Here is a 115,343-nt window from a genome sequence, read left to right as displayed (position 1 = left end):
TATGGCGGGAAGTGAAATCAAAGTAATGTGGGAAAGAATTCTGAATTATACAATAACCGAACAGAAAACTTCCAATATCCATGAGTTTTTAAAAGCTCATGGATATTCTTCTTCTCTGATCCGGGCAATCAAAGAAGATCCGGAAGGAATCCGTCTGAACGGGGAACCGGTACTGGCACGCACCCTTCTTACTCCCGGCGACCAGCTTGCCATCCGGATTACCGAAACAAAATTCTCCGAAAATATTGTTCCGTCAGATCTGCCTCTTTCGATCGTATATGAAGATCCGGACCTGCTGGTCATCAATAAACCTGCCGGAATGCCAATTCACCCTTCCCAGGGAAATTATGACAACACACTTGCCAATGCCTGTGCATGGTATTTCAAAGAGAAAGGCGAGCCTTTTGTCTACCGCTGTATTAACCGGCTTGACCGGGACACCACCGGTCTTCTGATCATTGCCCGGCATCTTTACAGTGCCTCTCTCCTCTCTGCCATGATGGCACGCCGGGAAATCCACCGGGAATATCTGGCACTTGCCACGGGAATCGTCCCGGAAGACGGAATCATCACTGCTCCAATTGCCAGAAAAGAGGATTCTACCATCGAGCGCATGGTCGATTTTAAACATGGTGAATACGCCTGCACCCATTACCGCAGGCTTTCCATCACAAATACAGATCCGGTCTACTCTCTGGTTGCCTTAAAGCTGGATACCGGACGCACTCATCAGATCCGGGTGCATATGAATTACATCGGTCATCCGCTTCCGGGAGATTTTCTCTATAATCCGGATTACAGCCATATCAGCCGTCAGGCACTGCACTCACATCATCTGCGTTTCCGGCATCCAATCACAGGAGAAGAAATGCATTTCACAGCGCCTGTGCCTGAAGATATGTTACTCTGATAAATATATTTAAGTGATCCCCTTCCCCGGCACATAATACTCTTTTTATGGAAGAATTTTCCATATGTATTTTCCGGTCAAACAGAAGAAGAGCTTCTGAGAGAACAAAGATATTCATTCTCCCAGAAGCTCTTCTTCTGTTTATTTCTTATTTCTGACGATGAATCACACTAAAAAAACAGCGGAACGGATTCAAACTGCCTCTATAATCTATATCGCTCTCTTACCATGCGACCAGCTTCAACATTCTACAAATCGAAACATCCGCCTCCAATAAATTCCCTCAAAATCGAATTCTGCGGAACATACTCACTTCCGATCCCCACAAAATAATCCAGGAATTTGAGCAGTCTCTTCGCCTCCTGATATTCAGCGCAGTCCTTCTCAATTCCGAACAGGATCGGTTCTGCATAAGCTTTCAGAACTGCCAGCTCATAAAGAAGAGCTGAATTGAACATCACATCCGCGTCTTCCTGATACGGGAAAATATTGTTCTCTTCCCCTCTTCGCACCGACTGCCACATAGCGATCGTCTGCTTTGCCGAAGTACCTCTGGTTCTTGCATCACGCACCATCCGGCGGATCAGACGTCCATCTGTTGATGCGATCCGGTTATGCTCATCGATATTCAGCTGGGTCAGTGCACTGATATAGATCTTGAATTTATTTTCTTTTGGCAAATCATGGGTCAACGCATCATTCAGACAATGAATGCCTTCGATCACCAGAATATCCTGCTCGCCAAGCTGCATATAATGTCCGTTATATTCCCGTTTTCCGGTCTTGAAATTGAACGTCGGAAGCTCAATCCGTTCTCCTGCAAGCAGCTTTTTCAGATCGTGATTAAAAAGTTCCACATCCAGTGCTTCCAAACACTCATAATTCGGCTTTCCTTCTGCGTCCAGCGGTGTATCCACACGGTTCTTAAAGTAATCATCCACCGAAATCGGATGCGGAACCAGACCGCTTACCCGGAGCTGGATGGAAAGCCGTCTGGAAAATGTAGTCTTTCCTGACGAAGAAGGACCGGCGATCAAGACAAACTTTTTCTGCGGATTTCCTGCAATCTGCTCTGCGATCTGCGCAATCTTCTTCTCCTGCATTGCCTCCTGTACCAGAAGCAGTTCCTTTGGATTGGCGCTGCCACCTGTCACATAATCATTCAGTGCCCCTACCGTCTCAATTCCAAGCATATCACCGCCACGCGTAGATTCCTTCAGCACATGGAACAGCTTATTCTGAGGCTGAAACGGAGGTATCTTTTCCGGTTCAGCTGCCTCCGGCATCTGCACTACAAATCCCTCATCATATAAATATAATTTAAAATATTTCAGATAGCCGGTTGATGGAACCATATAGCCGTAATAGTAGTCCTCAAATTCATTGATACTGTAAATATTGACTGTAGACACTCTGCGATACCGGAACAAACGCTCTTTATCCTTCATACCGTACTTGCGGAACATTTCAACCGCTTCATCGGTATGAACCGATCTCTTCCGGATTGAAAGATCCATATCTGCCATTTCATGCATCCGTTCTTCAATCCTTGCAAGCAGTTCCTGATCCAGCTTCTGATCTCCTTTTATTGTACAATAATACCCTTTATCTACAGAAAAATGGATTCTCACCTGTTCTATCTTATCGTGTCCGATTGTATCATATACTGCCTTCACCAGCAGAAAACTTACACCACGGCGATAGGTAAGATTTCCAATTGTCTCGCCTGTCGTCACAAAATGGAGCGCACAGTTCTTTTTCAGCTTCTTTCCAAGCTCCTGAAGCTTTCCATTTACATATACAAGAACAATATCATGTGGGTATCTTTCCTGATATTCCCCGGCAATCTGCAGATATGTGGTTCCTGCCGGAAAACTTCTCTCTTCCCCGTCAATCTGTACTTTGTACATCTGCTGTTCCATATTTACCGCCTTCTTTCTGCCTTACGGCGCTTTGACAAATCTGTCTGTTTTCTCCCCGCTCCCAAACACCTTACGTCAAAATCCAGAATGGCTGCCGGATCTTTGCTGTCCGGATCTCTGCCTCTGGAAATTTCTCCCGGCAAAAATGTTCCATATCTGCAATAAAGATATGCTCCACGCCATAGTGTCCGGCATCAATTACTGCCATTTTTTGCGCAACCGCATCAATCCCCTCATGGTGATCAATGTCACCTGTCACCAGTACATCCACACCTTTTTCCAAAGATACGGAAATTGCGCTCTTCCCGGAGCCCGGAAAAACACCAAGGCGATGTACCTGCATATCCGGCTCTCCAAAAATTTTCACATTCGGAAGATCAAATGCTTTTTTTACCATTTCCGCACAGGATTTTAAATCCATCGGCTGTGCCAGATCAGCAACTCTTCCGATTCCAACCGGAACTTCGCCGGATTCTGAATGCATGCTTCCCGTCACTTCCAGAACCTCCGGTTCACTCAGTTCAAGTATCTTCCCAGCAAGCTCTGCCATTCCCATTACATCATAATTGGTATGCATCGCATAGTAAGAAATGTCATCCCGGATCAACTTCAGTACTCTTCTGCCAATAAAATCCTCGTCATTGATCTTTTTCATTGCTTTAAAGATCATCGGATGATGTGTGATCAGCATATCTGCGCCCCAGTCTGCTGCTTCTTCGATCACTTCATCCGTCGCATCCAGTGCAAGATAGATCCGCTTTACTTCTTTATCGCTTCTTCCGACCTGCAGTCCTACATTATCCCACTCCATAGCATAGTGCTTTGGAAAACGTGCTTCTATTTCTTTTATAATTTCTCTGCAAATCATCATTTTCCTCCTAAAAATACCGGTCAAGCAGGTCTTCTGCTCTCTTTATCATATGCAGAACCTCTGCACTTCTCTCCTTCGTGCGTTCACTCTCCTGCACCCGAAGCTTTTCATACACGCCCTGATTCACAGACAGTTCCTTTTTCAGATATTCTCCCATCACCGGGTGACCCTTCTCTAATAAATATTTTCCATATTCAAGCTCTTCTTCTGCTGCCGGAACACCTTCCGCATAAAGACCTTTCTGCTCTGTCGGGATCACCTTCATCATCGGATAGTATTTGCCATCCTCTTCCACCATGTCCTCTGCAACGATACGAAATCTATGTTCTTCCAGATAACGGCGGACTTTCGCCAGCTCTGACTGCGGCTGCAGGATCAGTTCCTTTAAGCTTCTGGTTTTTGCCGGATCCTCATTCAAAATGTGTATGACAAGACCGCCGCCCATTCCGGCGGCGATCATTGTGTCAGCTTCTTCCATTTTCAAATTCACCAGACCATCAGAAAGACGGGTAACGATCTTCCCATCCAGTCCATGTTCAAGGATATGTGTATCCGCTCTCTCTAATGGTCCTTTGTTAATATCCATGGCAATTGCGGATGGAACCAGCCCGTTCTGTGTCAGATAGATTGGGATGTAAGCGTGATCTGTTCCCACATCCGCAAGACGCATTCCCGGTGTGACAAGATCCGCCACTGCCTGTAATCTTTTTGATAATTCAGCCATCTTCTTAATCCAAATAATCTCTTAATTTTCTGCTGCGGCTTGGATGACGAAGCTTGCGGAGTGCTTTTGCTTCAATCTGACGGATACGCTCACGGGTGACATCGAACTCTTTTCCGACCTCTTCCAATGTACGTGCTCTTCCATCACTCATACCAAAACGCAGGCGGAGAACTTTCTGCTCTCTCTCTGTCAGTGTACTTAAAACTTCATCCAGCTGTTCTTTCAGAAGTGTCTGCGCTGCTGCTTCTGCCGGAACAGGTACATTGTCATCCTGGATAAAGTCGCCCAGGTGGCTGTCCTCTTCCTCACCGATCGGAGTCTCAAGAGAAACCGGTTCCTGGGAAATCTTTAAGATTTCACGCACACGGTCTACCGGCATGTCCAACTCTGCAGCGATCTCTTCCGGCGTAGGTTCACGTCCAAGCTCCTGCAGTAACTGTCTGGATACACGGATCAGTTTGTTGATCGTCTCTACCATATGAACCGGTATACGGATGGTTCTCGCCTGGTCAGCAATCGCACGTGTGATTGCCTGACGGATCCACCATGTTGCATAGGTACTGAACTTAAATCCCTTCTGATAATCAAACTTCTCTACCGCTTTGATAAGTCCAAGGTTTCCTTCCTGTATAAGATCCAGAAACAGCATACCACGTCCCACGTAACGCTTTGCAATGCTGACTACCAGTCGCAGGTTGGCTTCTGCAAGACGCTTTTTCGCTTCTTCATCACCATCTGCCATTCTCTTTGCCAGCTCAATCTCTTCTTCTGCTGAAAGAAGCGGAACCTTACCGATCTCCTTCAGATACATACGGACCGGATCTTCGATGCTGATTCCGTCCGGAACAGACAGGTCGATCTTCTCCATATCCACTTCGTCTTCATCCGAAAGCATGATCTCCAGATCATCATCATCCACATTGGAGTCATCATTTATCTGAAGCACATCGATCCCATTGGCCTCCAGGTACTCAAATACCTTGTCCATCTGTGTCGGTTCCAGCTCCATATCCCGGAATGCATCATTGATTTCCTGGATTTCAAGAATGTTCTTCTTTTTCTTCGCAAGGGCAACCAGATTTTTTAATTTTTCCTGAAACTTTACTACGTTCTCTTCCATGTAGTGTCCTTCCTCTCATCGCTTGTTTATATTCTATCCCTAATTAATGGAAATATGCAGTTTATGAAGGTCCTGCACTGCCTTCTTCGCATTCATAAGCCTTTGCAGCCCCTGAATGTCTGTCGGATCCAGATTCCGGGTTGCGGTTTCGATACTGTACTCCTTTACCCGGAGAATCGTCTCCTTGATCGCTTTTTCCTGCTCTCCCGCAGTCGTCAGCTCTTTGATTCTCGTATTGAAAAGTGCTGCCACCGCGCGGTGTTCCTCTTCCTCTGTAAAATAATTCATGATCTGCGCAGGATTCAGTTCTCCTTTTGCATGCTGTTCATACAGAAGTTCAGCAACTTTCCGGTACAGCTCCACCGTAAAATCCTCCGGCGTAACATAACGGCTTACCTGATCAAACAGCTCTTCCCTATCGATCAGCCAGGTAAGCAGAATCTTCTGTGACCGGATATGACCATCCTCTTTTGGCGTTTCCTGGCGGATCGTCTGTCTTGGCTTTGTGGCCGGAGCTGCCATTCCGCTCTGGACTGCTACCTTGACAACCAGCTTCTTAAGTTCTTCGTAGCCGACGTGATAAGTCTTTGCCACCGCTTCTATGTAATTATCACGTTCAATTTCTTCTTCAAAACGTGCCAGCCTTCTCGCCGCTTCTCTGAGGAATTCCGTCTTTCCTTCCGGTGCATTCAGGTCATAACCTTTTTCCAGCATCTCAAGACCGAACATAAAGCTGTTCCTTGCTTTCCTGATCCGCTCTTCAAATGCCTCAGCTCCAAGATTCTTGATGAATTCATCCGGATCCTTGTACGGTTCCATCCGGATCACGCGGGTCGTCACACCGGCCTCCCGAAGGATTGGAGCTGCCCGGAGTGCCGCTTTAGTTCCGGCTTCATCACTGTCATAGGTCAGATAGACTTCATTCACATACCGTTTGATCAATGCTGCATGTCCTGCTGTAAGTGCAGTTCCAAGTGATGCAACTGCATTGGTAAATCCCGCCTGATGGAGCGAAATTACATCCATATAGCCTTCACATACAATAAAATACGGCTTTCTTGATGTTCTCGCCCGGTGAAGTCCGTACAGATTCCGGCTCTTATCAAAGATCAGAGTCTCCGGTGAGTTCAGGTACTTTGGCTTCCCGTCGCCCATCACACGCCCGCCAAATCCGATCACACGGTTATTCACATCCATAATCGGAAACATGACACGGTTCCAGAATTTGTCGTAAACTCCGTGCTTCTCATCGACATTTACCAGACCGGCTTTGATGATCATCTCTTCACTATACCCCTTCATCTTCAGGTATCGAAACAGATCATCACTGTATTTGCTGGAATATCCAAGTCCAAATGCGGTGATCGTCTCCTGGCTCAACTGACGGTTCTGCAGATATTCTCTTGCCTGCCTTCCGCCCTCCGTCTTCAGCTGCGCATAATAATACTTGGCCGCCAGCTTGTTCATCTCAAGCAGCGCACTTCTCGTATCTGCTCTTTCTTTCGCTTCTTTTGAATATTCCTCTTGCGGAAGCTCCACACCGGCACGCTGTGCCAGAAACTTGAGTGCTTCTACAAAAGAATAATTCTCATACTCCATAATGAAGGTAAATACATTTCCTCCCGCTCCGCAGCCAAAGCAGTAATACATCTGCTTATCCCTGCTCACAGAAAAAGAAGGAGATTTCTCACTGTGAAACGGGCAAAGTCCGAAATACGAACTCCCCTGCTTCTTCAGCTTCACATATCCGGAAATCACATCTACGATATCATTTTTCGATCTTACTTCTTCTATAATCTCATCTGAATAATACATTATGTCCTACACCTTCCTGGCAGGGTTCGCGCACCTTGCGCAACCCCTACATAATATATATTCGACAAAACTTTTTTATTTCCTTTAAAATTTCCAAGATTGTGGAATAAAAATTTCTTCAAACTTTTTTACGGCAAAATTATCCGTCATTCCTGCTATGTAATCACACACTGCGATCTCCGGTATTTCCCCCTTCTGCAGCTGTTTCAGATACTGCTCCGGCATCTTTTCCATGTGCGTTTCATAATAAGAATACAGATCTTCGATCATTCGGATTGCTTTGTCCTCTTCGCCCTTTGCAAGTGGATTCTCATAAACATGGGTAAACATATATGCCCGCAGCTCCATCAATGCTTCACGGACTTCCTCTGACATGCAGATCTTCGGTTTGTCCATGCTGTTTACGATCACATCATGGGTAAGTGTGTTCAAACGCTCTCTTTTACTGTTGCCCAGAACTTTTCGCAGCTCTTTGGGCAGTTCCTCTTCATTCATGATCCCCGCCCTTACTGCGTCATCAATATCATGGTTCACATAAGCAATCTTATCAGACAGTCTGACGATCTGCCCTTCCAGTGTCGCAGGCATTCCCGCACTTTTGTGATTGCGGATTCCATCGATCACTTCCCAGGTCAGATTCAGTCCCTCCCCCTGTTTCTCCAACACCTCTACTACACGGACACTTTGTTCATTGTGTTTAAATCCACACGGACACACATTGTTCAGAGCTCTCTCTCCTGCATGCCCAAACGGAGTATGCCCAAGATCATGCCCCAGTGCAATTGCCTCCACCAGATCTTCGTTCAGCCTGAGCGCCTTTCCGATCGTCCGGGCGTTCTGCGATACTTCCAGCGTATGCGTTAGCCGTGTCCTGTAATGGTCTCCGATTGGTAGGAGAAACACCTGCGTCTTCTGCTTCATGCGCCGGAATGCCTTACTGTGCAGGATCCGATCTCTGTCCCTCTGAAAAACCGGTCGGATGTCACACTGTGGCTCATTTCTCTTTCTCCCCCGGGAAGCCATGCTTAATGTGGCACAGGGGCTTAGATATTCCTTTTCTCTTTCTTCCATCTGTTCCCTAATTGTCATTTTTTATTTTCTCTCTTCTTTCAGTCGTTTCTCGATTGCTTCTGTCACGCATTCCAGAACTTTAATACGTGCATAGTATTTATCATTTCCTTCCACTACGATCCACGGTGCATGTGGCATAGAAGTCTTTTCCAGCATTTCTTCTACCGCCACCTCATACTGATCCCATTTTTCCCGGTTTCTCCAGTCTTCATCGGTAATCTTCCACTGTTTTTTCGGATTTTCCTGTCTGGCTTTAAACCTTCTCGCCTGCTCATCTTTGTCAATCTGCATCCAGAATTTCAGCACGATTGCTCCTGCATTTACCAGATCCTGCTCCATGGCATTGATTTCCCCATAAGCTCTCTTCCATTCTTTTTCGGTGCAAAATCCTTCAATCCTCTCTACCATCACTCTTCCGTACCAGGTTCTGTCAAATATCGCAATATGGCCGGCTTTCGGCATTGCACGCCAGAAACGCCACAGATAATGATGTGCTTTCTCTGTATCACTCGGTGACGCTGTCGGATTCACCACATATCCCCTCGGATCCATATGTGAAGTCAGACGTTTGATCGCACCTCCTTTTCCTCCGGCATCCCACCCCTCAAAGCCAAGGACAACCGGGATTCTCCTGCGATAAAGCTCTCCATGCAGATGTTCCATCTTTTTCTGAAGCTCTTTTAAGCGTTCCTCATAAACCTCTTTTGGCATGGATTTGGAAAGATCCGTCTTTGCCAGAATGGATTCTGCTGTTTCCCTTTTCATTTCTGTTTTCTTTTCCAGACTGCCTTTTTCTTCCAGTTCCTTTCTTGCGACTGCTTCTTTCATTGCCTGGATCACCGCCTGATAAACAGCCACTTTGGCTTCTTTCTTCTTTGTAGCATTGATCACTGTCCACGGTGCGTAATCTGCATCCGTTTTCCGCAGCATCTCTTCATTGATTGCTTTATACTCTTTAAAATCATGGTTCCGCTTCAAATCGCCTTTGCTTACCCGCCATGCAGTATCCTTGGAAGCAAGCAGTTTCTCAAAGCGCTTTTTCTGTTCTTTCCGGTCAATCTTTAAAAACAGTTTGATGATCACCATTCCATCATCCGTCAGCTGTTTTTCAAACGCACGGATCGATGCAAAATCCTTTTCCAGCTCTTTTTCCGGTGTTTTTCCTTCAAAACGTTCAATCATAACTCTCCGGTACCAGCTGGTATCAAAAATCGCAATTCTTCCCTTTTCCGGGATCTTCGTCCAGAAACGCCACATAAAAGGATGCATCCATTCCTCTTCCGTTTCATTTTTTACCGCATATACTTTAAAGCCTCTTGGATCGAATGCCTGGATCAGATTACCAATCTGAAGCCCTTTTCCTGCTGCTCCATAACCCTCAAACGCGATCATCACCGGGATTTTTTTCTCCCTGCACACTCTTTGCAGTTCTCCAAGCTGCTCTCCCAGTTCTTTTATATCCTTCATTTTTATATTTTTCTCCATAAAATGCCTCCATTTCACCAGTTTCTGCTCTTATTATCCCCAAATTCATTGATAAAACGCGCATTTAACGCACACAATTATATATTATATTACTATATTTTCTCATAATAAGAAAGTAAATTTGTAAAATTATTGAATTATTTATCTTTTCGATATTTTTTGTAATATATTGCGAATTAAAATTTCTTTTAATTTTTTGTTGACTTTGTGTTTAGAATATAGTATTATAGCTTTTGTCAGCGGCGAGCAGTTAAAAACAAAGCTTACTGAGTGATATGCGGAAGTGTCGGAACTGGCAGACGAGCAAGACTAAGGATCTTGTAGGCATTGCGCCTGTGTGGGTTCAAGTCCCATCTTCCGCATTCGGATTTATCCGAATCTGGTAATTAAATATTTTTGTGCGGAAGTGTCGGAACTGGCAGACGAGCAAGACTAAGGATCTTGTAAGCATTGCGCTTGTGTGGGTTCAAGTCCCATCTTCCGCATTATAAAAAGGGACCTCTGATTTTATCAGAGGTTCCTTTTTATAGTACCGAAGCGTGACCTGAACCCATGGTTCAGGTCTTCGCTCCGCTACGGTCGGCGCAAAGCATTCGTCCACTGGACGAATTGCGCCCCATCTTCCGCTTCCTTCTTTTTTCAAACTCTCCGTTTTTGTTTAGAAATTCTTTTTTTATACCAACGTACAGCTTAAACCCATGGTTCAGGTCTTCGCTCCGCTACGGTCGGCGCAGAACACTCGTCCACCGGACGAGTTGCTCCCCATCTTCCGCTTCCTTACCGTAAAATTATCTCTGTTTTTTATCAGAGGTTTTCTTTTTATAGTACCAAAACGTGACCTGAACCCATGGTTCAGGTCTTCGCTCCGCTACGGTCGGCGCAGGGCATTCGTCCACCGGACGAACCTGGCCCCATCTTCCGCTTCCTTACCATTTATGCCTTTTTTTATTTACAAGATACAATACAATTCCACCTGCTACGATCACCATGGAGATCCACTGGGAGGTTGAGAACATCCAAGCTCCCCCTCTGTTATCATTTCTCAAAAACTCAACAAGAAATCTTCCCACACCATACAGCAGCATATATAAAAAGCCTACGTTTCCCGGTGTACCGTCTTTTTTATTCTTCCTATAATATAGAAGTAACACGATCATGATCAGGAAATCGCCCGCCGACGAAATAAGCTGTGTCGGGATCAGTTTTACACCTGCCGGAGCAAGCCCACCTTCCGGGAATACCACACCAAATCTGGAGGTTGTCTCCCTTCCATAGCAGCATCCTGCAAGAAAACATCCGATTCTTCCAAATCCCTGTGCCATTGAAATACTTGCTACAGCGAGATCAAAATATTCCAGAAAATAAAGCTTCTTGATTCTGCAATATACAATTGCTGTCAGAAAACCGGCAATAATTCCACCATATACGACAAACCCTTCTGAACCGAGTACCGTCTTCGGATCCTTGATAAACGTCTTAAACTCCACGATCACATATAGAATTTTTGCACCTAAAAAACCGCCGATTACACCGTAAATTCCAATATCCACAATTGCTTCCTGATCCAGACCATTCTTTTTCGCCCGATAAGAAGCCATTGCTACACAACAAAGGATACCGATTGCGATCATCAGTCCATATCCATGTATCGTAAACTTTCCTATTGAAAACAGATCAATTTTCACGCTTTTTTCTTCCTCCCTTTTATCAATCTATTTATCATTGTATGGATTATCCCTTCATTTGTCAATCTTATCCTTTTTGATACTATCCGCTATTTTGCCTCTTAATCCAGCAATGGGGCATGATTCAGAGAATCATCCCCCACGTTTAGAACTATCATTAAATTGTTCTGCCTTACAGAAGATTCTTCATACTCTTCAGCCCAATTGCCAGAGTTGAAGTATTGTGTAAAAGTGCTGATGTCGTTGGCTGGATCACACCGGTTACTCCAAGTACGATCAGACCGGAATTGAATCCAACGATAAAGCGGTAATTACTTTGAATCCTCTTCATCAGCCTATTACTGAGACGTCTTAAGGTCACGATCTGTCCAAGATCATCTGCGCCTACCGTAATATCTGCAATCTCACGTGCAATCTCTGCGCCATTGCTGATCGCAATTCCCACATCTGCCGCTGAAAGCGCCGGAGAATCATTGATACCATCGCCGATCATAATAACTTTTCTTCCGGCTGCTTTTTCTTTTTCTACAAATGCAGCCTTATCTTCCGGCAGTACTTCTGAATAATATTCATCCACACCGACACGCTTTGCGATCGCCGAAGCTGTACGGTCGCTGTCACCTGTCATCATAACAATTTTTCCAAATCCTGTTTTCTTGAGCTCGGCAACTACTGTCTTCGCCTCTTCTCTCAATGGATCTTCAATACAGATCACTCCTGCAAGCTGATTCTCGATTGCAAGATACAGATGTGAATATTCTTCCGGAAGACTGTCAAATAACTCCTGTTTTCCTTCCGGAATTGTACATTTTTCATCTTCAAATACAAAATGAGAGCTTCCGATAATTACATTTTTATCATCAATCGTTGTAGAAATGCCATGTGCAACCACATACTCTACCTTGGAATGCATTTCCTCATGATCCAGATTTTTCTCTTTTGCTGCATTTACTACTGCTTTTGCCATAGAATGTGGAAAATGTTCTTCCAGACACGCCGCAATACGGAGCAGTTCATCCGGTGTTCTTCCATCAAAGGGAACCACATCCACCACGGTAGGTGTTGCTTTTGTAAGTGTACCAGTCTTGTCAAATACGATCGTATCTGCCTCTGCCACGGCTTCAAGATACTTTCCGCCCTTTACGGTAATATTGTAAAGGTTTGCTTCACGGATTGCAGACAGCACCGAAATCGGCATTGAAAGCTTAAGGGCACACGAAAAATCTACCATCAGGATTGAAAGGGCCTTTGTGACATTTCTCGTCAGCAGATAGGTAAGAGCTGTTCCACCAAGTGAATACGGTACAAGCCTGTCTGCAAGATGTTCTGCCTTGCTTTCTACTCCTGATTTTAACTTCTCAGATTCTTCAATCATCGTAACGATCTTATCAAAGCGGCTGTTTCCGCTTACCTGTTTGACTCCGACTGTGATCTCACCTTCTTCGACCACCGTTCCTGCATATGCATAGCTTCCAACCGTCTTACGGACAGACACTGACTCTCCGGTAAGAGATGCCTGATTGATCATCGCTTCACCATCCACGATATCGCCGTCAAACGGAATCACAGTTCCCATACGAATCACAATCCGGTCTCCTGCTTTTATCTTGGATGCAGGAACCAGAACTTCCTGATCTTCTGTCTTCAGCCATACCTTACTTACGTTCAGAGACATGGTCCTTGCCAGGTCATCTACGGATTTCTTATGTGTCCACTCTTCCAGAATCTCACCGATTCCAAGCAGGAACATGACGGATCCGGCTGTACTGAAATCCCCACGTGCAACGGATACACCAATTGCAGTCGCATCCAGCACCGGAACCTCAATTTTGCGTGCCCACAGACACTTGATTCCCTTCCAGATATACTTCAGTGACATGACCGATGTATAGCATGCATTCAGTGGATACGGAAGGAACCATTTTCTTGCATAATGAAATACTACTTTATTGAACAGCTTTTCCTGATACTGCGCATTCACTTCACGACCGGAAGTTGCAAGTACGTCTGCCGGAACTTCCACTGTCTGATAGTGAAATTCCTGCAGAAGACGGATTACATCTTCTCTGTCGCCGGTATAATTAATGACTGCATCACAGGTTCTGTCATATACCTTTGCTAATTTGACTGATTCATTGCAGAGCAGATAATACTGTAATATATCAGCCTGTTCATATGTCATTCTTTTTTGAAAAAGCCGGACTCTCATCCGGCCTTTCATCTCATGTTTAATTATAAACTTCACGTTCAGGCGCCTCTTACTCTGTTACTTCGTTGAACTCTGTATTTTCAGCTTCTTCAGCCTCTGCTGCTGTATCTGCATCAGAAAATACTTCCATTTCAGCAGCTCTTTCTTCGTTGATGTTCTTAGCTTCAGCGTAAATATCCTCTGCATTTTCCTGGATATTTGTAGCTGTTTTCATAACACAGTCTTTTGCGCGAAGAACTGCTGCTGTACAATTTGTGTACACGTTCTTAGCATCCTTGCTTGAAAGCGCTTTGATTCCAGCTGTTCCAAAAAGAACTCCTGATGCAAAAATTCCAACCTTTTTCCAATTTACTTTAGTAATATCAAACATATCTACGTACCTCCTGTTTTTTCATTAACGCCTATTATATGACACGAATCTGAAAATTTCCAGTCTTTTTTTGCTTCTGATAAATTTTCTCACTTTTGCGTAAAATCAGTTTTGTCAAACTTTTTTCATTATATCTAACACAAATTCGCTATTTTCACCTTAATTTTTACACAACTTTTCACAGTTATCTATATCCATATTTATATAGAAGAAACTCATTTCCCGGTATCTTAAAGAGACAGATACAGCCACGGTACCTGCCTCCATATCCGAACCGTTCCGTTTCAGAACGTTTTTTTACAATGTTATGCTTCTTTGAGTGTGATATTTCTCACATTCTGTCCACCCGAAAATCCACAGGCATCCAGACCAGATTTAATTACTGCTGTCCATTTATCTTCCGGAAGATCAAGAACCGTTCCATCCTCCAGTTCGACCATGCATTCCATCTTATTGCCATCATCCGAAATACGATACATATTCTTGCGGCTGATCGCTCCGATCTGTTCCAGCGTATTGACCATACGGTATACCGTCGCCGGTCCGATACTCGGATCCTTCAGAGACGCCTGATAATAAATTTCCTTGCAGCAATTACATTTTCCTTCCAAAATAACATCGATCAGCATGAGCCGCTGCTTCGTAACCCTACAGCCACTTCTTTTCAGCTGCTCGATTATTCTTTCTTTCGCGTCCATGATAGCCCCTTTCCATGCTGTCGCCTGTTAGGCTCTGATATCAACTACCTTAAATCCTGCTTCCTCGACAGCTTTTTTCAGATCATCATCATCGATTTCTCTGTCATAGCTTACAACTGCTTCTTCTTTTTTGAGATTCACCTTTGCAGATGCACCTTCGATTTTGTCGATTGCTTTCGTTACACTTTTCACGCAATGATCACAGTGCATACCGGAAACCATCACCGTCTTTTTACCGATTGCCGGATGTTCCAGAACCTTTTCTTCAATCTCTGTCTTGATCAGTCCAGATCCACCACCACAGCAAGGGCTTTCCCCTTTAAAATGTTTAAGCGTACCCTTTAATGCAAAAATAAGAAGTACGATCACGATCAGAACAATAATTGCATCAACCATCTTATTCCTCATCCTTCCGGCGTTCACGCCATTTCTTTATCCATAAAACCAACTGATATATGCTGACTCCTACAAGATAAATGATCAAGAATGCTCCGAATGCATAGAACATAGAGCCTGTTGAACTTCCCATATGCCTTCCGCCTTTCAGTCTTTCTTCTTTGGTGCGGTTTTTCCACTACATCCGCTACACGAACTGCAGTTACCGCTGCATCCAGCACAACCGACCGGTTTTCCTTCTTTATGGTTTTTATAACCTTTGTAAATCAGATAAATACAATATGCTGCGATCAGTGCCACTATCACAATATTTGCGATCATAACCTTCACCTTGTCTTTCTTTTACACTGGAAGCCGGACACAGGCTTCTGCATCCGGCTTCCGCCTTAAAGTTCTTATAAATCTTATGCGTTTACAGAACGTTTTGAATAAACTTTCTGATTTTTATACGGATCTGGTCTGAACAGCATGAAAAGGATTGCGATAAGGAAAAGGAATCCAACTGCTGTACCAACTCCGAATGCTCCGCCTGTTACGAATGAACCGATCTGATATACACAGAGGCATACAATGTAAGCGAAGATATTCTGGAAGAGAATTGCGAACCAGAACCATTTTCTTGACTGCATCTGCTGTGCCATTGTAGCAATTGCTGCAAGGCAAGGAGAATCAAGAAGGTTGAACATCAGGAATGTAAATGCTGCAATTGAGCTTGGGAACCAAGATGCAACACCAGCTGCTACGTTGACTGCATCTTCTGTATCACCAGATACATTTGCAAGTACACCCATTGTTGAAACAATTGCTTCTTTTGCTGTAAATCCAGAGATAGAAGCTGCTACCGGCTGCCACTCGCCAAATCCAAGTGGTGCAAAGAGCGGTGCGATCACGCCACCAATCATTGCCATAAGACTGTCTGCGCTGTCTTCTACCATGCCAAAGCTTCCGTCTACAAATCCGAATCCGCCAAGGAACCACATTACAACGCAGGCAAGGAACAGGATTGTTCCGGCTTTGATGATGAAGCCTTTCAGTCTTTCCCATACATGAAGGAGAACTGTCTTAGCCTGTGGAATATGGTACTGTGGAAGTTCCATTACGAACGGTGCCGGTTTTCCTGAGAACGGTTTTGTCTTTTTCAGGATGATCGCAGCTACAAGTACTGCAACGATTCCAATGAAATACATAAGCGGTGCGATAAATGAACTTTCCTGATATCCTGCTACTTCACCGGAAATAACACCACCCATCAGAGCGATAACCGGAAGCTTAGCTCCACACGGGATAAAAGTTGCTGTCATAATTGTAAGACGTCTGTCATTGTCCTGTTCAATAGTCTTAGAAGCCATGATTCCAGGAATACCGCAGCCTGATGAAATCAGAAGCGGGATAAAGCTCTTTCCCGAAAGTCCGAAATGTCTGAACACACGGTCCATGACGAATGCGATACGAACCATGTATCCACAGTCTTCAAGGATAGACAAGAAAAGGAACAGAATCGCCATCTGTGGAACGAAACCAAGAACGGCTCCAAGACCACCGATGATACCATCAACAACAAGTCCCATAACCATGTCACCGGCACCGATCGCTGAAAGTGCGCTTGTTGCTGCATCCTGAATTGCTACTACAAATACATCATTTGTCCAATCTGTTACAAAGGTACCGACTGTCGTTACAGAAACATAATATACGATCCACATTACCAGCATAAAGATCGGGATTCCGAGGAACCGGTTGGTAACGATACGGTCGATCTTATCAGAAGTTGTAAGTTTTTCTTTTCCCTTCTGAACAGTTGTTGAAACAATCTTCTGGATGAATTTGTAACGTTCGTCTGTTACAATACTTTCCATATCATCGTCATGTTTCTTTTCAAGAGCTTTTCTCTGTGCTTCCACCGTCTGGGCTGCCGCACCGGAAAGTTTCATGCTCTCTACTACCTTGCTGTCGTTCTCAAGGAATTTTACAGCGTACCATCTCTTCTTCTCTTCTGAAACAGAACTCGGAAGAACGCTCTTAACTTCTGCTACAGCACCTTCCAGCTCCGCTGAGAAGATATCTTTCGGAAGATCGATTTCTGACTTCTTAGCAACTTTTACTGCTTCATCGATCAGTTTGTCAAGTCCTTCACCTTTCAGCGCAGATGTCTCGATAATCGGACAGTCAAGCAGCATTGAAAGTCTCTTCACATCAATCTTGATTCCTCTCTTCGCAAGAAGATCTGCCATGTTCAGTGCAATAACAACCGGAACGCCTGTCTCGATCAGCTGAGTTGTCAGATACAGGTTACGTTCAATATTGGTTGCATCCACCAGATCAATGATCACATCCGGATTTTCTTTCAGCACATAGTCACGGCTGACGACCTCTTCCAGTGTATATGGAGACATTGAATAGATACCCGGAAGGTCAGTTACGATAACTTCTTCCTTTGTCTTCTTACTTTTTAATTTACCCTCTTTTTTCTCTACAGTAACCCCTGGCCAGTTACCAACATACTGGTTGGCTCCTGTGAGCGCGTTAAACATGGTAGTTTTACCGCAGTTCGGGTTTCCGGCAAGTGCAATTTTAATTGCCATTCCTTTTTACCTCCTTGTTGTACTACTCTCATGCATAATTATGTATATGCTATTTTACCTGCACACACTGTGCATCATCTTTTCTTACTGTAAGTTCATATCCTCTTACAGTAATCTCAACAGGATCACCGAGAGGCGCAACTTTTCTGATGTACAGCTCGCTTCCTTTTGTTATGCCCATGTCCATAATACGGCGTTTGTAAGCTCCGTCTCCTTCAATCCTGGTCACAACAACAGTGCTTCCAACCTTTGCATCACCTAAAGTCATTGTCGTATCTCCTTTCCTTTAAGCTTCGTAATACAGAATATATATACAGCGGACCCATCGACCAGCCAGAGGCTAGATCATGATATGCCGCGCCATATCAGAATTAACCGCAACACGTGAATCCTTGATGTTCACGATCACATTACCACCGATTGCAGAAACAACTGTAATCTCTGCACCTGCTACAAATCCGAGATTCGCAAGGAATCGCCTTGTTTCTTCATTTCCACCAATTCTCTTGATCTCATTTACTTCACCAATATTCGCCATCGTTAAAGGCATAATCCCTACCTCCTGTTCTTTTGCGTATTTGGAATTTTGAATGATAATTTTTTTCATTACCAACTTTTGTTCATTAGTTAGTATATGCTAACATTTGTGTGTTGTCAAGCATTTTTTTAAGTTTTGTTAAACCATTGTTTTCTGTTACTCATTTTTGCCATTTATCACTTACTTATAATAGTTATAGCTTCTACTTTTTGCACAAAAGAGCATTTACAGAACAATATTATTTGAAAAAAAATACAATCCATGGTATCCTATTAGATATAAGAATAAATAGTGAGGTGACCGGAATAAATGGCTAAAAATGAATCTTCCGAAAATTATCTTGAAGCAATATTGATGTTAAGTAAAAAATTACCTGTCGTACGTTCCGTAGATATTGCCAACGAACTTGGTTTCAAAAAATCAAGCGTCAGCATCGCCATGAAGAAACTTCGTCAGGAGAATCATATTACCGTAACAGATGCAGGTTTTATCTATCTTACCGATTCAGGAAAAGAGATCGCGAACATGATCTATGAACGGCATGAATTTATTTCAAAATGGCTGATCGAACTCGGTGTCCCAGAAGAAATCGCTACAGATGATGCCTGCCAGATGGAGCACGTGATCAGCAGAGAAAGCTTTAACGCAATCAAAGAATATGTACGAACACATTAGTAAATGCGTCAGAAAAGGCCGAAAAGTTTATAACTTTTCAGCCTTTTTCTTTGCCCTTTTGCAGACTCTACAGATTTACCGCAACATATTTCATATGCTGTTTTCCGTAATGAAATTACTTTACTGATATTATTCATCAAGGATCTGTCCGTCAAGCGATAAGGTCACGACCTGCCACGGAATAAATTTACCGCTTTCCTGAAGCGCTTTCTTAGCCGCCAGCTCAAGTCCGCCACAACAAGGTACTTCCATCCGCACAATCGTCACACTCTTAATATTATTGTTCTTAATAATCTCCGTCAGCTTCTCCGAATAATCCACATTATCCAGTTTTGGACATCCAATCAAAGTCACATGCCCTTTGATAAAACGATTGTGAAAATCTCCATAAGCATAGGCACTGCAATCCGCAGCGACCAGAAGCTTCGCCCCGTCAAAATATGGTGCATTCACCGGTGCAAGCTTAATCTGTACCGGCCACTGGGAAAGCATACTCTTATTCACGCTTTTCGCCGTCTCCCTTCCTTCCTCTTCGCTCTCTGCATTCTGCATACTCTCCTCTCTGTTCATCATACGCATGCGGGTTCCAGGACATCCCCCTGCAAATGATTTTACCGGTGCTTTAGGTCCTTCTCCCGCATTCTGCTTTCCAGCCTCTTCCTGCTGCTTTTTAAGCATATTCTGCTTCACAGCCTCCGCATCATAAGCCGCCGCCTCACGCTCTACAAAATGAATGGCATCCACCGGACAATTCGGCAGACAGTCTCCCAGCCCGTCGCAATAATCATCTCTCATCAGCTTTGCTTTCCCATTTACCATAGAAATAGCCCCCTCATGGCAGGCCTTTGCACAAGCTCCACACCCATTACATTTCTCCTCATCTATCTGAATAATTCTACGAATCATATTCCTTTATATCCTCCTATTCGAAAAATTTGTATTCCTTTAACTTTACCAGCTTATTTTAGCTTACAACCACATTCTATTCTGTTGTTATAACAACAATTCACACAAAAAAACCTTGCGGATTCTCTCCACAAGGTTTTCCCTCTTCTCTCAAACTCTATACGAAATCGTCTGATTTAATTATGCAAGTGCCTTTTTAGCAACTTCAGCTACAGCTGCGAAACCAGCTGCATCATTAACTGCCATTTCAGCGAGCATCTTTCTGTTCATATCTACACCGGCAACTTTAAGTCCGTGCATAAGCTTGCTGTAAGAAAGACCATTCATTCTTGCAGCTGCGTTGATACGAGCAATCCAAAGCTGACGCATCTGACGTTTTTTCTGCTTTCTTCCTGCGTATGCTGATGTAAGGGCTCTCATTACAGACTGTTTTGCAATTCTGTACTGTTTAGAGCGAGCTCCTCTGTATCCTTTAGCCAGTTTTAAAGTTCTATTGTGTTTCTTCTTAGCGTTCATTCCGCCTTTAATTCTTGCCATTACTTAATCCTCCTTCTATCTTTCCTGCCAAATCTTAGAGATATGGTAAAACTTTCTTCATGTTCTTTACATTTGTAGAATCTGTGATAGTTGACTGTCTAAGATTTCTTTTTCTCTTAGTAGACTTCTTTGTTAAGATATGGCTCTTGTAAGCTTTATTTCTTTTAAGTTTACCTGTAGCTGTTGTTTTGAAGCGCTTTGCAGCAGCTCTATTTGTTTTAATTTTTGGCATGATGTTTTCCTCCTTAATATAGATAATTTATTTTTAACGTTTTTCAGTTAAAACCATGCTCAGGCTTCTGCCTTCAAGTTTTGCCGGCTTTTCAATGACAGCAACATCTTTCATCTTCTCAGCAAAATCGTCAAGAATATGTTTACTCTGCTGCATATGAGCCATCTCTCTACCACGGAAACGAAGTGTAACCTTTACTTTATTTCCTTTTGAGATAAATTTTCTAGCATTATTCATCTTCGTGTTCAGGTCGTTGGTGTCAATATTTGGTGAAAGACGCACTTCCTTAACCTCGACAGTTCTCTGTTTTTTCTTTGCTTCTTTTTCTTTTCTTGCCTGTTCGTATCTGTACTTACCATAATCGATAATCTTACAAACCGGCGGTTTCGCTGTCGGAGCGATTTTAACCAGATCCAGTTCCGCTTCCTGTGCCAGCTTCATAGCCTCTCTTGCTGACATTATTCCTAACTGTTCCCCACTCTCGCTAACCACGCGTACCTCTCTGTCGCGGATTTGTTCGTTAATCATTAAATCGCTAATTGTTGTGCACCTCCAATAAATAAAAAATAGTGAATAGCTGCAGACTATCCACTATCTATTGCATACAATACTTATATCCGGTATTATAAATTCAATATCAAACCGTTAGTCGCTCGATTGCGCTAAGGTGAGAGTGGATACTCTTCTTTGTTGTTCGCTTTACGCAAGTTATAATTTACCACAGATTTTATATGGTGTCAACACTTTTTTTATTTTTTTATGAACCAGCCAATCTTCACTTAGAAAGTGTTTGCCCGAATATTCTGCTCAAATAATTCTATCATGCTTTATTTTTCAGACTTAAACCTACTCAATCCCTGTCACCTTGTAATCTTTGTCTTCAACAGCTTTTTTCAATACCTCATCAGCTACTTCTGCCGCAAGTGTTACTACCGCTGTTCCATTTTCATGGCTTACTTCTGCCGCCTCTACTCCTTCGATTGCTTCCAGAGTTTTCTTTACAGTTGCCTCACAGTGTCCACACATCATACCTTCGATTTTCATTGTTTTTGTCATTGTCTTTTCCTCCTCTATTTCTTTGACTTTTGACTTTATCTTCTTATCTTTGCTGGCATCATACATTTTAAACCAGTTCAGACGAAGTGCATTGGTTACGACACAGAAGCTTGAAAGACTCATAGCTGCTGCGCCAAACATCGGATTTAATTTCCATCCGAAGATTGGATACCAGATACCTGCTGCAAGCGGGATTCCGATCACATTGTAGAAGAATGCCCAGAACAGGTTCTCATGGATATTTCTTAAAGTTGCTTTACTCATACGGATGGCTGCCGGTACATCACTTAAACGGCTTTTCATCAGAACAACGTCTGCTGCATCGATCGCGATATCGGTTCCTGCACCAATCGCAATTCCCATATCGGCTCTGGTAAGTGCCGGCGCGTCATTGATTCCGTCACCAACCATGGCAACTTTTCCTTTTTTCTTTAATTTCCGGATAACAGCTTCTTTTCCGTCCGGAAGAACGTCTGCGATGACTTCATCTACACCTGCCTGACGTCCGATCGCTTTTGCGGTTCTCTCATTGTCACCGGTCAGCATTACCACATGGATTCCCATATTCTGCAGTTCTTTGACTGCCTTTGGACTGTCCTCTTTGATGACGTCTGCTACCGCAATGATTCCGATCAGCTGATCTTCTTTCGCAAAGAACAAAGGTGTCTTTCCTTCTGCCGCCAGATCTTCTGCCTTTTTCAGCATTCCTGCATCCACAGAAGTCTTTGTCTGGATAAATTTCTTATTTCCACCATAAATCGTCGTTCCTGCAAGAACTGCGGAAAGTCCGTTTCCAGGTACTGCCTGGAAGTCTTCTACTTCCTCCGCATCCAGTCTGCGCTCTTGGGCTTCCTGTAAAATTGCATGTGCCAGTGGGTGCTCGCTCTTTCTTTCCAGTGCATAAGCAAATCCCAAAAGTTCTTCCTCCGAGATACCCTCTGCCGGTATCATATCCGTTACTTTCGGTTCCCCGCTTGTGATGGTTCCGGTCTTGTCCAAAGCTACGATCTGCATTTTACCGGTCTCTTCCAGAGATACCGCCGTCTTGAACATGATTCCGTTCTTTGCGCCCATTCCGTTACCAACCATAATGGCAACCGGTGTGGCAAGTCCCAGTGCACAAGGGCAGCTGATAACGAGTACGGAAATACCTCTTGCCAGTGCGAATCCAACACTCTGACCTGCGATCAACCATACGATAATTGTAATCACTGCAATCGTAATAACCGCCGGCACAAATATCCCGGATACACGGTCTGCGATCTTTGCGATCGGTGCTTTGGTTGCCGCCGCATCACTGACCATCTGAATGATCTGTGAAAGTGTGGTATCTTCCCCGACTCTGGTTGCCTCGCATTTGAGGAAACCGGACTGGTTCATGGTTGCAGCAGATACCTTGTCACCTTCTGCTTTATCAACCGGAATACTCTCTCCGGTAAGTGCTGCTTCATTGACTGCACTGGTTCCTTCCAGCACGATACCATCTACCGGTATATTTTCACCCGGTCTTACTACAAAGATATCGCCTTTTTTCACCTGGTCGATGGAAACCTCTGTCTCCACACCATTTTTCAGGACAACAGCTGTCTTCGGAGCCAGCTTCATCAGACTCTTTAATGCATCTGTTGTCTTTCCTTTGGAATGCGCTTCCAGCATCTTTCCGACTGTGATAAGCGTCAAAATCATGGCTGCTGATTCAAAATAGAACTCATGCATATAAGACATGACGCCTTCCATATCCATCTTCATCTGTGCATCTGTCATTGCAAACAATGCATAGGTGCTGTATACAAAGGATGCCCCTGATCCCAGTGCAACCAGGGTATCCATGTTCGGCGCACCATGAAGGAGTCCCTTAAATCCATTGATGAAGAACTTCTGGTTAATCACCATGATAATTCCGGTAAATAACAGCTGGATCAGTCCCATTGCTACATGATTACCAGCCAGGAATCCCGGCAGTGGCCAGTTCCACATCATATGACCCATGGAAATGTACATCAGTGGAATCAGAAAACACAGTGATGCGATCAGACGACGCTTCATAATCGGTGTCTCCCTGTCTTTCAGGGCATCCTCGTCCATTGCTGCACCCTTTTTGGCTCCTGCATCTGCTCTTTTTACTGAAGCACCGTATCCTGCTGCCTCAACAGCCGCAATGATCTCCGACTGGGATGCGGTTCCTTCTACTCCCATGGAATTCGTCAGAAGACTGACCGAACAGCTGGTAACTCCCGATACCTTCGATACTGCCTTTTCCACTCTGCTGCTGCATGCCGCACAGCTCATTCCTGTTACTGTATATTGTTCCACAAAAATCCACCTCACTTTTTGGCTTTATCTGCCATTTTTATATTGTAAAAATTTTCCTGCGCTTTTCACCTGAAAATCTATAACAATCCTGTTATTTCATCAGTTTCTGAAGCGTTACAACCAGCTCATCGATCGTCTCATCTTTTCCCTCGCGGATATCCTCTGCCACACAGGTACGGATATGATTCGCCAGAAGGACTTTATTGAAACTGTTGAGCGCCGCATTGATCGCCGACACCTGAATCAGAATATCCGGACAGTACGCATCTTCTTCTACCATGCGCTTCACACCTCTGACCTGCCCTTCGATCCGGCTCAGGCGGTTGATCATGTCCTTGTATTCCTTTTCAGAACGCTCTTTCGTCTTGTGACAGTGACAACATTCTTTCTTTTCTTCCATGCGTCTCACCTCTTATTTTTTCTCTCTACGATGGCTATTATATACCCCATATGGGTATATTGCAAGGGAAATTTTTCTCATTTAGAGTTTGCATTGTAAAGCTCTATATTTTGTACTCCTAAAAAGTGTATGCATTCCTAACATGCAGTACCTTTTCAACAGGATGTTTCTTCGAAATTTTCCGTTAAAAAAAGAATCCACAAGGTTTCCCACCCTCGTGGATTCTCTTATGATTTCCATATATTATTTTTGAAGCGTATAATAAGTATTTCTCGCTTTTCCATTTCGTTTCAGAAAATTTCTTTCTACAAGCCCTCTTATCACTCTGGCTGCAGTTGATGCACTTACTTTAAGAAGGCTCACTACATCATTTTTTGTAAAATCTTCATGCTTTCCAGCATATTCCAGAACCTGCTCTTCTTCACTGCTCAGCTCCTGTGTATCCTCTTTATTTGTTTCCGGATTTTCTTCTTTCGCTTCTGGCTCCGATATCCTTACTTTTTCACGCATTGCATTGATATTAGGCAAAATAATTTTAAAAGTATTTCTTGTCGTCTCAATAACAGGTTTTTCCTCCTCACCAGCATAAGCCCCTATAATCTTACTGATTCCAGTACCATACGCTTCAATTAAATGTAACCGATAAAATACATTTGCAAGATCCTGATTTCTGCATACAGAAATACCTGCCATCACATCCTCCAGATCAATTCCCGGCATCAATCCTCCGATTGATACAAATTCCATCCGGTCCTCATAAATGCTGATCAATGCACTGGCGCTAAAAGCATAATCCCGATGAACCAGTAAGTTTAATAAGGCTTCTCTGACAGCAATTTCAGGATAATCTCTGACATCAATCCGCAGTAACTTTTCAATCGTTGCATGTGTCTGATTGTGAAAATCAATATAATCATAGACATCATTCATTTGTTTCATCAATGCCCCTGCAAATTCTCTCCGATCTTTAAATACGGTCTGATCTTTTCCCTGAAAAACAGCTACTTTGATCGTGTGTACACACTGATCCGATAAAAGCATTGCTAAATTACTGTAGAGTCCATCCTGGTCAATCAATTTCAGCGTCCGCATCTGCTGCATTCCAAACTCAACCTTGCGAAGTTGAAATTCTTTCTCCGTTGTCTCAAAAGTCAGTTCCTGATTCATGCTACGCATAGCTTCAAAACGATCTCCATCTGTTTCTTTAATCATCTGCCGGATTGCTGCATCTGTAGCAGGAACAGCTGAATACCCCTGTCTGACATAAACACCTTCTGGTCGCATTCCTTTTTTTGCAATATAATAAGGACGATCCGTTCCCCGTTGAATATCCACAGCAACTATCTTTTTCCCATTCTCTTCCAATGTTTCATAATGTAAAAACATTGTGATATCCGGTTTGATCGCATCTCTGACCATATTACTAATCTGCAACGCAGTTGCGTCTGGATTATCAAGTCCAACCACTATACCATCATCTTGTACACCAATATATAACTTGCCACCATTACAGTTTGCGAAGGCAATAATTTCTTTTTTTATGTCATCAACAAATACTTCTTTTAGCTCTACAGTTTCACTCTCCCGAAAAATCATTTTATGCCCTCCTCAAATCATATAGTATATTCATATTATACAAAATCATGTCAATCGTGTCAATCTCCTTGACACGATTGACATGATTTTATCCATATTATACATAAAACTCGTTTTTTCACACGCCCTTTTTCAACTATATAAATTGATAGTAACGCTCAATTCACCTTCCAATAATCAGCATGAGTCAAACAATCGTCCAGTCCAAATTTGAACCCTTTAAATTAATATTGCTTTCATTCGTATTGCCGTATATAATATTTATTATATGATGCAAGTGTCAAAAGTATCAATTGCGTTTGTACTCGCACAAATAAGCAATTGATACTTATTGACACGCCGAACACTGAAAACGAAATAAAATGATATGAATACGCCATTTTATGGGAGTTTGAGGTGTTCGAGGATTGCGGGAATCGCTTCGCAATGGAGCAATCTGATTACACCAGTGAGCGACAAAATTTACTTTTGACACTCACATCATTATTATACGAAAAAAGGAGTCTGCACGACTATGGATTATATTTCTGTAAAAGAAACTTCGAAGAAATTCCATTTATCTGAACGCCGCATACAAAAACTCTGCGAAACCAACCGGATTGAGGGTTGCAAAATGGTCAGCGGCATCTGGTTGATCCCTGCCTCGGCCACCAAACCTTCCGATGAGCGAATGACGAATTCCCCGAAAGATCCCGATTATCTCTCTTTAAAAGAATTATGTGATATACTTTCCATTTCGACTGCAACCGGGCGCAACTGGATCAAGCTTGGCAAACTTATTCCTGAATATACGGATAAAAGAAAGCCTTATTTTACAAAACAATATACCGAAAAGTTGAAAGCCGAACTGCAATCAGGCAAAAATCAATCGCTGAAAAGCAGACGTAACAAGAAATTTGTCTGTGGAAATTCTCTTTACAGCGCCTATGTTTCTGAAAATTGTCAGAATATCGAACCACTGCAACAGATTCTCCGAATTGTAACCGATGAATCCATTGCTCTTTCATCGGATGTGATTCAATATTTCATTGCTGACTGTGCCCTGCATTTGCTCGCCCAAAAATATGATCTTTCTTTCAAGCATGAAAAAGCGTTGCTGAGTAGATTTTTAAAAAAAGAAATCACCCTGTCTCTATACAACGAACTGATCTATTCTTTGATTGCTGATTCTGAACAAGCACTGCATTTCTGTGAAAAATATTCTCAACTTTTTGATTTTGATTATGTATATGAACCTGCTGAAGATATCCTTGGACTCATTTACATTTCCTGTAAAAATATCGGCAGCCGCAAGGCAACCGGTTCCTACTATACGCCTACCAAAATCGTCAAAAAGCTGATCAGAAAACTGGATATTGCATCAGATGCCAGAATTCTGGATCCCTGCTGTGGGACTGGGAATTTTTTGTTGCAACTCCCAGCACATGTCCGTTTTGACCAGATTTACGGCAATGATACCGATACAATCAGTGTAAAAATTACCCGGTTGAATATGGTTTTGAAATATGACATTCTCTCTGTCAAAACTCTGTATGAGCATATAACCGAAGCCGATTATCTAACAACTGATTTAAAAGCTTCTTACGAGTATATTATCGGCAATCCACCGTGGGGATACGAATTTTCCGAATCTGAAAAAGAAAATCTTCGCAAGATCTATCAAACTGCTTCCGGGAAAAATATAGAATCCTACGATCTGTTTATTGAAAAAGCATTAAAAGATTTATCCATAAACGGACAGCTTTCTTTCATTCTTCCAGAAGCAATACTTAATGTAAAAGCACATACGTCGGTCCGTACTGCCATTATAGAAAGCAATTCCGTCCGATATCTTGAATTTTTAGGAAATGCATTTGATAAGGTCCAGTGTCCTTGCATTATATTGCAACTGATTCACACCGGGAACCCACTTTCGACAATCGGAATGGAAGTCTCCGACTGCGATCACTGCACAACCATTCTGACAGACCGTAAAATTTCAGCCGAATATTTCAGCTTTCATACAACAGATGCTGAATATCAGCTGCTTGAAAAAATCCGGCATACTCCTAAAACAAAATCTCTTGCCGGAAACGCAGATTTTGCTTTAGGGATCGTAACCGGAAATAATAAAAAATATATCTCTTCCGAGCAAACAAAAGACAATGAAATTATTCTAAAGGGATCCGATATTTGCAAATACCATATTAATCCGACTCCAAATCATATTTTGTTTCACCCGGAGAACTACCAACAAGTAGCACCGGTAGAACTGTACCGCGCACCCGAAAAGCTTTTATATCGTTTTATCAGCAGCCAGCTTGTCTTTGCTTATGATGATAAACAAACACTTTCTTTGAATAGCTGCAACGTGGTCATCCCCAAGCTTGAAGGACTGCATATAAAATATATTCTTGCCATTCTTAATTCCAGAGTTGCACAGTTTATTTACAAAATGGAGTTTCACTCCGTGAAGGTATTGCGTTCTCATATTGAAAATATTCCGATTCCGGATGTTAATGCCGGCATGCAAAACAGTATCATCCAAGCTGTCGAACCACTAATTAACGGACTGCCTCCTGAGGGAGCACAAATTGCCTACGAGCAACTTGACCAATTGATTTTTAAATTATTTAATCTTACCTCTAAAGAGCAGGATATCATTAAGCATGCAGTAGATGGAGAAAACAAATTTCTGTTCTGACAAACATAAAACCAGAGATATTCCTGGCTTCCCCTATTCAACAATAGGATTGCCAGGTCTGCTCTGGTTTTTTCTTATCTTCCTTTCTTCTTAACGACACTAAGGACATCTTTTTCAGCAACCAAAAATGGTCTTAGCTCCTCTTCCGTCATAAAAACCTGGCCTTCAAATACAGCTGCTCCCGCAATTCCTGTATTTTCATTCCTATGCTGGGATCCAAGCTTTCCTGTTCTTTGAAGTTCCTCACTTGTAAGTACCCAATAAATCAGCTCATCACGGCAAACACCAATCCAGATAAACACATCACAGCATGATGGCTTCAACTGCTGATAATGATACTTAAACCCATTTGTAATTGCTTCTGAATGCAAATACGCTCTGCTGGCAAGACTTCCACCCGCTTTTGTATCATTTGCCCTACACGCTTTAACTTCTACTCTTATTTCAGGAATCCACAGATCAAATTCTCCATCAAAATCAGGATAAACCGAAACCATATTCTCTTTTGTCGCTTTTACAAAAGCCGGAAACAATTTTAAAATATGCTGCTCACCCCAGGTTTCTCCGAATGTTCTTGGTGCCATCTCAAACAAATATAGATATTGGTTTCTTTTCATATAACTTTCATATATTTCCTGATACTGTTCATATGTAATTGCCTGAGCATTCATCAGATACATCAAAATTCTGCTTTCCGCACTAAATGGAAACACTGCGTTTTCCTGACTAAAAGCTTCTAAAACTTCAGCATCTGCTCCCGCCTGTTGCAGTAGCTCTTTCAATTGTCTCCGTAATTCTTTCATTTGTATGCCTCGTCTTCACAAAGTCTTATCTCTTATTCCCCATACAGAACACAGCCACAACCCCCGGACCTGTATGTGACCCAATCACCGTTCCAATGCAGTTAATCAGAATATTGTGGACTCCCATCTTCTTCTCCACCTGTCTTGCCACAAATGCCGCATCTTCTTTGCAGTCACCGTGTGTGATCATCACAATATCATTATCCCAACCTTCGGACTGCTTCACTGCCATATCCACGATGTGTGTCAATGCTTTCTTTCTGCCACGTTCTTTTCCAATAACCTTCAGTTCGCCATGATCGTCCATGTGGATGATCGGCTTGATCTGGATCATCGTTCCAACAATTGCAGAAGCCTTTGATACTCTTCCACCTCTATGTAAATGGAATAAATCATCAATCGTAACGTTGTGCATGATATGAAGCTTGTTCTCCTCCACCCAGGCAGCCACTTCTTCCAGACTCTTTCCTGCACGCTTCATCTGAACAGCTTTGTATACAAGAAGCCCCTCTCCCATGCATGCGCAGAGCGAATCAATTACGATCAGCTTCCGCTCCGGATACTCTTCCTGCAATTCTTCTGCTGCCATCCGGATACTGTTATAAGTTCCGCTAAGTCCTGACGAAAAAGCAATATATAAAATATCCTTTCCCTCTTTCAGATACGGTTCCAGTGCTTCTCTTGCCTGCTCCGGATTGATCTGAGAAGTAGTCGGCATCGACCCTGCCCTGACTTTTGCAAAAAATTCTTCCCCGGTAAGTCCAATCATATCCTCATAAGACTGTCCATCGATCAGATAAGTAAGAGGAATATACGGAACCCCAAGCTCCTCGGTCAGGTATTCCTTCGGTAAATCCACTGTGCTGTCTGTCATGATCATATATTCACTCATAAGTGTGCCCTCCTTCATCCCTTTAGGGATTTATATATTACTTATAATTATGTACAGTATACCCTCTTTTCCGCAAGATAGCAAAATCTTTTTCCCATGCTAAAAAAATCTTAAGTTTCTTAATAACTTTTGTCATAATCCGGTATATTTTCCTTTTTTTGTGAAATGCTAAATCTATGCAGAATCCAGGCAGTAAAATATTTCCGGGATTCCAGATTTTCTTAACTTTAAATTATCTCTGAATGGAGGATTCAATATGGAAAAACATACTGTCAGTGCTTCCCTCACCGACAATACAAAATATATGAACCGGGCTCTTCCCGTAAAAAAAAGCTTTGATATTATCGAACGAACTCTGATCATCGGCGGACAAAATAGTGCCTTTTATTTTATTGATGGTTTCACCAAAGATGAAATCATGCTGAAACTTATGGACTCCTTCCTCAATATTTCTGCCGATGATATGCCAGAGGATGCAACTTCCTTTTCTACAAGCTGCATCCCCTATGTGGAAGTTGATATTCTCGGTGACTTTGACAGCATTTTCAAAAATCTTCTGTCCGGTGTCACCTGTCTTTTTATTGACGGCTATGAAGCCGCTATTGCCATCGACTGCCGTACTTACCCGTCCCGCAGCATCGAGGAACCCGATAAAGACAAATCCTTGCGCGGTTCCCGTGATGGCTTTGTGGAAACAATCGTATTCAATACTGCCTTGATGCGCCGCCGGATCCGCGATCCGCATCTGATCATGGAAATGTATGAAGCCGGCACTTCCACACGCACCGACGTAGCTCTCTGCTATATGTCCGACCGTGTAGACCGCGAACTTCTGACCACGATCCAGAACAAACTGGAAGAAAGCAAATCCCAGGATTTGAAAATGAGTCAGCAATCCCTCGCTGAAGCTCTCTTTCAGCGCAAATGGTACAATCCATTTCCAAAATATAAATTTACCGAACGTCCAGACACAGCCTGCGCCTGCCTGATGGAAGGAAAAATAATCATCCTTACTGATACCTCCCCATCTGCACTGATCCTGCCAACCTCCATCTTTGATATGATCGAAGAGGCAAATGATTACTACTTTCCGCCAATCACCGGAATCTACCTGAAAATATCCCGTGTACTGATCACACTGCTGACTGTCTTCATGGTTCCACTCTTTCTGCTCTTTATGCAGAACCCGGCATGGATACCGGAGATCTTCCGCTTCGTTCTGATCGAAGATACGGTCAACATCCCCCTGATCTTCCAAATCCTGATCCTTGAGCTTGCCATCGACGGACTCCGCCTCGCCGCCCTCAACACTCCGAGTATGCTCAGCACCCCTCTCAGCGTCATCGCCGGTATCGTCATGGGGGAATTCTCCGTCGAATCCGGCTGGTTCAACAGCGAGATCATGCTCTACATGGCATTCGTCTCCATCGCCAACTACACCCAGCCAAACTTTGAACTAGGCTACGCATTAAAATTCATGCGTCTCCTACTCCTTATCCTCACCGCCATCTTCAACCTCCCCGGATTCCTCACAGGCTGCCTCATCGTCATCCTCTGCATCACCTTCAACAAAACCCTCTCCGGCCGTAGTTACCTGAACGTAAAATTAAACTAATCCCCCTGTAGCCTGCAACAAAATTGCAGGCTACACCTACATAACCTTCACCTTCCCACCACTACCTAAATCTCCTCAACCGGTTATCAGTCCAGCCTTGTAAAAAAACGCCTCTCTAATACAGTAAATCCGGCGACCGGGATCAAAAAAATAGTGTTCAATTCACTTATTGTGCAATGGAGATGAAACTCAAAAATTGTGGAAGCCTTTGCTGACACAATTTTTGCTCTCAGAGGTTCACCGTAATGCCCTTGCACAATGGAATTGAACACTATTTTTTTGATCCCGGTCGCCAACACAACCTATATTTTAACGCCTCTTTTTTACAACCCTACTTCGTCGTACTTCCAAATCCCCCGTTTCTGACTGCTGTCGCATCGTCATCCACAGTAATTCCATACTCAACAAAAATCCCCTGCATAAAGCCTGTCCCTTTTCCAAGCTCTACCGTTTTATTCTCATTGGTATCATTCGTCAGTTTCGCAAAGATATGACCTTCATTATCAGAATAGAAATAATCGCTGTCAATAATTCCTACCGTATTATTCAGCTGCAGACGGAACTTGAACCCAAGTCCGCTTCTCGGGTAGCATTTGAGTACCCAGTTTTCTTCCATTTCCACACGGATCCCTGTCGGGATCTTGATCGTCTTTCCCGGCTCGATCACAAAATCATCCGGTGCATAGAAATCATATCCTGCACTTCCTGCCGTTGCACGCTTCGGCAGTTTGACTTCTTCATATAAATCCTTGATCTGATCCTCTGTATACTGCTCACCAAAAGTATCCTTCCATCCTTCCATAAACTGTTCCAGACTTACTTTGTGAAATTTAGCAATTCTCTTCATGTAATACAATTTCTCCTTTTCCTAATGTCTCCGGTACGTTAATGACCATCTGGTTCGCGCTGCCTTTCCAGTGCAGATCCAGTTCTTTCTTCTCAACCTCGAATTCTCCGTCCACCAGAACGTCCAGATAATTTACAATATCCATATTCTTGATATCTTTCCATTCATAACCGGTGTAAAGCCAGATCGTCTTTGACGGAAATTTTTCTTTAATCTCTTTTGCCAGCATCATGACCTCATAGGCATTTGCCGAATGCAGCGGGTCGCCTCCACTGAATGTGATCCCACTAATATAATCCTTCTCCAGTTCTTCAAAAATCTCTGCCTTCGCCTTTTCATCAAAGAAAAGCCCACCATTCGGATCCCAGGTCACCGGATTGTGGCATTCCTTACAGCAATGGTCACATCCTGCAACCCAGAGGACAACCCGCAGGCCATCCCCGTTGAGCATATCATCTTTTGTTATATTGTGGTAACGCATTTACATACTTTTCCTTTCCGCAATTTCTGCCATCTTGGCATCATTTAGTCTGGTATCTCCCTTGACTCTCGAATAAGACAGATATCCGTTCATACGGTCAATCTTCGTCAGATTCTTACTTCCACATACCGGACACACATCCATAGACAGCTCTTCATGACCACAGTCATCACAGTAGGCAAGTGACAGATTAACACCCTCATAAAATCCCATATTCATTGCACGGCGTACCAGTGATTTGATAGCCTCTTTGTTATAATTGATCGGGTATTTTACATACTGGATCTTTCCACCGTTACACAGATCCCAGAAACGGTTTTCCAGATCCTGCTTTTCGATCGGTGTAATATCCTCGGTTACATGACAGTGAAAACTGTTGCTCACATACGCCCTGTCCGATACATTTTCCACGATTCCATATTTCTTACGGAACTGCTGTACCTGCACACCACACAGATTCTCAGCCGGTGTTCCGTAAATCGCATACAGATAGCCGTCTTCTTTTTTAAATTCATTGACCTTCATGTTGATATATTCCATGGTCTTGATGGCAAATGCTCCATCCTCTACCAAGGACTTTTTATTATAAAGCTGCTGGAATTCATTGAGCGCCGTAATTCCAAAGGAAGCGGTTGCCGATTTCAGCACCGGTTTAATCTTGTCATGGATCTTCAGATGTCCGCCATAGAAACCACCCTCACAGTAGGCAAGCGGATTCGTAGAAGCACGCAGCTCTCCGAGGTATTCGTAAGTACGGATATGAAGCTTCCGGATCAGTTCCAGGTAATAATCCAGTACCTCAAAGAAATCCCGGTTCTCCTGTCTGGATTTGGCAAGGATCATCGGAAGATGGAGACTGACCGCACCGATGTTGAACCTTCCGACAAATACCGGCTCATCCTTTTCGTCCACCGGATTCATACCGCCTCTTTCATACCATGGAGATAAAAATGCACGGCATCCCATCGGACTGATGACCTTTCCGTAGCGCTTGTAAATACTCGGCACATAGCCTTTTCCGGTAAGGCTGAGCCAGTCCGGATACATAGTCTTTCTGGAGCACTCAATTCCGGCTTCAAAAAGATCTTCTCCCGGCTTTCCAGGTCCATGTAAATTTTCATCATAAAGGAACACGATTTTCGGGAAAAGTACCGGTTTTTTATGTCCCGGCTTTCCCTGTCCTCCTGCTCTTACTTCCAGCATCGTCTTTGTGACAAGCTTTCCGTATTCGCTGATATCGGTTCCGCTGGTCATGGTAATAAATGGATAGTCTCCACGGCTTGAGGATACGGAGTTGAACTTATACTCCCATCCCTGGAATCCCTGCTCCATCTCTTTTTTCAGATCCTTCCAGGCAATCTCCTGTGCTACTTCTTCCGAAAGTCCAAGGCTTCTGTATTTGTTCAGATGATTTTCATGGGAACGCTTCGCATAAGGCTCCAGGATCTCATCTACGCTCGGCACGGTAAATCCTCCGTACTGCTGGCTTGCCGCACTCAGTACGATATCTCCGATCACATCAAATGCCGTATCCAGTGTCTTTGGCTCATTGTACCACAGATTTCCCATCTCAAATCCACCGGTCAGTACGCTTTTCACATCAAAGAGACAACAATTCATCGTATCTCTTCGGGCTGACATATCATGGATATAAATATATCCCTCCCGGATTGCCTGTAATTCTTCCACCGTCAGGAAAAATTTCTTATATAATTCTTTGTTCAGCTCATTGAAGATCAGGCTTCGCTTGGTCGATACCAGTGCACTGTCTGTATTACTGTTCTCTTTGTCCCCGATATACATGATCGACTGGCTTTTCTTATAAACCTCGTCAAGCATCTGCACAAAATCCTGCTTGTAATTCCGATAGTCCCGGTAACTTTTTGCCACGATCGGATTCACTTTCTCAAGCGCTCCCTCTACAATATTGTGCATTTCCGGAATCTGAATCTCATGCACTCCGAGTTCTTCTACCTTTTCTTCTACAAAATGACAGATAAAATCAATATCTTTCTGTGAAAATTTGATCAGTGCACGATATGCAGACTTATTGACTGCCACAACGACTTTTTGCACGTTAAATTCTTCTTTTGTCCCATCTTTTTTTACAACTTTCACATTGTTTAAGCTCATCTTCTTCTCCTTTCTGATAACTACAATATATTGTATTCTATTTAAAATGCATACTATATCTTGACCGTTTTCCTCTATTTTAGCACTATCACAGAGAGAGCGTCAATCTGTGAAAATAACCAATTTTCCGGCAGCCAGACAACCAAATCTTCTACAGGCATATTCCTGAAAATCCATTGACATTTTATACCGGACAGGCTTATCCTTCTGTATTCAGACAATAGCCTTTCATTTTGAAAATCCTCGAATAATTTTTCCAAAACCTTTGGAAATACAAAAAGAGATAAGCCGAAACTGTTTCCTTTTCTGCTTATCTCTTTAATTCATAATCTTGTATTTTTTAGTTTCCACACTCAATACTGATCTCATTGAACATCGTCAGGATTTCATCGATCGAGGTATCCTCTTTATCTTTTCCTGCCTTATCCATCACACAATGTCCCTGATGCATCATGATCAGACGATTACCGTATTCTACTGCATAGCGGAGATTGTGTGTGACCATAACCGTTGTCAGATTTTTTTCTTTTACAATCTTATCGGTCAGCTCCATGATCAGTTCTGCTGTCTTTGGATCCAGCGCAGCAGTATGCTCATCCAGGATCAAAAACTCGATTGGTGTCATCGTAGACATCAGCAGTGCCATCGCCTGGCGCTGTCCTCCGGAAAGTGATCCGACTTTGACATGAAGCTTATCTTCCAGTCCAAGACCAAGCTGGGCGAGCTGTTCTCTGTAATAATCAATACGTGCCTTATTCGTTCCCCGTCCAAGTCCGTAGAACCTTCCTTTATTGTCCGCAAGAGACATATTTTCCAAGATCGTCATGGACGGACAGGTTCCCATAGATGGATTCTGATACACGCGTCCGATCTTCTGGTTTCTCTTGTATTCTTTTACCCTTGTGATATCTTTTCCATCGATCAGGATCTGTCCGGATTCTACCGGAATACTTCCGCAGATGATATTCAGCATCGAAGTTTTACCGGAACCGTTACTTCCTACTACAGATACAAATTCGCCCTGATTGATCGTCAGATTGAAGTCCTCAAAAAGACACATCTCATTGACTGTACCCGGATTATAATATTTGTGGATATTTCTAAGCTCCAGCATTCTTCTTCACCTTCTTCTTTCTCTCCATACTAAGCACCAGAATTACCAGGAATAAAACGGCTGTGATCAGCTTCATATCCTGCGGTTCGAAGTTCTTCAGCGCGATTGCCACACAGGCCTTGTAAATGATAGAACCGATCAGTACAGCTGTCGTTGTTTTTACAAAACTGATTTTTTTGAAAATACTGGTTCCGATGATAACACTTGCAAGACCGATTACCATCGCCCCTGTACCACTGGAAATTTCAAATACACGTTCTTCCTGGCAGAAAATACATCCCGCAAGCGAACACAGCCCGTTTGCGATCGCAAGTCCCAGGATTTTCACATTTCCTTCATCCTTTGCCATTGCAGTTACCAGTTTATCGTTATCTCCGACTGCGCGGAGCAGGTATCCGGACTTGGTATTCAGGTAAAGGTCGAGAATGATTTTCACAATTAACGCAATGATCAGAATGATGAGCAATGTAGAGTAAGCGGAAAATCCTGACGGAAGCAGCTTATCCAGTGTATCATTTTTAAAGATTGTCTTCTGGGAAAACAACGGTACATTGGCTGTTCCTGCCACACGAAGGTTGATCGTCCAGAGCGCTGTCATCATAATGATACCTGAAAGCAGATCTCTTACCTTGCATTTGACATGGATCAGTCCGGTACAGATACCGGCTGCCACACCTGCTGCAAATGCAGCCGGAAGTGTCAGATACGGGTTCGCTCCTTTTGTGATCATAAGCGCCGTTACGGCAGCTCCTAATGGAAAGCTGCCATCTACGGTCAGATCTGGAAAATCCAGAATTTTGTATGTTATATAAATTCCCAATGCAAGGATTCCGTAAATCAGTCCCTGCTCCAAAATCGATACTGCAAAGCTCATTGCATTGCTCCTCACTTTTCTAATTCAAATTTAGTTTTCGCTGATAGAATCGTATGTCTCTACTGCGCTGTTTTTCAGATCGTCTTCCACTGTGATTCCAAGATTTTCTGCTACTTTTGTATTCAGGTAAAGTCCTGCTTCTGTGATCGTCTCAAATGGCATTTCAGATGCTTTCTTTTCTCCTTTGAGAACCTTTGCTGCCATCTTACCTGTCTGTTTGCCAAGTGCTACATAATCAAGGCCTTCTGCTGCCAGGCATCCAAGCTTCACCTGTTCGATCTCACTTCCGAATACCGGGATATTTGCTGCATTTGCCTTATCCAGAATGGTTGCAAGTGAGCTTACTACCGTGTTATCTGTCAGGTTGCTGATGCAGTCTACCTGTGACAGAAGATCGTCTGTTGCAAGTGCGATTTCTGATGTATTTGTAATTCCCTTTTCTACAAGTTCAAATCCATAGTCACCGACTTTTTCTTTGTATTCAGCAATTGCAGATACGCTGTTTGCCTCACTTGTTGTATAGAGGATACCAATCTTCTTTGCATCCGGAAGAAGTTCACGGATCATTTTCAGCTGTGCTTCAATCGGAAGTTTATCACTGGTTCCTGTGACTTCTCCAACCGGGTTTCCTTTATCATCTGCAAGCTCTGCTGCTTTCGGATCTGTAACTGCAGTATAGATAACCGAAATATCCGTATCCATCGCAGCATTGTATGCTGTCTGTGCACTTGGTGTTGCGATTCCGCAGATCAGATCTACTTTATCGGATACAAAGCTGCTTGCGATCTGTGATGCAGTTCCCATATCTGCTGCCGAGTTCTTGTATTCAACATTCAGATTCTTTCCTTCCTCGATACCTTCTTCTTTCAGTCCCTCTAAAAATCCTTCACGGCAGTTATCTAAAGATCCGTGCTCTGCAAACTGGGAAATACCGATTGTATAGCTCTTTTCTCCATCTGCTGTCTTGGAATCTGACTTGCTTCCACATCCTGCCATCATTGTTACTGCCATTGCCATTGTTAATAATACTGCGATTGTTCTCTTTTTCATAATTTTGTTCTCCTCTTCTTGATAAATAATTTTCTTTGTTAGCTTTCAAGAGAAGGTGTTTCTTGATTCCGCGCCGTACCACAACAGGAATACATATGTAACATCCTGCCGGAGACTTTTTATTTCATAGGAAGTTCCTTCGGAATTTCCTATGAAATAAAAAACGCCTCAATCCTTCTACGGATTGAGGCGACTAATATCTTCTACTAACGCGGTACCACTCAACTTTAACAGTTTCCTGTCCTCTTTTATGTACTAACATACATCCCTTATTGATAACGGGTTTGGTTCCCGACAAACCATACTCTCAATTATCTGATTTCAGGCTGCCCTCGAAAGTCCATTCAATTATCAACTCCATACAGCAATCCCACCGCCTGCTGCTCTCTGTGATATCGTTCGATAACCTACTCCTCTTTCTCAACGGTTTTACAATTTATGGTTAATATATTACCTCTTTATTCTCTATTTGTCAACCTGGTTTTTGGAATTTTTCAGATTTTTCTACTCCATTTCCACAGCTCCCTGAAAAATATCCTGATAACATACCCCGTAATTATCTAAAATCAGCGAAAAAATCTTACGGTTCTTTTCATATTCCATCCCCAGCTCAAGATAAGCCTTAAGATGCAATAATGCCCCCAGAAGATAGACTCTGTCGTCTTCTGTTTTATAAAATTCATACAAACGGTAAATACTGATTATGAGGAGTTCTTCTTTATCCACTCCAAGTCTTTCACATTCATTCACCGCAAGCTTTATCGCCTCAATATCTGTTCTGTACGATTCCCAATCCATTTCTCTCCCCCCTTTTTTTAATCATATCCTATCACGGCGTTTTTGTAAAGTTAACTTGCATATAATATCATTCTTTTTTCAAATTGAAATGCTACACTACTTTTATGAAGGAGAGATACAGCATGGAAAAGAATTTCGGTACACGCGTTCGGCAGGCACGTCACAAAGCCGGTCTTACACAGGCAGCACTAGCAGAAAAACTAAATCTTGATGAGACAACGATAAGCCGGATTGAAAATGGCAGCCAGGCAACATCCTTTGCAACCATGCTTAATTTTTCAGAAGCATTAGATGTCAAATTTGATTATCTGATCTGTGACTACCTGGATGATTCAATTCATTCAAAGGATCCGATCAATGCCGAGATCCTGGATATGATCACACCGCTTCCTGATAATTATAAACGATTGATCCGTGATAATATCCGACAGTTGTTAGAAAAGATTCCACCAGAGATGGGCGAAAAATAAATGTAGTCTATGCCACCACGGAGGAGAAAAAAATCCTATAGATTCAAGTTGAATCTATAGGATTTTTTCTCTTCCGGGGCGCTCTGGATTACCGGCTGTAACTGTTCTTCGCCCATTTGTATTGTGTTCGACAGAGAGGCGGTGTTACCCTCTGCGTTGTCCGGGTTCGTTCTGACCTGTACGGGCGGCACGCAGCACGTGAGAGGCGAGTACAGAGGTTGTGACGTTTCCTACTCCTCCCGGAACCGGTGTGATATGGGATACTTTTTCCCAGACATTTTCGTAGTCCACATCTCCACAGAGGGTTCCATCTTCCAGTACGTTGATTCCGACATCCGCTACCACCGCTCCTTCGGCGATCATATCGGCGGTGATATGGTTTGCCCGTCCGATCGCAGCTACTATTATCTCTGCTTCACGACATCTGTCCGCCAGATCTTTTGTGCGTGAATGGCAGATAGTTACAGTTGCATTCTGCCCAAGCATCAGCATGGAAAGCGGTTTTCCAACAACCATGCTTCTTCCGATGACGGTCACTCTTTTCCCCTGGAGTTCAATTCCATAGTGATTCATAATGTGCATCACTGCCTCAGAAGTACAAGGCGCATAAGCAGTTCTATCACCTTCGAATATTTTTGCAAGATTTACAGGACTCATTCCATCCATATCCTTTGCCGGGTCGATCATCTGTCTGATCTTCTCTACATCAAGCTGCTCCGGAAGCGGCTGGAACAAAAGAATCCCGTGAACCTCCGGATCTTTATTGATCTTACAGAAAGCATCCTCAAATTCTTCCTGTGAAATATCTTCTGGCAGTTCTACAATGCGGCACTCGATTCCGATCATTTCCATTCTCTTTTTTGCTCCACGTTCGTAGGCAAGATCATTTTCTTTTGCTCCTACCCGAATGATCGTAAGGCATGGATTTACTCCCGCCGCATTCAACTCTTCTCTTTCTCTGATCAGCTTTTCTTTCATGGCTTTTGCCACTTCAGCCCCTCGCATCTGTATGCTCATGTCTTCCTCCTGTCTGTCTTATCTGTTATGGTCTGATACCCTTAAGTACAGCATCATAAGTTGTCTCTTTCAGTTCTTTGCCTGTCGCAATCAGTTGATCAGCCAGATAATTCAGTCTTTCAGCTTCTTCTTGATCCTTCATCATCTTTGTATTGATAAAAATATTAAGAGAAGCTCCTTCAAGGGCTGCCTGGGCAAAGAGGATTGCAACTCCTGCATCGCTGACAGCAAGCCTGCTTCCTTTTTCCCCCAGCACCCGGATCATCTCCATAGTATCTACAATTGTTTTCATGATACACAGTGGTGCTTCTGCCGCATTTTTAAGTGCGGCCTCCATAACTTTTTCCTTCTCTGCCTGTTCTTCCTCTGTCTCTTTTGGCATTCTGTAAGCCTTTGCCAGTGGTTCAAAAGCCTCGGCATCTTCATCTACCATCCGGACCAGATCCTGCTTCTTCTGCTCAAGTTTTTCTCTTATCTCTAGAATTTCTTCTTCAACATCCGCATATTTCTTTTTTCCGACAGTCAGATTTGTAACCATAAGTCCCAAAGCTGATGCGAACGCTCCGACTGCTGCCGATGCACCGCCACCTCCCGGAATCGGTGCTGACGATGAGAGCTGTTCCAAAAAATCAGTTGTTTTCTGCTCCAATAACATATTTTTCCTCCCGCTTATTTTTGCTTTCCTATTATAGCAAAGGATTTCTCTTCTGAAACATAGTACTTTCTGATATGCCTTTCAGGATATCGGTATATGAAATTCTATCTGAATCCTAATGAAAATCCGGTGTCCCCACCATATCATACGGGGTTGCCTGGTAAACATAGTAATTCAGCCAGTTTGCATACATACAGTTACCATGTGCTCTCCATGTAAGAAGTGGCTTCTGTGTGCTGTCATTGTCTGGATAATAATTCTCCGGCATTTCAATCGGAAGTCCTTTGCTCAGATCCCGCTTATACTCCTGATCCAGTGTCACTCGGTCGTACTCCGGATGTCCCATCACAAAAATCTGTCTTCCATTCTGTGCCATGATAAGGTATGCTCCTGCCTTTTCCGACTCTGCCAGAATCATCAGTCTCTCATCTGCACGGATCTTCTCAATCGGCACATCTGTATGTCTCGAATGCGGTGCATAAAATACATCATCAAATCCACGTACCAGAGGAATCTTACGGTTCATAACCTTATGTTCAAAGATACCGAAAAGCTTTTTGTCCAGCTGTACTTTATTAATCCCATAATGATAATAAAGTGCTGCCTGTGCTCCCCAGCAGAGATGGATCGTTGAAGTAACATGCGTCTTTGTCCACTCCATGATCTCTACAAGCTCTTCCCAGTAATCCACCTCTTCAAAAGGCATCTGCTCTACCGGTGCTCCGGTTATGATAAATCCGTCAAATTTCTGATCTTTTACATTTTCAAAATTCTCATAAAACCGGTTCAGGTGATTCGCTGAAGTATTCTTTGAAACATGATTTTTCACTGCCAAAAACACAATGTCAACCTGCAGCGGTGTATTGGAAAGGGAGCGCAGAAGCTGAAGTTCTGTATCCTCTTTCAGTGGCATAAGATTCAGAAGTCCGATCTTGATCGGACGAATGTCCTGATGAACCGCACGGTTCTCATCCATTACAAATATATTTTCTTTTTCCAGTATTTCTTTTACCGGAAGGTCATTCTGTACACGAATTGGCATTTCTGCTTACTTCCTCTCTTTTTTATTTTCCCCGTTTTTTACCGCTGTATCATTTTCTTCCGGATTTTCTCTGACAAATCTTCCGCTATCATCCACATAACTCTTTTCCCCATACTCCGAAGTCTGAAGCGGAAGCTTTTTCTTCTCCAGCAAATGATTGATCAGCATTGTAATAATATAATAAACTACTGCAAATGTAGGCACGCCCATGATCATTCCTACAAATCCAAACAGACCGCCTCCGAGCAGGATTGAAAATACAACCCAGAATGCAGATAATCCGGTCGAATTGCCCAAAATCTTCGGTCCGATCACATTTCCATCAAGCTGCTGCAACACAAGAATGAAAATCAGGAAATACAAGCCCTTGATCGGATCATTCAGCAAAATCAGAACGGCACTCGGAATAGCACCAATATACGGTCCGAAGAAAGGAATGACATTGGTCACACCAACGATTACACTGATCAAAAGTATGTACGGCATCTTCAGGAGCGTAAGTCCAAAGAAGCAAAGCACTCCGATAATCATAGAATCAATGATCTTTCCAATAATAAATCCACCGAAAATCTCATTGCTTTTCTTTGTCAGATGCAGGATCATATTGGCATGATCTGTACGGAACACTGCATAGACGATCTTTTTACTCTGTGCGGAAAATGTTTCCTTACTGAACAGAATATAGACTGATACAATAAGACCAATCAGAAAATTCAGGATCTCACTGACAAAATTGATGATCCCAACCGTCAGGTTTGACATCACTTCATTAACCTTGGTTAAAAGATCCTGTTTGATCCAGTTCTGTAATGCATCCGATCCCTTTTCTAACAGGTTACGTGCCATGACTCCGGCAGGACTGGTATCTTTCTGGATACTTATGATCTTCGTAACCATATCACTGATCTGTCCCGGCAGAGTCTGAACCATGTCACGGATACTTTTATAAAGTTCCGGAATCAGCATATTGCACAGTGCCAGGATCAAAGCAAGCAGCATAACCAGCGCTGCAAAAACACCGACACTACGCGAAACCTTCTTTGCCTTTTCCTGAGACATTTTCTTTTTTAATTGTGGAATCAGCCACCGGTCAATCTGCTTTACGATCGGATTCAGCAAATATGCAATCACCATTCCGTATAGGATCGGCTTTAACACATCAATTACTTTACTGACACCTACTGATATATCATCTATTCGGAGTAACAGAAAATAAAAGATCACACAAGCCGCAATAACAAGGAAAAAGGTAATCCCCTTCCTGAAATGCAGCAAAATCTTTGACGGCCCTCTGTTACCAAATTCCGGACGCTTTTCATAATACGCTGCCGATTTCTTCTTTTCCGGCTTCCCCGAAACCCCTTTCTCTACATTGTCTTTTTTTTCCATTTAATTTCCCTGTCTTTCTTCAAAAGTCCGATTTTTATTATACCTTCTTTCTAACACCCCCGTCAACCTCCCCAACCATCCTTTTCGCACCTTTTCTCTCATTCCTTGCACACAAACAAACAGGTGCAGGAGAAACTCTCCCACACCCATCACTTTCATCTACGCACATCCACAACTGAAAGTTGCACATTCCGTCTCATCACAGTTGCATGCCTTGCTGCCCTCCACACTGATCTTTCCTGCATGGCACTGGCATTCCTTATTGTACTGGCACTCCGTGGCCTTGCAGTCGATCTTGCTTGTCGGACCCGCCTCACCAGTCACATTACTGTAGGTGCCGCTTTTTCTTTCTTCAAAGCTGTCACAGCTTGTTTCTGCAGCTTTCCGTGCAGATTTTCCTCCCACCGTAATTGCGTTCAGATCACAATAAAAATCTTTGTTGTGCATACATGTCTGTACTGTACATTTTAATTCAGGCATAATGTTACCTCCTTTTTGAAAATCAGTATCATTATGCCCGAAAGTTTTATTTCTTATTCAGATTTTATTTAAAACTCTATTTATCGTCTTCTTTTTTTACTTCCCTTGCTGTTTTGGCCTGGATCTCCATCTTGATTGCTGCAAGGAAGTCCGTCAGTGACTTCTGTCCTTCATCCCCTTCAAAGCGGCTTCTTACAGATACCAGTCCGTCCTCTTCTTCTTTTGCTCCGACAACCAGCATATACGGGATCTTCTTCATCTGTGCTTCACGTATCTTGTATCCGATCTTCTCTGCACGTGTATCAATTTCTGCACGAACACCTGAATTGTTCAGTTCATCCAGAACCTTCTGTGCATAATCCATATATTTGTCTGAAATCGGAAGCACCTTAACCTGTACCGGTGCAAGCCATGTCGGGAATGCCCCTGCAAAATGCTCGATCAGGATACCGATAAATCTTTCGATCGATCCGAAGATTACACGATGGATCATAATCGGACGATGTTTCTCACCATCTGCTCCTGTGTATTCAAGGTTAAATCTGAGCGGAAGCTGGAAATCAAGCTGGATGGTTCCACATTGCCATGTTCTTCCGATAGAATCTTCCAGATGGAAGTCGATCTTCGGTCCGTAGAACGCTCCATCTCCTTCATTTACTACATATGGAAGTCCCAGATCGTCCAATGCGCCACGAAGGGCTTCAGTAGCCATATCCCAATCTTCATCACTTCCCATGCTGTCCTCCGGTCTTGTAGAAAGCTCCACATGGTATTTAAATCCAAACAGGCTGTAAACTTCATTGATCAGTTTTACAACGCCTTTGATCTCATCACGTACCTGCTCTGGTGTCATGAAGATATGTGCATCATCCTGTGTAAAGCATCTTACACGCATCAGTCCATGAAGCTGTCCTGATTTTTCATGACGGTGAACCAGTCCGAGTTCTCCCATACGAAGCGGAAGGTCACGGTATGAACGTGGTTCAGATTCATATACAAGAATTCCTCCCGGGCAGTTCATTGGTTTGATAGCGAAATCTTCATCATCGATCACAGTTGTATACATATTGTCTTTGTAGTGATCCCAATGTCCTGATGTTTCCCAGAGATGGCGGCTCAACATAATCGGTGTTGAAATTTCAACATAGCCGGCTTTTTTGTGGATCTCTCTCCAGTAATCAAGCAGCTGGTTCTTCAGTTCCATTCCTTTTGGAAGGAAGAATGGAAATCCCGGTCCTTCTTCTCTCATCATGAAAAGTCCAAGTTCTTTTCCAAGTTTTCTATGGTCACGCTTCTTTGCTTCTTCCATCATATGCAGATATTCTTCAAGCTCTGCTTTCTTCGGATAGGAAGTACCATAAACTCTCTGAAGCATCTTATTCTTTTCACTTCCGCGCCAGTAAGCTCCTGCAAGGCTTGTAAGTTTGAATGCTTTTACCGGTTTTGTGCTCATCAGGTGAGGTCCTGCACAAAGATCTGTAAATTCTCCCTGTGAATAGAAGCTGATTACGGAATCTTCCGGAAGGTCTTCGATCAGTTCCACTTTATATGGTTCATCTTTTTCTTTAAAATATGCGATTGCTTCCGCTCTTGGCATTGTATACTGTTTAATTGGAAGATCTTCTTTAACGATTTTCTTCATCTCAGCTTCGATCTTTTCCAGGTCTTCTGCTACAAGCGGAGTCTCACGGTCAATATCATAATAGAATCCGTCTTCAATTGAAGGTCCGATCGCAAGTTTTGTATCCGGATACAGTCTCTTGATTGCCTGTGCCATAATGTGAGATGTTGTGTGACGGAATGCACCTTTTCCTTTTTCATCATTGAATGTAAGAATGTTCAGCTCACAGTCTTTGTCGATCACAGTTCTTAAATCAACAACTTCTCCGTCAACTTCTCCTGCTGTTGCAACCCTTGCAAGTCCTTCACTGATATCTTTTGCAATATCGATTACAGACATGCTCTGTGCATATTCTTTGCTTGATCCATCTTTTAATGTGATTTTCATAGTCTTTTTGTTCCTCTCTTTATTTTATAATTTCTGATTATACAACATTTTTCTGTGCAAGCTCCGGATCCGGATGTTCTCCTGACCATCCTGCCTGTGGCATAGTTGCCAGTCTCGATACATCCTCTTCGCTGATCTCAAAATGGAACAGATCCATATTCTGTTTCATCCGCTCCATCGAAGATGATTTTGGAAGCGGAATGATATCATTCTGAAGCAGGAATCTCAGACACAGCTGCGCCGGTGAAACCTGATACTTTCCGGCAAGTTCAAGGATCAGTCCATCTTCCAGAATCCGCCGTCTTCCGATCGGGCTCCATGCCTGCATCTGAATACCATGCTCTTTACAATACTGCACAGCAGCCTGCTGCATATAACCCGGATGCAGTTCCAGCTGGTTGACAACTGGTTTTACTGTTCCATTCTCCAGAATGTTCTTAATATGGTGCGGAAGAAAATTGCTGAGTCCAAGTCCCCGGATTTTTCCTTCTTTCTGAAGTTCTTCCATCGCCCTCCAGGTCTCAAGATCCAGTTCTTTCCAGTTCTCACAGTCAGCCGACGGTCTTGGCCAGTGGATCAGATAGATGTCCAGATAATCGGTACCAAGTCTTTTCAGACTCTTTTCTAATGCATCCTTTGTCTGCTGATATCCCATTTCATCTTTCCACATCTTGGATACAAGGAAAAAATCCTCTCTTGGAAGATTGCTTTCACGGATCGCCTGCCCTAAAAAATCTTCGGTCTGATAAAAGGATGCAGTATCAAAATAGCGATATCCTGCTTCTATGGCAGTCTTTAAAACCTCTACGTTATTCCCTTCTGCTGCTTTGTAAGTTCCAAAACCAACGCATGGGATTTTCATATCATTGTTCAGCTTGAAACAATCGTAAATACTTTCCATTAGATCATCCTTTCTGTAAAAGCTACTGTCTGTAATTCAAGACCGCATATTGCACAAAAGAAATTCATCCAATTCCATTGCGCAAAAAGTGAATTGGCTGAATTTCTTTTGTGCAATATGCTCCTTCAAATTTTCTAGTACATCTTTTCCAGACAACTTAACTTTTAAAATAAAAAACCTCTGCAACAGATTATCTGCTGCAGAGGACGAGTTACTTTGTATACCCGCGGTTCCACCCCGCTTGTCCTGATTTCCAGGACCTCTTTGTGGATGATAACGGTATCCAGCCGGACTGTTTTACAGCCGCTCGGAGGTGGTCTTCAAACGCTTCTGTAATAAGAGGCTCTCAGCCTAAGACCTCTCTCTCTGGGATTTTTCTGCGTTCTACTCTTCTCTTCATCGCATTTGCTAACATTATACCATGGGATTTTCATTTGTCAACACGTTCAAAAAAATGTATTGAAAATTTCTATCAGAACTTATTTGTTCTTACCACAGCATTTTTTATATTTTTTACCGCTTCCGCACGGACATGGATCGTTTGGATAAACTTTCTTTTCTACGTGGATTGTACGTGCGTTTTTCTGTTCTTTGTAAAGGACTTTTTTCTTTTCTTCTGTAAAAATCTTATCCCACTGTGGCAGTTCATACAGCCAGTCAGCTTTTGCATCTACCATGTTCTTGTAAAGCAGTTCTTTATCAAAAGCAAGACTTACCTCAGTGTCCTCATCCATTGTTTCAATTGGATTAGCCACTTTCAGGCTGTCATTGATTCCATCAAGGAATCCTGTCATTGTAAATACATTAATGCCATATTTTTCAGCAAGTTCCTTTACAGTTCCTTTTACTTCTTCGTCCGGATTCTCAAGCAGCTTTTCATAGATCTCTTTTTCAGTCTGGAAATAGGTTCCCCAGAACTTCTGCAGAGAAGCTTTATCCATCTCTTTCGAGTAAGCGGTATCTCTCCACTGTTCTAATAATGTACTCATACTGTAAATTCTCCTTTTTGTTCTTTATCACTTCATATATCATACAGCATTTTTCGACTGTTTGCAAAACATTTTCTTGTAGAAATTGTTTTTTATCTATATAATAGAGATAAAGTACAGTACGAAGGTGGTTGTTATGAAAAAATTCAAGCGTTTTACAGCTCTTATCTGTGCAATTCTTCTGTTCCTGATGTACGTCAGCACTCTGGTATTTGCATTTATCGATAAATCCAGATCATTAGGACTTCTGAAAGCATCTGTTGCCTGCACGATTCTTGTGCCGGTTATGAGTTACGCCTACATCCTGGTTTATCGTCTGATCCACAGGAATGATGACGACTTTCACAGTGAATATTAACATCTCATACATAAAGCTCTGCCATCATCCAGGCAGGGCTTTTCTCTTCGCCGAATCTGCCTCCAAATCGTTTTTTCTCCTGTTCTCTGATCTTCTGTCTTTTATTTAGATATTCTTCCATGGAAATGACTTCCTGTGTGCTGATATTCTTCTCTTTCTGCATATCTTGTTACCTCCTGTCTACAGTTTTTTCGTCTGTCTGCCTTCTGGTATAAGCCTCATCCGGCATTTCCCCGACATCTTTAATATATGTTCTTATTTTCTGATTTATGACTTTTTCTTTTTTATGATGAATGTTTTATTTTAAGAGTATAGCCGTGTTCTGTGACCTTACTATGGAGATTCTCTAAAAAAATCATAAGTTGTTTCTTAAGAAAATATGATTGACAACACCACGTCAATTCACTAAACTAGACATAGTGAGTAGTAAGAAAGGAAGAACATCATGAACAATTTGCAGATACCGGAGAATTACCATTCTCCACTTACGATCCGCGAGACTGAAGTGGCTATCAAAGAAGTAAAAGACCACTTTGAACGCGCACTTGCCAAATCTCTGCATCTGACGCGTGTATCCGCTCCTCTTTTCGTCCGCCCGGAATCCGGACTGAACGATAACCTGAACGGAGTAGAACGCCCGGTTGCATTTGGCATCAAAGAACAGGAAGACCGCGAAGTTGAGATCGTCCACTCTCTTGCAAAATGGAAACGTTACGCCTTAAAGCGCTACGGCTTTCATTCAGGAGAAGGACTTTATACTGATATGAGCGCTATCCGCCGAGATGAAGATACTGACAACATCCATTCCATCTATGTTGACCAGTGGGACTGGGAAAAAGTAATTTCCAAAGAAGAACGCAACATGGAGACACTGGAATACACTGTAGGAAAAGTATACAGTGCACTCAAAGAAACCGAAGCCTACATGGCACGCCGTTACAATTATATTGAAGAATTCCTTCCGGATGAAATCAGCTTCATCACATCCCAGGAACTGGAAACCATGTATCCTGACAAGACACCAAAGGAACGTGAATACCACTTTGCCAAAGCCAAAGGTGCCGTATTCATCAAACAGATCGGTAAGACTCTTGCCTCCGGACAGCGTCATGACGGACGTGCACCGGACTACGATGACTGGGAACTGAACGGTGATATCATCGTCTACTATCCGGTACTCGATATCGCACTGGAGCTTTCTTCCATGGGTATCCGTGTCGATGAAGATGCACTCCGCCGTCAGTTAAAGGAAGCCGGCTGCGAAGAACGTGCCGAGATGGATTTCCAGAAAGCATTACTGAACGGAAAACTTCCGTACACAGTCGGAGGCGGAATCGGACAGTCCCGAATCTGTATGTTCTATCTCCGCAAAGCCCACATCGGAGAAGTCCAGTCCTCCATCTGGCCGGACGACGTCCTCGAAGAAGCCGCATCCCGCGGAGTGTACTTACTGTAATACATAACCAACCATTATCACAATTTGATAATTTACCATAAAAATGAGGCAGGACTTAAAAAAGCCCTGCCCCTTTTTTATATTCCTATTTATTTCTGAAGATGATATCATGTCTTCCCGGTCCATTAGAAACCATTGTGATCGGATATCCGATTTCTTTTTCGATAAACTCAATGTAGTTTCTGCAGTTCTCCGGAAGATCTTCGTATTTCTTGATTCCTCTGATGTCGCATTTCCATCCCGGAAGTGTCTTGAGTACTGGTTTTGCTTTCTCAAGAAGATGTGTTGTCGGGAATTCTGTTGTAACTTCTCCGTCAATCTCGTATCCTACACATACCGGAATTTCATCCAGGTATCCAAGTACGTCGACAACGGTAAATGCTACATCTGTAGCTCCCTGCATACGGCATCCATATTTGGATGCTACACAGTCAAACCATCCCATACGTCTCGGACGACCTGTTGTTGCGCCGAATTCTCCGCCGTCTCCACCACGTCTTCTGAGTTCATCTGCTTCTTCGCCAAAGATCTCACTTACAAAGGCACCTGCTCCTACTGCACTTGAGTAGGCTTTACATACTGTAACGATCTGTTTGATCTCATACGGCGGGATTCCGGCACCGATTGCACCGTAAGCTGCCAGTGTAGAAGAAGAAGTTACCATTGGGTAAATTCCATGATCCGGATCCTTTAATGTTCCAAGCTGTCCTTCAAGAAGAATTTCTTTACCTTCCTTGAGTGCTTCGTTAAGATACAGAGAAACGTTACATACATACGGTGCTACCATTTCTTTGTATTCCATCAGTTCGTTATATAAATCATCAGGATTGATTAACGGTTTGTGATACAGATGTTCCAACATGACGTTCTTCTGCTCTGCTACACGGTTTACCTTTTCTCTAAGTTCAGCTTCGTCTTCAAAAAGCTCGCTGATCTGGAAACCGATCTTTGCATACTTGTCTGAATAGAACGGTGCGATACCAGACTTTGTAGATCCGAACGACTTTCCGCCCAGTCTCTCTTCCTCATATGCATCAAAATTCTTGTGATAAGACATCACCATCTGTGCACGGTCTGACACCAGAATCTTCGGCATCGGAACATCTCTGTCAATGATTGACTGGATTTCCTTGAAAAGAACCGGGATATCTACAGCGACACCATTGCCGATGATACTGGTTGTATGTCCGTAGAAAACTCCTGACGGTAATGTATGAAGAGCGAATTTGCCGTAATCATTGATAATTGTATGTCCGGCATTTGCTCCACCCTGGAAACGAATGATGATATCAGCTTTCTCGGCAAGCATATCTGTGATCTTACCTTTTCCTTCGTCTCCCCAGTTCGCACCTACTACTGCTTTAACCATAATAAATCCTCCTGCGTGTTCTTGGCTATCTGTGAAATATATCCACAGTGTCATCCCTCTTTTTTCATCGGGATAACTCCTACTTATAAATATAATCAATGTCCCTTATAAAGACACCGATTGAATTATACTACATTTCAACTAAAAAGTACACTCTTATTTTCAGCTACTTCCCGAAAATTCCGCATTTTTCTTGATTTTACTGTTCTCTGAGTGTTTTCCTACATCAGCGGTGCCACAAGTCTTAAAACCTGACCATATATTTTCACAAAAGTGCTCCGGTTTCTGACCTCCGTCATCGTCACCTTCTGACATTTTGCCAGTGTATCCTGGAAGTCTTTTTCAATATCACGCACAACCGGATTGCGGTAAATGAAAACACCACATTCAAAATGTAGATAAAGACTGCGGTAATCCAGATTGATACTGCCTACTGTCGCCGTATCATCGTCTGAAGTAAATACTTTTGCATGAACAAATCCAGGCGTATATTCATAGATCTCTACCCCACCTGCGATCAGTTCCTCATAATAAGTCTTCGCAAGATAAAATGCATACGGCTTATCCGGAATATGTGGCATAATAATCTGCACTTCTATTCCACCTTTTGCAGCTCTTGTCAGCGCATCAATCATCTCATTGTCCAGGATCAGATACGGTGTCATAATATGCACATACTTCTTCGCATGATTCAGAATATGGAAATACACTTCTTCTCCTACATTTTCATGATCGAACGGACTATCTCCGTATGGAATGATATAACCATCTTTGCGGCTGAATCCTGGCTGCTTTTCTGTCAGATACTTTGCATAATCCTCCGGCTGTCTCTCCGTAATATTCCACATCTGCAGGAACATCATGGTAAAACTCTGCACGGCATCGCCTTCGATTTTGATTGCTGTATCTTTCCAGTGTCCGAACCGGACTTTCTTGTTGATATATTCATCTGCCAGATTGACACCTCCGGTAAATGCAACCTTTCCGTCAATCACACAGATTTTCCGGTGATCCCGATTATTCTGGCTGGTAGAAAGGATGGGTACGATCGGTCCAAATTCCTTGCACTGGATTCCATATTCCCGGAGCTGCTTCGGATACTCATACGGCAAAAGGCTGATGCTGCAGGTTCCGTCATACATCAGGCGTACTTCCACACCCTCTTTCACCTTTTTGCGCAGAACCTCCAGGACAGTATCCCACACATATCCTTCCCCGATAATAAAATATTCCATGAAAATAAATTTTTCTGCCTTATTCAGTTCTTCGATCAGAACCGGAAATTTGTCATCTCCCAGCGGAAAATACTGTGCCTGTGAGTTCCCATAAGTCGGAAATCCCACCTGGTTATAAAGAAAATGTGACAGATTGGCATTCGCAACCCTTCCACCTTTCATCGCATGGACGACATATTCATTCTGCTGCATATAAGGTTCAGTCTCCACTCGAAGCTTCTCCAGTCTGGCACCCAGATATTTGGTTCCGATCCCTGCCTTTGTAAACAGATAAAATCCCACTCCGACCACCGGGACAAGGAACACAAACAGGATCCACGTCATCTTAAACGCCGGATTCCCTTTTTCATTGAAAATATAAATCGCTGTGATAAAAGAAAGAAGCGATATCACTCCGTTCATATAGGTACTGTAATTTCCCAGATATGTAAAAGTGAGGACCATAATACCAATCTGAAGAAGGATCAGTAAAAGAATAATTGCAGTATGGCTGTACACTGCACCAAATAATTTGTTCTTGGCACGTTCTTTGACTGTCTTACTGGTATCATGGTATTTTGTAATTTCTCTCATGCGCGGTCTTCCTCTCTTTAGATACTATTTTATATCGTAACACAATTTTTATTCTTTCACAACATTCCAACTGCTTATAATCGTACAACACTTCCTTATTTTTGTTGTTTTTCTGGTTCTTTTATAAATATTTTACTTTCCCTTTTCAAATAAAAGTATTACAATAAAATTATTCATGTATACTATATTTCATGACGAACTATCTCATCTGCCATATCTGACAGGACGAGATCAAGAAAGGAGCAGCAACATGGCTAAAAATTTTGGTAAAATCCTGCTCGGACTGACTGCCGCAGGCGCAGCTGGTGCCGGTGCATATTACTGGTTAAAGAACCGACATAATGAAGAACCGGAAGACGAGTTCGATGATACTTTTGAAGATGACGATTTTGAACTGGACGATGATCTTGGCGAAGTGCCAGAGCGTGGTTACACAACTCTTACTCCATCTTCTGCAAAGGAAGAAACCTCTGAAGAGTCTGAAGAAAAAACTGACGATGCAGAAGCCGGACCAGAAGCCGCTTCCCAGACACCGGAAACTGATTCCGAAGAATCCGATCCGGCTTCAGAAGAAGTTTAAGAAAGAACTTTTCTTACAGCTTATCATTTTCTGCATAAAACCAAAACCCGGAAGAATTTTTCATTCTTACCGGGTTTTTCATTGCCATTTCTTTTCAAAAACTGTCGACTAACACATTATTTGCAATTAAATTCTGAGCAAGACTGCTTTCTTTATTTTGGCAGCTTGAATGAACTCTTCAGCGAAACGATTCTGTTAAATACCAGATGCTCTTTGGAAGAATCATGGGAATCCACGCAGAAATATCCCTGACGTACAAACTGGAAGCTTTCATATGCTTTTGCATCTGCAAAGTTTGATTCTACAAAGATTTCTTTCTCTGTAAGAGAATTCGGATTCAGGTTCAGGGAACCGTCTTCTTTATTGTAGACACCCTTTTCTTCGTCGATCAGGTTCTCATACAGTCTTACGGTTGCCGGAAGTGCTGTACTTGCCTCTACCCAGTGGATCGTTCCTTTTACTTTTCTTCCTGTAAATCCGGAACCGCTCTTTGTCTCTGGATCATAAGTACAATGTACAACAGTTACATTACCATCTTCATCCTTTTCAAATCCTGTACAGGTTACAAAGTAAGCATTCATCAGACGTACTTCGTTGCCTGTGAACAGACGGAAATATTTCTTCGGAGGCTCTTCCATAAAGTCTTCTCTCTCAATATAAAGCTCTCTTCCAAATGGAAGCTGACGGCTTCCAAGTTCTTCATTCTCAAGATTATTCGGTGCATCCAGATATTCAATCTGTCCTTCCGGATAGTTATCGATCACAAGCTTGATCGGATCAAGGACTGCCATCATACGTGCTCTCTTAAGCTTCAGATCCTCACGGATACAGTATTCGAGCATTGCATAATCTACAGAGCTCTGCGCTTTGGAAACTCCGCACAGGTCAACGAACATCTTGATAGATTCCGGTGTGAATCCACGGCGACGAAGTGCTGCGATGGAAACCAGTCTCGGATCATCCCATCCGTCTACAATCTTATCTTCTACAAGTTTCTTGATGTAACGCTTTCCTGTAACTACGTTCGTCAGGTATAATTTTGCAAATTCGATCTGACGCGGTGGATTTGCAAATTCACATTCTCTTACTACCCAGTCATAAAGTGGTCTGTGATCTTCAAATTCCAGTGTACAGATAGAATGTGTAATTCCTTCGATTGCATCCTCGATCGGATGTGCAAAATCGTACATCGGGTAGATGCACCACTTATCACCCGTATTGTGATGTGTCATACGTGCTACACGGTAAATAATCGGGTCTCTCATATTGATATTCGGTGATGCCATATCAATCTTCGCACGGAGAACCTTCTCTCCGTCTGCATACTTGCCTGCACGCATATTTTCAAAAAGCTCCAGGTTCTCTTCCACACTTCTGTCACGGTACGGGCTGTCCTTTCCCGGCTCTGTCAGAGTTCCTCTGTACTCTCGGATCTGATCCGCTGTCAGGTCACAGACATAAGCTTTTCCTTTCTTGATCAGTTTGATCGCATACTCATACATCTGATCAAAATAATCCGATGCAAAGTAAAGGTGATCTCCCCAGTCAGCACCTAGCCACTTGATATCCGCTTTGATAGACTCAACGAACTCAGTCTTTTCCTTTGTCGGGTTAGTATCATCAAAACGCATATGGAAAGTTCCGTTATACTTCTGTGCAAGTCCGTAGTTTAAAAGGATGGACTTTGCATGTCCGATGTGAAGATATCCGTTCGGTTCCGGTGGGAAACGGGTACATACATGATCGTATACGCCTTCTGCAAGATCTTTTTCAATTTCCTGTTCTATAAAATTCTTTGATACAGCTTCTTCTGCCATTGAAGTTCCTCCTCACGTCTCTCTATTACTTCAAAATCTGCCGGTATGTAGCAGTCTTTTTCATGTCATGTATCTCAATCATTGCCCTGTAGACAACTTTTGATTCATGTTCTTTAGTTTATCACACTTTCTATACATGAACAAGTACAAAAAAAGCAGACATCGTAATCTCCAACCGGAAATACAACTCTGCTTCTTAAATAAATAAGCTGCCTAGCGGAATCGAACCGCCGACCTCCGCCTTACCAAGGCGACGCTCTACCGACTGAGCCAAGGCAGCCTGCGCATTTTCGCGACTCATTTAATATAGCACATCACTGCTTTGCTTGTCAATATTTTTAAATTTTTATTTTTACTTTTTTTCAGACCGGCGTTTTTCTTCCAGAAGCTGGCGTGCTTTCGCTTTGATCCGCTGCAGGGCATTGTCGATCGTCTTCGGACTTTTGTCCATAAATTCTGCAATCTTCAGATATTCCATTCCCTGCAAATGAAGATACAGCACCTTTCGCTCCAGCTTACTTAATTTTTCTTTCAGTTCCTCTTCAAATGCATTCGTATACTCTTCTCCAAGAATCATCAGCTCCGGATTACTCTCTTTCCCTGCTTCGATCGTATCTACTATGGAAAGCCCGTTCTCCTCCGGATTGTCACTGGCAGATGCGTAAATCGACACATAGGAATTGAGCGGCAGATGTTTTTTCCGCTGTGAAGCCTTAATCGCCGTATACATCTGGCGTGACACACAAAGTCCGGCAAAACTTGAAAAGCTTGCACCTTCTTTCGGATCATAATCCTGCACCGCTTTAAAAAGACCGATCATCCCCTCCTGGATCAGATCGTCATTTTCTCCGCCCCACAGATACATGGCACGCGCTTGTTTGCGTACCATGTCTTTGTATTTTTCCATCAGATAATCCGTGATCTCGGTCTTACCTTCCCGAAGCAGTTCAATCAGCTGCTCATCCGTCATTTTCCCCAGATCCATTTTCATTCTCCGATTTTCCTAACTCATGCGCTGACGCACGATCTCATAGGCAAGGACACCTGCTGCCACAGACGCATTCAGGGAGTCAATATCTCCCTTCATCGGAATGGCTGCCGTCATATCACAGGTTTCTTTTACCAGACGTCCAACACCTTCGCCTTCGTTTCCGATCACCAGACCAATCGGTCCTTTCAGATTCACGCGGTACATCACATCCCCATCCATATCTGCGCAGACGAACCAGAGTCCCTTTTCTTTCAGTTCTTCCATGGTTTTCACCAGATTAGTGACTTTTGCTACCGGTGTGTAATTCAGCGCACCTGCCGATGTCTTTGCAACGGTTGCAGTAAGACCTGCTGCGCGGTGCTTCGGAATGATCACACCATGCGCACCTGCAAGATTGGCAGTACGAATGATTGCGCCGAGATTATGTGGATCCTCAATATTGTCCAGAAGGATCAGGAAAGGATCTTCCCCTTTCTGTTTTGCAAGCTCCAGCATGTCTTCCACCTGCGCATACTCGTAAGCCGCTGCCTGTGCAATGACCCCCTGATGTCTTCCGGTCTCTGAAATCTGGTTCAGACGTTCTTTGGTTACAAAATTCAGGATCGTATCATGCTTTTTTGCTTCTCTTACGATACTTCTGATCGGTCCATCCTGACATCCGTCAAGAATATATACTTTGTCAATCGGTTTCCCGGAGCGAAATGCTTCCATTACTGCATTTCTTCCCTCGATCTGCTGACTGTTCATCTTTTTTTCTTCCATTCTATTTCTCCTGCTTCTTTTCTTCTTCGCATTCGCTTAAGTGATCCAGACCGATCTTGATCAGATCTGCCATTCTTTTCCATTCTCTTTTCAGGTAAAGCCATCCCATCAACGCTTCAAATCCGGTTGCACGTCGGTAATCGGTCAGTGACTGGTTCTTTGCCGGCGATACTGATTTAGCATTTCGACCTCTTCTGTAAACAGCATGCTCTTCTTCAGTAAGCAATGGCTGAAGGACACGCATCATCTCTGACTGAGCAGACGCCTGCACCATACTGCTTGTCTCCTGATGTAATTTTTTTACCTGTTTATTTCCTTCGCTGATCACCTTTGTCTTGATGATCAGATCATAAATGCTGTCCCCTATATAAGCCAGGGTAAGAGGTGAATAGCCTTCCGGCTCCACCTCTTTCATCTCAAGCACTTCTTTTATATAGTCAGCAATTTCAAATTCTACGCTTTTTTCCATTGTACTCCTTCTCTGGTATCCTTCAGGATAATTCCCTTTTCCAGAAGCTCGTCACGGATCGCATCGGCTCTTGCAAAATCTTTTGCTTTTCTTGCTGCCTGACGCTCTTCGATCAGTTTCTCAATATCTGCATCCAGAAGTTCTTCCTTCTTATCCAGGATCAGTCCCAGGACATCACCGAGTTTTACGATTCTGTCCAGTAATCCCCGGAGATATTCCTTTGAGCTTTCTGCTGTCGCAGTGGTATTTGCATATTTTACAAGTTCAAAGATTGCTGCGATTGCGTCTGCTGTATTGAAATCATCATCCATTGCTTTTTCAAATTCTTCTACATATGCATCAGTTTTTGAAAATGCTTCTTTTTCTTCGGCACTCATCTCTTCTGCTGCCACTGAAGCGATAAGATGTTTCAGATTATCGGTTGCATTGAGAATTCTCTCCAGACCGTTCTTAGATGCTTCCATCAGCTCTGCACTGAAGTTCAGCGGGCTTCTGTAATGTGCGCTCAGCATGAAGAAACGAAGCACCTGGAGGTCATACTGCTCGCTGATCTCTCTTACCGTACGGAAGTTTCCAAGTGATTTTGACATCTTGCGGTTGTCAATGTTCAGGAATGCATTGTGCATCCAATATCTTGCAAATTCTTTACCATTAGCGGCTTCACTCTGTGCGATTTCATTTTCATGATGTGGGAATATCAGATCTTCTCCACCTGCATGGATATCAATCTGTTCACCAAGATATTTCCTCGACATCACAGAACACTCAATATGCCATCCCGGACGTCCATCTGACCAAGGTGACTTCCAGAAAGGTTCTCCTTCTTTTTTCGGCTTCCAGAGTACGAAATCCAGCGGATCTTCTTTTTCATCCTCACCGCTTACCAGAAGAGAACGTCCACCGGAACGGAGATCATCCAGATTCTTGTGGGATAATTTTCCATAGTCTTTGAATTTTCTTGTGCTGAAATAAACGGTTCCGTTTTTCTCGTAAGCATAACCTTTTTCAATCAGCTCGGAAATCATCTCAACCATGCCGCAGATTTCTTCTGTTGCAAGCGGATGCTTGGTTGCAGGCTTTACATTCATTCCTGCCATATCTTTTTTACATTCTGCGATATAGCGCTGTGAAATTTCCTGCGCGGATACCTGTTCTTCGATTGCCTTTTTGATGATCTTGTCATCAACATCCGTGAAGTTCGATACATAATTGACATCGTATCCTTTGTATTCAAAATAACGGCGGACGGTATCAAATACGATCATCGGTCTTGCATTACCGATATGGATGTAATTGTATACGGTTGGTCCACAGACATACATTCTTACCTTTCCTTCTTCCAGAGGAACGAATTCTTCTTTCTTTTTCGTAAGTGTGTTAAATACTTTCATAAAGCTACTCCTTCTTTTTTCTATGCTTCCTCGATTATTTTTTCTTTCGCGAGTTTTTCTTTCAATGCTTTCAGTTCTTTCTTCAGACGGATATTGTCAGTCTGAAGCTGACGGATATCATTCAATACCGGATCTGGCAGATGGATCTGATCCAGGTCAGCACTCGGAACTTTCTGGTCACCCATGCGGACAATTCTTCCCGGGACACCGACAACGGTACAGTTCGGAGGTACTTCCTCTATAACAACAGATCCTGCTCCGATCTTGGAATTCTTTCCAATTGTAAAGGAACCGATGACCTTCGCACCGGCACTGACCATAACATTGTCTTCCAGCGTTGGATGGCGCTTACCCTGCTCTTTTCCTGTACCACCCAGGGTTACTCCCTGATACAGTGTAATATTATCACCCAGGATTGCAGTCTCGCCGATGATAACGCCACTTCCATGGTCGATAAAAAGCCCCTTTCCAATGGTTGCTCCCGGATGGATCTCAATTCCTGTCTTTCTGACACCACGCTGTGACACCCACCGTGCCAGAAAATAGTGTTTTTTCAGATACAGCTTATGTGCGATCCTGTAATGAAGCATTACCTTAAAGCTTGGATACAGAAGTACTTCTATATCCGATTTGATAGCCGGATCTCGTTCTTTTACTACTTTGATTTCTTCTTTGATATAGGAAATAACTCCCATTTCATTCACCTCTGATTTGGAATTTCCTGTGAAATAAAAAAACTCCGTCTCAAAAAGAGACGAAGTTTCCGCGGTTCCACTCTAAATTAAAAGCAGCTCTCCTGCTTTTCTCTCACGGCCTGTAACGTCTGCCACACGTACCCGGCTACTTGTAAAATCTTCACTTTCACGTTCGCCCGGTCAACTCCCGAATGCACTTCATCATCCCTGCTCCCAGATCTGCTTTCAGCCGATGACAGATCCTCTCTGATGGAACTCTGAGGATAACTACTCTTTTCGTTCTCCGTCTTTTCAGTTTCATTCATGTCTAGTACATATAGTATGCGATTTTTTCTATTTTGTCAACCCGCTTATCAGACAATCTCGTTGATAAAAACAGGAGAAAACGGCATCAATTTACTGATTTCTTCTTTGAATTCTGCTGAAAAGATCTCTTTTTCTTCCTCTTCAATCTTTTCCAGCTCTTTATAGCCAAATACAATCGATGTAAGCGCATCAATACTGATCTTCTGCACAGCATCATCTTTGCCGGTGTGTGCTGTCCTTGTCCGGACTACAAGATGTTCTTCATTGCCTTTTAGCATAAACAGACAGTTATTTTCCCGGATAATCGGATCATACAGAACAAACTCCAGATCCATCTCTTCTTTGCACACCATTGAAGACAGAAGACTTTCTACATTCAAAAGCCGTGCCATGATCAACGGTTTTTTCTTTTCTTCTTTTTTGAGGATGACTCCTGCCTTATCAAAAACATCTTCATATCCCTTTCGGATCAATGGCTCTCTTACTGCAAGCCCATCTTCTTCATCAAAAACAAGGATTCCTCGCATCTCTCCATCCTGCTCTGCGATCAGGATTCCGCCTTTTTCACTTTCCTGTTCCTTCAAAAGGCGCATATAATAAGCTGCATCCCGTTTGGTATATACCTGTATTTTCTGTTTTTCCAGAACTTCTTCCGCAAAATCTCCCAGCTTTTTACAGTCTTTTTCCTCTGCCTTTCTGAGTCTCACGCCGGAATCGTTCTGCAATTCCACGATCTTCTGTATTGTCAGTTCTTTCCCGTCTGTTCCTTTTGCACTCCACCCATCGGCTGCATAGATAAACCGGTAATTATGTGGATAGTAAATTTTCTCACTTGCGGGCATCAGGAAAAAGAATGGCATTTTTTGCTGATACAGATCTCTTGCTGTCTTGCTTAATAATTCTGCCATATAACCTCTGTGCCGATAAAGAGGCTCTGTTGCAACTGCAACAATGTATCTGCTCTCTACTGCCTTTTTCCCCATCTGTATTACATAAGGATTCAGCTGCATCATCGCCCGGATATCGTGATCTGTCTCAATCACATAGATTTCGTTATTCTTCGTCTTTTCTGTGTAATAATAGTCCAGAAATTCTTTCGTATCTTCTGTAAATACCTGTTCCCACAGTGTTCTTGTAAGCCCACGTTCTTCCGGCTTCAGTTTTTTCAGTATCTTCATTTTACTTTTTCGCCGTGCCTTTCTATTCAGACTTGATCTACATCTGTCTTGCTGCACAACCTCCACAGCCTGCGCAGCCACCTGCAGGTGCTGCTACGTCTACACTGCTGAAATTAGTCAGTTTTTCGATTGCACAGATTGCCTGGGAAGAAATTCCTTCCCCACTTCCGGTAAATCCAAGACCTTCTTCCGTCGTTGCCTTGACATTTACCTGATTCGTTTCAATATGCAGTGCTTCTGCAATATTCTTTTCCATCTGCTCGATATGTGGGCGCATCTTCGGTCTCTGCGCAATGATCGTCGCATCAATATTCTCAATTACATACATATGATCATCCAGCAACTTTCCTACATGCTCCAGAAGCTTAATACTGGAAATTCCTTTGTATGCAGGATCTGTATCCGGAAAATGCTTTCCGATATCTCCAAGTGATGCCGCCCCAAGCAGGGCATCCATGATTGCATGCAGAAGTACGTCTGCATCCGAATGTCCAAGAAGCCCCTTTTCGTATGGGATCTCCACCCCGCCAAGGATCAGCTTTCTTCCTTCTGTCAGTTTATGAACATCATATCCCATTCCAACACGCATCTTCTACACTTCTCCTTCCTGTCTGGCATCTGCTTTTTTGTCGCTCTTTTCTTCCGGCACCTCTTCTGCTTTCTTATCTTCTTTTTCCTCCACAGTTTTCTTTTCTTCGTCTTTTACCGCTTCTGTATCATCTTCTGCTTTCTTTTTCTCTTTTTCACCATCTTCCGCTTTTTCTTCAGCAGCTGTTTCTTTCCTTTCCTCTTTATCCGCAGACTTCTCTTCTTTTGTATCAGCTCCTACATGAACGTCTGCAACTCCTTTCCCTAAAGAAACCTTTTTTGCCGCTTCTTCGCCATCTTCGTTTTCTTCTGCCCCTGCAGTTGTACCCTGAATTTCTGCCTTTGTCTCTTTTACGATTGTTCTTATATTCCAGATAATCGTAGCCAGTCCAAACAGCGCAAAAAATACTCCGACCAGAATAAAAAGGATCTGGTTTTTCGGTTCTCCGACAATTGTGTCCTGCACAAGTGATATGCCGGTATATACCAGATATGCGCCGATTGCAGCCATGATGATCTGTTTTGTCTTAGATGTCATATGAAAATTCCTCCGTTTTGTCGTAATCTAGGGATATTTTATCACATCTTTGGGGGATTGCATAGGTTTTGTTGGGAGTCAGACGAAATGGAGCGGGTTCAGAGGGGACGCAGGAGGAGAAAAAATATCCCACCGGATTCCTTTGTCCAAACCATTCCGATAAGCCTCTGAGAGCGAAAATTGTGTCAGCAATGGCTTCCACAATTTTTGAGTCTTATCTCCATTGGACAAACATGGATTCTGGTGGGATATTTTTCTCCTCCTGCTGACTTTCTCTGAAAAGACGGCAGCGCTTGGGAGCGGCTGCCTGGGAAATGTTGAGTTTAAGCACCTATGCAATTGGGGATTTATCAATGGCTTTTGTATTGGAGGGGTACTTTGTTGGGAAATTTTAAAGCAATGGATCGCTTGTAGTTTAATATTTGTGAATTTTATAGTTTGAGTATAAAAGTTGGAATATGGCAAATGATATTCAGCGTTTTCATGAATGATAATATAGATATAACGCAAAAAGAAGCCCCACACAAGGACTCCTTCTTGTAGTAGCGGGAACTGGATTTGAACCAGCGACACCGCGGGTATGAACCGCGTGCTCTAGCCAACTGAGCTATCCCGCCATATGATATGTTTTTGTGCCAGCTCTTCAGAGCTGTGTGCATCGCACGAAGTGCTCGTCACATTTCGCGTTCAATGTTTTCGACTTTAAAAAACTTTCTCGCGAAATGGGACCAATAGGGCTCGAACCTATGACCCTCTGCTTGTAAGGCAGATGCTCTCCCAGCTGAGCTATGATCCCATATGTTCGTCCGTTTTACAACCGACTTCGTTATTATACAATTATCTACTTCTAAATGTCAACTATTTTTTTCATTTTTTTGTTTTATTTTTTACCATTTTTCATTCGATACCATTGAACAGACAAGCGCTGAAAAAAGAATCGTTTGGATTCTTTTTCCAGCGACCGACCACACACCCTATATCATTCAACATTTTCCCATAAACCAGAAAAATCTCCGGATTGCTCCGAAGATCTTTCTGATTATATTTTACATAGAGGATATGTCTTATACAATTCCCTGAGCCTGCATTGCGTCTACAACTTTTTCAAATCCGGCAATGTTAGCACCTACTACATAGTTTCCCTCTGCTCCATAACGTTTTGCTGCGTCTGCTGCGTTATGGCAGATATTTACCATGATGTTCTGAAGTTTTGCATCAACTTCTTCGAATGTCCAGCTGAGACGTTCGCTGTTCTGTGACATCTCAAGTGCTGATGTAGCAACACCACCTGCATTAGAAGCTTTACCAGGTGCGAATAATACACCGTTCTCCTGCAGATACTGTGTAGCTTCCAGTGTGGTAGGCATGTTAGCTCCTTCTGCTACTGCAATGCATCCGTTTGCAACAAGCTGTTTTGCATCTTCAAGATGAAGTTCGTTCTGTGTTGCGCAAGGAAGAGCGATATCAACTTTTACTGACCATACACCGCGTCCTTCATGATATTCTGAATTTGGACGGTAATTCTTGTATTCTGTAAGTCTTGCTCTCTTCACTTCTTTGATTTCTTTCAGTGCTGCAACATCGATTCCTTCCGGATCATAAACCCATCCTGTAGAGTCGCTACATGTTACAACTTTTGCACCCATCTGCTGTGCTTTTTCAATTGCGTAAATAGCAACGTTACCGGCTCCGGAAACAGCAACTGTCTTGCCAGCGATGTCTTTTCCTGTAAGTTTGAGCATTTCGCGTGTAAAATACAGAAGTCCGTATCCTGTAGCTTCTGTACGTGCAAGGGATCCACCATAGCTGAGTCCTTTACCTGTAAGAACACCTTCTGATAATCCACGGATTCTCTTGTACTGTCCGTACATATATCCGATCTCTCTTGCACCTGTTCCGATATCTCCGGCCGGTACATCTGTGTCTGCTCCGATATATTTGCAAAGCTCTGTCATAAAGCTCTGGCAGAATGCCATAACTTCACGATCTGATTTTCCTTTCGGATCGAAATCTGATCCACCTTTACCTCCACCGATCGGAAGACCTGTCAGAGAGTTTTTGAAGATCTGTTCGAATCCAAGGAATTTGATAATTCCGATATTTACTGAAGGATGAAGACGCAATCCTCCTTTATATGGTCCAATTGCACTGTTAAACTGTACACGGTATCCTGTATTAACCTGAACCTGACCTTTATCATCTACCCACGGTACGCGGAATTTGATCTGTCTTTCCGGCTCAACGAGTCTTTCAAGAAGAGCGTCTCTTCTGTATTCTTCTTCATGAGCTTCTACAACTGCACGAAGAGATTCCAGAACCTCTTTTACTGCCTGATGAAATTCTGGTTCATCTGGGTTTTTCTTTACTACAAGTTCAATTACTTCATCAACATAAGACATACTACTCAATACCTCCTGAATGTTCTTTTACAAAAATGTGACTTTGCACACTTCTTTGCTAAAAAAAGAGGGACAAACAAATGTCTGTCCCTCCGGAACACCTTTGTTCTTTAACAGAGTAAAGCATTCAGGCGCCTGTGTCAAGATTTTTTTGCATATTTTTCAATTTTTATGAATTTCCACTACATTTTTGTTTCAAATACAGCTGATTTTCATTTTTTTTCTTGATACTTCTTCTCTTTTTTGCAAGTTCGTGTCGACAATCTTGCATTTTCGTCTCATTCGAAGCATTTTATTCCAGATTTCCCGTCTTATTTGAAATATTTCACACCGGATTCAAAGATCTTCATATCCTGTTCACCATAAATATTGATTGCCACGGAATCTGCACGACGTTCTGAATGTGCCATCTTACCAAGCACACGGCCATCCGGACTTGTGATACCTTCAATTGCGCGATAAGAGCCATTGACGTTCCATTCTTCGTCCATAGATACATTTCCGTCAAGGTCACAGTACTGTGTTGCAACCTGTCCGTTTGCAAAGAGCTTGTCAAGCCATTCTTCACTTGCAACAAAACGTCCCTCTCCGTGGGATGCCGGATTGGTATAAACTCCGCCAAGCTCTGCCCCCTGCAGCCATGGTGACTTGTTGGTAACAACTTTCGTGTAAACCATCTTGGAAATATGGCGTCCGATGGTATTGTAGGTCAGTGTCGGAGAATCCGGTGTCTGTCCCACAACTTCTCCGTAAGGAACCAGACCAAGTTTAACCAGTGTCTGGAATCCGTTACAGATACCAAGTACAAGACCATCTCTTTCGTTCAGAAGTTTTTCTACTGCTTCTTTGAGTTTTGCATTCTGGAATGCAGTTGCAAAGAATTTTGCTGAACCATCTGGTTCGTCACCAGCTGAGAATCCGCCTGGGAACATGATGATCTGGGATTTTGCAATTTCTTTTTCAAATGTATTCACAGAATCTACGATATCTGCTGCATCCATGTTACGGAATACTTTTGTGATGACCTTTGCACCTGCTCTTTCAAATGCTTTTGCACTGTCATACTCACAGTTTGTTCCCGGGAATACCGGAATAAATACAGTCGGCTGTGCAATCTTGTGTCCGCAGATCACAATGTCTTTTGTATCATACAGCGGAGATTCTACCTTTTCGTCAGAAGCTTCGTCAGATACCGTACGGAATACCTGTTCCAGAGTTCCTGTCCATGCATCTTCTGCTTCTTTCAGTGTGATTTCTGTATTTCCAAATGCGAATTTCGCATCATCTGTCACTTCACCGATCACAGTGTAAGAAATGGAGAGTTCTCCAACCTTGTCTGCCGGAACTTCTGCTACGATGTCACCGAATGCAGGTGCAAAAAGTTCTCTTGCATCCATGCTGTGTTCGATCTTCACACCCATTCCGTTACCGAATGCCATCTTACTGACAGCCGCGATCACTCCATGACGGTCAAGTGCGTAAGCCGATACGATCTTTCCGTTGTGGATATCATCAGCGAACTTACCGTACTGATCCATTACCTGTTCATATACCGGAAGCTCATATTCATCTTTTTCAATCTTCATCCATACAAGTTTATTACCTGCTTTTTTCAGTTCCGGAGTAATGATATCTCCTTCTTTGGCAATGTCAACTGCAAAGGATACCAGTGTCGGCGGTACATCGATATGTTCAAATGTTCCGGACATGCTGTCCTTTCCTCCGATTGACGGAAGTCCGTAAGCAATCTGTGCCTTATATGCACCAAGCAGTGCTGCAAATGGCTGACTCCATCTTTCCGGATCCTCTGTCATTCTGCGGAAATATTCCTGGAATGTAAAACGGATCTTGCTGTAATCTCCACCACAAGCCACGATCTTAGCCATAGACTCTGTGACAGCATAGACAGCTCCGTGATACGGACTCCAGCTTGACAGATACGGATCAAATCCATAACTCATCATCGTAACGGTATCGCATTTACCATGCATAACCGGAAGCTTTGCAACCATACTCTGCGTCTCTGTCATCTGGTATTTTCCACCGTGAGGCATGAAAACCGAGCCTGCTCCGATGGATCCGTCGAACATCTCAACCAGACCTTTCTGCGAGCATACATTCAGATCTTTCAGAGTATCCAGCCATTTTTCTTTTACATCGCCAACCTCAACCTGTTTCTTAAGGATGGTATCTTCTCTTGAAGGAATATCAACTTTAACCGTTGTCTCCTGGTGTGCACCGTTGGTGTTCAGGAAGGCACGGGAAATATTTACAATCTCTTTTCCTCTCCATGAAAGAACAAGTCTCGGATCTTCGGTAACAACTGCAACCTTTACCGCCTCCAGATTCTCTTCTTTTGCATAGCCAAGGAATTCATCTACATCCTTCGGATCTACCACAACAGCCATACGCTCCTGGGATTCAGAAATTGCAATCTCTGTTCCGTCAAGACCTGCATATTTTTTCGGTACTTTGTCCAGATTGATCTGAAGACCATCTGCAAGTTCTCCGATTGCAACAGATACTCCGCCTGCTCCGAAGTCATTACACTTCTTGATCAGCTTGCTGACTTCTTCTCTGCGGAACATTCTCTGGATTTTACGTTCGGTCGGCGCATTACCCTTCTGAACCTCAGCTCCACATGTCTCGATGGATTCTTCGGTATGAACTTTGGAAGAACCGGTTGCTCCACCACAGCCATCACGTCCGGTACGTCCGCCAAGAAGAATGATGATATCTCCCGGATCCGAATTTTCACGGATAACTGCACGTCTCGGAGCAGCACCCATAACCGCACCGATCTCCATTCTCTTTGCCACATAATCCGGATGATAGATCTCTTTTACCAGTCCGGTTGCAAGTCCGATCTGATTACCATATGAGCTGTATCCATGTGCTGCACTACGCACCAGTTTCTTCTGCGGCAGTTTTCCTTTCATCGTCTCTTTTACAGATACGGTCGGATCTGCTGCACCGGTTACACGCATTGCCTGGTATACATAAGTACGTCCTGACAGCGGGTCACGGATTGCTCCACCAAGGCAGGTAGCTGCACCACCAAATGGTTCGATCTCGGTCGGATGGTTGTGCGTCTCGTTCTTGAAGTTGACAAGCCACTCTTCTTCCACACCATCTACTTCAACCGGGACAACGATACTGCAGGCATTGATCTCATCGGATTCTTCCTGATCCTGAAGTTTGCCTTCTTTTTTCAGCTTCCGCATTGCCATCAGTGCAAGATCCATCAGGCATACAAATTTGTCTTCGCGTCCTTTAAAGATCTCACTGTGTGTCTGAAGGTATTCTTTATAAGTATCTTCCATCGGCTTTCTGTAATCGCCATCACCGAAGGATACTTCTGTAAGTTCTGTTGAGAATGTAGTATGACGGCAGTGGTCAGACCAGTAAGTATCCAGAACACGGATCTCTGTCATAGATGGATCTCTGTGTTCCTCCCCTTTGAAATAATTCTGGATGTGCTGGAAATCCTTGAATGTCATAGCAAGTCCAAGAGAACTGTATAACTCTTTCAGTTCCGCTTCCGGCATATCTTTGAATCCGTCAAAAATCTTTACATCTGCAGGTTCCTCGAATTTCGTAACCAGTGTCTCCGGTTTTTCAAGTCCTGTCTCTCTGGAATCCACCGGGTTGATGCAGTGTGCCTTGATAGCTTCCATCTCTTCTTCGCTGATCTCACCTTCGATCACATAAGTGGTTGCTGTCTTGATAACCGGCAGCTCATCCTCTTTGATAAACTGTACGCACTGAACAGCAGAATCTGCTCTCTGGTCAAACTGTCCAGGAAGAAATTCTACAGAAAAAATGTGGTCACTTTCTTCGCGCGGGAAGTCCTCTCTGTAAAGCACATCTACCGGTGGTTCTGCAAACACACCGTTGCATGCTCTTTCAAATGTTGCATCAGAAAGATTTTCCACATCATAGCGGATCAGTACACGTACATTCTTCACCGTCTTAATTCCAAGATAACTCTTCACCTCATGGCGAAGTTCTTTAGCCTGTACTGCAAATTCTGGTTTTTTCTCCACATATACACGTTTTACGCCCATAATTTCCTCCATTAGCTTTGGTAGTAATATTGAAACCGCATGCCTTGATCCGGCATAACGGCAGTTTCCTCGATTTTTATTTTACCACATCATCTTTTATAAGTACAATAAATATAACTAAATCTTTTTATAAGTATATCTTATTTATTACAATTACCGTGAATCGCATCTCTTATTTATCTTTTTCTGGACAATACTACAGACAAAAGATACGATTAAAAACACAGCAAAAATACTTCCGATCCTCATCACCATATCATAGAAAAAGCCCTCCGGAAGCATCCGGATCATATAGTCTTCTGCCGGATCAAGGATCCATAAGTTATTGTTAAAGAAAATATGATGAAAGATCACGAAATATTTGTTAAAGTCTCTTGAAAACAGAAATCCTGCTACCGCGGTAAGTGCCAGAAATACCGCCAGCACCCGCTGATACATCTGCGGGATCAGCCTCTTCCAGTCTGCTTTCATAAGCACAAGTGCCGCCATTGAAAAAAGCAGTACGATGATCGCTCCCCTCCGGATTGCAAGTCCGCCAAGAAAAAGCCCCTGCACATCTGCCATATGAAGCCGGTCCTTCTCATTGAAAAAATCCTGTATATTTCCTTCCACTTCCGTCTCAATACTCAGTTTCTTCTCGTTGCCCCGCAAATAAGACATCATGAATTTTGTCACCTTCATAATATCCGGCATCTCCATATAAAGTTCATCCGCTACCTTATATTTTTCATATTCTTTTTCATAAAAATTCCAGTCTCCGTATGCACCGATCTCAAAACTGCTGATCAGCAGGATCACAATCAGTGAAATACTCGGCAAAATCGCCAGGATTTTATGCATCCATTTCTTTTTTGCCATCCTTTTTCTCCTTCTCTTTTTTGTCTATAGTTTAGCAACCCTGTCTTCATTTGTCAAAAATGGTTTTCTCTTGAAATTTTATTTTTTATCACTTATAATACTAATAGGTTTTATAAGGAGGACTAATAATGGATATCAACTATGAATTATATAAAGTATTTTATTATGTTGCAGACACGCTCAGCTTTTCTGAGGCTTCCAAGCAGCTCTTTATTTCACAGTCCGCTGTCAGCCAGTCCATTAAAGCACTGGAAAAGAAACTGGATCAGGTTCTTTTCATCCGAAGCACAAAAAAAGTTCAGCTCACCCCGGAAGGCGAGATCCTTCTGCGTCATATCGAACCGGCGATCAATCTGATCAAGCGCGGGGAATCCCAGATCATGGAAACAGCCTCTACCGGCGGTCAGATCCGCATCGGTGCCAGCGACACCATCTGCCGGTATTTTCTGGTCCCTTATCTGGAACGTTTCCACAAAGCTTTCCCTAACGCACATATAAAAGTGACCAATGCCACTTCGATCAAGTGTACGGAACTTCTTGAGAACGGTCAGGTAGATCTCATTGTCGCTAACTATCCGAACGTTTACCTTGGCAGTCTTGCCTCCTTCCGAAAGATCCGTGATTTTCACGATGTCTTTATCGCAAACCAGTCCTTTGCGGAACTGCAGGGGAAAAAGCTTTCCCTCAAAGAACTGCAGCGTTATCCGATCATCATGCTGGACAGAAAAAGTACAACCAGTGAATTTCTGCATTCTCTCTTCCAGCAGCATCAGTTGGATCTAGTTCCTGAAATCGAGCTGAGCAGCAACGATCTTCTGATCGATCTCGCACGGATCGGACTTGGCATCGCTTTTATTCCGGACTACTGCGTACCAAAGAATTCCGACCAACTCTTTGTCGTCCAGACCGAAGAACAACTTCCAAAGCGTCAGCTGGTTGCCGCATGGAACGGACATGTTCCGGTTTCCCGCGCGACACAGGCATTTCTGGATTACTTTAATGCATAAAAAGTTTCTTAATTATCCGTCTGTTTTTCCCAGAACAGACGGATTTTTTCTTCCACAATGTCTAACCGGCATCTTTCACAGTCCGCCCATTCTTTCGGGAAAATCTCTTTCCCCTTCTCCCTCTGAAAACGCTCATCCAGAAGAAGTATCACTCCGCGGTCATCCTCTGTGCGGATCACCCTTCCTGCCGCCTGCAAAACCTTGTTCATCCCCGGATACCGGTAAGCATAGTCAAATCCGTAAAGTCCCTTCTGGTCAAAATAGCTTTTCAGGATTTCCCGCTCATTGCACACCTGCGGCAGCCCTGTTCCGATGATCAGTGTCCCGATCAGCTTCTCATTTGTCAGATCGATTCCTTCCGAGAAAATCCCGCCAAGAACTCCAAAACCGATCAGACTTTTCTCTCTTCCCATTTCAAATGCACGCAGGAAATTTTCCCGTTCTTCTTCATCCATGCGCTTCTGCTGAACAACCAGTTCCATCTCTTCTTCATCTGATGCAAGAAGCTGTGTAAATTCCTGATACACATCTTCCATAAACCGGTAAGACGGGAAAAAGATCAGATAATTCCCCATTTTTGCTTTCACTACCCGGAAAATGTATGTCGCATATCGTTGATACATTTCCCTGGAACGCATGGTGTAACGGGTACTCACATCCACACCATTCATAAGCAGTCTCTTCTTTGTATCAAACGAAGAATCAATGTAGACCGCATAGTTGTCTTTTTCCGTACTCAGAAGTCTTTTGTAATACTGGATTGGCAGAAGTGTTGCCGAAAAGAATACAGCACTGTTCCCCTTATCCAGACATTTTTGCAGATTTGCCGCCGGGTTAACACAAAACAACTTCAGAACAAATCTTCCATTCTCCTGATACTCCGTATAGACGACATAGTTCTCATCCAACCCATCATATATATTCAGGAAAGACCTCACTTGAAAATAAAAGTCCAATACGGTTTCCCGGACTTCTTTATCCACACATTCCTCGAGATACCGGTCTGTCTCAGATAGTACATTCATAAGCTGGATTCCAAAATGCGAAATATTGTCCAGCACCTTATAGTTTTCACACTCTTTTTTCATTGCCAGAAGAATCTTATTGCATGCCTCCAGTCTTTTTGCAAACCGCGGTGCTTCTCCCTTTACCAGTTTCTTCACCGCAAGAAAGTCCTCCTTGCATAACTCTGCACTGTACATCTGCCGTCCACGTTCTACCAGATTGTGTGCCTCATCGATCAGAAACAAATATCCTCCAGCGCCACCTTCTGCAAAGAAACGCCTGAGCCGGGCATCCGGGTCAAACACATAATTATAATCGCAGATCACACCATCCACCCAGGTCGACACATCCAGTGCCATTTCAAATGGACAGACCTTATGCTTTCTTGCCTGCGCTTCCAACACTTCCCGGCTCATCACATCTTCCTGCATCAAAAGCTCATAGACCGCGTCATTTACCCGGTCAAAATGCCCTTTGGCATATGGGCAGTCATCCGGATTGCAGCTTGTCTCCTCACAGAAACAGATTTTTTCTTTTGCCGTTAAAGTGATTACCTTGAACTTCAGATTCTGTTCCCGTAAGGTTTCGAATGCCTGCTCCGCCACCGTCCGGGTGATTGTCTTTGCCGTCAGATAAAAAATCTTCTCACCCAGTTCTTCTCCAACCGCTTTCACTGCCGGAAATACTGTTGAAATCGTCTTCCCCACTCCGGTTGGTGCCTGGATGAACAACTTTTTCTTCCGAAGAATCGTCCGGTAAACAGATACCGCAAGATCTCTCTGCCCTTTACGATATGGAAACGGAAATTCAATCCCTTTAATAGATGCATTTCTTGCCTTTCTCCATTCAATCTGGAACTTTGCCCATTTTTTATACTGTCGAATAACTTCATCGAACCAGACTTTCAGTTCGTTACTCTGATAAGAATACTGAAACCTTTTCACCTCTTCCGTCTCCATCTGGCAATAGGTCATCTGTACCCCGATCTCATCCACCTCTTCCTGTTCTGCTACCATGCTGGCATAACATTTTGCCTGTGCCAGATGAATGCCTGCCGGCTCCTGCACCCGGTCAAGTTCCCGCAGAACACCCTTGATCTCATCTACCATGACCTGCTCTTTTGTATGAATCAGTCCGTCGGCACGTCCTTCTATTTTCAAAGTAAACCCATCACAGACGATCTCTGTCTTAAGAGGTACCTCCGCCTGATAATCCGATCCCATCTGTCTCTGGATCTTCCGGTGAATCCGACTTCCCATCTGCATATTCTCCGGATCTTGTCCGCCTCCTGTTCGATTGTCAATATCCCCTTCTCTTAAAATAAACTCCACAAGGTTTCGCACCGAAATCCGGATCACCGGGAGATTCTCATCCATGTTCTTTCTGCCTCCGCTTTTTGCTACCTGTTATCATACCATAAACACATGTTCCTTGCCAATTGTATCCGTCCTGTCATGATATGGCTTTTCACATTTTCCGTGCCTCTATAGCTAAAAAGCCCCGGCGATCATCACCTCGCCGGAGCTTTCTTCTTAATTGAACTTGTCAATGATGTTTTTAAGATACTGGTTGTCTGCCTCATAGAACTTCTCCTGTTCTACAATCTCGGCAAATTTCGGATCGATCGGCATCTTTCCGAGTACTTCTACCCCAAGTTTTTCTGCAATCTCGTCAATGTGGCTTTCCCCAAATACAGATATTTTCTTTCCACAGTCCGGACATTCCAGATAACTGTAGTTTTCCACCAGTCCGAGAACCGGTATGTTCATCTTCTTTGCCATATTGTAAGCTTTCTCTACGATCATCTGTACCAGATCCTGCGGAGAAGTCACGATCACAACGCCGTCTACCGGAAGTGACTGGAATACCGTAAGAGGAACATCCCCTGTTCCCGGTGGCATATCAACAAATAAGAAATCCAGATCTCCCCACATTACATCAGTCCAGAACTGAGTTACTACTCCCGCGATCACCGGTCCTCTCCAGATGACAGGATCTGATTCGTGTTCCAGAAGCAGATTGACCGACATGATCTTCGTGCCGTCTTTTGCAACGCACGGGAACATCCCCGCCTCGCTTCCGACTGCACTTCCATGCACTCCATACATCTTCGGGATAGATGGTCCTGTGATATCCGCATCCAGAATACCAACCGAATATCCCTGCTGTACCATCATACGTGCAAAAGATGCTGTCACCATTGATTTGCCGACTCCACCTTTACCGCTGACTACTCCAATTACTTTTTTTACCTGTGAATACGGATTTGCCGGTGCTTTCAGATCTTTCTTCGCACTGCTGCATGAACCCGCATGTGCACAGGAAGAACATGATTCCGGCGAACATCCGCTGTTTTGCTCTTCTGCCATAACGCCAAACCTCCTAATTTTTAGGATTTATAAATCCTATTCTTCTACTACTGCGATCACTTCAATTTCGCAAAGAAGATTCTTTGGAAGTGTCTTCACAGCAACACAGCTTCTGGCTGGTTTTGATGTGAAATATTTTGCATAAACTTCGTTAAATGCAGCGAAGTCTCCCATATCAGCAAGGAAACAAGTCGTCTTTAATACTTTATCAAAAGAAGTTCCTGCTTCTTCAAGGATCGCTCCGATATTCTTGCATACCTGATCAGCCTGTCCTTCGATGGTATCTGCTTCTACGGTGTCAGTAGCCGGATTGATCGCAATCTGTCCTGCTGAATAAAGGATTCCCCCGTGTACATATCCCTGGGAATATGGTCCAAGTGCTTTTGGTGCTTTTTCTGTTGATACTAATTTCATGTTATAAATCTCCTTTTCAAATATATTCTTTCTCTAGCATATCACATCTGCCTCAAAATTCCAAATTTATTTTCGCATACAATGTTATGCCAGCTCTGCTTTTTCTCTCGTCACATTCTGAATCCATTTATAGCTTCGGTAGCGCATGACTGTGATCGGTACTTTGATCACCTCATCACTCATCAGAAGGATATAAACAACCTGCACCGGCGCATGAAAGACAAAGGCAGCGATCATACCCAGCAGAATAGAGCATCCCCACATGGTAGACACATCCAGGATCAGACCAAACCTGGTATCTCCTCCTGCCCGGAATACACCCACCACAAGGGTCGTATTGATCGCCTGGCAGAGTGTAAAGTAAGACATAACAAAAAACATAAAATAAAGATACCCCTGCGCTTCCTGTGAGAGTGTCATCACATGATTTGCAATCGGAGCAGCTATCAGAATGATGCCGCCTCCTACCGCACCGGTAATAATACTCAGCCACAAAAATCTTTTTCCATACTCTTTTGCCAGATGAAACTCTTTTGCACCGATGGTCTTACCAAGATAAATGGCAGTCGCATTGGATACACCAAAGGCAACCACCGTTGCCAGCTGTCTTGCAACCTGAGCAACAGAATTTGCTGCCACCGCAGCACTTCCCAGATGACCGATCACTGCTGTATTCGCAGTAGAACCAAGTCCCCACATCATTTCATTCAAGATCACCGGACTCGCATATATCAGAAAGTCTTTTAGAAGCACCTTGTCGATCTTACGCATATAGACCGGGTGAAATCTAACATCATGGTTTTTTACTTTTGCATACCAGATTACAATGATAAGTTCTACGATCCTTGCTGTCAGAGTTCCGATTGCCGCACCCATAATTCCCATCTTCGGTAAACCAAATAAGCCAAAAATAAGAAGCGCATTTACCAGGACATTACAAATTAGTGACGCGCTGTAAACAACCGTTGCGATCACAACCTGCTCGATACTCCGCATAATGTAAAGATAGACCTGCGTTGCCGCCATCAGGACATAGGAAAGCGCCACGATCCGCAAATATTTCACACCTTCTGCGATCACGGCCGGGTCACTGGTATAGATATGAAGCAGCACTTCCGGAATGATTTCCGCAACAATGGTAAAAAGAGCTGCACAGCTGACACCGATGGTCATTCCCATTCCAAGGATTTTTTCAATCGTCTGTGTATCTTTCTTTCCCCAGTACTGTGCAGTCAAAACCGTTGCACCTGATGTTGTACCAAAAAGGATCAGTGTCATGACAAACTGTATCTGCCCTGCAAGGGATGCACCAGAAAGAACTTTTTCGCTGACTCTTCCAAGCATCAGCACGTCTGCTGCCGTCACTCCCACATTGATCAGATTCTGAAGTGCCATTGGGATTACAAGTGCGAACACTTGTCTGTAAAATTTTCTCTTATTTATTTCCATCTTATTTTCCTGCTGCTTTCCGGAAAATCTGGTATACATCTTCGGCAGTAAGTTCTTTGATTTTTGAAAGTTTTACAGTATCATTTAATGTCGCCGCCATAGCAAGTTCCCGCAGATCTTCCTCTGATACTTCTCCGATCTCCAGTTCCTTTAAATTTGTCGGCATATGAATCTCACGGAAATATTCTACCGTCCGGCGAATTCCCTCTTTTGCGGCTTTCGCCACATCTTCTTCCTCTACGCCCCATACTTTTTTTGCGTAATGCGCAAATCTTTCTTCATCGTTTTTATAGACATATTCTGCCCAGGATCCCCAGACAGCTGAAAGGGTTGCACCATGCGCCTTATCATATTTTGCACCAAGTGCATGTCCGAGCTTATGTACAGAAAAATCTTTTGCTCTTCCGAGACCTGTCAGACCATTATGTGAAAGACTTCCTGCCCACATGATTTCGCTCATGGCATCGTAGTCTGTCGGATTCTCCAGACCTTTCTTTCCATTTTCAATCACAACCCGCAGAACTCCCTCTGCAATCTCATCTGTCATCTGATTTCTCGTATTCGGAATAAAATAACGTTCCAGCGTATGCATCATGATATCTACGACTCCACATGCAATCTGATATTTTGGAAGCGTATAGGTAAGAACCGGATTCATAATCGCAAACTTCGGGCGGTTCAGGCTAGTGCTGATTCCTCCCTTTTTCTTTGTTTCTTCGTTTGTCAGAACTGCGGAATCGCTTGTTTCACTTCCTGCTGCCGCAATCGTAAGTACGCATCCTACCGGTGTCGATCTGGTAAGTATGATTTCACCTCCCCAGATTTCCTCCAGAGACCAGTCCGGGTTTGCCACACCATGGGCGATCGCCTTTGCTGTATCAATAGAACTTCCACCGCCTACTGCAAGAAGAAAATCCGCACCAAACTCAATTGCTTTCTCAACGCCTTCCTGTGCATATGCCATCCGGGGATTTGGCTTTACTCCGCCAAATTCCTCATAAGCAAGTCCTTCTTTTTCCAGTGCTTCTTCTACCTGCGCAAGAAGTCCGCTTTTCTTTACACTTCCACCGCCATATACGATAAATACACGGCTTCCACCCCATTTCTTAACTTCTTTCCCAACTTCTGCCTGTGTGTTTTCTCCAAACAGGATTTCTGTCGGGGTATACTGTATAAATTTTTGCATTTTACCTCTCTCCTTAAAAAAATCCGAACCGTTCAATAAAGATTGCGGTTCGGACTAAATCTTTCAGTCTTATCTTATAACCATACTTTTCCGGTATGTTCGCCATTGATTACATAGTATACTGCATAATCTTCCGGTTTTACATAAAGCTCAATACTCTTGATCTCGGAAATTTTATGTTTCTGTTTTGTCCAGTCTTTTTTTACTGAAGCAATCATATCTTTTGTGTTTACTTCTTTTTCACCATACTGAAGAACAACTTCTGTTTTGATTTCTTTCTTTGCCGCAGATTTTTTTGCTGTTGTTTTTGGTGCTGCTTTCTTTACTTCTTTTGTAACTTTCTCTGCAGTTTTCTTCACTTCTTTTGCAGCTTTTTCAGCTGTTTCTTCTACTGTTTTTTTCACTTCTCCTGCAGCTTTTTTTACCTCCTGCGCTTTCTTTTCAACAGTAGCCTTTACTTCTTTCGGCTGTGCTTCTTTTTTAGCAGTTTCTTTTACTTCTTCTACTTTTTCGCTGACTTTATCTTCTGCTGCTTTAACTGCTGTTTTTACTTCTTCTTTAGTTTCTGCCGCTGCCTTTACCTCTGCTGCCTTTGTTTCTTTTATCTGTTTTTTCAGTGCCATATTGGTTTGCCCTCCTTAACCGCTAAGCCTTACTATTTTAAATCCGCAAAACTGACAATACGCTGTGTTATCATTTGCTCTTTGACATTATAGCATACTAAATGAAAAAAGTCACATTTTTTCATTTAATTTTACTTGCCTCCGTGTTATACTATAAAAAGACGAGAAAAGGAGGTACGTGTTATGGGTATTTTAGTAGCACTGATCGGTGTAGCAATCATCGCCGCTGTCGTTGTTGCTTCTTTCACTGCCGTTCTCGGAGGTGTCATCGGAGGAGAACTGGAAGACGAAGAAGAATAAAAAAGGTGGCTGTGAAAAATTCAATCGAGTTTTTCACGGCCACCTTTTTATTATTCTTCAAATGTTTCTTTTAACTTATCCATGAACCCTTTTTTCTTAGCTTTACCCTTCGATTCAGAAGCCGGCTCTTCCTGGTTCAGTGTATTTCCTGTCAACTGATCAAAATGTCTAAGCACTTCTTTGGCTTCCGGACTTAATTTTTCCGGGGTCTGAATAACCAGCGTCACATAATGATCACCTCTGACCTGAGGATTTCTCAAAGAAGGTACCCCTTTTCCTTTCAGGCGTACTTTTGTATCAGTCTTAGTTCCCGGTTTTACGGTATAGATCACATCACCATCAACCGTCTTGATTCGCACATCACCACCAAGTGCTGCCTGCGCAAACGAAATTGGTGCAGTTGAGAAAATATGAACATCCTGTCTCTGGAAGATTGGATGTCTGGAAACCGTAACTTCTACCAGAAGGTCTCCCCTCGGTCCGCCATTCACACCCGGTTCACCTTTCTCACGGATTCTTACGCTCTGACCATTGTCAATACCTGCCGGGATTGTGACTTTGATCTTCTTGCGGCTTGAAGTATAGCCTGTTCCACCACAGTCCGGACATTTCTCACGAATGATCTTACCCGTTCCATGACAGTCCGGACAGGTCTGCACATTCTGCACCGTTCCGAAGAACGACTGTGATGTATAAACAACCTGACCTTTTCCACCACATTTTGAACAGGTCTCCGGACTTGTTCCCGGTTTTGCTCCTGTTCCGTTACACTTTGTACATGGATCTTTCAGAACGATATCCAGTTCCTTCTCGCATCCAAAAATTGCTTCCTCAAATGTAATCCGGACACCTTTACGGATATTGGCGCCTTTCATCGGACCATTGTTCGCACGTCCGCCTCTTCTGCCACCGCCAAACAGATCACCGAAGATATCACCAAAAATATCACCAAAGTCTGCCCCGTTAAAATCAAAACCGCCATATCCACCGGCTCCGCCTGCACCGCCTTCAAACGCTGCATGACCAAACTGATCGTACTGACGCCGTTTGTCTGCATCACTCAGAACAGCATAGGCTTCAGAAGCCTCCTTGAACTTCTTTTCGGCTTCTGCATCTCCTGGATTCATATCCGGGTGATATTTTTTCGCCAAAGCTCTGTATGCTTTTTTCAGAGTCGCATCATCCGCATCTCGTGATACGCCCAGGATCTCATAATAATCCCTTTTTGCCTCTGCCATAATCCTACCTCACTTAGATATTTCTCAAAGTATTTTAATACAGAATGTACCCTGGCACATTCTCATGCCCGCGCCGGCTCTCTGCAACATCTTCTTTGCACATGCAGTTCACCTAACCGGAGGCTTTTTATGTCATAAAAAACTATTTTTATTTATGATACATGAAATCTGCAAGACGGTATAATGCCGCCTTGCAGTTTCTCATCTTATCTTACGGATTAAACTTCTTTGTAATCTCCGTCAACTACGTCATCTCCGTTAAATCCTTCCGGAGCCGGTCCTGCTTCTGGTGCAGGTCCAGCCTGTGGTCCTGCCTGACCAGCCTGTGCGCCTGCCTGTTCGTAAACCTTTGTGAACAGTTTCTGAGCGCTTTCCATCAGTTTTTCTTTTCCTGCTTTGATTTCTGCAACCTGAGCATCTGTAAGTTCTTCTGTATTCGCTTTCGCAAGCAGATCTTTCAGAGCCTGTACGTCAGCTTCTACTGCTGCTTTGTCTGCTGCATCGATCTTATCTCCAACTTCGCCAAGTGCTTTTTCTGTCTGGAATACCATAGCGTCGGCATCGTTCTTAGCATCGATTGCTTCTTTACGTTTCTTATCCTGAGCTTCAAATTCAGCAGCTTCTTTTACAGCTTTGTCGATATCTGCATCAGACATATTAGATCCTGCTGTAATTGTGATGTGCTGTTCTTTTCCTGTTCCCAGATCTTTTGCAGATACATTTACGATACCGTTTGCATCAATATCGAATGTAACTTCGATCTGTGGGATTCCACGTGGAGCCGGCGGAATTCCATCCAGTCTGAACTGTCCGAGGGACTTGTTATCTCTTGCAAACTGTCTTTCACCCTGTACAACATTGATATCAACGGCTGTCTGGTTATCAGCTGCTGTAGAGAAGATCTGGCTCTTCTTTGTCGGGATTGTTGTGTTTCTCTCGATCAGTCTTGTAGCTACACCACCCATTGTTTCGATAGAAAGTGAAAGTGGAGTTACATCAAGAAGAAGGATGTCGCCTGCACCTGCATCTCCTGCAAGCTTACCACCCTGGATAGAAGCACCAAGTGCTACACATTCATCCGGGTTAAGAGATTTGCTTGGTTCTTTTCCTGTCAGACGTTTTACTTCTTCCTGAACTGCCGGGATACGTGTAGATCCACCAACAAGAAGTACCTGACCTAAGTCTGCTGCTGTAAGTCCTGCATCAGAAAGTGCACGTCTTACCGGTTCCTGTGTCTTTTCTACAAGGTCACGGGTCAGTTCATCGAATTTAGCTCTTGTAAGAGTCATATCAAAATGCTTCGGTCCTTCAGCTGTTGCTGTGATGAACGGAAGGTTGATGTTTGTTGTTGTTGCAGAAGAAAGTTCTTTCTTTGCTTTTTCAGCTGCTTCTTTCAGTCTCTGAAGTGCCATTCTGTCTGTTGACAGGTCTACGCCTTCTTTTGCCTTGAAATCTGCAAGCATATAATCTGTGATCTTCTGGTCGAAGTCATCTCCACCAAGTCTGTTGTTACCAGCTGTAGAAAGAACTTCGATAACGCCGTCACCGATCTCGATAACAGATACATCAAATGTACCACCGCCAAGGTCGTATACCATGATCTTCTGTTCTTTTTCATTGTCAAGTCCATATGCAAGAGCTGCTGCTGTAGGCTCGTTGATAATACGTTTTACATCAAGACCTGCAATCTTACCTGCATCTTTTGTAGCCTGACGCTGAGCATCGTTGAAGTAAGCCGGAACAGTGATAACTGCTTCCGTAACTTTTTCTCCAAGATATCCTTCTGCATCTGCTTTCAATTTCTGGAGGATCATAGCTGAAATTTCCTGTGGAGAATATTTCTTTCCATCGATGTCTACTTTATGATCTGTACCCATCTCACGCTTGATAGACGAGATTGTCTTTTCTGCATTTGTTACTGCCTGACGTTTTGCAGGTTCACCTACAAGACGTTCTCCTGTCTTTGTAAATGCTACTACAGATGGTGTAGTTCTTGCTCCTTCTGTATTTGCGATTACGACCGGCTGTCCACCTTCCATAACCGCTACACAACTGTTTGTTGTACCTAAGTCAATACCAATGATTTTGCCCATTATGAAGACCTCCTGTTAATATTATAAAAATTGTATTTTGCTTTGTTATTTATATAAAGTGTATCGTAAATGCGGTACACGGTATATCTTAGTTTGCTACCTTTACCATGCTGTGTCTTACGACTGAGTCACGGTACATATATCCTTTCTGGAATTCCTCGGCTACTACATTTTCACCAAGTTCTTCATCCTCCACATGCATCACTGCATTGTGGAAATTCGGATCGAATTCCTGACCAACTGCTTCGATCGGTTTTACTCCGATTCCTTCCAGTGTGCTCATCATTTGTTTATAGATCTTATCCATTCCATCTACGAACGGATCATCTTTCTTTTCTTCCGGTACGGACTGAAGTCCGCGTTCAAAGTTGTCTACAATCGGAAGAATTTTTTCTACAACATCTTTGGCTCCGATCTCATACATCGCTGACTTTTCTTTTTCAGTACGCTTTCTGTAATTATCGAACTCAGCCATGTGTCTCGTAAGTTTGTCTGTCAGATCTGCGATCTGCTCATCCTTTTTATCTTTTTTATTCTTCTTTTCAAACAGCTTCTTTTTCTTTGGTTCTTCAGCATCTTCGGAATTCGTCTCTTTACCAACAGCTTCTTCCTCTGTTGCTTCGGTTTCTTCCGCGTCTTCCGGTTCCTGCCCTTTTGCCTCCTGCTCTTCGGCTTCTGCCTCCGCAGCTTTCTTTGCTTCTTCCACTGCTTCTTTTACCATTTCTTCATTACTCATCTTTTTATCCAATGGTTCTTCCACCTTTCTTACTTCTTATTCGAGCTTTTTCGGCTCATCCCTGTGGAATATGTCATCCAGCTCTGCCATCAGTGTCTTAAGCGTCTTCATGACATGTTCATAATCCATTCGCTTCGGTCCGATGATTCCGATGGTTCCCTGCATGCCCTCACCCAACTCATATGTTGCTGTGACTACGCTGCAGTCTTTCATGTTCTCCACATTCGATTCATCTCCGATGTATACCTGGATGTCTCTGTCTTCACCGCCGTTTGCCATTGACTTTGTTACCAGAGCGGCAAGCTGCTGCTTTTCTTCAAAAGCACTGATGATCTCCTGTGCGCTCTGCTTATCACTAAGCTCCGGATACTTGAAAATATTCGTCGCGCCACTGGTGTAAATCTCCATGTCGTCATCCAGCTGGATCACATTCGCTACTGCATCCAGGACACTGCTCATCACACCACTGTGGATCCCTGCCTGTTCTTTCAGTCTTGCGATCACTCCCAGATTGATCTGCTCTAGTGAAGTTCCGTTCAGCGAAGTATTCAGAAGCATATTCAGCTTCAATAGTGCTTCATTGCTGAGCGGCTCATCCAGTGTCACGATCTGGTTCTTTACAATGTTGCCTTCCATCACAATCACAACGATCAGCTGATGGTCATCAACCTGCGAAAGCTGGATAAATTTTAATTTGTTCCCGTTGTAAGTCGGAGTCGAAATCATCGTCGCATAATTCGTGTTGTTCGCAAGAACCTTTGCAACCTGCTTCAGAAGTTCTTCCATCTTGTCAGCCTTCTCAAGCATCTGACCTTTGATTTCGGTAATCTCCTGTTCTTTCTGGCTCATCAGCATATCCACATACCATCTGTAACCTTTATCCGACGGAATCCTTCCTGCTGATGTGTGAGGCTGCATGATATAACCAAGCTCTTCGAGATCTGCCATCTCATTCCGGATCGTTGCCGAACTTAAATTCAGATCCGTATACTTGGAAATCGTTCTGGATCCCACAGGCTCTCCGGTCTCAAGATAGTTCTTAATGATTGCATGTAAGATCTTCGTCTTCCGCTCATTAAGTTCCTGTATGGCTTCCATATGCTACCTCCTTTTTGTTATTAGCACTCGTTATGTCTGAGTGCTAACATTTTCTACGCTTATAAATGTACCACTTACTATTCACTTTGTCAACAGGGTTTATGATTTTTTTATTTTTAGTCCGGTTCCACCCGGATATGCTGTCGGATTCCAATTCAATCGGCAAACCATTCCGATGAGCCTCTGAAAGCGAACATTATGTCAGCAAAGGCTTCCATAATGTTCTGAGTCTCATCTCCATTGCCTCAAATGAATTGGAATCCGACAGCATATCCGGGTGGAACCTCACTCAAGCCTATAATAATCGACTTGATTTGGGCGCTTACAGGACATACTATAAAGGATTTACTTGCTTTTTTAACAATACTGTATTGCGTGGGGCGGGACTTAATGGCTGCGCCATTTTCGTCCGCAAATATTGGGATCGGACTGTTTGAAGATGATGTATTTTCTACTTCCTGGGATTAGGCTGTTTTGAGATGATGCATTTTCTACTTTCTGGGAGCTCCACACTTCCACTTAAACAACAACTGGCTGGAGCAACCGGTTTTTTCCGCACATCATCAAACTGGGGCGTCCCGTCTGTATGTTTTCTGTCTTCCAGGAAGAGGGTGGGGAGTTTGGGAGGAAAGGGGGCGGGGCGACCAGGCAGAAAAGAAGGGATTCCAATTCATTTGAGGCAATGTAGATGAGACTTAAATCATTGTGGAAGCCATTGCTGACACAATGATTGTTTTCGGAGGCTCATCGGAATGATTTGCCGATTGAATCGGAATCCCTTCTTTTCTGCCTGAATCGCCTGCTCCCTTCCTCCCAAACTCCCCACTCGACCGTCAAACCAAAAAATACACACCTCAGCCTCCCGGTCTGATGGTGTGCATTTCTTCTATTATATATAGTACATGTCTTGACTGTATTCACTGTATTCCTGATATTTTTGTTCGAGGTCAGAGAGAAACAGATTCTCAAGGATATCCTGTAGTCCTCTGTTCAGACGTTCGATAACTTCACTCTGTACAGCCTGAGCCGCAGCTCTTCCGTTCTCGGCGCCTTCTACCTCCTCTTCTTCGATGAGATAATCACCTTCCAGCGCACGTAATATTTCCGCAACCGAAATCTTTGTGGCAGGCTTCGCCAACAGGTATCCCCCCTGCGGTCCTTTCACACTTTTGATGATTCCGGCTTTTCTGAGTGCCGCAAATACCTGTTCCAGATACTGCGGTGAAATACTGTTACGCTCTGCAATTGCTGCAAGTGCAACATGGGATTCTTTCGAGTATACGGACAGGTCGATCAGTGCCCGAAGTCCGTATCTGCTTTTCTTTGAAAAATTCATATTCTACTCCGTGAAGAGCGGTGTGGAGTAATATCTGTCTCCGGTATCCGGAAGCAGTGCCACAATCGTCTTTCCTTTGTTTTCCGGACGTTTTGCAAGTTCGATCGCTCCATAAAGTGCGGCTCCCGAAGAAATTCCTACCAGGATTCCCTCTTTCTTTGCAAGCAGCTTTCCTGTTGCAAAAGCGTCATCATTTTCTACAGTAAATATTTCATCATATACAGTTGTGTTGAGTACGTCCGGTACAAATCCTGCTCCGATTCCCTGAATCTTGTGAGGACCACCTTTTCCTGTAGAAAGTACCGGTGAGCTTGCAGGCTCCAATGCAACGATCTTCACATCCGGATTCTGGGATTTCAGATATTCGCCGACACCGGTCAGTGTTCCACCTGTACCAACACCTGCGATAAACAGATCTACTTCTCCGTCTGTATCCTTCCAGATCTCTGGTCCGGTTGTCTTTCTGTGTACTTCCGGATTAGCCGGATTAACAAACTGTCCAGGAATATAGCTGCCCGGGATCTCTTTTGCAAGTTCATCTGCTTTTTCAATCGCACCCTTCATTCCCTTTGCGCCTTCTGTCAGAACAATCTCTGCTCCGTATGCTTTCAGGATGTTTCTTCTTTCTACACTCATTGTCTCCGGCATAGTAAGAATGATACGGTATCCTTTGACTGCTGCAATCGATGCAAGACCGATTCCCGTATTTCCCGAAGTAGGCTCAATGATAACAGAACCTTCTTTTAATAATCCTTTTTCCTCAGCATCCTCGATCATTGCTTTGGCAATTCTGTCTTTTACACTTCCAGCCGGGTTAAAATATTCCAGTTTCACAAGGATTCTTGCCTCTAATCCTAATTCTTCTTCAATATTTTTCACCTCTACAAGAGGAGTATTTCCAACAAGCTCTAAAGCACCATTATAAATTTTTGACATCGTAAGTTCTCCTTTCTTTCCTACTGTTTTGATAGGTTTAACTCGATGATGTCATTATATGCCTATAAAACCTATTTGTCAAGTATACTTTATATTTTTCTGATTTTCCAAATTTTACTCTTCCAGCAGAAACTCTACAAACACACTGTTGCTGACATCGATCCCCCGTTTTGTAAGCCATACTCTGTCATCATCTTGCTCAAGAAGCTTTAAGCTTTCCAGTTTGCAGATCGGTTCACCGTAAATATCCTCCAGACTTTTCCCAAAATACTCTGAAAATTCTTTTTTTGAGATTCCGTTCATTTTCCGCAGTCCAAGAAACATAAATTCCTCCATCTCCTCAGTTTCTGTCAGAAGCTCTGCCTGAAATTTGTTCCTGTAGGAATGTGCATACTCCTTTAACTGATCCGGGTTCGTGTAGCGGCTCATTTTTCCTTCCAGCTTCCTGCATTTTCCATTTCCAATCAGATCCCCGGGAACCAGAGATGCCGCACCAATTCCAAATCCCAGATACGGAATTCTCTCCCAATATCCCAGGTTGTGCCGGCAGGCATATCCCTCCTTAGCATAATTGGAAATCTCGTAACGGTGATATCCGTTCTTCTCCATCAGCGTTTCCGTATCCCAGTACATCTGACGCTCCGCATCCTCATCCGGAAGCTTTGGCCCTTCTTTTGCCTCGTCTTCTACATATTTTTTATAGAAAGTTGTTCCCTCTTCCAAGATCAGACTATATGCAGAAATATGCTCCGGGGAAAGTGCCATTACCTGCTCCAGTGTACGCCTCCAGCTTTCCACCGTCTGCCCCGGAATTGCCGAGATCAGGTCTACATTGATATTTGAAAAACCATTGGCTCTCGCCAGATGATATGCTTCCCGAAATTCTTCATAAGTATGGATTCTTCCAAGCAGACGAAGTTCCTCATCATTGACCGACTGCAGACCGATACTCAGACGGTTCACCCCTGCCTGTCTGTACTTTCGCAGTTTTTCTTCCGTTACCGTTCCCGGATTCATTTCCATAGTGATCTCTGCGTCCTCATCCAACGTAAATATTTCCCTGACCGTATCCATCAGCCGCCCAATCTGCTCACCGGTAAGAAGAGATGGGGTTCCGCCTCCGAAAAAAATGGAAATCACCCTGTAATTCTGCACTGTATCCGGACAGTTTCTGATCTCATCGACCAGCATTTTCACATATTCCTCTTTTTCCTTTTCTCCGGCCGGACCGGAAAGGAAATCACAATATGCACATTTTTTCACACAAAACGGAATATGAATATATAGTTCTAAAGGCTGCATCTGCTTTTCTCCTTTTCTGTGCAAAAGGCAGGAACCTTTCCCTCGGAAACCGCTCCTGCCTTTTTGTGTATACGATGAGCCAAGTACAGATTTGTGCTTGCACAAGAATCTGTCCTTGGCGAATGTACATCATCGAGCTGTTAAGCGAGATAGTGTACAAAGTATACGAATCGAGTAGGAGTCAGCCTGCTCGATTATCCTTTGTCTATCTATTTGTCGTCCAGTTTTAATACACTCATAAATGCCTTCTGTGGAATTTCTACATTTCCAACCTGGCGCATACGCTTCTTTCCTTCCTTCTGTTTTTCCAGAAGCTTCTTCTTACGGCTGATATCACCGCCGTAGCACTTGGCAAGTACGTCCTTACGCATGGCTCTTACTGTCTCACGGGCAATGATCTTGCTTCCCACAGCTGCCTGGATCGGAATTTCAAAAAGCTGTCTCGGAATCTCTTCTTTGAGCTTCTCACACATCTTTCTTCCTCTCTCATAAGCACTTCCCGCAAATACAATAAAGGAAAGAGCATCCACTTCTTCTTTGTTGATCAGGATGTCCAGCTTGACCAGATCAGATTTGACATAGCCGAGCATTTCATAATCAAAAGACGCATAACCGCGGGATCTGGATTTGAGCGCATCAAAGAAATCATAGATGATCTCATTCAGAGGCAGGTGGTATTTCAATACCGCTCTGGTCTCTTCGATGTATTCCATTCCCTGATATTCGCCACGTCTTTCCTGACACAGATCCATGATCGCACCGATAAATTCGGATGTCACCATAATCTCTGCTTTTACCATCGGCTCTTCCATAAAATCAATTTCTGACGGATCCGGAAGATTAGACGGATTGGTCAGGTCGATCACTTCTCCGTTGGTCTTGTGCACCTTGTAGATAACGCCCGGCGCAGTTGTCACCAGATCCAGATTGTATTCTCTTTCCAGTCTCTCCTGAATGATCTCCAGATGCAAAAGTCCAAGGAAACCACAGCGGAAACCAAATCCCAGCGCAAGAGAGGTCTCCGGTTCAAACTGAAGTGCCGCATCGTTGAGTTGCAGTTTTTCCAGTGCATCTCTCAGATCCGGGTATTTGGAGCTGTCTGCCGGATACATTCCGCAGTACACCATCGGGTTGACCTTTTTATATCCCGGAAGAGGCTCAGAACATGGATTTTCCGCACCTGTTACGGTATCACCCACACGGGTGTCCTTTACATTTTTCAGGCTGGCTGTAAAATATCCAACCATTCCTGCTGAAAGCTCATCGCAAGGGATAAACTGTCCGGCACCAAAATATCCAACCTCCACAACATCAGCAGTTGCACCTGTCGCCATCATATGAATCGGCATTCCTTTCGTGATACATCCTTCTTTGATACGGCAGAATACGATAACGCCTTTATACGGATCATAGAGAGAATCGAAAATCAGTGCCTGAAGCGGTGCATCTGGATCTCCTGTCGGAGAAGGGATCTTTGTCACGATCTGTTCCAGAACCTGATCTACATTAAGCCCTGTCTTTGCCGAGATCAGTGGTGCATCCTGCGCTTCAATTCCGATCACATCTTCAATCTCTTCGATCACACGCTGCGGCTCTGCGCTTGGAAGATCGATCTTGTTGATAACCGGCATGACATCCAGATCATGGTCCAGTGCCAGATATACATTTGCCAGTGTCTGCGCTTCTACGCCCTGTGCCGCATCAACGACCAGGATCGCTCCATCACAGGCTGCAAGACTCCGTGACACTTCATAGTTAAAGTCTACGTGTCCCGGAGTATCGATCAGGTTAAAGATATATTCCTCCCCATCCTTTGCCTTATAAACCGTGCGGACTGCCTGTGATTTGATTGTGATACCACGTTCTCTTTCCAGATCCATGTTATCCAGCACCTGTGCCTGCATCTCTCTGCTGGTCAGAAGACCTGTCTGTTCGATAATACGGTCCGCCAGTGTGGATTTTCCATGGTCAATATGTGCTATAATACAAAAATTCCGAATCTTTTTCTGATCCATATGCATATTTTCAGTCTCTCCTTTTTCTTCTTATCTATATCTGATTACTTTTCCCGTTTGCTACTGTACTGCACCAGAAAGAGTTCCACCGAGAGGATATCTCCCATCTTTCCGGTTTTTACATCTTCTTCCGTCTGTACACCGGCTTCTACGATCCCACGCAGCTCTTTCCTGGTAAATGCCTTCGCCTGTGCCCGGTACTTTCCTACCAGGAATGGCATGATTCCCACCTTGGCGGCAATCTCTTTTGGCGGAACCCCAGTACGGTCCATCTCTTTTACCTCCATCAGGATACGGAACTGTCTGGTCAGCAGGTAGAGGATCCGCATCGGCGGTTCCTTCAGTGTCAGAAGATCATAATAGTAATCCAGCGCTTTTTTCTGCTCTTTTGCTGCAACCGCATCTACCATATCAAAAATATGGTTTCCGATCTGCGTAGTACAGATTTCATCAATATCTGCTGCCGTAATCTCCGTGTGGTTCATGCAGTAACAGAATAATTTTTCCAGCTCCTGCCCGAGATTCTCCATGTCATTACCAGTCTTTGCAAGCAGATAGCGCACTGCTGCCTCCGACATCTGAAGCTTCTCTTTTTTCGCCATCCCAAGGATCCAGCGGATCAGTGTCTTTTCATCCTGCCGCTTCAGTTCTACAATATGACCTTTCTCCTTGATCACTTTGTAGAGCTTTCCTCTCTTATCCAGCTCTGATTCCACAAAGATCATATAAGTGGTCTCCGGCATGTTCTTCAGATATTCTGCCAGCTCCGGTGTCGCATTTTTCAGAAAACCGGTATTTTCCAGAACGATCAGCCTGCGCTCTGCAAAAAAAGGTAAGGTCTCGGCAAGGTCGATAATCTCCTTCGGGTTCGTGTTCTTTCCCTCAAAATAACGATAATTCATCGTGTCACCTTCCGGAACCATCGCTTTGACGAAACGGTTTTTATATAATTTTTTCAGATAAGCTTCTTCGCCGTACAGAAGATAAATCTGCTTAAACTGTCCTGTCTTTAAATCTTCATTCAAACTTTTCATGGACTTTGGATACCATATTCCCTTCCATCTGTATACATACTGACAGCACCTCTGTCTTTCGTATTATATAGGCTTACGCCCCATTTTGCAAGTCTTTCCAGTGTTTCCGCATGCGGATGTCCATAACGGTTTTCTTTTCCGGATGAACAGAATGCTGCCCGTGGTCGGATCACTTCCAGAAGCTCTTCGCCGGTCGCATTTCTTGATCCGTGGTGTCCGACTTTCAGCAGATCATAACACGCCGGAAGTTCTCCTTTTTCCCGGAGATTCTTTATTCTCTCTGCCAACAGCTCTTCTCCGGTATTTTCCAGATCTCCAGTAAAAAGCATGGTAATTTTTCCATATTGCAGGTGAAGTACCAGAGAATTTTCATTCCCATTTTCAGATGGCTCACCTTCTCCAGGCCAGAGACAACGCATCTTCAATTTTCCAGACATAAAAATAGTATCCATCTCCATTATCCGTACCTTCGTTCCTGCCTCTTCTGCCAGATTACATAATTTACTAAGCCTTTCATCCCAATATTTCTGTTCCGGAAAAATCAGATACTGGATTTCTACTCCATACTTTCTCCGTTCCAGAAGTTCTTCCACTGCATTTAAGTGATCCACATCCCCATGCGTCACCCACACATAATCCAGCCTCTTTACGCCCCGGAATTTTAAAAATGGTTCCAACCGGTATCTTCCTGCTGCATCTACCGAACTGCTTCCGCCGTCGATCAGGTAATTTTTTCCGTTTCCGTCCCGAAAGAAAAAACAGTCGCCCTGTCCCACATCCAGCATAGTCAGCTCCATCTGCCCTCGTTTCCACTTTGGGATCCCGAGCAGGATGAGCAAGATCCCAGCTGTCACAAGCTGTCTTACCACCTGTTTCCCGGTTTGTCTGCCCTCTTTCTTTTCCTTCCTTTTTCTCCACAAATAAAATAGAAGAACCCCATAATAACAGGCAATCTGCCAGGGCCGTGGTCTTCCCGGAATCCACCTTGCCCCCGGAAGTTCCAGGAGCAGACCGCTCCCTTTTTCATAAAAAAGCAAAATCCACTCTGTTATTTTCCAAAGTGCGCTCTGCATTATATCTCCTGCCCCACACGGAATCAGCATGACTGCCATCCCTGCACTCCCGCAAAGCAGAAGCACGGATGCCATCGGAATTACCAGAAGATTCCAGGCTGGCGCATACAGGCAGGTTTCATAATAGTGCCACAATGTAACTGGCAGCAGAAAAAACCAGAGCCTCACCGACATCCGGACACTGTCTGAAAATCTGCCTTTTTTATTTTCCGAACCAATCAGATAGATACCGAGAACCGCAGCAAAAGAAAGCTGGAACCCTGCCGTAAAAAGCCGCAACGGATTTGCCAGAAGCAAACCAATTTCCGCAATCCCAAGTGCCGTCAATCCATCGTATTCCCTTCCTGTCAGCTCTGCTCCCATCCGGATCAGAAACATGGTAAACGCCCGCAGTGCCGAAACACTCATTCCGGTCATCACCACATAGCTCCCAAGAAGCAGACTTCCCACTACACCGGCCTGTAAAATAGAAAATCCGGTTTTCCTAAGCCCCCGGTAAAGTCCGTTGCCCAAAAAAGAAATATGCAGACCGGATATGGCAAGCAGATGCCCGATCCCTGCCACCCGGTAAAGTTCTTTCACTTTCTCTTCTGTATAAAAAGAATCTCCCAGAAGAACCGCACACAAAATACCCCCTCGACGCTTTCCCATCTCTCTGCAGATCTCATCTGCGGTCCGGTTCCTAAACTGCCACAGCTTTTCCCGGAAGGAAGTCTTTTTCACCTGTTTTTCCAGAACCTTCCCTTTCCATAAGACTGCCTGGATATTCTGCTGCTTATAATAATTTTTCTGGTCAAAATTGCCCGGATTGGCCGCCGGATCAAAAAATCCCACATTGCCTTTAACCAGGATCCGCTGTCCGATTTCCGGACCATTTCCCTTTTCATCCAGATAGACAAGCATCCTCTCGTCAGCAACTGCTTTTCCATTCCCCATCTCTCTGATCTGTATTTTTTTCAGATACAGGATCAGTTTTTCTTCTTTTCTGGTTTTCTGATAAACCTCTCCTTCCACCATCACTTCTTCCGACTCTTTCCAGAGCTTCTCACACCTTGACACACCGAGTCTTCCAAAAATCTTTCCTCCCCCTGTCAGATACAGTACCAGAATCAGTCCTGCCAGAAGTATTCCGGCAAAACCAAGTCTTCGCTTGATCAACCGATCAATCCTCCTTTATCATTTCCTGGTTTCTGCTCAGAGGTTCATCCAGCTTTATACTCTCCTGATATACAATACTGCTGTCTCCGTTGATTGAAATCTGTACTTCAGAGACATTTCCACCATCGATCACTGAATTTACGATGGAATAGATCACCGTCTCCGGACTGACTCCCGGAGCAATGTTCCGAAGTCCTTCATCAAAATTCAGATAGCAGATATGATCTTTGATCGATACACCCAGCAGCTTTGTTCCTTTTGGTATGGTAGCAAGCAGTCTGTTATTGGATGGTCCTCGCATCAGCTGTTCCACTACAACCCGTTCCTTCGACTCATTGCTGTTATACCGCACCGTATCCTCTTCCTTTTGTAGCTTTTCTCCAGATGAATCTGCATAATACAGCGTAAGCTTCATCTCCTGGAAAGAGTTAATAGAAGAGCCTGTGTTCTGTACAAAATCTTCTGCCTGCTGGTATCCATAAGTATTCCCTTTTTTATCCGTAAGTGGCGTTCCATCTACACAGATCATCACCAGATCCACTCCATCAATCTGCGTCAGTGAACGGACAAGCGCTGCCCTGCACAGAACCTCTCTTACCGTATCCATCTTTCCGTAAGCAGCATTATAGTACAGGATCAGCTTTTCATCCTCCAGAGTGTATCTCTCCAGTTTTACCTTTTTCGGCAATGCCGCCTGTGCCTTCACCTCGTCATCACACTTCTGCAGCGCAGACAGCATTCCTTTTACTTCTTCGTCCACCGACTTTCCTGTTCCATCGTAGTCCTTCGGAACCAACGCCGTTCCGCTCTGGTTAATCTGGTAAATCGTGTATTTTGCATCTGCTTTCTGTTCCTTTTTTCTGCATCCCACAATGCCTGTAAGAAGACACACCGCAAGAAGAATGCTTATGATCTGGTAAATTTTTTTCATTCTTCTCATCCTTCCCTCTTGATATAAGTAAGCGGGATCCGGACTGTAAATGTCGTTCCCTCTCCCGGTTCGCTGTAGACCTTGATCGCACCGCGGTGCATGACAACCGCATTTCTTGCAATCGAAAGCCCAAGACCGGTTCCGCCGATCTCACGAGAATGGGACTTGTCCACACGGAAAAATCGCTCGAATATATGATCCGTATCTTCTTTCGGAATCCCGATTCCAGAATCCGCAACCTTCAGATAAAAATACTTATGATCCGCATTTAACGACACGTGTACCCATCCGTTCTCTTTATTGTACTTGATCGCATTTTCCACCAGATTCGTGATCACAAGTGCAATCTTTACCTCATCAATCTCCGCTGTCACTGGACGAAAACTCTCAAATACCAGCTCAATATTACTTTTTGCCGCAAGTGGCTGTAATCTTTTGAGAATCCGTTCTACCAGTTCATTAACATCCTGACTCTTAATATTTAAGTTTGCACCCTTCTTATCCAGTTTTACAAGATCCAGAAGGTCATTGATGATCTTATTCTCCCGCTCGATTTCTTCGGACAAATCACCCATGAATTCCCGGTAAATCTCCGCCGGTGCATCCGGCTGCATCAGCAGTGAATCCGCCAGCACCTTCATAGAGGTCAACGGTGTCTTCAACTCATGGGATACATTTGCCACGAACTCTTCTCTCGATGCATCCAGTACTTTATAGCGGTCCCACAGCTTATTAAATGCATTGGAAATCCGTTCCGTTTCATCGTAAGCATTTTCATGGAGATAATTATCTCCATAGCCTCCTGCCATCTCCTCGATCGATTGAGACATCCTTTTCAGCGGCCTTACAAGCAGCATACCGATGATTGCTGATAAAAAGATCCCGATAATACTGATTGCAACCGTTGCAATTCTTGCCTTTGACTGCAATGCCTCTACATTGTCACGCAGACTGTCTGTAGAAACACTGACCAGAATCATTCCTTTTACCGGCTCTTCCCCTTTTTTGACCGGGACTGCCACTTCAATGTAGCGGCTCTTTCTGTCATAACTTGCCGGCTTCTCGCCGCGGAAGCATTTGACTACATCCTCGGAAATGATCGTCTTTCCCTCCTCCAGATCATAGGTATCTTTCACAATCCGGAATTCATCATCAATAACAAGCACTCTTCCATTGTAAATATTGGATAACTGTGATAGTTCTGTATCGATCACATCAGAAACTCCCGTTTTCAGATAATCAGAATTGACCAGCTGATTACTCAGAATCGTACACTGGTTTTGAATCTCTGCTGTGCGCACGGATACGGTTCTCTGATCATAGCTTTGCAGAATCGCATTCATCAGGATCACACTGGATAATATGACAAATACGCTCAGGATCACCGTTACCCGCACTTGCAGACTTTTTATGAATTTTGGTACAAAAAATTTAACCCCTGAAATAATAGCCAACTCCCCACTTTGTGTAAACGTATTTCGGATCACTTGGATTTACTTCAATCTTCTCGCGCAGTCGTCTGATATGTACATCTACCGTTCTTGCATCTCCCGGATACTCATATCCCCAGACAATATTCAAAAGACTTTCCCTGCTGTAAACCTTGTTCGGATTCATCGCAAGAAGCTCCAGAAGATCAAATTCTTTTGCGGTAAGATTCAGTTCCCTGTCCCCGGAAAAAACTCTCCGGCTTTCACAGTCGATCTTCAGATCTCCCTTTACCACAACTTTACCGCTCGCGCTCATCCCATCTTTTTTAGCGACCCTGCGCATGATTGCCTTCATTCTGGCCTTAACCTCAAGAATGTTGAACGGCTTTGTGATGTAATCATCTGCGCCATATTCCAACCCGAGGATCTTGTCCATATCCTCGCCCTTCGCAGTGAGCATGATGACCGGTACATCTGAGAAATCACGGATCTGTCTGCATACTTCAAATCCATCGTATTTTGGAAGCATGACATCCAGAAGAATCATATCATACTCTTTTCTTTTTACCATCTCAAGTGCTTCCTCACCGTCGTATGCGCAGTCAACTTCCATATCATCCTGTTCCAGGCTGAATCTCAGTCCTTTCACGATCAGCTTTTCATCATCTACTACCAATACTTTTCTGCCCATCTTGCGCACTCCTCTACTCTACCGTTATCTGCTCCCGGATCTTCTGAAAGATTCCTTCCTTGATCCCGTCCACTTTCTTCAGATCCTCTATCTTCCTGAATCCACCGTTTGTCTCTCTATAAGCAATAATTGCTTCCGCGCGGGACTCGCCAATCCCGCTTAAGCTTAAAAGTTCAGCCTTTGTCGCGGTGTTCAGGTTTATTATTCCTGTGTCTTTTCCCATCCCGGCATCTGCCATATCCGATGGTGAACCTTCTTCTTTCAAAGTCTGTTCTTCTTCTCTGGATGGCACATAAATCCTTTGTCCATCTGTCAGATGTGCTGCCTGATTCAGATAAACCTGTCCTGCTGCCTCCGTCAGACCTCCCGCTGCTTCTATGGCATGCGTGATGCGGTCTCCTTCCTGCAGTTCATATACACCGGGTGATGCCACCTCGCCACATACATACACCCAGATCGAACCTTCTTTTTCTTCACCACCCGGATCTGCTTTTGCCTTATCCGGCTTTTCTTCGGCAGCCTTTGATTCTGCCTCGTTTTTCTTATCCCCGGCATCCGCTTCTGCAGCAGCCACACTGGTAAAGGTCTCTTCTTTTTCATGGCATGCTGACAGCATACAGCTGATTCCAAGGAAAATTCCACATATTTGATATAAAATCCGTCTTCTTTTCCGCATACATACTCCTTTTCCGCAGAGCATGTCCCCTCGTACTTCCAAGACATGATTATTGTAACGAATTTTTTTCCAAAAGACAACCTATTTCCACTGAAAAATTGTCGTGCCGATCAGAGCGATCCCCATACCGATCACTTTTCTCCAGGAAAATGGCTCTTTTTCCACACCAAATAATCCCACCAGTTCAATCAGATACGCCACAATAAGCTGAGACATAACGATCAGAAGTGCCGCCTTTGCAGGCCCGAGCTGCGCCATACTTTTGATCACGGTCCAGGTGATCCCTGCTCCGATCACACCGCCAAGCAGCATATATTTAGGCTGCACCTCTCCTATCGTGGCAATACTGTCCCTCCCCATGATCAGCCACATTACCAGACAGATGGCAAATGCACTAAGCTGCACCCAGGCATTGCTCACCCACATTCCTGTCGTCTTTGTTACCTGTGTGTTAAATACCCCCTGCACACTCATCAGCGCTCCCGACAGCAGGGCAATAAAAAATCCGGTCATCTTTCATACCTCCTTTTCTTCTGAAAGTATATCCGATGACCGGCTCTTTTATTCTCTTATTTTTATCAGGCACCGACTTTATGCAAGTGCTTTTTTCAGGATCTCTGCCATCTCATCTACCTGTTCTTTACCGATAACAAGCGGTGGGATCATTCGGATCACATCTGTTCCAGCTCCGATGATCAGAAGTCCTTCTTCCAACGCTTTGGCTGTCACTTCACCCAGCGGCTTGGTGATCTGAAGTCCCTGGATCAATCCTCTTCCCTTTACTTTAACGGCTGCATCGCAGGTATCCACGATTTCCTGCAGTTTCTGTGTCAGATATGGTGCGATTTCATTGACATGATCGAGCATATGCTCTTTTTCAAAGATCTCAATAGTCTTGCTGACCGCTGCACAGCAAAGTGGGTTTCCACCATATGTAGTTCCGTGATCTCCCGGTACCAGCGAATTATCTGCAACTTCTTTTGTCATCGCAAATGCGCCGACCGGAACACCGCTTCCGATTGCTTTCGCCATTGTCATGATATCCGGTGTGATTCCCATCTGCTGCCATGCAAACCATGCACCGCTTCGTCCCATACCACACTGTACTTCATCGCAGATCATCAGGATTCCGTTCTCATCACAGATCTTACGAATTCCCTGCATAAATTCTTTTGTCGCTGCGTTGATTCCGCCTTCGCCCTGGATTGTTTCCAGAATGATTGCGCAGGTCTTATCATTTACCAGTGCTTTTACACTGTCAAGATCATTGTAGATTGCAAAATGTACACCAGGCATAACCGGTTCAAATGGCTCTCTGTATTCTTTGTGTCCGGTAAGTGCTACTGCACCCATACTTCTGCCGTGGAATGAATTCTCCATTGCAATAAATTCATAACGTCCGGTTTTTTTTGTGTACGCATATTTTCTTGCAGTTTTGATCGCACCTTCGATTGCTTCTCCACCACTGTTTGTGAAGAATACCTTGTACATACCGGTGATCTTTTTCAGATCTTCTCCTGCTTTACCGCAGGTTGTATTATAATACAGGTTTGATGTATGGATCATCTTGTCAATCTGAGCCTTTAATGCATCATTAAATTCCTTGTTGTTATATCCCAGAGAAGATACTGCATATCCTGCTGAGAAATCCAGATATTTCTTTCCTTCCGGATCATAGAGGTATGCGCCGTCTCCATGGTCCAATACAACCGGATAACGGTTATAAGTTTTTAAAATCGCGTCATCCTCTTCCTGCATATACTGATTTGTCATAAGAATTACCTTCTTTCTTTATCTTCCCTTTAATCTTCTTCACCGTTTCTTAAAATTGCAGTTCCGATACCCTTCTTCGTGAAAATCTCAAGAAGCAGGCAGTGCGGAATTCTTCCATCCAGAATATGGACTCTGGACACTCCGTTTTCAATCGCTCCTACACAGTTCTGCAGTTTCGGGATCATTCCTCCGGAAATTGCTCCGCTTTCGATCAGTTCATTCGCCTGATCTACAGTAAGAGCTGTGATCAGAGAAGATTTATCCTCGTAGTCTCTGTATACCCCTTCAATATCAGAGAGGAACGCAAGCTTCTCAGCATGAACCGCTTTTGCGATCGAATAAGCTGCATCATCCGCATTGATATTATAAGTGTTGTAATCATCATCGATTCCGACCGGGCATACGATCGGGAGAAAATCTTTATCCAGAAGATCCAGAAGAACCTCTGCATTGACCTTCTTGATATCTCCTACAAATCCAACGTCCTGTCCTGTCATGGAAAGCTTTTTATCAACTCTTAAAAGTCCGCCGTCTTTTCCACTGACACCGATAGCACGGACACCAAGTTCTTCGACCATACGAACCAGATTTTTATTAACCTTGTTCAGTACCATCTCTGCAATTTCCATGGTCTCTGCGTCCGTCACACGAAGTCCGTCGATGAATTTCGGCTCCATTCCGGCTTTACTTACCCATTTACTGATCTCTTTTCCACCGCCGTGAACGATGATCGGTTTGAATCCAACCAATTTCAAGAATGTAACATCCTTGATGACATTTTTCTGGAGTTCTTCGTCCAGCATTGCACTTCCACCGTATTTTACAACGATGATCTTACGGTTGAAACGCTGAATATAAGTAAGCGCCTCAATCAGAACTTCTGCTTTGTCCAGATACTGCTGCATATCCTGATCCATTTTGCTTACCTCCTAGCTTCTGTAATCTGCATTGATGTCAATATATCCGTGAGTCAGGTCACATCCCCATGCGGTTGCGCTTTCGCTTCCCATCTTCACATCAGCAACTGCTTTTACTTCTTCCTGTGAGAGGATCTCCGTTGCTTTTTCTTCACTGTAATCTACCGCTGTACCATTTTCGATGATCTGGATCTTTCCTGCCTTGCTCTCGAAGAACAGATCCACCTTTTCCGGGTCAAACTGTGCTCCGGAATATCCCATTGCACAGAGGATTCTTCCCCAGTTTGCATCATATCCTGCAATTGCTGCCTTGGTAAGATTTGAGCATACGATTGATTTTGCAAGTGTCTTTGCAGTCTCTTTTGTATCTGCGCCAACTACAGTTACTTCAAATAAAGCAGTTGCTCCTTCTCCGTCCCCTGCGATCTTCTTTGCAAGGTATTCGTTGATCTCATGCAATGCTTCTGCAAAGGTCTTATAGCTTTCACTGTCTACCGTGATCACTTCATTTTCAGCCATTCCGTTTGCAAGAAGAACTACAGAATCATTTGTAGAAGTATCTCCGTCTACGGAAATCATATTGTATGTATCATTGACATCATCACTGAGGGCTTTCTGAAGTGCCTCTTTTGTGATTGCTGCATCTGTTGTGATAAAGCTGAGCATGGTGCACATATTCGGATGGATCATACCAGATCCTTTTGCCATACCACCGATGGTAACGGTCTTTCCGGCAACCTCGATTTCTACTGCGATCTGTTTTTCACAGGTATCAGTCGTCATGATTGCTTTTGCTGCCTCAGTTCCGTTTGCCAGTGTATCATTTTTCTTTTCAGCAAGAGCCTTTACCCCTGCCACGATACGATCAATTGGAAGCTGCTTTCCGATGACACCGGTCGATCCGATCAGTACACCGTCTGCATTAATTCCAAGAGCTTCTGCTGCCGCATCTGCTGTGTCCTTGCAGTAGCCAAATCCTTCCGCACCGGTACATGCATTGGCAATTCCGGAATTGACGATCACAGCCTGTGCTTTCGCACCGCTCTTTACAACCTGCTGATCCCATTTTACGCATGCTGCCTTTACAACGTTTGTAGTAAATGTTCCTGCACATTCACATGGAACCTGGCTGTAGATCATTGCCATGTCGGTTCTGTCCTGATATTTGATCTTTGCTGCTGTTGATGCTGCCTCAAATCCTTTTGCTGCGGTCACACCGCCTTCGATAATCTTCATCGTATATAGCCTCCTTTAGCCCTCTTCGATAAATGCTGTAATATTTTCCTCATTTAAAACAAACTCATAGTAGTTGACATCCGGTCTCTTGGTCCATCCGATCGTATTCCAGAACGTATTGCCGATATCATTCTTGGTAAATGCGATCAGTGTGATCTTGTTGATATGTTCCTCTTTCAGAGCTGACATTGCATAGGCAACCATGCTCTTTCCGATCCCATGACAGCGGTACGCCGGATCTACACATACATGATAAAAACATCCGGTTCTTCCGTCGTGTCCGCAGAGGATTCCTCCTACTACTTTTCCGTCTATTTCGGCGATCACACTGGTTGTTGGATTCCTTTTCAGGAATCGTTCCACGCCTTCTTTTGAATCATCTATGCTCCGGATTCCAAATCCTTTGATCCGCATCCAAAGTGCATGAAGCTGGTCATAATCTTCTACTGTCATCGCACGAATAATTGTTGTCATATATTTTCCATTCCTTTTCTTTTTCTGCCGTGTTCTACGGGAACATCGGAACCAGATCAAGACCTTCACTTTCCGGAAGTCCGAAGATCAGGTTCATGTTCTGTACAGCCTGTCCTGCTGCACCTTTTACCAGGTTGTCGATCGCACCCATCATAATGATACGGTTTGTTCTCGGATCGATCTTAAATCCGATATCGACATAATTGCTTCCTTCTACCCATTTTGTTTCCGGGTAAACATCTTTCTCCAGAACGCGGACAAATTTTTCATTTGCATAATATTTATCGTAAACTGCTTTTACTTCTTCCCAGGTAACATCCTTTGTAAGCTTCGCGTACTCTGTTGCCAGGATTCCTCTGTTCATCGGAACCAGATGCGGTGTAAAGTTAATCACAACCTCTTTGCCGCTCGCATATCCAAGCTGTTCCTCGATCTCCGGTGTATGTCTGTGTGTTGCCACACCGTATGCTTTCATATTCTCATTGACTTCACAGTACAGGTTCGGAACCTTTGCCCCTCTTCCTGCTCCGGATGTTCCGGACTTGGCATCAATGATCAGCGTATCCATATCGATCAGTCCTTCTTTTGCCAGCGGATAAGCAGTCAGGATGGAGCATGTTGTATAGCATCCAGGATTGGCGATCAGTCTTGCGCCTTTGATATCTTCTCTGTTCACTTCACACAGTCCGTAAACTGCTTCTTCGATAAACTGCGGGCTCTTGTGCTCAATACCGTACCATTTTTCGTAAGTCTTGACATCTTTGATACGGAAATCTGCGCTCAGGTCGATGATCTTAACCTTTGATAAGATTTCTTCATTAACTAATGATGCGCACAGTCCCTGTGGAGTTGCTGTGAAAATCACATCTACCTGATCTGCAAGTTGTTCCATATTATCATCTAAACATACCGCATCTACGATCTGAAACATATTGCGGTATACATCTGCATATTTCTTATCGATATAGCTTCTTGAGCCAAACCATTTAATTTCTACGTCTTTATGTCCTGTTAAAATGCGAACCAGTTCTCCTCCGGCGTAACCGGTAGAACCGATGATTCCTGCTTTAATCATGTAAACCATCCTTTCGTAAATGCCGTATTTGTGTATAGATAGGCATAATCATAAATACTATAAACCCATTAATCCCTATTGTAAAGGGGTTCGCGGGAATTGGGGGAATGTTTTTTTGATTGGTGCGGGGACGCTCCTGCGCGAAATATGTTTGCACGCAACCGCGCTTGCGCTCCGCTCAAACGCAGCGGTACTAGGCTCGGCTTTGCTTACGCTCGCCTTGCCAAGTGCCGGCGTTTTCGAGGGGTTGCTTAGCAAAGATATTTCGCGCAGGAGCTGTGCACTGACGAATGGGAACATTCTCCAATTGGGTGGGGCTGATGCTTGTCGACTCATTGTGGTGCGACGGGCAGGAGAGGCGGCGTCAAACTTCCTGCCTCATGCTTGACAGCATGAGGATTGGAAGTTTGACACCTGTCTCCCTTGGGAATGAAAGAATTCCATGTGATTTCAGCCGAGTTTTGGTTCAGCCTATCTTAAAAAACAATTATTATTCTATCTATTTTATTTTCCGATTGGTTTAGTATACATGGTTTTATTTGGGAAAGCAAGTGGTTTTTTGATTTTTATGCATATTTCTGTGTATTTTTATGTATAATTTCTTGTTTTTATGCATTTATATTTATTTTTATGCATTGTTATGCATTTTTATTATTATAAGATGCATTAGGTCTGTATTCTTTTTATTGACTATTGTGGGAAAATGAAGTTAGTATTAAGGAAGTGATTGTAAAGGAGTTGTTATTTTATGGAACGGGATCTTACTTCGGGGAGTGTTTTTCGGAATGTGATTTATTTTTCGCTACCTTATTTTTTATCTTATTTTTTGCAGACGCTTTATGGGATGGCGGATCTTTTTATTGTTGGGCAGTTTGATGGGGTTGCCAGTACAACAGCGGTTTCGATTGGGAGCCAGGTGATGCATATGTTGACGGTGATGATCGTGGGGCTTGCGATGGGGGCTACGGTTTCAATCGGGCAGTCTATTGGAGCGGGCGATAAGAAAAGGGCTTCTGTGTTTGTGGGAAATACGGTGATTTTGTTTATGGGAATTTCTCTGGTGCTGGCGGTTTTGCTTCTGTTTTTTGTAAAGCCAATTGTTTCGGTGATGTCTACGCCTGCAGAGGCTGTTTCCGGGACAGCAGCTTATCTGACGATCTGTTTTCTCGGGATTCCTTTTATTACGGCGTATAATGTGATCAGTTCGATTTTCCGCGGACTGGGGGATTCTAAAAGTCCGATGTATTTCATCGCAGTTGCATGTGCGGTGAATATTATACTGGATTATCTGTTTATCGGATTTTTCCATCTGGGAGCTTCCGGTGCTGCGCTTGGCACAACACTTTCCCAAGCGTGCAGTGTTCTGTTTGCACTGATTGCCATTAAACGTAAGCAGACCGGACTTTCTCTTTCCGGAGACTGTTTCCGCCCACAGAAAAAACCGCTTGGCAAAATTCTGAATATTGGGATTCCGGTAGCGCTTCAGGACGGATTTATTCAGATTGCTTTCATTATTATTACGATCATTGCCAACCGGCGCGGACTGAACACAGCCGCCGCTGTCGGCATTGTGGAAAAAATCATCAGCTTTCTGTTCCTGATTCCGTCTTCCATGCTTTCGACTGTTTCTGCACTCGCAGCTCAGAATATCGGTGCCGGAAAGTATGACCGTGCAAAGCAGACACTTCGCTATGCCATGATGATCGCCATTGGATTTGGTCTGGTCGTCTCTATATTGATCCAGTTTATCGCAGCTCCGGTTGTCGGACTTTTCACTGCAGACACAGCCGTTATTCTTCTCGGCGCACAGTACATTCGCGGATATATCTGGGATTGTATTTTTGCCGGCGTTCATTTCAGTTTCAGCGGATACTTCTGTGCATGCGGAAAATCTGGAATTTCATTTTTACATAACCTGATCGCTATTTTGTGCGTGCGTATTCCGGGTGTTTATCTGACTTCAAAAATTTTCCCGCATACACTGTTTCCGATGGGACTCGCAACCGCTACCGGCTCCTTATTGTCTGTGATCATCTGCATCATTGCTTACCGATGGTTATGTGAAAAATCCGGAAAATAGAATACAGGATCGGACTCTTACGGATTTCTCCAAATCATCAAAAATGGTGACTCACTACGAGCCACCATTTTTAATGATCACTTATCTGATATGCGCTTCTTCATGTGCAAGCAGCCATTCTTTCTTTTCAAGTCCACCGGCATATCCGGTCAGGCTTCCGTCGCTTCCGATGACCCGGTGACAGGGAATAATCACAGAGATCGGATTATGTCCGACCGCACCTCCGACTGCCTGCGGCGAGATACTTTTCGCGCCCCGTTTTACTGCAAGGATCTTTGCGATCTTTCCATAAGTAATGGTACATCCATATGGGATTTTTGCGATAATCTTCCATACTTCTTTTCGGAAATCACTTCCTGCAGGTGCAAGAGGAAGTTCTTCCGGATCCGGATCCTGCCCTGCAAAATACCGATCCAGCCAGTACTCTGCCTGATCCAGTACCGGCAAGTCTTTCTTCTCCTCAAAATCTTCTATAATCTTGTCCATATAGTATTTCTGTCCTTCAAACCATGCACCGACAAGTACATCCTCCCGTGCTCCAAGCGTAATTTTCCCGATCGGCGAATCATAGTAGCTTACATACAGCATTTTTCATTCTTCCCCTTTTTCATCCGTCCTGATACCTATGTTTTTGAGGATTGCGAGAGTGCAAAGCACGTAGCAATCTGGTATCAAAGGGGTCAAAATACCTTTTGACCCCAACATCTTAAAAATAAAAACAAAATTCCTTAACTTTTGTACCATTCAAATTATAAAATGGAGATTTTTTCCTGTCAATCTTCTTATCCGCGAATTTGTCCATTTCCAAAGATCACATACTTTTTCGTGGTAAGGGCTTCCTGCCCCATCGGTCCGCGGGCATGAAGCTTCTGGGTACTGATTCCGATTTCCGCCCCGAATCCAAATTCGTTTCCGTCAGTAAATCTGGTTGACGCATTGACATACACTGCCGCCGCATCTACCCTCTCCTGAAAATACAGTGCATTTGCATAATCCTTCGTGATAATCGTCTCGGAATGCCCGGTGTTCCATTTGTTGATGTGCCGGACGGCATCACAGATAGCTGGAACAATTTTTACAGAAATAATCGCATCCAGATATTCCTGTCCCCAGTCACTTTCCTGTGCCCAAGCGATCCGCTCATCAATCTGCCTTGCCGCTTCATCTCCCCGGATTTCTACCCCTTTTGCCGAAAGCCGGTCACAGATCACCGGAAGCGCCTCCTCTGCAATTTTCTCATGAATCACTAAGGATTCACATGCATTGCATACACCAAGCCTCTGCGTCTTTGCATTCTCGATAATCTCCGCTGCCATCTGTACATCAGCAAATTCATCCACATAAATATGGCAGTTCCCCGTCCCAGTCTCAATCACCGGAACCGTACTGTTCTCCACCACAGATGCAATCAGTGAAGCACCTCCTCTTGGGATCAGTACATCCAGATAGTCCTTCATCCGCATCATTTCCATAGCCGACTCCCGGCTGGTATCTTCAACCAGAATCAGCGCATCCGGTTCCATTCCCTTTTTCGCAAGTGCCCCACGGATCACCTCTGCTATAGCCCTGCAGGAATTTGCTGCTGCACTTCCTCCTTTTAAAACGGCGACATTTCCGGTCTTAAAACAGAGTCCAAAGGCATCTGCAGTCACATTCGGACGGGCTTCATAAATGATTCCGACAACACCAAGCGGAACTCGTTTTTCTCCGATCTGCAGTCCGTTTGGCCTTATTTTCATGGAAATGATCTCTCCCAAAATATCCGGAAGTGCTGCAATCTCCCTAAGTCCTTCTGCCATTTTCCGGATTCTGTTCTCATTTAGAAGAAGCCGGTCGATCAGTGGCTCTGTCATCTTATTTTTTCTTGCAAGCATAATATCCTTTTGGTTTTCTTCTATTATATATGCCTGTTGTGCCGCCAGCGCATCTGCCGCCAGGATGAGCCCTTCCTGTCTTTGAATTACATTTAAAAATGCGACCGTTTCTTTTGCACTGACTGCACGCTTTCCAAGCTTTTCCATATAGATTTTTTTCTCTGCTCTCTGTTCCATTTCATTCACCTCTACTTTCCCACAGCCATCCGATACTGTATATTTCTTTTCAGTCTCCGCTCCATCCTGTACGCATCTCTTTCCGGTCCAAGCTCATTTTCCCCGTCATAGCGGTGATTCTTTGCAAGAAACAGCGTACCGACTTTCTTTCCTGCCATAATATCATTAATTGCATAAATATTATCGCCATTTGCGATCACCATATCTGCTCCCGCTTCTGTTGCAATCTTGGCTGCCTCGATCTTTGTCGCCATGCCACCGGTTCCGACTGCGCTTCCGGCTCCTTTTCCCATCTTCTCCAGTTCTTCATCAATCCGGTTCACGGTATGCACAAATCTTGCTGCCGGATTGGTTCTTGGATCATCCGTATAAAGTCCCTCGATATCTGACATCATGATCAAAAGATCCGCCTCCACCAACGCCGCCACATCTGCAGACATAGTATCATTATCGCCAAAATTTCCATAGCTGTCCTCATCCACGGAAATAGCATCATTTGCATTGACGATTGGAACCACATTCATTGCCAGAAGTTCTTCAAATGTTTCTCTCGCATGGATACGACATGTCTTGCTGTAGACAGATTCTTTCGTCAGCAGCACTTGTGCGGTGAGCTGACTGTATTCCGCAAAAAATTTCTCATAGATCATCATCAGGCGCCCCTGCCCTACTGCTGCACATGCCTGTTTGACAGAACCAGCCGGCTTCTCACTGATTCCAAGGACATTTTTTCCGATACCGACTGCACCGGAAGATACTACGATTATCTCTTTTCCGCGGTTTCTGAGATTGATCAGTACACGGACAAATTTTTCCAGATTGATGTTACCGGTTTTTGCATAGGTGACAGTGGAGGTTCCCACTTTGATGACGATTCGTTTCTTTTCCTTTAGAGTGGCTCTTAATTCCATTTCGTTTTTCCTCTTTTCAATTCATATTCTTAGTAGGTATAAATAAAAGAAGCAGAAAAAGAGTATGCGGCGATACCTTTTTCTGCTTCTTTTTTCACTACCGAATCATAATACTTCAATGACATATGTTATTCTTATTCATTTTATGCATATCACTCATCTCGCCGGTTCCTTTCTTCCTTTAGCGTGTTACCTTGTTACTTTTTGTTATATTTTACGGATTTTTGTGCAAATGTCAAGTATTTTCCTGATTTATCTTTATATTTTCTGTTTAATCTTCTTCTATCCTTCTTTTTTCTTATTACTCTCTTTCCTTTTTTATACATAATTATGCATATTTTATGTATATTTTTACTTTTATTTGCATAAAAATAACATTTTTAAAAGTTTTTTCATTTTATTATTGCATAAATATAAAAAATGGTGTATAGTGGGTTGTGAATTGAATACAAAAGAAAATTTTTAGGAGGTTTATATACAATGAAAGAAAAAGTAGTTCTTGCATATTCTGGTGGTCTTGATACTACCACACTGATCCCTTGGTTAAAGGAGACATTTGATTATGAAGTAATCTGCTGCTGTATCGACTGCGGACAGGGCGAAGAGCTGGATGGTCTTGATGAAAGAGCAAAACTCGCAGGTGCTTCTAAATTATACATCGAAGATATCACTGATGATTTCTGTGATAACTATATTATGCCATGTGTACAGGCAAATGCTGTTTACGAAAATGCATACCTTCTCGGAACTTCTATGGCTCGTCCGGCAATCTCCAAGAGACTTGTTGAAGTAGCAAGAAAAGAAGGTGCTACTGCTATCTGCCACGGTGCTACCGGAAAAGGAAATGACCAGATCCGTTTCGAGCTTTCTATCATGGCTCTTGCCCCGGATCTTAAGATCATCGCTCCTTGGAGAATGACAGATCTGTGGACACTTCAGTCACGTGACGATGAGATCGCTTACTGTAAAGCTCACGGAATCGATCTTCCGTTTGACGCAAGCCACAGCTATAGCCGTGACCGTAACTTATGGCACATCAGCCACGAAGGACTGGAACTTGAAGATCCATCCTGCGAACCAAATTACGCTGATCTTCTTGTTCTTGGAAATACACCGGAAAATGCACCGGATGAAGATGAATATGTAACTATGACATTTGAAGAAGGTGTTCCGAAGACAATCAACGGAGAAGCCATGAAGGTTTCTGATATCATCCGCAAACTCAACGAACTTGGCGGCAAGCATGGTATCGGTATCGTTGATATCGTTGAGAACCGTGTTGTTGGTATGAAATCCCGTGGTGTTTATGAAACTCCTGGTGGAACAATCCTGATGGAAGCTCACAAACAGCTTGAAGAACTGGTTATCGACCGTGCTACCATGGAAGTTAAGAAAGATCTTGGCAATAAACTCGCTCAGGTTGTATACGAAGGAAAATGGTTCACACCACTTTGTGAAGCTCTTCGTGCTTTCGTAAAATCTACCCAGAAATATGTTACAGGTGAAGTTAAATTCAGACTTTACAAAGGAAATATCATTAAAGCCGGAACTACTTCTCCATACTCACTTTACAATGAATCTCTGGCAAGCTTCACAACCGGTGATATGTACGATCATCATGATGCAAGCGGATTCATCACTCTGTTCGGACTTCCGCTGAAGGTTCGTGCGATGAAGAATCTTGAGGTAAACAATAAATAATTGTATATCCCAATACTGACAGATTTAAAGGACGTTGATATGAAATTATCAGCGTCCTTTTTCTGAGCAAGCCAACGCTTAAAAGGTTCCGCTTTTGGCGAGGGTCTACATGAAATGTAAGTTTCACTCCAACAGGCTCGTCAGGCATAAAATGTCATTTTTATAATTATGCTATAGTAGTTATCAGCCATTTATGATTCATATAAAGGCATATCCACCCCGTATTCTCTATCAATCCCCATACAGATCTGCTCAAATATCTGATTTGGCAGATATACACCTTACTTTCCGCTTTCAGGCAGCTCTCCCGGTGATAGTTTCCCCGGCACAACGCAGTTCCAAGACCGGGAGACGCGCGCAAAGTGAGATCATATTTCAAGCGATACTCCCCCGGTTTTATTTCGGGAAGTTCCTTACAAAATTGCAGATCTGGCATGAATTTCATTCCCATTTCTTCTGCTTTCTATCATTATATGATACCACAGGCACAGTCGTTCTTATTCTGTCAGTTCTTGCTCTTTAATCTTCAACCAGTCCTCTTTCCACTACATTTTCCACGGCATCCATCTGTTCCAGGATTTCTTCACGGCGTTCATCCAAAAGTAAACCTTTGTTGTATTTGTAATACATCGCACAGTCATTTTCCCGCAGGAACGCAATGCTGTACACATTACTGTTGAGTTCCGTAACAAATACTGCCATTTCCTGGCTCTCGCCGAAAGCAGATTCCAGGAATTCAAAGCAGTGATTCAGCGTTTCCAGTGTCTTATCTGCCATTTGCTCTCTCTGCTCTTCTTCGCTGTCAAATGTGGCCTTTACAGACTCAAATTCCGGAGCTTTCCGGTATTCTTCCAATTTGCATAAAATACGCTCCATACGGTGCATTTCCGCCTTTGTAAGCTGTCCGGCGGCCTTCTTCTGTTCAACTTCCCGCCTAAGAGACTGAATTTTCGCAGCAAGGACCTCTCCCGGAACTGCACCTTCCTTTTGCAATTCCTCTTTATAAGCACACAGCTGAGCAAACAGTCCCTCCACAAATTTTTCCATCTCATATTCTTCTTTAAAAAGTTCTGCCATCTTTCCGACCAGAAGATTTACCACACTCAGCCGCTCATCAAACGACGCAAATTTCAAACGTTCTAAGGTATCTTTTTCATAATATCCTGCAAGGATCCGCTCCAGTCCATACTCCTTCTGATACTTTCGGTAAAGCTCCAGATAATTTGCAAAATCCTTCGCTGTCTTCCAGTGCTGGAGGTACTGATGCACAACCTCACGATCCACCTCTTTACCAAGCTTTTCATAAACCTGGATCAACCTTGACAGGTCTTCCCATCCTCTGGCTGTGACAAACATTTTTCCATCTACTGTATTTTCCATACGATAGAAATTCTCTTTTCGAAGCTCCAGATAAGAAAGCACAGCAGGATGGATTCCAACCTGATACGCATATTCCTTCCAGACATCAAAATCAGCTTCCACATCGATCCGCTTGATTCGGTCCAGTGTCACCACATCAAATTCCCGCACCGACTTATTATATTCCGGCGGATTCCCTGCCGCCACAATGATCCATCCCTCCGGCACACTCTGATTACCAAACATCTTGCACTGTAAAAACTGCAGCATAGTCGGCGCCAACGTCTCTGAAACACAGTTGATCTCATCGATAAACAGGATTCCCTCTTTCATGCCGCTCTGCTCTATCTTTTCATATACAGCAGCAATGATCTCACTCATCGTATACTCGGTTACCGAATACTCTTTTCCACCGTAGATCTTTGTCTGAATAAACGGAAGCCCGATCGCACTCTGTCTGGTATGGTGCGTGATCGTATACGCAACCAGTCCGATCTCACATTCCCTTGAAATCTGCTCCATGATCTGTGTTTTTCCAATTCCCGGAGGTCCCATCAGAAGGATCGGTCTCTGATGGATTGCCGGAATCTGATATTCTCCATATTCATCCTTCATCAGGTATGCCTGCACCGCATCCTTGATTTCCTGTTTTGCACGTTTAATATTCATCTATTTCTCACTCCTCTCAAATCTTCTTCATCCAGAACCAGTTTCATCGCCCACGGCGGAACTTCCTGTTCTTCTGCCCCGTCGTCCATAAATACAAACGCGGTCTGGTACAGAGGCATTTTCTGCGGATAAATCCCCTGTCCATCGGTAAAATAGATCACACCCTTCAGTTCAGTGAACCGGTGCGTCGCAATCAGCTCATCAATATAGGCAAACGCCGGCCTGAAATCCGTTCCACCTTCCCCGGCAAGATCCAGCTTTTCCATATATTCCTGTAATTCTTCTTTACAGGTAATCTTCCTGTCCGACTGCACCTGGTCATCACATTGTATAATGTGGATATTGACTCTCTGAAAAAAGCTCCCTGCTTCACTTAAAATGCCATAGGTCTCCTCCAGGAATTTTTTTACCAGATCTCCTGAACAGGACATGGAAGTATCGATCACGATTGCAAAATCCTCCACTTTTTTCACTTCTTTCCATTCCTGTGGCTCGATCAGAGGCATATTTCCATAAAGGCGCAGTCCATAACTGTAAAATACATAATCAAAGCTGTCATCATCCACGGTAACCTCTTCCTTCAGTACAGCAAATTTATGCAAAAAGCTGCGGTAGTCATATCGCTGTCGGTTCTCTACCCGGACCTGATCCAGAAAATGCCCGGTATTTGATGCTGCTTCTTTCGAAAAAGTTTCCATATCGGTCTGCATTTTCTCGCTGACATCCTGCCACCTCTGGTTCATTTCGCTTTGTTTTTCATCATCTTCATCTTTTGCCCAGTACTTGTGATCATCTACGGTAAATTCCCGGGCCATGCGCTCCATCTCTCTGTCCGAAAGCTTCCATCTTACCAGTACTCCATAAATTTTTTCCGCTGTAAATACCTTGATTTCCTCTTTCAGATCCCGGTAGGTTCTCTGTCTGATCCAGGACTGGCTTTTTCGTATATTCTGGAGGTTCCAGTCGTCAATCACAGATTCTACCGCAATATCCGCCGCCAGGTTCCATACAAGCTCTTCCCGTCCATTTCTGCGAAATACATGTCGGAAAATGCAGTGCAGAACCAGATGTAGATAGGCGCGGTTTACCTCGATCCGGTTCTGCCTGTACTCACCTCCCAGCATCTGCCCGTTAAAATACATTGTCTCTCCGTCTGTAGCAAGAAGGTTTACTGAAAAATCCTGTACACAATAAAACGCCGAAAGCGCCACATCCATAAATCTCATCTTCATATACAGTTCGTTCCTCGTCAGAACCAGTATTTTATGTCCGATTTCTTCCAGACCCTGTTCTAATGACATTTCTTCCAATCTTTCCACCTTCTTTTACAATACAAACTTTTTCTTCTTTTTTGGAAAACTACGGTAACGCTCGTCCATCAAAATAGCTGAAATCTCGGTCTGTCCTGCATCTGCCGCATAAGTAATCGTTTTTTCCAACGCTTGTTCATCAAAATAATGCTCTCTGCAGCAAAAAAGCAGAACCTCCTGCGGATCTCCGGCGGCGATTTCGCGTCTTTCTTTCACCGCATGGATACAGCTTTCTCCAATTCCTTCCATATGCGCCTTTACATAATTTTCATAGCGCAGCTTTGCCACATCTTCCAGCTTCCACGGATATCGCAGACGCGTCAGAGCCACACTGAAAATTGCCTCTTCCGAATCTCTTGCTTCAGAAAGTGCAAACAGCCGGTCGTATTTTCCATAATCCAGTTCCCGCCGGTAAAAGCACTCCCTGTACTCTCCACCGGAACCATAATAATGCGTCTCCACGATCCGCGCCGGCGTATTTTCCACCGCATCTGCGTAATATTCTGGAAACAGGATCTTCGTCTCCGTTCCCTGATAACGCAGTGTTGCAATGATCTGATACCGGATCTCCGTCAGAATTTCCTTAAGACAGGACTTATTTCCATCCATAAAATCAATCTCCACCTTCTCCAGACGGCATCCGGTAAATACCCCGCTCCCCATCCGCACGATTGCATCTGTCCCATGGAAAAGTTTCAGATTCATACATCCATAAAACGCATAATTTCCAATTGACTGTACGGTAGACGGAAGATGGATTTCCCTTACCATTCCACCACAGCAGAGTTCTTCCGGCTGCGCAAAACGATCATCCTCTTCATCTGCCTCTGTCTGATAAACAGATGCATTTTTCTCTTCTTCATCTTTATGCAGTGAAAATGTATATGGAGCAATGCGGATGACAGGGATTCCCTCTATCTGCTCCGGTACTTTTATGATTCCTGAATCCTGCCAGATCCTGAGAATTTCAAGTCCGTTTTCTATTTTCTGATATTGTATCTTCATAAATTTCACTCCTGAAATTGATTCTGTCTGTTCTATCCAATTAAGGATTATAGCAAAAAAAAACAGATTTTTCCATTATCCGCTTCACACAATATATCGAAATCTCACGAAATATATCGTTATGGACAAAATTATTTACATATCTATAGAATTCCTTTATTCTATAGTTAGATAGTCGGTATGAATATTGGAAGGAGGTTCTTATGTATGATGTCAGGCATGTATTAAGAAAAGCTGGTCTTCGTTCCACGTACTCTGGTTATAACTATCTTGCTTCAGCAGTCGCCCTCGTTCTCAAAGATCAGGAATTTTACCTGAAGAATGTAACCTCTAATCTTTACCGCGTTGTCGGTGAGCAGTATGGCGTTTCCAACATGTGTGTTGAAGCCGCCATCCGTACAATGATCAACAGTTATTGGAATCAGAATTCCAATAAAATTTTAAGCCCGCTGCTTGGTTATCCTGTATTTGACAAACCGACCGCATCCGAATTTATTTCGATGCTGGCTGATTATATCCAGGATCATTCCTCTCGTTAATTATTAGATACTGGTAGAACTTATGCATTATCGTATATCAGCATGGTATATACAGAATAACGTTAGTAGGCTGACATTTAAAAAAGGTGCAGCCTATGAGGTCGCACCTTTTTTATCAAACCGGATTTTCATAATTGGGGACGTTTTTCCATACGCGCTGTTTTAATTGCCACAACTACTATTTGAATCCGTATCAAACTCCGGATTGATTGCATAAAAGTTCTTACTGTTCAGATTATCCTGAACGATCCTTAAACTTTCTCCAAATCTTTGGTAATGTACAATTTCCCGCTTTCTCAAAAAACGAATCGGATCACATACTTCCGGGTCTTTTACAAGCCTTAAAATGTTATCATACGTCGTCCTGGCTTTCTGTTCCGCAGCCATATCTTCATGTAAATCTGTAATTGGGTCACCCTTGGACTGAAAATAAGTTGCTGTCCACGGTGTTCCACTGGCTGCCTGCGGCCAAAGTGCAAGTGTGTGGTCCACATAATATTTATCAAAACCAGAAGCCTTAATTTCCTCCGGAGATAAATCCTTGGTAAGCTGGTAAACAATGGCACATATCATTTCCATGTGGGCAAGTTCGTTTGCACATACAAGATGAAAGTATTTTCTTCCTTATTTATAATAGGATATTAACACATCTTCTTATGAATTGACAGCTTATTATTTTATCCTAAGTTTCTGCCCTACATAAATCAGATTCGGGTTAGACATGCCGTTGAGCTGTGCAATCTTCTGGTAGGTTGTGCCGTATTTGCTGGCAATGTTGGAAAGAGTATCTCCACTCTGCACGGTATAGTATTGTGCGTTTCCGGCATTAACCTGATCCTGTACATCGTTATATCGACTTCCAAGAACTGTCTTGCGCACATCTCCATTTCCATATCTGCCGGATAATACTTCCTGTGCCAGATTGTCTATACTTGTCACCCAAATGTGATTTATGAAGTTTTGTACCTCTTCGTACCTGGTTCCGAGATTCCGGATCCGGTCTTCTCCGTTTCCGAATTCTCCAAGCATAGTTTGGTGCGCCAGATCTAAAGTAGATCCTTCCGGAGATGCTGTTGCCGGTTTTGGCGTCTCTGGTTGTTCTGGAACAACTACGTTCGTCTTATCGCTTACAGCGTACTTGCCCCAATCCTCTTTGCTTCCGTAGAATTTATCCAGATCGAGGTTGCCTGCATACCCTGATAGCCTTCCGCAAGATGTATACTGCCGGATCGCGCAGGTGTATTCTCCCTCATTCCAAGGAACATCCTGATAACCAGTTGGATCGTTATCCGCATACTGTGCGATCCACAAGCCATAGTTACCTATGTTATCGAATTTGTAGCTGATCGACTGTGAACAATACAGAATCGGATGCACACCGGTCTTCTGGTAGACATAATCTAACCATCCTTTGCACCAGGCATAGTCGCAACTACCAAAGGACGCATTGTTTCCTGCTTCCCAGTCCAGGATCAAAATTGCTTCTCCGAGACGATTTCCTACATTTGCCAGAAAATAATCCGCTTCCGCCTGAATGTTTCCGCCGTTGGCATAATGGTAGATTCCAAGGCATTTTCCGGCAGCTTTCGCCTGCCCATAGGCTCTCATATAATCCGGATTTACATAATTTATCCCCTCTGTCGCCTTGATCACCACAAAATCACATGGTACAACCGCAATATTGATCCCGTTTTGCCAGCTACTGATGTCAATTCCGTTTAATGCCATAACTTTTCCTTTCTACCGCTAACTTTTGGTGGTAAAACAAATAGCTTCGTCTGTCTATTCGTCCTTATTCATCTGCTTAATCAACTGGTTCACATAATTACTAAGTCCGGCAACTAAAATTCCTTGTACAATTGCCGTAAAAATAGCCATTGCAATATTTTGTGTACCTTTAAGGTCGCAAGTCGCCACCACATAAATTCCGCAAATCACGATTCCAATAATACCGAGGATTACTGGAATATACTTGTCTGCAACCTTTTCGGTATTTTTCAGACCGATTCCAACAAAGTATAGTACAATTGCAACTACAACCAATTCTGGTTTCACATAATTTAAAATCTGTTCCATAGCCTTAATCTCCTTTTTCTTTCAGATGCAATTCTTCTATTTCATGCATCATTTTCGTTATCATTCCATTACCGCCTAGCCTGTG

Annotated in this window: 103 protein-coding genes, 5 tRNA genes, 1 pseudogene and 3 other annotated features (1 of these 112 running past the window's edge); of the genes and pseudogenes, 15 read left to right on the top strand and 94 right to left on the bottom strand. The window is 43.5% G+C overall.

What is annotated here, in order from left to right:
* A protein-coding gene (locus PG418_RS02735) for an extracellular solute-binding protein (RefSeq protein WP_055297068.1) crosses the window boundary here: on the top strand, positions 1–26 show its 3' end. Its footprint begins 1,858 nt before the window's first position; 26 of the gene's 1,884 nt are visible here — the last part of the coding sequence; the start codon falls outside the window, past its left edge; the stop codon is at positions 24–26.
* Positions 26–910 (top strand): RluA family pseudouridine synthase, encoded by an 885-nt coding sequence (locus PG418_RS02730; protein WP_055297070.1) that lies wholly within the window; start codon positions 26–28, stop codon positions 908–910. The genes PG418_RS02735 and PG418_RS02730 overlap by 1 nt, the downstream gene beginning before the upstream one ends.
* A gap of 248 nt (positions 911–1,158) precedes the next feature.
* Here the strand turns inward: PG418_RS02730 and PG418_RS02725 are convergent, their stop codons facing one another.
* From PG418_RS02725 to pap, 7 genes are all read right to left on the bottom strand, one after another.
* Positions 1,159–2,832 carry a uridine kinase family protein gene (locus PG418_RS02725; protein WP_498837017.1) on the bottom strand — a complete coding sequence of 558 codons (1,674 nt, stop codon included), beginning with the start codon at positions 2,830–2,832 and terminating at the stop codon, positions 1,159–1,161.
* A gap of 70 nt (positions 2,833–2,902) precedes the next feature.
* Positions 2,903–3,700 (bottom strand): Nif3-like dinuclear metal center hexameric protein, encoded by a 798-nt coding sequence (locus PG418_RS02720; protein WP_498837081.1) that lies wholly within the window; start codon positions 3,698–3,700, stop codon positions 2,903–2,905.
* Positions 3,701–3,710: 10 nt separating this feature from the next.
* Positions 3,711–4,427 (bottom strand): tRNA (adenine(22)-N(1))-methyltransferase, encoded by a 717-nt coding sequence (locus tag PG418_RS02715; protein WP_055297074.1) that lies wholly within the window; start codon positions 4,425–4,427, stop codon positions 3,711–3,713.
* Positions 4,428–4,431: 4 nt separating this feature from the next.
* Positions 4,432–5,547 (bottom strand): RNA polymerase sigma factor RpoD, encoded by a 1,116-nt coding sequence (gene rpoD, locus PG418_RS02710; RefSeq protein WP_195368184.1) that lies wholly within the window; start codon positions 5,545–5,547, stop codon positions 4,432–4,434.
* Positions 5,548–5,586: 39 nt separating this feature from the next.
* A complete protein-coding gene (gene dnaG, locus PG418_RS02705) occupies positions 5,587–7,362 on the bottom strand; it encodes a DNA primase (protein ID WP_022220526.1) in 1,776 nt (591 codons plus the stop codon).
* Between the two features lie 84 nt (positions 7,363–7,446).
* Positions 7,447–8,451, bottom strand: coding sequence for a deoxyguanosinetriphosphate triphosphohydrolase (locus PG418_RS02700; RefSeq protein ID WP_498837016.1), 1,005 nt, complete (start codon positions 8,449–8,451; stop codon positions 7,447–7,449).
* A 3-nt stretch (positions 8,452–8,454) separates the two neighbouring features.
* Positions 8,455–9,918, bottom strand: a complete 1,464-nt coding sequence (pap, locus tag PG418_RS02695) for a polyphosphate:AMP phosphotransferase (RefSeq protein WP_270476079.1) — start codon at positions 9,916–9,918, stop codon at positions 8,455–8,457.
* A gap of 277 nt (positions 9,919–10,195) precedes the next feature.
* On the opposite strand from pap, the gene PG418_RS02690 reads away from it, so the two are divergent.
* Both PG418_RS02690 and PG418_RS02685 read left to right on the top strand, forming a co-directional pair.
* Positions 10,196–10,280, top strand: a tRNA-Leu gene (locus tag PG418_RS02690).
* A gap of 38 nt (positions 10,281–10,318) precedes the next feature.
* A tRNA-Leu gene (locus tag PG418_RS02685) sits at positions 10,319–10,403 on the top strand.
* Between the two features lie 441 nt (positions 10,404–10,844).
* Here PG418_RS02685 and PG418_RS02680 read toward each other — a convergent pair.
* The 10 genes from PG418_RS02680 to PG418_RS02635 form a co-directional block, all read right to left on the bottom strand.
* A complete protein-coding gene (locus tag PG418_RS02680) occupies positions 10,845–11,603 on the bottom strand; it encodes a prolipoprotein diacylglyceryl transferase (protein WP_008374876.1) in 759 nt (252 codons plus the stop codon).
* Between the two features lie 172 nt (positions 11,604–11,775).
* Positions 11,776–13,848 carry a heavy metal translocating P-type ATPase gene (locus PG418_RS02675; protein ID WP_175305294.1) on the bottom strand — a complete coding sequence of 691 codons (2,073 nt, stop codon included), beginning with the start codon at positions 13,846–13,848 and terminating at the stop codon, positions 11,776–11,778.
* Positions 13,849–13,861: 13 nt separating this feature from the next.
* Complete coding sequence (locus PG418_RS02670; RefSeq protein ID WP_498837015.1) at positions 13,862–14,182, bottom strand: DUF6110 family protein; 321 nt, start codon at positions 14,180–14,182, stop codon at positions 13,862–13,864.
* Positions 14,183–14,487: 305 nt separating this feature from the next.
* Positions 14,488–14,880 carry a Fur family transcriptional regulator gene (locus PG418_RS02665; protein WP_055155676.1) on the bottom strand — a complete coding sequence of 131 codons (393 nt, stop codon included), beginning with the start codon at positions 14,878–14,880 and terminating at the stop codon, positions 14,488–14,490.
* Between the two features lie 27 nt (positions 14,881–14,907).
* Positions 14,908–15,276 (bottom strand): heavy-metal-associated domain-containing protein, encoded by a 369-nt coding sequence (locus PG418_RS02660; protein ID WP_498837014.1) that lies wholly within the window; start codon positions 15,274–15,276, stop codon positions 14,908–14,910.
* Position 15,277: 1 nt separating this feature from the next.
* Entirely contained in the window at positions 15,278–15,409 is a 132-nt protein-coding gene (locus PG418_RS02655; RefSeq protein ID WP_008374867.1) for a hypothetical protein, read from the bottom strand.
* Between the two features lie 14 nt (positions 15,410–15,423).
* Positions 15,424–15,597, bottom strand: coding sequence for a FeoB-associated Cys-rich membrane protein (locus PG418_RS02650; protein ID WP_022220530.1), 174 nt, complete (start codon positions 15,595–15,597; stop codon positions 15,424–15,426).
* A gap of 83 nt (positions 15,598–15,680) precedes the next feature.
* Positions 15,681–17,858: a ferrous iron transport protein B gene (gene feoB, locus PG418_RS02645; RefSeq protein ID WP_055155678.1), complete on the bottom strand. Its 2,178-nt coding sequence runs from the start codon at positions 17,856–17,858 to the stop codon at positions 15,681–15,683.
* A gap of 49 nt (positions 17,859–17,907) precedes the next feature.
* Positions 17,908–18,126, bottom strand: coding sequence for a FeoA family protein (locus PG418_RS02640; RefSeq protein WP_008374862.1), 219 nt, complete (start codon positions 18,124–18,126; stop codon positions 17,908–17,910).
* Between the two features lie 72 nt (positions 18,127–18,198).
* Complete coding sequence (locus PG418_RS02635) at positions 18,199–18,408, bottom strand: FeoA family protein (RefSeq protein ID WP_022220531.1); 210 nt, start codon at positions 18,406–18,408, stop codon at positions 18,199–18,201.
* A gap of 297 nt (positions 18,409–18,705) precedes the next feature.
* Between PG418_RS02635 and PG418_RS02630 the strand changes: the two genes are divergently transcribed.
* Entirely contained in the window at positions 18,706–19,071 is a 366-nt protein-coding gene (locus PG418_RS02630) for a metal-dependent transcriptional regulator (RefSeq protein ID WP_008374860.1), read from the top strand.
* Positions 19,072–19,200: 129 nt separating this feature from the next.
* On the opposite strand, the gene PG418_RS02625 is transcribed toward PG418_RS02630, so the two are convergent.
* The 7 genes from PG418_RS02625 to PG418_RS02595 all read right to left on the bottom strand — a co-directional run bounded on the left by PG418_RS02625 (position 19,201) and on the right by PG418_RS02595 (position 26,111).
* A complete protein-coding gene (locus PG418_RS02625; protein WP_173689865.1) occupies positions 19,201–19,977 on the bottom strand; it encodes an ATP-binding protein in 777 nt (258 codons plus the stop codon).
* Positions 19,978–20,157: 180 nt separating this feature from the next.
* On the bottom strand, positions 20,158–20,514 hold the full coding sequence (gene rplT / locus PG418_RS02620) for a 50S ribosomal protein L20 (protein WP_008374854.1): 357 nt from the start codon (positions 20,512–20,514) through the stop codon (positions 20,158–20,160).
* A 34-nt stretch (positions 20,515–20,548) separates the two neighbouring features.
* Positions 20,549–20,746 (bottom strand): 50S ribosomal protein L35, encoded by a 198-nt coding sequence (gene rpmI, locus PG418_RS02615; protein ID WP_022220532.1) that lies wholly within the window; start codon positions 20,744–20,746, stop codon positions 20,549–20,551.
* Between the two features lie 33 nt (positions 20,747–20,779).
* Positions 20,780–21,274, bottom strand: coding sequence for a translation initiation factor IF-3 (gene infC / locus PG418_RS02610; protein ID WP_008374852.1), 495 nt, complete (start codon positions 21,272–21,274; stop codon positions 20,780–20,782).
* A gap of 318 nt (positions 21,275–21,592) precedes the next feature.
* Positions 21,593–24,115 carry a heavy metal translocating P-type ATPase gene (locus PG418_RS02605; RefSeq protein ID WP_498837013.1) on the bottom strand — a complete coding sequence of 841 codons (2,523 nt, stop codon included), beginning with the start codon at positions 24,113–24,115 and terminating at the stop codon, positions 21,593–21,595.
* A 91-nt stretch (positions 24,116–24,206) separates the two neighbouring features.
* The gene (locus tag PG418_RS02600) at positions 24,207–24,515 is read right to left on the bottom strand and encodes a metal-sensing transcriptional repressor (protein WP_022220535.1); all 309 of its coding nucleotides are present in this window, start codon (positions 24,513–24,515) and stop codon (positions 24,207–24,209) included.
* Between the two features lie 243 nt (positions 24,516–24,758).
* Entirely contained in the window at positions 24,759–26,111 is a 1,353-nt protein-coding gene (locus tag PG418_RS02595) for an RNA-binding domain-containing protein (RefSeq protein ID WP_498837012.1), read from the bottom strand.
* Positions 26,112–26,625: 514 nt separating this feature from the next.
* On the opposite strand from PG418_RS02595, the gene PG418_RS02590 reads away from it, so the two are divergent.
* Entirely contained in the window at positions 26,626–28,794 is a 2,169-nt protein-coding gene (locus PG418_RS02590; RefSeq protein WP_498837011.1) for a TaqI-like C-terminal specificity domain-containing protein, read from the top strand.
* Between the two features lie 74 nt (positions 28,795–28,868).
* Here PG418_RS02590 and PG418_RS02585 read toward each other — a convergent pair whose 3' ends face one another.
* Both PG418_RS02585 and PG418_RS02580 read right to left on the bottom strand, forming a co-directional pair.
* The gene (locus PG418_RS02585; protein WP_498837010.1) at positions 28,869–29,597 is read right to left on the bottom strand and encodes a restriction endonuclease subunit M; all 729 of its coding nucleotides are present in this window, start codon (positions 29,595–29,597) and stop codon (positions 28,869–28,871) included.
* Between the two features lie 25 nt (positions 29,598–29,622).
* Positions 29,623–30,489, bottom strand: a complete 867-nt coding sequence (locus tag PG418_RS02580) for a DegV family protein (protein ID WP_498837009.1) — start codon at positions 30,487–30,489, stop codon at positions 29,623–29,625.
* Between the two features lie 256 nt (positions 30,490–30,745).
* Here PG418_RS02580 and PG418_RS02575 point away from each other — a divergent pair, with 256 nt between their 5' ends.
* Complete coding sequence (locus tag PG418_RS02575; protein WP_498837008.1) at positions 30,746–32,104, top strand: spore germination protein; 1,359 nt, start codon at positions 30,746–30,748, stop codon at positions 32,102–32,104.
* 331 nt (positions 32,105–32,435) lie between these two features.
* On the opposite strand, the gene PG418_RS02570 is transcribed toward PG418_RS02575, so the two are convergent.
* The 7 genes from PG418_RS02570 to PG418_RS02540 all read right to left on the bottom strand — a co-directional run bounded on the left by PG418_RS02570 (position 32,436) and on the right by PG418_RS02540 (position 39,401).
* Complete coding sequence (locus PG418_RS02570) at positions 32,436–32,951, bottom strand: dCTP deaminase/dUTPase family protein (protein WP_195479798.1); 516 nt, start codon at positions 32,949–32,951, stop codon at positions 32,436–32,438.
* The gene (gene nrdG / locus PG418_RS02565) at positions 32,935–33,432 is read right to left on the bottom strand and encodes an anaerobic ribonucleoside-triphosphate reductase activating protein (protein WP_008374816.1); all 498 of its coding nucleotides are present in this window, start codon (positions 33,430–33,432) and stop codon (positions 32,935–32,937) included. Before nrdG ends, PG418_RS02570 begins: the two co-directional genes overlap by 17 nt.
* A complete protein-coding gene (gene nrdD / locus PG418_RS02560) occupies positions 33,433–35,565 on the bottom strand; it encodes an anaerobic ribonucleoside-triphosphate reductase (RefSeq protein ID WP_498837007.1) in 2,133 nt (710 codons plus the stop codon).
* Between the two features lie 340 nt (positions 35,566–35,905).
* A complete protein-coding gene (locus PG418_RS02555) occupies positions 35,906–36,679 on the bottom strand; it encodes an ABC transporter ATP-binding protein (RefSeq protein ID WP_008374812.1) in 774 nt (257 codons plus the stop codon).
* Entirely contained in the window at positions 36,666–37,553 is an 888-nt protein-coding gene (locus PG418_RS02550) for an ABC transporter permease (RefSeq protein ID WP_055158458.1), read from the bottom strand. The genes PG418_RS02555 and PG418_RS02550 overlap by 14 nt, the downstream gene beginning before the upstream one ends.
* Before the next feature lie 30 nt (positions 37,554–37,583).
* Positions 37,584–38,603, bottom strand: coding sequence for an ABC transporter substrate-binding protein (locus tag PG418_RS02545; RefSeq protein ID WP_022220543.1), 1,020 nt, complete (start codon positions 38,601–38,603; stop codon positions 37,584–37,586).
* A 182-nt stretch (positions 38,604–38,785) separates the two neighbouring features.
* Positions 38,786–39,036 (bottom strand) — a binding site (T-box leader).
* Between the two features lie 71 nt (positions 39,037–39,107).
* A complete protein-coding gene (locus PG418_RS02540) occupies positions 39,108–39,401 on the bottom strand; it encodes a hypothetical protein (RefSeq protein WP_055297095.1) in 294 nt (97 codons plus the stop codon).
* A gap of 122 nt (positions 39,402–39,523) precedes the next feature.
* On the opposite strand from PG418_RS02540, the gene PG418_RS02535 reads away from it, so the two are divergent.
* Positions 39,524–39,871, top strand: a complete 348-nt coding sequence (locus PG418_RS02535; RefSeq protein ID WP_022220545.1) for a helix-turn-helix domain-containing protein — start codon at positions 39,524–39,526, stop codon at positions 39,869–39,871.
* A 144-nt stretch (positions 39,872–40,015) separates the two neighbouring features.
* On the opposite strand, the gene PG418_RS02530 is transcribed toward PG418_RS02535, so the two are convergent.
* The 8 genes from PG418_RS02530 to PG418_RS02495 form a co-directional block, all read right to left on the bottom strand.
* Positions 40,016–40,888 (bottom strand): bifunctional 5,10-methylenetetrahydrofolate dehydrogenase/5,10-methenyltetrahydrofolate cyclohydrolase, encoded by an 873-nt coding sequence (locus PG418_RS02530; RefSeq protein ID WP_498837006.1) that lies wholly within the window; start codon positions 40,886–40,888, stop codon positions 40,016–40,018.
* A 25-nt stretch (positions 40,889–40,913) separates the two neighbouring features.
* Positions 40,914–41,543 (bottom strand): cyclodeaminase/cyclohydrolase family protein, encoded by a 630-nt coding sequence (locus PG418_RS02525; protein ID WP_055246961.1) that lies wholly within the window; start codon positions 41,541–41,543, stop codon positions 40,914–40,916.
* A 115-nt stretch (positions 41,544–41,658) separates the two neighbouring features.
* Positions 41,659–42,585 (bottom strand): homoserine O-acetyltransferase MetA, encoded by a 927-nt coding sequence (metA, locus tag PG418_RS02520; protein ID WP_008374805.1) that lies wholly within the window; start codon positions 42,583–42,585, stop codon positions 41,659–41,661.
* A 6-nt stretch (positions 42,586–42,591) separates the two neighbouring features.
* Complete coding sequence (locus tag PG418_RS02515; RefSeq protein WP_215633995.1) at positions 42,592–43,974, bottom strand: AI-2E family transporter; 1,383 nt, start codon at positions 43,972–43,974, stop codon at positions 42,592–42,594.
* Between the two features lie 159 nt (positions 43,975–44,133).
* The gene (locus tag PG418_RS02510) at positions 44,134–44,454 is read right to left on the bottom strand and encodes a DUF1540 domain-containing protein (RefSeq protein ID WP_498837005.1); all 321 of its coding nucleotides are present in this window, start codon (positions 44,452–44,454) and stop codon (positions 44,134–44,136) included.
* A 76-nt stretch (positions 44,455–44,530) separates the two neighbouring features.
* Entirely contained in the window at positions 44,531–46,462 is a 1,932-nt protein-coding gene (gene thrS / locus PG418_RS02505) for a threonine--tRNA ligase (protein WP_055157604.1), read from the bottom strand.
* A 37-nt stretch (positions 46,463–46,499) separates the two neighbouring features.
* A complete protein-coding gene (locus PG418_RS02500) occupies positions 46,500–47,363 on the bottom strand; it encodes an aldo/keto reductase (protein WP_008374798.1) in 864 nt (287 codons plus the stop codon).
* A 199-nt stretch (positions 47,364–47,562) separates the two neighbouring features.
* Positions 47,563–47,772, bottom strand: a binding site (T-box leader).
* A 70-nt stretch (positions 47,773–47,842) separates the two neighbouring features.
* Positions 47,843–48,352 (bottom strand): SEC-C metal-binding domain-containing protein, encoded by a 510-nt coding sequence (locus PG418_RS02495; RefSeq protein WP_022220547.1) that lies wholly within the window; start codon positions 48,350–48,352, stop codon positions 47,843–47,845.
* Positions 48,353–48,488: 136 nt separating this feature from the next.
* Between PG418_RS02495 and PG418_RS02490 the strand changes: the two genes are divergently transcribed.
* Positions 48,489–48,710, top strand: coding sequence for a hypothetical protein (locus PG418_RS02490; RefSeq protein ID WP_055157600.1), 222 nt, complete (start codon positions 48,489–48,491; stop codon positions 48,708–48,710).
* A 4-nt stretch (positions 48,711–48,714) separates the two neighbouring features.
* Here the strand turns inward: PG418_RS02490 and PG418_RS02485 are convergent, their stop codons facing one another.
* Positions 48,715–48,873: a hypothetical protein gene (locus tag PG418_RS02485; RefSeq protein ID WP_008374787.1), complete on the bottom strand. Its 159-nt coding sequence runs from the start codon at positions 48,871–48,873 to the stop codon at positions 48,715–48,717.
* Between the two features lie 282 nt (positions 48,874–49,155).
* Here PG418_RS02485 and asnA point away from each other — a divergent pair, with 282 nt between their 5' ends.
* Complete coding sequence (gene asnA / locus PG418_RS02480; protein ID WP_008374783.1) at positions 49,156–50,166, top strand: aspartate--ammonia ligase; 1,011 nt, start codon at positions 49,156–49,158, stop codon at positions 50,164–50,166.
* An 85-nt stretch (positions 50,167–50,251) separates the two neighbouring features.
* Here the strand turns inward: asnA and PG418_RS02475 are convergent, their stop codons facing one another.
* Together PG418_RS02475 and cls are read right to left on the bottom strand one after the other, a co-directional pair.
* On the bottom strand, positions 50,252–51,535 hold the full coding sequence (locus tag PG418_RS02475; protein ID WP_173689880.1) for an adenylosuccinate synthase: 1,284 nt from the start codon (positions 51,533–51,535) through the stop codon (positions 50,252–50,254).
* A 221-nt stretch (positions 51,536–51,756) separates the two neighbouring features.
* Positions 51,757–53,343, bottom strand: coding sequence for a cardiolipin synthase (gene cls / locus PG418_RS02470; protein ID WP_270205203.1), 1,587 nt, complete (start codon positions 53,341–53,343; stop codon positions 51,757–51,759).
* 250 nt (positions 53,344–53,593) lie between these two features.
* Here cls and PG418_RS02465 point away from each other — a divergent pair, with 250 nt between their 5' ends.
* Positions 53,594–53,923 carry a hypothetical protein gene (locus tag PG418_RS02465; protein WP_195509113.1) on the top strand — a complete coding sequence of 110 codons (330 nt, stop codon included), beginning with the start codon at positions 53,594–53,596 and terminating at the stop codon, positions 53,921–53,923.
* Positions 53,924–54,075: 152 nt separating this feature from the next.
* Here PG418_RS02465 and PG418_RS02460 read toward each other — a convergent pair whose 3' ends face one another.
* From PG418_RS02460 to PG418_RS02390, 15 genes are all read right to left on the bottom strand, one after another.
* Complete coding sequence (locus tag PG418_RS02460; protein WP_498837004.1) at positions 54,076–55,740, bottom strand: glutamine--tRNA ligase/YqeY domain fusion protein; 1,665 nt, start codon at positions 55,738–55,740, stop codon at positions 54,076–54,078.
* 207 nt (positions 55,741–55,947) lie between these two features.
* Positions 55,948–56,020 (bottom strand) — tRNA-Thr (locus PG418_RS02455).
* A 72-nt stretch (positions 56,021–56,092) separates the two neighbouring features.
* Positions 56,093–56,731: a sigma-70 family RNA polymerase sigma factor gene (locus PG418_RS02450; RefSeq protein WP_008374769.1), complete on the bottom strand. Its 639-nt coding sequence runs from the start codon at positions 56,729–56,731 to the stop codon at positions 56,093–56,095.
* 12 nt (positions 56,732–56,743) lie between these two features.
* Positions 56,744–57,493 (bottom strand): 23S rRNA (guanosine(2251)-2'-O)-methyltransferase RlmB, encoded by a 750-nt coding sequence (rlmB, locus tag PG418_RS02445; RefSeq protein ID WP_008374767.1) that lies wholly within the window; start codon positions 57,491–57,493, stop codon positions 56,744–56,746.
* A 1-nt stretch (position 57,494) separates the two neighbouring features.
* A complete protein-coding gene (locus PG418_RS02440; protein ID WP_055157593.1) occupies positions 57,495–57,962 on the bottom strand; it encodes a Mini-ribonuclease 3 in 468 nt (155 codons plus the stop codon).
* A complete protein-coding gene (gene cysS / locus PG418_RS02435; protein WP_117823948.1) occupies positions 57,947–59,353 on the bottom strand; it encodes a cysteine--tRNA ligase in 1,407 nt (468 codons plus the stop codon). The genes PG418_RS02440 and cysS overlap by 16 nt, the downstream gene beginning before the upstream one ends.
* A gap of 20 nt (positions 59,354–59,373) precedes the next feature.
* Positions 59,374–60,048: a serine O-acetyltransferase EpsC gene (epsC, locus tag PG418_RS02430; protein ID WP_008374760.1), complete on the bottom strand. Its 675-nt coding sequence runs from the start codon at positions 60,046–60,048 to the stop codon at positions 59,374–59,376.
* Between the two features lie 52 nt (positions 60,049–60,100).
* Positions 60,101–60,341 (bottom strand) — a binding site (T-box leader).
* A gap of 60 nt (positions 60,342–60,401) precedes the next feature.
* Positions 60,402–61,532 carry a GNAT family N-acetyltransferase gene (locus PG418_RS02425; RefSeq protein ID WP_498837003.1) on the bottom strand — a complete coding sequence of 377 codons (1,131 nt, stop codon included), beginning with the start codon at positions 61,530–61,532 and terminating at the stop codon, positions 60,402–60,404.
* 37 nt (positions 61,533–61,569) lie between these two features.
* On the bottom strand, positions 61,570–62,121 hold the full coding sequence (ispF, locus tag PG418_RS02420; RefSeq protein WP_008374755.1) for a 2-C-methyl-D-erythritol 2,4-cyclodiphosphate synthase: 552 nt from the start codon (positions 62,119–62,121) through the stop codon (positions 61,570–61,572).
* A gap of 3 nt (positions 62,122–62,124) precedes the next feature.
* Positions 62,125–62,658, bottom strand: a complete 534-nt coding sequence (locus tag PG418_RS02415; protein WP_498837002.1) for a hypothetical protein — start codon at positions 62,656–62,658, stop codon at positions 62,125–62,127.
* A gap of 543 nt (positions 62,659–63,201) precedes the next feature.
* A tRNA-Met gene (locus tag PG418_RS02410) sits at positions 63,202–63,275 on the bottom strand.
* 106 nt (positions 63,276–63,381) lie between these two features.
* Positions 63,382–63,454: transfer RNA gene (locus PG418_RS02405), tRNA-Val, on the bottom strand.
* A gap of 268 nt (positions 63,455–63,722) precedes the next feature.
* A complete protein-coding gene (gdhA, locus tag PG418_RS02400) occupies positions 63,723–65,057 on the bottom strand; it encodes an NADP-specific glutamate dehydrogenase (protein ID WP_498837001.1) in 1,335 nt (444 codons plus the stop codon).
* Between the two features lie 311 nt (positions 65,058–65,368).
* Entirely contained in the window at positions 65,369–69,127 is a 3,759-nt protein-coding gene (locus tag PG418_RS02395) for a phosphoribosylformylglycinamidine synthase (protein ID WP_156337623.1), read from the bottom strand.
* Positions 69,128–69,277: 150 nt separating this feature from the next.
* Positions 69,278–69,982, bottom strand: a complete 705-nt coding sequence (locus PG418_RS02390; protein ID WP_498837000.1) for a TIGR01906 family membrane protein — start codon at positions 69,980–69,982, stop codon at positions 69,278–69,280.
* Between the two features lie 128 nt (positions 69,983–70,110).
* On the opposite strand from PG418_RS02390, the gene PG418_RS02385 reads away from it, so the two are divergent.
* Entirely contained in the window at positions 70,111–70,989 is an 879-nt protein-coding gene (locus PG418_RS02385; RefSeq protein ID WP_008374739.1) for a LysR family transcriptional regulator, read from the top strand.
* An 8-nt stretch (positions 70,990–70,997) separates the two neighbouring features.
* On the opposite strand, the gene PG418_RS02380 is transcribed toward PG418_RS02385, so the two are convergent.
* The 26 genes from PG418_RS02380 to argC all read right to left on the bottom strand — a co-directional run bounded on the left by PG418_RS02380 (position 70,998) and on the right by argC (position 101,557).
* Positions 70,998–73,370, bottom strand: coding sequence for an ATP-dependent DNA helicase (locus PG418_RS02380; protein WP_498836999.1), 2,373 nt, complete (start codon positions 73,368–73,370; stop codon positions 70,998–71,000).
* 156 nt (positions 73,371–73,526) lie between these two features.
* Positions 73,527–74,363 (bottom strand): P-loop NTPase, encoded by an 837-nt coding sequence (locus PG418_RS02375; RefSeq protein ID WP_498836998.1) that lies wholly within the window; start codon positions 74,361–74,363, stop codon positions 73,527–73,529.
* A gap of 36 nt (positions 74,364–74,399) precedes the next feature.
* Complete coding sequence (locus PG418_RS02370; RefSeq protein ID WP_008374733.1) at positions 74,400–74,777, bottom strand: RidA family protein; 378 nt, start codon at positions 74,775–74,777, stop codon at positions 74,400–74,402.
* An 84-nt stretch (positions 74,778–74,861) separates the two neighbouring features.
* Positions 74,862–76,226, bottom strand: coding sequence for an MATE family efflux transporter (locus PG418_RS02365; RefSeq protein WP_227084508.1), 1,365 nt, complete (start codon positions 76,224–76,226; stop codon positions 74,862–74,864).
* Between the two features lies 1 nt (position 76,227).
* Positions 76,228–77,412: an iron-containing alcohol dehydrogenase gene (locus PG418_RS02360; protein ID WP_498836997.1), complete on the bottom strand. Its 1,185-nt coding sequence runs from the start codon at positions 77,410–77,412 to the stop codon at positions 76,228–76,230.
* A 74-nt stretch (positions 77,413–77,486) separates the two neighbouring features.
* Positions 77,487–78,035 (bottom strand): DUF6465 family protein, encoded by a 549-nt coding sequence (locus PG418_RS02355; protein ID WP_070097332.1) that lies wholly within the window; start codon positions 78,033–78,035, stop codon positions 77,487–77,489.
* Between the two features lie 350 nt (positions 78,036–78,385).
* The gene (gene dnaJ, locus PG418_RS02350; RefSeq protein ID WP_008374725.1) at positions 78,386–79,573 is read right to left on the bottom strand and encodes a molecular chaperone DnaJ; all 1,188 of its coding nucleotides are present in this window, start codon (positions 79,571–79,573) and stop codon (positions 78,386–78,388) included.
* A gap of 218 nt (positions 79,574–79,791) precedes the next feature.
* Positions 79,792–81,666 carry a molecular chaperone DnaK gene (dnaK, locus tag PG418_RS02345; protein WP_008374721.1) on the bottom strand — a complete coding sequence of 625 codons (1,875 nt, stop codon included), beginning with the start codon at positions 81,664–81,666 and terminating at the stop codon, positions 79,792–79,794.
* A gap of 88 nt (positions 81,667–81,754) precedes the next feature.
* On the bottom strand, positions 81,755–82,402 hold the full coding sequence (gene grpE, locus PG418_RS02340; protein ID WP_498837080.1) for a nucleotide exchange factor GrpE: 648 nt from the start codon (positions 82,400–82,402) through the stop codon (positions 81,755–81,757).
* A 36-nt stretch (positions 82,403–82,438) separates the two neighbouring features.
* Positions 82,439–83,500: a heat-inducible transcriptional repressor HrcA gene (gene hrcA / locus PG418_RS02335; protein WP_022220707.1), complete on the bottom strand. Its 1,062-nt coding sequence runs from the start codon at positions 83,498–83,500 to the stop codon at positions 82,439–82,441.
* A gap of 889 nt (positions 83,501–84,389) precedes the next feature.
* On the bottom strand, positions 84,390–84,836 hold the full coding sequence (locus tag PG418_RS02330) for an RrF2 family transcriptional regulator (RefSeq protein WP_498836996.1): 447 nt from the start codon (positions 84,834–84,836) through the stop codon (positions 84,390–84,392).
* Positions 84,837–84,839: 3 nt separating this feature from the next.
* Entirely contained in the window at positions 84,840–85,772 is a 933-nt protein-coding gene (gene cysK, locus PG418_RS02325; protein ID WP_055157569.1) for a cysteine synthase A, read from the bottom strand.
* Between the two features lie 114 nt (positions 85,773–85,886).
* Complete coding sequence (gene hemW / locus PG418_RS02320; RefSeq protein ID WP_498836995.1) at positions 85,887–87,074, bottom strand: radical SAM family heme chaperone HemW; 1,188 nt, start codon at positions 87,072–87,074, stop codon at positions 85,887–85,889.
* A gap of 209 nt (positions 87,075–87,283) precedes the next feature.
* Complete coding sequence (gene lepA, locus PG418_RS02315) at positions 87,284–89,095, bottom strand: translation elongation factor 4 (RefSeq protein ID WP_008374702.1); 1,812 nt, start codon at positions 89,093–89,095, stop codon at positions 87,284–87,286.
* A gap of 38 nt (positions 89,096–89,133) precedes the next feature.
* Positions 89,134–90,123 carry a DNA polymerase III subunit delta gene (holA, locus tag PG418_RS02310; protein ID WP_175305892.1) on the bottom strand — a complete coding sequence of 330 codons (990 nt, stop codon included), beginning with the start codon at positions 90,121–90,123 and terminating at the stop codon, positions 89,134–89,136.
* Entirely contained in the window at positions 90,120–92,354 is a 2,235-nt protein-coding gene (locus PG418_RS02305; RefSeq protein ID WP_498836994.1) for a DNA internalization-related competence protein ComEC/Rec2, read from the bottom strand. The genes holA and PG418_RS02305 overlap by 4 nt, the downstream gene beginning before the upstream one ends.
* Positions 92,355–92,358: 4 nt before the next feature.
* Positions 92,359–93,285, bottom strand: coding sequence for a GerMN domain-containing protein (locus tag PG418_RS02300; RefSeq protein ID WP_195368647.1), 927 nt, complete (start codon positions 93,283–93,285; stop codon positions 92,359–92,361).
* A 5-nt stretch (positions 93,286–93,290) separates the two neighbouring features.
* Positions 93,291–94,772 carry a sensor histidine kinase gene (locus tag PG418_RS02295; RefSeq protein WP_498836993.1) on the bottom strand — a complete coding sequence of 494 codons (1,482 nt, stop codon included), beginning with the start codon at positions 94,770–94,772 and terminating at the stop codon, positions 93,291–93,293.
* On the bottom strand, positions 94,717–95,406 hold the full coding sequence (locus PG418_RS02290) for a response regulator transcription factor (protein ID WP_008374691.1): 690 nt from the start codon (positions 95,404–95,406) through the stop codon (positions 94,717–94,719). The genes PG418_RS02295 and PG418_RS02290 overlap by 56 nt, the downstream gene beginning before the upstream one ends.
* Before the next feature lie 13 nt (positions 95,407–95,419).
* A complete protein-coding gene (locus PG418_RS02285; protein ID WP_022220712.1) occupies positions 95,420–96,082 on the bottom strand; it encodes a helix-hairpin-helix domain-containing protein in 663 nt (220 codons plus the stop codon).
* Positions 96,083–96,163: 81 nt separating this feature from the next.
* Positions 96,164–96,595 (bottom strand): DMT family transporter, encoded by a 432-nt coding sequence (locus tag PG418_RS02280; protein ID WP_008374687.1) that lies wholly within the window; start codon positions 96,593–96,595, stop codon positions 96,164–96,166.
* 78 nt (positions 96,596–96,673) lie between these two features.
* Positions 96,674–97,855: an aspartate aminotransferase family protein gene (locus PG418_RS02275; protein ID WP_022220713.1), complete on the bottom strand. Its 1,182-nt coding sequence runs from the start codon at positions 97,853–97,855 to the stop codon at positions 96,674–96,676.
* Positions 97,856–97,884: 29 nt separating this feature from the next.
* Positions 97,885–98,772: an acetylglutamate kinase gene (gene argB / locus PG418_RS02270; protein ID WP_008374684.1), complete on the bottom strand. Its 888-nt coding sequence runs from the start codon at positions 98,770–98,772 to the stop codon at positions 97,885–97,887.
* A gap of 12 nt (positions 98,773–98,784) precedes the next feature.
* Positions 98,785–100,008, bottom strand: coding sequence for a bifunctional glutamate N-acetyltransferase/amino-acid acetyltransferase ArgJ (argJ, locus tag PG418_RS02265; RefSeq protein WP_498836992.1), 1,224 nt, complete (start codon positions 100,006–100,008; stop codon positions 98,785–98,787).
* Positions 100,009–100,023: 15 nt separating this feature from the next.
* On the bottom strand, positions 100,024–100,473 hold the full coding sequence (locus PG418_RS02260; RefSeq protein ID WP_044999341.1) for a GNAT family N-acetyltransferase: 450 nt from the start codon (positions 100,471–100,473) through the stop codon (positions 100,024–100,026).
* A gap of 43 nt (positions 100,474–100,516) precedes the next feature.
* Positions 100,517–101,557, bottom strand: a complete 1,041-nt coding sequence (gene argC, locus PG418_RS02255; protein ID WP_022220715.1) for an N-acetyl-gamma-glutamyl-phosphate reductase — start codon at positions 101,555–101,557, stop codon at positions 100,517–100,519.
* A gap of 748 nt (positions 101,558–102,305) precedes the next feature.
* Between argC and PG418_RS02250 the strand changes: the two genes are divergently transcribed.
* Complete coding sequence (locus PG418_RS02250; RefSeq protein WP_498836991.1) at positions 102,306–103,637, top strand: MATE family efflux transporter; 1,332 nt, start codon at positions 102,306–102,308, stop codon at positions 103,635–103,637.
* An 81-nt stretch (positions 103,638–103,718) separates the two neighbouring features.
* Here the strand turns inward: PG418_RS02250 and PG418_RS02245 are convergent, their stop codons facing one another.
* The 3 genes from PG418_RS02245 to proB form a co-directional block, all read right to left on the bottom strand.
* Positions 103,719–104,225 carry a methylated-DNA--[protein]-cysteine S-methyltransferase gene (locus PG418_RS02245; RefSeq protein WP_008374672.1) on the bottom strand — a complete coding sequence of 169 codons (507 nt, stop codon included), beginning with the start codon at positions 104,223–104,225 and terminating at the stop codon, positions 103,719–103,721.
* Positions 104,226–104,419: 194 nt separating this feature from the next.
* Entirely contained in the window at positions 104,420–105,688 is a 1,269-nt protein-coding gene (locus PG418_RS02240) for a glutamate-5-semialdehyde dehydrogenase (protein ID WP_498836990.1), read from the bottom strand.
* An 11-nt stretch (positions 105,689–105,699) separates the two neighbouring features.
* Positions 105,700–106,599 carry a glutamate 5-kinase gene (gene proB, locus PG418_RS02235; RefSeq protein ID WP_498836989.1) on the bottom strand — a complete coding sequence of 300 codons (900 nt, stop codon included), beginning with the start codon at positions 106,597–106,599 and terminating at the stop codon, positions 105,700–105,702.
* A 480-nt stretch (positions 106,600–107,079) separates the two neighbouring features.
* Between proB and PG418_RS02230 the strand changes: the two genes are divergently transcribed.
* Positions 107,080–108,300, top strand: coding sequence for an argininosuccinate synthase (locus PG418_RS02230; protein ID WP_008374664.1), 1,221 nt, complete (start codon positions 107,080–107,082; stop codon positions 108,298–108,300).
* Between the two features lie 519 nt (positions 108,301–108,819).
* Here the strand turns inward: PG418_RS02230 and PG418_RS02225 are convergent.
* Genes PG418_RS02225 through PG418_RS02215 form a run of 3 tightly spaced genes read right to left on the bottom strand, consistent with a single transcriptional unit; the run spans position 108,820 to position 112,643 of the window.
* Complete coding sequence (locus PG418_RS02225) at positions 108,820–110,328, bottom strand: ATP-binding protein (protein WP_498836988.1); 1,509 nt, start codon at positions 110,326–110,328, stop codon at positions 108,820–108,822.
* Positions 110,325–111,629 (bottom strand): vWA domain-containing protein, encoded by a 1,305-nt coding sequence (locus PG418_RS02220; RefSeq protein ID WP_498836987.1) that lies wholly within the window; start codon positions 111,627–111,629, stop codon positions 110,325–110,327. The genes PG418_RS02225 and PG418_RS02220 overlap by 4 nt, the downstream gene beginning before the upstream one ends.
* 24 nt (positions 111,630–111,653) lie before the next feature.
* A complete protein-coding gene (locus PG418_RS02215) occupies positions 111,654–112,643 on the bottom strand; it encodes a leucine-rich repeat protein (protein ID WP_498836986.1) in 990 nt (329 codons plus the stop codon).
* A gap of 203 nt (positions 112,644–112,846) precedes the next feature.
* Between PG418_RS02215 and PG418_RS02210 the strand changes: the two genes are divergently transcribed.
* A complete protein-coding gene (locus PG418_RS02210) occupies positions 112,847–113,182 on the top strand; it encodes a sporulation initiation factor Spo0A C-terminal domain-containing protein (RefSeq protein ID WP_008374659.1) in 336 nt (111 codons plus the stop codon).
* A gap of 162 nt (positions 113,183–113,344) precedes the next feature.
* On the opposite strand, the pseudogene PG418_RS02205 reads toward PG418_RS02210, so the two are convergent.
* The 3 genes and pseudogenes from PG418_RS02205 to PG418_RS02195 form a co-directional block, all read right to left on the bottom strand.
* Positions 113,345–113,773: pseudogene (locus PG418_RS02205) on the bottom strand (manganese catalase family protein); the annotation flags it as partial.
* An 81-nt stretch (positions 113,774–113,854) separates the two neighbouring features.
* Complete coding sequence (locus PG418_RS02200) at positions 113,855–114,910, bottom strand: GH25 family lysozyme (RefSeq protein ID WP_498836985.1); 1,056 nt, start codon at positions 114,908–114,910, stop codon at positions 113,855–113,857.
* 54 nt (positions 114,911–114,964) lie between these two features.
* Positions 114,965–115,258: a phage holin family protein gene (locus PG418_RS02195; protein ID WP_498836984.1), complete on the bottom strand. Its 294-nt coding sequence runs from the start codon at positions 115,256–115,258 to the stop codon at positions 114,965–114,967.
* Positions 115,259–115,343 lie beyond the last annotated feature (85 nt).

The sequence above is a fragment of the Bariatricus sp. TF06-38A genome, from assembly GCF_027690675.1.
GTDB lineage: Bacteria > Bacillota > Clostridia > Lachnospirales > Lachnospiraceae > Allocoprococcus > Allocoprococcus comes.
This window is presented reverse-complemented; position numbering and strand designations above follow the sequence as displayed.

What these genes read in the sequence shown, in the direction of transcription:
- PG418_RS02730 (WP_055297070.1), top strand. Translation starts at nt 26, where the DNA reads ATGTGGGAAAGAATTCTGAATTATACAATAACCGAACAGAAAACTTCC.
- PG418_RS02725 (WP_498837017.1), bottom strand. Translation starts at nt 2,832, where the DNA reads ATGGAACAGCAGATGTACAAAGTACAGATTGACGGGGAAGAGAGAAGT.
- PG418_RS02720 (WP_498837081.1), bottom strand. Translation starts at nt 3,700, where the DNA reads ATGATTTGCAGAGAAATTATAAAAGAAATAGAAGCACGTTTTCCAAAG.
- PG418_RS02715 (WP_055297074.1), bottom strand. Translation starts at nt 4,427, where the DNA reads ATGGCTGAATTATCAAAAAGATTACAGGCAGTGGCGGATCTTGTCACA.
- rpoD (WP_195368184.1), bottom strand. Translation starts at nt 5,547, where the DNA reads ATGGAAGAGAACGTAGTAAAGTTTCAGGAAAAATTAAAAAATCTGGTT.
- dnaG (WP_022220526.1), bottom strand. Translation starts at nt 7,362, where the DNA reads ATGTATTATTCAGATGAGATTATAGAAGAAGTAAGATCGAAAAATGAT.
- PG418_RS02700 (WP_498837016.1), bottom strand. Translation starts at nt 8,451, where the DNA reads ATGACAATTAGGGAACAGATGGAAGAAAGAGAAAAGGAATATCTAAGC.
- pap (WP_270476079.1), bottom strand. Translation starts at nt 9,918, where the DNA reads ATGGAGAAAAATATAAAAATGAAGGATATAAAAGAACTGGGAGAGCAG.
- PG418_RS02670 (WP_498837015.1), bottom strand. Translation starts at nt 14,182, where the DNA reads ATGTTTGATATTACTAAAGTAAATTGGAAAAAGGTTGGAATTTTTGCA.
- PG418_RS02665 (WP_055155676.1), bottom strand. Translation starts at nt 14,880, where the DNA reads ATGGACGCGAAAGAAAGAATAATCGAGCAGCTGAAAAGAAGTGGCTGT.
- PG418_RS02660 (WP_498837014.1), bottom strand. Translation starts at nt 15,276, where the DNA reads ATGGTTGATGCAATTATTGTTCTGATCGTGATCGTACTTCTTATTTTT.
- PG418_RS02655 (WP_008374867.1), bottom strand. Translation starts at nt 15,409, where the DNA reads ATGGGAAGTTCAACAGGCTCTATGTTCTATGCATTCGGAGCATTCTTG.
- PG418_RS02650 (WP_022220530.1), bottom strand. Translation starts at nt 15,597, where the DNA reads ATGATCGCAAATATTGTGATAGTGGCACTGATCGCAGCATATTGTATT.
- feoB (WP_055155678.1), bottom strand. Translation starts at nt 17,858, where the DNA reads ATGGCAATTAAAATTGCACTTGCCGGAAACCCGAACTGCGGTAAAACT.
- PG418_RS02640 (WP_008374862.1), bottom strand. Translation starts at nt 18,126, where the DNA reads ATGACTTTAGGTGATGCAAAGGTTGGAAGCACTGTTGTTGTGACCAGG.
- PG418_RS02635 (WP_022220531.1), bottom strand. Translation starts at nt 18,408, where the DNA reads ATGCCTTTAACGATGGCGAATATTGGTGAAGTAAATGAGATCAAGAGA.
- PG418_RS02630 (WP_008374860.1), top strand. Translation starts at nt 18,706, where the DNA reads ATGGCTAAAAATGAATCTTCCGAAAATTATCTTGAAGCAATATTGATG.
- PG418_RS02625 (WP_173689865.1), bottom strand. Translation starts at nt 19,977, where the DNA reads ATGATTCGTAGAATTATTCAGATAGATGAGGAGAAATGTAATGGGTGT.
- rplT (WP_008374854.1), bottom strand. Translation starts at nt 20,514, where the DNA reads ATGGCAAGAATTAAAGGCGGAATGAACGCTAAGAAGAAACACAATAGA.
- rpmI (WP_022220532.1), bottom strand. Translation starts at nt 20,746, where the DNA reads ATGCCAAAAATTAAAACAAATAGAGCTGCTGCAAAGCGCTTCAAAACA.
- infC (WP_008374852.1), bottom strand. Translation starts at nt 21,274, where the DNA reads ATGATTAACGAACAAATCCGCGACAGAGAGGTACGCGTGGTTAGCGAG.
- PG418_RS02600 (WP_022220535.1), bottom strand. Translation starts at nt 24,515, where the DNA reads ATGGAAGAAAAGAAAGAATGTTGTCACTGTCACAAGACGAAAGAGCGT.
- PG418_RS02595 (WP_498837012.1), bottom strand. Translation starts at nt 26,111, where the DNA reads ATGATTTTTCGGGAGAGTGAAACTGTAGAGCTAAAAGAAGTATTTGTT.
- PG418_RS02590 (WP_498837011.1), top strand. Translation starts at nt 26,626, where the DNA reads ATGGATTATATTTCTGTAAAAGAAACTTCGAAGAAATTCCATTTATCT.
- PG418_RS02585 (WP_498837010.1), bottom strand. Translation starts at nt 29,597, where the DNA reads ATGAAAGAATTACGGAGACAATTGAAAGAGCTACTGCAACAGGCGGGA.
- PG418_RS02580 (WP_498837009.1), bottom strand. Translation starts at nt 30,489, where the DNA reads ATGAGTGAATATATGATCATGACAGACAGCACAGTGGATTTACCGAAG.
- PG418_RS02575 (WP_498837008.1), top strand. Translation starts at nt 30,746, where the DNA reads ATGGAAAAACATACTGTCAGTGCTTCCCTCACCGACAATACAAAATAT.
- PG418_RS02570 (WP_195479798.1), bottom strand. Translation starts at nt 32,951, where the DNA reads ATGAAGAGAATTGCTAAATTTCACAAAGTAAGTCTGGAACAGTTTATG.
- nrdG (WP_008374816.1), bottom strand. Translation starts at nt 33,432, where the DNA reads ATGCGTTACCACAATATAACAAAAGATGATATGCTCAACGGGGATGGC.
- nrdD (WP_498837007.1), bottom strand. Translation starts at nt 35,565, where the DNA reads ATGAGCTTAAACAATGTGAAAGTTGTAAAAAAAGATGGGACAAAAGAA.
- PG418_RS02555 (WP_008374812.1), bottom strand. Translation starts at nt 36,679, where the DNA reads ATGCTGGAGCTTAGAAATATCCACAAATATTATAATCCGGGTACAGTC.
- PG418_RS02550 (WP_055158458.1), bottom strand. Translation starts at nt 37,553, where the DNA reads ATGAGCTTTGCAGTATCGATTTTGGAGCAGGGACTGATTTACGGAATC.
- PG418_RS02545 (WP_022220543.1), bottom strand. Translation starts at nt 38,603, where the DNA reads ATGAAAAAGAGAACAATCGCAGTATTATTAACAATGGCAATGGCAGTA.
- PG418_RS02540 (WP_055297095.1), bottom strand. Translation starts at nt 39,401, where the DNA reads ATGGATTGGGAATCGTACAGAACAGATATTGAGGCGATAAAGCTTGCG.
- PG418_RS02535 (WP_022220545.1), top strand. Translation starts at nt 39,524, where the DNA reads ATGGAAAAGAATTTCGGTACACGCGTTCGGCAGGCACGTCACAAAGCC.
- PG418_RS02530 (WP_498837006.1), bottom strand. Translation starts at nt 40,888, where the DNA reads ATGAGCATACAGATGCGAGGGGCTGAAGTGGCAAAAGCCATGAAAGAA.
- PG418_RS02525 (WP_055246961.1), bottom strand. Translation starts at nt 41,543, where the DNA reads ATGTTATTGGAGCAGAAAACAACTGATTTTTTGGAACAGCTCTCATCG.
- metA (WP_008374805.1), bottom strand. Translation starts at nt 42,585, where the DNA reads ATGCCAATTCGTGTACAGAATGACCTTCCGGTAAAAGAAATACTGGAA.
- PG418_RS02515 (WP_215633995.1), bottom strand. Translation starts at nt 43,974, where the DNA reads ATGGAAAAAAAAGACAATGTAGAGAAAGGGGTTTCGGGGAAGCCGGAA.
- PG418_RS02510 (WP_498837005.1), bottom strand. Translation starts at nt 44,454, where the DNA reads ATGCCTGAATTAAAATGTACAGTACAGACATGTATGCACAACAAAGAT.
- thrS (WP_055157604.1), bottom strand. Translation starts at nt 46,462, where the DNA reads ATGAAAATCACATTAAAAGATGGATCAAGCAAAGAATATGCACAGAGC.
- PG418_RS02500 (WP_008374798.1), bottom strand. Translation starts at nt 47,363, where the DNA reads ATGGAAAGTATTTACGATTGTTTCAAGCTGAACAATGATATGAAAATC.
- PG418_RS02495 (WP_022220547.1), bottom strand. Translation starts at nt 48,352, where the DNA reads ATGAGTACATTATTAGAACAGTGGAGAGATACCGCTTACTCGAAAGAG.
- PG418_RS02490 (WP_055157600.1), top strand. Translation starts at nt 48,489, where the DNA reads ATGAAAAAATTCAAGCGTTTTACAGCTCTTATCTGTGCAATTCTTCTG.
- PG418_RS02485 (WP_008374787.1), bottom strand. Translation starts at nt 48,873, where the DNA reads ATGCAGAAAGAGAAGAATATCAGCACACAGGAAGTCATTTCCATGGAA.
- asnA (WP_008374783.1), top strand. Translation starts at nt 49,156, where the DNA reads ATGAACAATTTGCAGATACCGGAGAATTACCATTCTCCACTTACGATC.
- PG418_RS02475 (WP_173689880.1), bottom strand. Translation starts at nt 51,535, where the DNA reads ATGGTTAAAGCAGTAGTAGGTGCGAACTGGGGAGACGAAGGAAAAGGT.
- cls (WP_270205203.1), bottom strand. Translation starts at nt 53,343, where the DNA reads ATGAGAGAAATTACAAAATACCATGATACCAGTAAGACAGTCAAAGAA.
- PG418_RS02465 (WP_195509113.1), top strand. Translation starts at nt 53,594, where the DNA reads ATGGCTAAAAATTTTGGTAAAATCCTGCTCGGACTGACTGCCGCAGGC.
- PG418_RS02460 (WP_498837004.1), bottom strand. Translation starts at nt 55,740, where the DNA reads ATGGCAGAAGAAGCTGTATCAAAGAATTTTATAGAACAGGAAATTGAA.
- PG418_RS02450 (WP_008374769.1), bottom strand. Translation starts at nt 56,731, where the DNA reads ATGAAAATGGATCTGGGGAAAATGACGGATGAGCAGCTGATTGAACTG.
- rlmB (WP_008374767.1), bottom strand. Translation starts at nt 57,493, where the DNA reads ATGGAAGAAAAAAAGATGAACAGTCAGCAGATCGAGGGAAGAAATGCA.
- PG418_RS02440 (WP_055157593.1), bottom strand. Translation starts at nt 57,962, where the DNA reads ATGGAAAAAAGCGTAGAATTTGAAATTGCTGACTATATAAAAGAAGTG.
- cysS (WP_117823948.1), bottom strand. Translation starts at nt 59,353, where the DNA reads ATGAAAGTATTTAACACACTTACGAAAAAGAAAGAAGAATTCGTTCCT.
- epsC (WP_008374760.1), bottom strand. Translation starts at nt 60,048, where the DNA reads ATGGGAGTTATTTCCTATATCAAAGAAGAAATCAAAGTAGTAAAAGAA.
- PG418_RS02425 (WP_498837003.1), bottom strand. Translation starts at nt 61,532, where the DNA reads ATGAAGATACTGAAAAAACTGAAGCCGGAAGAACGTGGGCTTACAAGA.
- ispF (WP_008374755.1), bottom strand. Translation starts at nt 62,121, where the DNA reads ATGCGTGTTGGAATGGGATATGATGTTCATAAACTGACAGAAGGAAGA.
- PG418_RS02415 (WP_498837002.1), bottom strand. Translation starts at nt 62,658, where the DNA reads ATGACATCTAAGACAAAACAGATCATCATGGCTGCAATCGGCGCATAT.
- gdhA (WP_498837001.1), bottom strand. Translation starts at nt 65,057, where the DNA reads ATGTCTTATGTTGATGAAGTAATTGAACTTGTAGTAAAGAAAAACCCA.
- PG418_RS02390 (WP_498837000.1), bottom strand. Translation starts at nt 69,982, where the DNA reads ATGGCAAAAAAGAAATGGATGCATAAAATCCTGGCGATTTTGCCGAGT.
- PG418_RS02385 (WP_008374739.1), top strand. Translation starts at nt 70,111, where the DNA reads ATGGATATCAACTATGAATTATATAAAGTATTTTATTATGTTGCAGAC.
- PG418_RS02380 (WP_498836999.1), bottom strand. Translation starts at nt 73,370, where the DNA reads ATGGATGAGAATCTCCCGGTGATCCGGATTTCGGTGCGAAACCTTGTG.
- PG418_RS02375 (WP_498836998.1), bottom strand. Translation starts at nt 74,363, where the DNA reads ATGGCAGAAGAGCAAAACAGCGGATGTTCGCCGGAATCATGTTCTTCC.
- PG418_RS02370 (WP_008374733.1), bottom strand. Translation starts at nt 74,777, where the DNA reads ATGAAATTAGTATCAACAGAAAAAGCACCAAAAGCACTTGGACCATAT.
- PG418_RS02365 (WP_227084508.1), bottom strand. Translation starts at nt 76,226, where the DNA reads ATGGAAATAAATAAGAGAAAATTTTACAGACAAGTGTTCGCACTTGTA.
- PG418_RS02360 (WP_498836997.1), bottom strand. Translation starts at nt 77,412, where the DNA reads ATGCAAAAATTTATACAGTATACCCCGACAGAAATCCTGTTTGGAGAA.
- PG418_RS02355 (WP_070097332.1), bottom strand. Translation starts at nt 78,035, where the DNA reads ATGGCACTGAAAAAACAGATAAAAGAAACAAAGGCAGCAGAGGTAAAG.
- dnaJ (WP_008374725.1), bottom strand. Translation starts at nt 79,573, where the DNA reads ATGGCAGAGGCAAAAAGGGATTATTATGAGATCCTGGGCGTATCACGA.
- dnaK (WP_008374721.1), bottom strand. Translation starts at nt 81,666, where the DNA reads ATGGGCAAAATCATTGGTATTGACTTAGGTACAACAAACAGTTGTGTA.
- grpE (WP_498837080.1), bottom strand. Translation starts at nt 82,402, where the DNA reads ATGAGTAATGAAGAAATGGTAAAAGAAGCAGTGGAAGAAGCAAAGAAA.
- hrcA (WP_022220707.1), bottom strand. Translation starts at nt 83,500, where the DNA reads ATGGAAGCCATACAGGAACTTAATGAGCGGAAGACGAAGATCTTACAT.
- PG418_RS02330 (WP_498836996.1), bottom strand. Translation starts at nt 84,836, where the DNA reads ATGAATTTTTCAAAGAAAAGCAGATACGGACTTCGGGCACTGATCGAC.
- cysK (WP_055157569.1), bottom strand. Translation starts at nt 85,772, where the DNA reads ATGTCAAAAATTTATAATGGTGCTTTAGAGCTTGTTGGAAATACTCCT.
- hemW (WP_498836995.1), bottom strand. Translation starts at nt 87,074, where the DNA reads ATGCAGCCTTTAGAACTATATATTCATATTCCGTTTTGTGTGAAAAAA.
- lepA (WP_008374702.1), bottom strand. Translation starts at nt 89,095, where the DNA reads ATGCATATGGATCAGAAAAAGATTCGGAATTTTTGTATTATAGCACAT.
- holA (WP_175305892.1), bottom strand. Translation starts at nt 90,123, where the DNA reads ATGAAAAGTTTGAATGAAGATTTAAAGACAGGACAGTTTAAGCAGATT.
- PG418_RS02300 (WP_195368647.1), bottom strand. Translation starts at nt 93,285, where the DNA reads ATGAAAAAAATTTACCAGATCATAAGCATTCTTCTTGCGGTGTGTCTT.
- PG418_RS02290 (WP_008374691.1), bottom strand. Translation starts at nt 95,406, where the DNA reads ATGGGCAGAAAAGTATTGGTAGTAGATGATGAAAAGCTGATCGTGAAA.
- PG418_RS02285 (WP_022220712.1), bottom strand. Translation starts at nt 96,082, where the DNA reads ATGCGGAAAAGAAGACGGATTTTATATCAAATATGTGGAATTTTCCTT.
- PG418_RS02280 (WP_008374687.1), bottom strand. Translation starts at nt 96,595, where the DNA reads ATGACCGGATTTTTTATTGCCCTGCTGTCGGGAGCGCTGATGAGTGTG.
- PG418_RS02275 (WP_022220713.1), bottom strand. Translation starts at nt 97,855, where the DNA reads ATGACAAATCAGTATATGCAGGAAGAGGATGACGCGATTTTAAAAACT.
- argB (WP_008374684.1), bottom strand. Translation starts at nt 98,772, where the DNA reads ATGGATCAGGATATGCAGCAGTATCTGGACAAAGCAGAAGTTCTGATT.
- argJ (WP_498836992.1), bottom strand. Translation starts at nt 100,008, where the DNA reads ATGAAGATTATCGAAGGCGGTGTGACCGCAGCAAAAGGATTTGAGGCA.
- argC (WP_022220715.1), bottom strand. Translation starts at nt 101,557, where the DNA reads ATGATTAAAGCAGGAATCATCGGTTCTACCGGTTACGCCGGAGGAGAA.
- PG418_RS02250 (WP_498836991.1), top strand. Translation starts at nt 102,306, where the DNA reads ATGGAACGGGATCTTACTTCGGGGAGTGTTTTTCGGAATGTGATTTAT.
- PG418_RS02245 (WP_008374672.1), bottom strand. Translation starts at nt 104,225, where the DNA reads ATGCTGTATGTAAGCTACTATGATTCGCCGATCGGGAAAATTACGCTT.
- PG418_RS02240 (WP_498836990.1), bottom strand. Translation starts at nt 105,688, where the DNA reads ATGGAACAGAGAGCAGAGAAAAAAATCTATATGGAAAAGCTTGGAAAG.
- proB (WP_498836989.1), bottom strand. Translation starts at nt 106,599, where the DNA reads ATGGAATTAAGAGCCACTCTAAAGGAAAAGAAACGAATCGTCATCAAA.
- PG418_RS02230 (WP_008374664.1), top strand. Translation starts at nt 107,080, where the DNA reads ATGAAAGAAAAAGTAGTTCTTGCATATTCTGGTGGTCTTGATACTACC.
- PG418_RS02225 (WP_498836988.1), bottom strand. Translation starts at nt 110,328, where the DNA reads ATGAATATTAAACGTGCAAAACAGGAAATCAAGGATGCGGTGCAGGCA.
- PG418_RS02220 (WP_498836987.1), bottom strand. Translation starts at nt 111,629, where the DNA reads ATGTCATTAGAACAGGGTCTGGAAGAAATCGGACATAAAATACTGGTT.
- PG418_RS02215 (WP_498836986.1), bottom strand. Translation starts at nt 112,643, where the DNA reads ATGAAGATACAATATCAGAAAATAGAAAACGGACTTGAAATTCTCAGG.
- PG418_RS02210 (WP_008374659.1), top strand. Translation starts at nt 112,847, where the DNA reads ATGTATGATGTCAGGCATGTATTAAGAAAAGCTGGTCTTCGTTCCACG.
- PG418_RS02200 (WP_498836985.1), bottom strand. Translation starts at nt 114,910, where the DNA reads ATGGCATTAAACGGAATTGACATCAGTAGCTGGCAAAACGGGATCAAT.
- PG418_RS02195 (WP_498836984.1), bottom strand. Translation starts at nt 115,258, where the DNA reads ATGGAACAGATTTTAAATTATGTGAAACCAGAATTGGTTGTAGTTGCA.